This window comes from Marinobacter persicus (genome assembly GCF_002934325.1).
GTDB lineage: Bacteria > Pseudomonadota > Gammaproteobacteria > Pseudomonadales > Oleiphilaceae > Marinobacter > Marinobacter persicus_A.
In genome coordinates, this window is the sequence record NZ_PTIV01000013.1 from 1 (window position 1) to 82,872 (window position 82,872).

84 protein-coding genes and 2 pseudogenes are annotated in these 82,872 nt (G+C 52.8%); 8 read left to right on the forward strand and 78 right to left on the reverse strand.

The window, feature by feature from the left end; genetic code table 11:
• Window positions 1-97: 97 nt before the first annotated feature.
• A pseudogene (locus BY454_RS08480) lies at window positions 98-577 on the forward strand (protein adenylyltransferase SelO family protein); the annotation flags it as partial.
• A 6-nt stretch (window positions 578-583) separates the two neighbouring features.
• On the opposite strand, the gene BY454_RS08485 reads toward BY454_RS08480, so the two are convergent.
• The 11 genes from BY454_RS08485 to BY454_RS08535 all read right to left on the reverse strand — a co-directional run bounded on the left by BY454_RS08485 (window position 584) and on the right by BY454_RS08535 (window position 9,887).
• Window positions 584-907 (reverse strand): HigA family addiction module antitoxin, encoded by a 324-nt coding sequence (locus tag BY454_RS08485; RefSeq protein ID WP_104416185.1) that lies wholly within the window; start codon window positions 905-907, stop codon window positions 584-586.
• Window positions 908-919: 12 nt separating this feature from the next.
• Window positions 920-1,213: a type II toxin-antitoxin system RelE/ParE family toxin gene (locus tag BY454_RS08490; RefSeq protein WP_104416186.1), complete on the reverse strand. Its 294-nt coding sequence runs from the start codon at window positions 1,211-1,213 to the stop codon at window positions 920-922.
• Window positions 1,214-1,331: 118 nt separating this feature from the next.
• Window positions 1,332-2,678, reverse strand: a complete 1,347-nt coding sequence (locus BY454_RS08495; protein WP_445626102.1) for an AmpG family muropeptide MFS transporter — start codon at window positions 2,676-2,678, stop codon at window positions 1,332-1,334.
• 37 nt (window positions 2,679-2,715) lie between these two features.
• A complete protein-coding gene (locus tag BY454_RS08500) occupies window positions 2,716-3,198 on the reverse strand; it encodes a YajQ family cyclic di-GMP-binding protein (RefSeq protein WP_104416187.1) in 483 nt (160 codons plus the stop codon).
• A gap of 40 nt (window positions 3,199-3,238) precedes the next feature.
• Entirely contained in the window at window positions 3,239-3,601 is a 363-nt protein-coding gene (locus tag BY454_RS08505; protein ID WP_104416188.1) for a type II toxin-antitoxin system PemK/MazF family toxin, read from the reverse strand.
• Window positions 3,579-3,779, reverse strand: coding sequence for a DUF2281 domain-containing protein (locus tag BY454_RS08510; RefSeq protein WP_104416189.1), 201 nt, complete (start codon window positions 3,777-3,779; stop codon window positions 3,579-3,581). The genes BY454_RS08505 and BY454_RS08510 overlap by 23 nt, the downstream gene beginning before the upstream one ends.
• A 102-nt stretch (window positions 3,780-3,881) precedes the next feature.
• A complete protein-coding gene (locus BY454_RS08515) occupies window positions 3,882-5,096 on the reverse strand; it encodes an argininosuccinate synthase (RefSeq protein ID WP_104416190.1) in 1,215 nt (404 codons plus the stop codon).
• A gap of 166 nt (window positions 5,097-5,262) precedes the next feature.
• Window positions 5,263-5,670, reverse strand: coding sequence for a flagellar export chaperone FliS (gene fliS / locus BY454_RS08520; protein WP_104416191.1), 408 nt, complete (start codon window positions 5,668-5,670; stop codon window positions 5,263-5,265).
• 64 nt (window positions 5,671-5,734) lie between these two features.
• Window positions 5,735-7,717 carry a flagellar filament capping protein FliD gene (gene fliD / locus BY454_RS08525; RefSeq protein WP_104416192.1) on the reverse strand — a complete coding sequence of 661 codons (1,983 nt, stop codon included), beginning with the start codon at window positions 7,715-7,717 and terminating at the stop codon, window positions 5,735-5,737.
• Window positions 7,718-7,897: 180 nt separating this feature from the next.
• On the reverse strand, window positions 7,898-8,335 hold the full coding sequence (locus tag BY454_RS08530; RefSeq protein ID WP_104416193.1) for a flagellar protein FlaG: 438 nt from the start codon (window positions 8,333-8,335) through the stop codon (window positions 7,898-7,900).
• 70 nt (window positions 8,336-8,405) lie between these two features.
• On the reverse strand, window positions 8,406-9,887 hold the full coding sequence (locus BY454_RS08535; protein ID WP_104416194.1) for a flagellin: 1,482 nt from the start codon (window positions 9,885-9,887) through the stop codon (window positions 8,406-8,408).
• Window positions 9,888-10,263: 376 nt separating this feature from the next.
• Between BY454_RS08535 and BY454_RS17135 the strand changes: the two genes are divergently transcribed.
• Both BY454_RS17135 and BY454_RS08545 read left to right on the forward strand, forming a co-directional pair.
• Complete coding sequence (locus BY454_RS17135) at window positions 10,264-11,784, forward strand: flagellin N-terminal helical domain-containing protein (protein WP_104416195.1); 1,521 nt, start codon at window positions 10,264-10,266, stop codon at window positions 11,782-11,784.
• A gap of 103 nt (window positions 11,785-11,887) precedes the next feature.
• Window positions 11,888-13,978, forward strand: a complete 2,091-nt coding sequence (locus BY454_RS08545; protein ID WP_181049668.1) for a motility associated factor glycosyltransferase family protein — start codon at window positions 11,888-11,890, stop codon at window positions 13,976-13,978.
• Between the two features lie 185 nt (window positions 13,979-14,163).
• Here BY454_RS08545 and pseI read toward each other — a convergent pair whose 3' ends face one another.
• Genes pseI through pseB form a run of 8 tightly spaced genes read right to left on the reverse strand, consistent with a single transcriptional unit; the run spans window position 14,164 to window position 22,427 of the window.
• A complete protein-coding gene (gene pseI, locus BY454_RS08550) occupies window positions 14,164-15,216 on the reverse strand; it encodes a pseudaminic acid synthase (protein ID WP_104416197.1) in 1,053 nt (350 codons plus the stop codon).
• A complete protein-coding gene (pseH, locus tag BY454_RS08555) occupies window positions 15,216-15,728 on the reverse strand; it encodes a UDP-4-amino-4,6-dideoxy-N-acetyl-beta-L-altrosamine N-acetyltransferase (RefSeq protein WP_258075601.1) in 513 nt (170 codons plus the stop codon). The genes pseI and pseH overlap by 1 nt, the downstream gene beginning before the upstream one ends.
• On the reverse strand, window positions 15,721-16,842 hold the full coding sequence (gene pseG / locus BY454_RS08560; protein ID WP_258075602.1) for a UDP-2,4-diacetamido-2,4,6-trideoxy-beta-L-altropyranose hydrolase: 1,122 nt from the start codon (window positions 16,840-16,842) through the stop codon (window positions 15,721-15,723). The genes pseH and pseG overlap by 8 nt, the downstream gene beginning before the upstream one ends.
• Window positions 16,842-18,869, reverse strand: coding sequence for an aminotransferase class III-fold pyridoxal phosphate-dependent enzyme (locus BY454_RS08565; RefSeq protein ID WP_104416199.1), 2,028 nt, complete (start codon window positions 18,867-18,869; stop codon window positions 16,842-16,844). The genes pseG and BY454_RS08565 overlap by 1 nt, the downstream gene beginning before the upstream one ends.
• Window positions 18,866-19,753, reverse strand: a complete 888-nt coding sequence (locus BY454_RS08570) for an aldo/keto reductase (RefSeq protein WP_104416200.1) — start codon at window positions 19,751-19,753, stop codon at window positions 18,866-18,868. Before BY454_RS08570 ends, BY454_RS08565 begins: the two co-directional genes overlap by 4 nt.
• Window positions 19,737-20,273, reverse strand: coding sequence for a GNAT family N-acetyltransferase (locus BY454_RS08575; protein ID WP_104416201.1), 537 nt, complete (start codon window positions 20,271-20,273; stop codon window positions 19,737-19,739). Before BY454_RS08575 ends, BY454_RS08570 begins: the two co-directional genes overlap by 17 nt.
• Complete coding sequence (gene pseC, locus BY454_RS08580) at window positions 20,260-21,426, reverse strand: UDP-4-amino-4,6-dideoxy-N-acetyl-beta-L-altrosamine transaminase (protein WP_104416202.1); 1,167 nt, start codon at window positions 21,424-21,426, stop codon at window positions 20,260-20,262. The genes BY454_RS08575 and pseC overlap by 14 nt, the downstream gene beginning before the upstream one ends.
• Window positions 21,427-21,428: 2 nt before the next feature.
• The gene (gene pseB, locus BY454_RS08585; protein WP_104416203.1) at window positions 21,429-22,427 is read right to left on the reverse strand and encodes a UDP-N-acetylglucosamine 4,6-dehydratase (inverting); all 999 of its coding nucleotides are present in this window, start codon (window positions 22,425-22,427) and stop codon (window positions 21,429-21,431) included.
• Window positions 22,428-22,638: 211 nt separating this feature from the next.
• Between pseB and BY454_RS08590 the strand changes: the two genes are divergently transcribed.
• From BY454_RS08590 to BY454_RS08600, 3 genes are all read left to right on the forward strand, one after another.
• A complete protein-coding gene (locus BY454_RS08590; protein WP_104416204.1) occupies window positions 22,639-22,878 on the forward strand; it encodes a type II toxin-antitoxin system Phd/YefM family antitoxin in 240 nt (79 codons plus the stop codon).
• 1 nt (window position 22,879) lies between these two features.
• The gene (locus BY454_RS08595; protein WP_104416205.1) at window positions 22,880-23,266 is read left to right on the forward strand and encodes a type II toxin-antitoxin system VapC family toxin; all 387 of its coding nucleotides are present in this window, start codon (window positions 22,880-22,882) and stop codon (window positions 23,264-23,266) included.
• 157 nt (window positions 23,267-23,423) lie between these two features.
• Window positions 23,424-25,427 carry a hypothetical protein gene (locus tag BY454_RS08600; RefSeq protein ID WP_104416206.1) on the forward strand — a complete coding sequence of 668 codons (2,004 nt, stop codon included), beginning with the start codon at window positions 23,424-23,426 and terminating at the stop codon, window positions 25,425-25,427.
• A gap of 64 nt (window positions 25,428-25,491) precedes the next feature.
• Here BY454_RS08600 and BY454_RS08605 read toward each other — a convergent pair whose 3' ends face one another.
• The 3 genes from BY454_RS08605 to sbcB all read right to left on the reverse strand — a co-directional run bounded on the left by BY454_RS08605 (window position 25,492) and on the right by sbcB (window position 27,695).
• Window positions 25,492-25,833 (reverse strand): HepT-like ribonuclease domain-containing protein, encoded by a 342-nt coding sequence (locus BY454_RS08605; RefSeq protein WP_104416207.1) that lies wholly within the window; start codon window positions 25,831-25,833, stop codon window positions 25,492-25,494.
• Window positions 25,823-26,146: a nucleotidyltransferase family protein gene (locus tag BY454_RS08610; protein ID WP_104416208.1), complete on the reverse strand. Its 324-nt coding sequence runs from the start codon at window positions 26,144-26,146 to the stop codon at window positions 25,823-25,825. Before BY454_RS08610 ends, BY454_RS08605 begins: the two co-directional genes overlap by 11 nt.
• A gap of 94 nt (window positions 26,147-26,240) precedes the next feature.
• Window positions 26,241-27,695, reverse strand: a complete 1,455-nt coding sequence (sbcB, locus tag BY454_RS08615) for an exodeoxyribonuclease I (RefSeq protein WP_104416209.1) — start codon at window positions 27,693-27,695, stop codon at window positions 26,241-26,243.
• Window positions 27,696-27,832: 137 nt separating this feature from the next.
• On the opposite strand from sbcB, the gene BY454_RS08620 reads away from it, so the two are divergent.
• Window positions 27,833-28,864, forward strand: a complete 1,032-nt coding sequence (locus BY454_RS08620; RefSeq protein ID WP_104416210.1) for a response regulator — start codon at window positions 27,833-27,835, stop codon at window positions 28,862-28,864.
• A gap of 2 nt (window positions 28,865-28,866) precedes the next feature.
• Window positions 28,867-29,835, forward strand: a complete 969-nt coding sequence (locus BY454_RS08625; RefSeq protein ID WP_104416211.1) for a GGDEF domain-containing protein — start codon at window positions 28,867-28,869, stop codon at window positions 29,833-29,835.
• Between the two features lie 41 nt (window positions 29,836-29,876).
• On the opposite strand, the gene BY454_RS08630 is transcribed toward BY454_RS08625, so the two are convergent.
• The 56 genes and pseudogenes from BY454_RS08630 to BY454_RS08925 all read right to left on the reverse strand — a co-directional run.
• A complete protein-coding gene (locus tag BY454_RS08630; protein WP_104416212.1) occupies window positions 29,877-30,242 on the reverse strand; it encodes a histone-like nucleoid-structuring protein, MvaT/MvaU family in 366 nt (121 codons plus the stop codon).
• Between the two features lie 131 nt (window positions 30,243-30,373).
• Window positions 30,374-32,305: a nucleoside-diphosphate sugar epimerase/dehydratase gene (locus BY454_RS08635; RefSeq protein ID WP_104416213.1), complete on the reverse strand. Its 1,932-nt coding sequence runs from the start codon at window positions 32,303-32,305 to the stop codon at window positions 30,374-30,376.
• Between the two features lie 32 nt (window positions 32,306-32,337).
• Entirely contained in the window at window positions 32,338-33,087 is a 750-nt protein-coding gene (locus BY454_RS08640) for a YdcF family protein (RefSeq protein WP_258075603.1), read from the reverse strand.
• A gap of 130 nt (window positions 33,088-33,217) precedes the next feature.
• On the reverse strand, window positions 33,218-34,789 hold the full coding sequence (gene pgm / locus BY454_RS08645) for a phosphoglucomutase (alpha-D-glucose-1,6-bisphosphate-dependent) (protein WP_104416214.1): 1,572 nt from the start codon (window positions 34,787-34,789) through the stop codon (window positions 33,218-33,220).
• A 145-nt stretch (window positions 34,790-34,934) separates the two neighbouring features.
• Window positions 34,935-36,101, reverse strand: coding sequence for a nucleotide sugar dehydrogenase (locus tag BY454_RS08650; protein WP_104416215.1), 1,167 nt, complete (start codon window positions 36,099-36,101; stop codon window positions 34,935-34,937).
• 111 nt (window positions 36,102-36,212) lie between these two features.
• Window positions 36,213-36,560, reverse strand: a complete 348-nt coding sequence (locus tag BY454_RS08655) for a type II toxin-antitoxin system PemK/MazF family toxin (RefSeq protein WP_104416216.1) — start codon at window positions 36,558-36,560, stop codon at window positions 36,213-36,215.
• Entirely contained in the window at window positions 36,551-36,811 is a 261-nt protein-coding gene (locus BY454_RS08660; protein WP_258075604.1) for a hypothetical protein, read from the reverse strand. Before BY454_RS08660 ends, BY454_RS08655 begins: the two co-directional genes overlap by 10 nt.
• Window positions 36,808-37,173, reverse strand: coding sequence for a GxxExxY protein (locus BY454_RS08665; RefSeq protein WP_104416217.1), 366 nt, complete (start codon window positions 37,171-37,173; stop codon window positions 36,808-36,810). The genes BY454_RS08660 and BY454_RS08665 overlap by 4 nt, the downstream gene beginning before the upstream one ends.
• 117 nt (window positions 37,174-37,290) lie before the next feature.
• Window positions 37,291-38,238, reverse strand: coding sequence for a DUF2235 domain-containing protein (locus BY454_RS08670; protein WP_258075605.1), 948 nt, complete (start codon window positions 38,236-38,238; stop codon window positions 37,291-37,293).
• Window positions 38,239-38,247: 9 nt separating this feature from the next.
• Complete coding sequence (locus BY454_RS08675; RefSeq protein WP_104416219.1) at window positions 38,248-39,663, reverse strand: ImmA/IrrE family metallo-endopeptidase; 1,416 nt, start codon at window positions 39,661-39,663, stop codon at window positions 38,248-38,250.
• Between the two features lie 691 nt (window positions 39,664-40,354).
• Window positions 40,355-40,606 (reverse strand): DUF2442 domain-containing protein, encoded by a 252-nt coding sequence (locus tag BY454_RS08685; RefSeq protein WP_104416221.1) that lies wholly within the window; start codon window positions 40,604-40,606, stop codon window positions 40,355-40,357.
• 15 nt (window positions 40,607-40,621) lie between these two features.
• The gene (locus BY454_RS08690; RefSeq protein WP_104416222.1) at window positions 40,622-40,924 is read right to left on the reverse strand and encodes an XRE family transcriptional regulator; all 303 of its coding nucleotides are present in this window, start codon (window positions 40,922-40,924) and stop codon (window positions 40,622-40,624) included.
• A gap of 64 nt (window positions 40,925-40,988) precedes the next feature.
• Complete coding sequence (locus tag BY454_RS08695; RefSeq protein WP_104416223.1) at window positions 40,989-41,354, reverse strand: GxxExxY protein; 366 nt, start codon at window positions 41,352-41,354, stop codon at window positions 40,989-40,991.
• A gap of 176 nt (window positions 41,355-41,530) precedes the next feature.
• Entirely contained in the window at window positions 41,531-42,406 is an 876-nt protein-coding gene (locus BY454_RS08700) for a DUF2235 domain-containing protein (protein ID WP_258075608.1), read from the reverse strand.
• A 105-nt stretch (window positions 42,407-42,511) separates the two neighbouring features.
• The gene (locus tag BY454_RS08705) at window positions 42,512-43,009 is read right to left on the reverse strand and encodes a hypothetical protein (protein WP_104416225.1); all 498 of its coding nucleotides are present in this window, start codon (window positions 43,007-43,009) and stop codon (window positions 42,512-42,514) included.
• Window positions 43,009-44,115 (reverse strand): AAA family ATPase, encoded by a 1,107-nt coding sequence (locus tag BY454_RS08710; RefSeq protein WP_146082693.1) that lies wholly within the window; start codon window positions 44,113-44,115, stop codon window positions 43,009-43,011. The genes BY454_RS08705 and BY454_RS08710 overlap by 1 nt, the downstream gene beginning before the upstream one ends.
• 96 nt (window positions 44,116-44,211) lie before the next feature.
• Window positions 44,212-45,228, reverse strand: coding sequence for a DUF2235 domain-containing protein (locus BY454_RS08715; RefSeq protein ID WP_181049669.1), 1,017 nt, complete (start codon window positions 45,226-45,228; stop codon window positions 44,212-44,214).
• 106 nt (window positions 45,229-45,334) lie between these two features.
• Window positions 45,335-45,766, reverse strand: coding sequence for a type II toxin-antitoxin system MqsA family antitoxin (locus BY454_RS08720; RefSeq protein ID WP_104416227.1), 432 nt, complete (start codon window positions 45,764-45,766; stop codon window positions 45,335-45,337).
• A 10-nt stretch (window positions 45,767-45,776) separates the two neighbouring features.
• The gene (locus BY454_RS08725) at window positions 45,777-46,094 is read right to left on the reverse strand and encodes a type II toxin-antitoxin system MqsR family toxin (RefSeq protein ID WP_181049670.1); all 318 of its coding nucleotides are present in this window, start codon (window positions 46,092-46,094) and stop codon (window positions 45,777-45,779) included.
• Window positions 46,095-46,443: 349 nt separating this feature from the next.
• Window positions 46,444-47,001, reverse strand: a complete 558-nt coding sequence (locus BY454_RS08730; protein ID WP_104416229.1) for a sugar transferase — start codon at window positions 46,999-47,001, stop codon at window positions 46,444-46,446.
• 9 nt (window positions 47,002-47,010) lie between these two features.
• On the reverse strand, window positions 47,011-47,961 hold the full coding sequence (locus tag BY454_RS08735) for a UDP-glucose 4-epimerase family protein (RefSeq protein WP_104416230.1): 951 nt from the start codon (window positions 47,959-47,961) through the stop codon (window positions 47,011-47,013).
• Window positions 47,958-49,091: a glycosyltransferase family 4 protein gene (locus BY454_RS08740; RefSeq protein WP_258075609.1), complete on the reverse strand. Its 1,134-nt coding sequence runs from the start codon at window positions 49,089-49,091 to the stop codon at window positions 47,958-47,960. The genes BY454_RS08735 and BY454_RS08740 overlap by 4 nt, the downstream gene beginning before the upstream one ends.
• A gap of 5 nt (window positions 49,092-49,096) precedes the next feature.
• On the reverse strand, window positions 49,097-50,359 hold the full coding sequence (tviB, locus tag BY454_RS08745; protein ID WP_104416231.1) for a Vi polysaccharide biosynthesis UDP-N-acetylglucosamine C-6 dehydrogenase TviB: 1,263 nt from the start codon (window positions 50,357-50,359) through the stop codon (window positions 49,097-49,099).
• Window positions 50,360-50,616: 257 nt separating this feature from the next.
• Window positions 50,617-52,578, reverse strand: a complete 1,962-nt coding sequence (gene asnB, locus BY454_RS08755; RefSeq protein ID WP_104416232.1) for an asparagine synthase (glutamine-hydrolyzing) — start codon at window positions 52,576-52,578, stop codon at window positions 50,617-50,619.
• A 19-nt stretch (window positions 52,579-52,597) separates the two neighbouring features.
• The gene (locus tag BY454_RS08760; RefSeq protein ID WP_181049671.1) at window positions 52,598-53,491 is read right to left on the reverse strand and encodes a glycosyltransferase family 2 protein; all 894 of its coding nucleotides are present in this window, start codon (window positions 53,489-53,491) and stop codon (window positions 52,598-52,600) included.
• The gene (locus BY454_RS08765) at window positions 53,457-54,689 is read right to left on the reverse strand and encodes a hypothetical protein (protein WP_146082694.1); all 1,233 of its coding nucleotides are present in this window, start codon (window positions 54,687-54,689) and stop codon (window positions 53,457-53,459) included. The genes BY454_RS08760 and BY454_RS08765 overlap by 35 nt, the downstream gene beginning before the upstream one ends.
• 290 nt (window positions 54,690-54,979) lie before the next feature.
• A complete protein-coding gene (locus BY454_RS08770; protein ID WP_104416235.1) occupies window positions 54,980-55,918 on the reverse strand; it encodes a glycosyltransferase family 2 protein in 939 nt (312 codons plus the stop codon).
• Between the two features lie 94 nt (window positions 55,919-56,012).
• Window positions 56,013-57,461 carry an MOP flippase family protein gene (locus BY454_RS08775; protein ID WP_181049672.1) on the reverse strand — a complete coding sequence of 483 codons (1,449 nt, stop codon included), beginning with the start codon at window positions 57,459-57,461 and terminating at the stop codon, window positions 56,013-56,015.
• Window positions 57,458-58,150, reverse strand: coding sequence for a methyltransferase domain-containing protein (locus BY454_RS08780; protein ID WP_104416237.1), 693 nt, complete (start codon window positions 58,148-58,150; stop codon window positions 57,458-57,460). The genes BY454_RS08775 and BY454_RS08780 overlap by 4 nt, the downstream gene beginning before the upstream one ends.
• A complete protein-coding gene (rffA, locus tag BY454_RS08785) occupies window positions 58,147-59,277 on the reverse strand; it encodes a dTDP-4-amino-4,6-dideoxygalactose transaminase (RefSeq protein ID WP_104416238.1) in 1,131 nt (376 codons plus the stop codon). Before rffA ends, BY454_RS08780 begins: the two co-directional genes overlap by 4 nt.
• Complete coding sequence (locus BY454_RS08790; protein WP_104416239.1) at window positions 59,277-59,837, reverse strand: acyltransferase; 561 nt, start codon at window positions 59,835-59,837, stop codon at window positions 59,277-59,279. Before BY454_RS08790 ends, rffA begins: the two co-directional genes overlap by 1 nt.
• Window positions 59,782-60,891 (reverse strand): TDP-N-acetylfucosamine:lipid II N-acetylfucosaminyltransferase, encoded by a 1,110-nt coding sequence (locus BY454_RS08795; RefSeq protein ID WP_181049673.1) that lies wholly within the window; start codon window positions 60,889-60,891, stop codon window positions 59,782-59,784. The genes BY454_RS08790 and BY454_RS08795 overlap by 56 nt, the downstream gene beginning before the upstream one ends.
• A 121-nt stretch (window positions 60,892-61,012) precedes the next feature.
• Window positions 61,013-61,561 (reverse strand): dTDP-4-dehydrorhamnose 3,5-epimerase, encoded by a 549-nt coding sequence (rfbC, locus tag BY454_RS08800; RefSeq protein WP_104416241.1) that lies wholly within the window; start codon window positions 61,559-61,561, stop codon window positions 61,013-61,015.
• Between the two features lie 9 nt (window positions 61,562-61,570).
• Window positions 61,571-62,440 (reverse strand): glucose-1-phosphate thymidylyltransferase RfbA, encoded by an 870-nt coding sequence (gene rfbA / locus BY454_RS08805; RefSeq protein ID WP_104416242.1) that lies wholly within the window; start codon window positions 62,438-62,440, stop codon window positions 61,571-61,573.
• The gene (gene rfbD / locus BY454_RS08810; RefSeq protein ID WP_104416243.1) at window positions 62,441-63,313 is read right to left on the reverse strand and encodes a dTDP-4-dehydrorhamnose reductase; all 873 of its coding nucleotides are present in this window, start codon (window positions 63,311-63,313) and stop codon (window positions 62,441-62,443) included.
• Complete coding sequence (gene rfbB / locus BY454_RS08815) at window positions 63,310-64,383, reverse strand: dTDP-glucose 4,6-dehydratase (RefSeq protein ID WP_104416244.1); 1,074 nt, start codon at window positions 64,381-64,383, stop codon at window positions 63,310-63,312. Before rfbB ends, rfbD begins: the two co-directional genes overlap by 4 nt.
• Window positions 64,384-64,529: 146 nt before the next feature.
• The gene (locus tag BY454_RS16760) at window positions 64,530-65,678 is read right to left on the reverse strand and encodes a hypothetical protein (RefSeq protein WP_146082695.1); all 1,149 of its coding nucleotides are present in this window, start codon (window positions 65,676-65,678) and stop codon (window positions 64,530-64,532) included.
• 2 nt (window positions 65,679-65,680) lie between these two features.
• Window positions 65,681-65,830, reverse strand: a complete 150-nt coding sequence (locus BY454_RS16930) for a hypothetical protein (RefSeq protein WP_181049674.1) — start codon at window positions 65,828-65,830, stop codon at window positions 65,681-65,683.
• Between the two features lie 383 nt (window positions 65,831-66,213).
• Complete coding sequence (locus tag BY454_RS08825; RefSeq protein WP_104416246.1) at window positions 66,214-66,549, reverse strand: MarR family EPS-associated transcriptional regulator; 336 nt, start codon at window positions 66,547-66,549, stop codon at window positions 66,214-66,216.
• Window positions 66,550-67,132: 583 nt separating this feature from the next.
• Entirely contained in the window at window positions 67,133-67,813 is a 681-nt protein-coding gene (locus BY454_RS08835) for an FRG domain-containing protein (protein WP_104416248.1), read from the reverse strand.
• A gap of 14 nt (window positions 67,814-67,827) precedes the next feature.
• A complete protein-coding gene (locus BY454_RS08840) occupies window positions 67,828-68,700 on the reverse strand; it encodes a hypothetical protein (RefSeq protein WP_104416249.1) in 873 nt (290 codons plus the stop codon).
• The gene (locus BY454_RS08845) at window positions 68,700-69,341 is read right to left on the reverse strand and encodes a helix-turn-helix domain-containing protein (RefSeq protein ID WP_104416250.1); all 642 of its coding nucleotides are present in this window, start codon (window positions 69,339-69,341) and stop codon (window positions 68,700-68,702) included. The genes BY454_RS08840 and BY454_RS08845 overlap by 1 nt, the downstream gene beginning before the upstream one ends.
• A 12-nt stretch (window positions 69,342-69,353) precedes the next feature.
• Entirely contained in the window at window positions 69,354-70,226 is an 873-nt protein-coding gene (locus tag BY454_RS08850; protein ID WP_104416251.1) for a TIGR04255 family protein, read from the reverse strand.
• Window positions 70,227-70,536: 310 nt separating this feature from the next.
• Window positions 70,537-71,469, reverse strand: coding sequence for a hypothetical protein (locus BY454_RS08855; protein ID WP_104416252.1), 933 nt, complete (start codon window positions 71,467-71,469; stop codon window positions 70,537-70,539).
• 18 nt (window positions 71,470-71,487) lie between these two features.
• Window positions 71,488-71,862, reverse strand: coding sequence for a type II toxin-antitoxin system VapC family toxin (locus tag BY454_RS08860; RefSeq protein ID WP_104416253.1), 375 nt, complete (start codon window positions 71,860-71,862; stop codon window positions 71,488-71,490).
• A complete protein-coding gene (locus BY454_RS08865; RefSeq protein WP_104416254.1) occupies window positions 71,852-72,076 on the reverse strand; it encodes a hypothetical protein in 225 nt (74 codons plus the stop codon). Before BY454_RS08865 ends, BY454_RS08860 begins: the two co-directional genes overlap by 11 nt.
• 499 nt (window positions 72,077-72,575) lie before the next feature.
• Complete coding sequence (locus tag BY454_RS08875; protein ID WP_104416256.1) at window positions 72,576-72,842, reverse strand: hypothetical protein; 267 nt, start codon at window positions 72,840-72,842, stop codon at window positions 72,576-72,578.
• Window positions 72,843-72,888: 46 nt separating this feature from the next.
• Window positions 72,889-74,205, reverse strand: a complete 1,317-nt coding sequence (locus tag BY454_RS08880; protein WP_104416257.1) for an MBL fold metallo-hydrolase RNA specificity domain-containing protein — start codon at window positions 74,203-74,205, stop codon at window positions 72,889-72,891.
• 19 nt (window positions 74,206-74,224) lie between these two features.
• On the reverse strand, window positions 74,225-75,187 hold the full coding sequence (locus BY454_RS08885; protein WP_104416258.1) for a Wzz/FepE/Etk N-terminal domain-containing protein: 963 nt from the start codon (window positions 75,185-75,187) through the stop codon (window positions 74,225-74,227).
• Entirely contained in the window at window positions 75,187-77,754 is a 2,568-nt protein-coding gene (locus BY454_RS08890; protein WP_104416259.1) for an SLBB domain-containing protein, read from the reverse strand. Before BY454_RS08890 ends, BY454_RS08885 begins: the two co-directional genes overlap by 1 nt.
• Window positions 77,755-77,778: 24 nt before the next feature.
• On the reverse strand, window positions 77,779-79,029 hold the full coding sequence (locus BY454_RS08895; RefSeq protein ID WP_258075606.1) for a capsule assembly Wzi family protein: 1,251 nt from the start codon (window positions 79,027-79,029) through the stop codon (window positions 77,779-77,781).
• Between the two features lie 548 nt (window positions 79,030-79,577).
• Complete coding sequence (rfaH, locus tag BY454_RS08900; RefSeq protein WP_104416261.1) at window positions 79,578-80,057, reverse strand: transcription/translation regulatory transformer protein RfaH; 480 nt, start codon at window positions 80,055-80,057, stop codon at window positions 79,578-79,580.
• A 3-nt stretch (window positions 80,058-80,060) separates the two neighbouring features.
• Complete coding sequence (gene cysQ / locus BY454_RS08905) at window positions 80,061-80,828, reverse strand: 3'(2'),5'-bisphosphate nucleotidase CysQ (protein ID WP_104416271.1); 768 nt, start codon at window positions 80,826-80,828, stop codon at window positions 80,061-80,063.
• A 23-nt stretch (window positions 80,829-80,851) separates the two neighbouring features.
• Complete coding sequence (locus BY454_RS08910; RefSeq protein WP_104416262.1) at window positions 80,852-81,043, reverse strand: DUF2283 domain-containing protein; 192 nt, start codon at window positions 81,041-81,043, stop codon at window positions 80,852-80,854.
• A gap of 215 nt (window positions 81,044-81,258) precedes the next feature.
• A pseudogene (locus tag BY454_RS17175) lies at window positions 81,259-81,612 on the reverse strand (IS30 family transposase); the annotation flags it as partial.
• A 170-nt stretch (window positions 81,613-81,782) separates the two neighbouring features.
• Window positions 81,783-82,872: IS1380 family transposase (locus BY454_RS08925; protein ID WP_104416264.1), on the reverse strand; the 1,090-nt coding region annotated here is incomplete at its 5' end.

The following is an 82,872-nucleotide window of genomic DNA, read 5'->3' on the forward strand; positions in this document are numbered from 1 at the left end:
GAGGATGGCACCAAACAATATAAGGTCTCGCCCGGGTTGCTCAGGCCGCTACGCGATGTGAAATAAGTCCACTACGTCGTGGAATGAACGCTTACCTTACAACGAACGCTTCCTGCAGAACATGCGGGACAAACTGGGGCTGGTTGAAACCGAGGCACAGGACAAGGACCTGATCATGGAAACCCTGACCCTGCTGCACGAACAGGGCGTGGATTACACCCTGTTCTTCCGGGCCCTTTCCAACCTGCACCGCCACGGCCAGGCGCCCGTTCGGGACCTTTTCGTGGATCGCAGCGCGGCGGACCAGTGGCTGGAACGTTATGAGTTGAGGCTACAGAAAGAGTCCCGGGCCCATGACGAGCGGGAACATGCCATGCGGCAAGTGAACCCCAAATACATCCTGCGTAATTACCTGGCGCAACAGGTGATCCTGGAAGCACAGAACGGGGATTATGCGCCCATGAAGGAGTTGTTAGCGGTGCTCGCCAAACCGTTTGATGAGCAGCCCGAGTACGAGCAGTACGCCGCCCCGCCACCGGACTGGGGCAAGCACCTGAATATCAGTTGCTCGTCTTAAAGCTGCTCACGCCTGCTTCAGTGGAAGTGGGTGGGGTTTTACGCGTTGCACGCTTTTGGCTGCCTGTTCATAGGCGCGATGGCGCACGTCCCACAATTCAACAGCATGTTGAATGTTCAACCAGAACTCTGGAGTGTTTCCCAGAGCGGCGGCCAACTTAATCGCCATAGGGGCCGTCAGGGTGCCTTTGTCATGAACAAGCCGGCCAAGGGTGTTTCTATGTACGCCCATCGCCTCAGCTAGCTCACTAATTTCAATATTCATCGGCTCCAAGAACTCAGTTAGCAGCATCTGGCCAACGGTCACGGGGCGACGCTTGGTACTTTTCATAAAATAACTCCTCTAGCCCTTGTACGTATGGGGGTCTAGATATGTATCTTGGGCGGTGCCTTCCTCCCAGCGGAAAACCAATCGATACTGCTTATTCACCCGAATCGAGCACCAACCAGAGAGACTGGCCGCGAGGTGCTCGAAACGATTACCAGGCGGAATCCTCAAATCCGATTCCTTTGTTGCCGCATCCAGAATCTGAAGTTTTCTAAAGAGAGCACTTTCTATCGTGTTGGGGATTTTCTTATGGCTTTGGTCCTCCGTATAGAAGGTCTCCAACCATTCGTCCTTGAATTCAACGGCCATAGTTCCTTGTTCGCTTTTTAATCATATTATGCACAATGGCATTGTGCGTCAAACCTGCGAGCCATGGAGCGGGCGGTTACAGAATCAGACCTTGTACCCGCTCCCCCTTCGCCCCCAATTATTCGGATTTTGGTGGCGCCAGAGCATCCAAGCGAGCGCCCCGGGTCATCAGAAACAACACCAGCAGAATTGCAGGAATGCCCATGACAGCAGACAGGGTAAAAAATTCCGCATAGCCAAAATCCGCCACCACAATGCCGGAGAAGCCACCCAGGAATTTCCCCGGCAACGTCATGAGCGAGCTGAACAGCGCGTACTGGGTGGCAGTGAACGAAGCGCTGGTCATGCTTGAGAGCCAGGCAATCAGCGCCACATTGGCGATACCGCCCGCTAGGTTATCGGCACTGACCACCACCGCGAGCGTGGCCACATTGGGCGGAAGTTGCGCCAGCCAGACGAATAAAAGATTGGTCGCCGCCGTCATGATCGCCCCGGCTAGCAAGATCTTGCGCACGCCGTACCGGACCACCAGGACACCGCCAGCCAGCGAGCCGACGATGGTCATGAAGAAGCCGAAGATTTTCGTAACATCCGCCACCTGGGTTTTCGAAAAGCCCATGAAATCCAGATAGAAGGGGTTCGCCATCACACCCATGGCGATGTCGGAAATACGGTAGACCGCCACCAGCACCAGAATGGCGATGGCCAACTCCCGATAGCGCTGGAAGAAATCCAGGAAAGGGCCGGCAATGGCCGCATAGAACCAGCCGGCAAACTTGGCGAGCGCGGGCGGCAGGTGCGTGCGTTTACTCGCCTCTTCCCTCACCTTTTGTGCAATATCACTGGCGGCGGCGAAGTGATTCACCGCTGGCTCCCGGGCCACCAGTACTGTCAGGGCACCCACGCCTACCAGGGCCGCCATCACCTGGTACGAGACTGTCCAGGAGTAGTATTCGGCGATGTAGAGCGCCCCGGCGCCGGCCACCAGCAACGCCAGCCGGTAACCGAAGATGTAGGTGGCTGCCAGCGCCGCCTGCAGTCGCTCTTCGGCAATTTCAATCCGGTAAGCATCAATGGCGACATCCTGAGTGGCGGAAGAAAACGCCACCAGCAGCCCACACAAAGCCAGAGTCTGGGTGGCAGAAACCGCATCCACCGTGGCCATCAGATACAGCCCGGTGGCAATACCCGCCTGGGCCAGAAGAATCCAGCTACGCCGCTTGCCAAACAACTGATCCAGTATTGGCAATTTCAGGCGATCAACAATCGGCGCCCAGAAAACCTTGATGGAATAGGTAATACCCAGCCAACTAAAAAAACCAATGGTGGCCGTCTCCACCCCCACATCCGCAAGTCGCGCGTTCAGAGTGGAAAAAACCAACAGAAACGGCAACCCCGCTGAGAACCCCAGGAACAGCAGGGCAATCACCTGCCAGCGGGTGTAAACGTAGAAAGTTTCTTTCAACAGGGCCAGGCGGTCACGGGAGAAAATAGCGGGCCTCTCAATCCCTGAAGTTATTGAACTGCAGCGGAATATCCAGCTCGGCTTCCTTCAGCATGGCAATGGCCTGCTGCAGGTCGTCGCGTTTCTTGCCGGTTACCCGCACCTTGTCGCCCTGGATGCTGGCCTGAACCTTCATCTTCTGGTCCTTGATCATCTTCACGATCTTCTTGGCCATGTCGGTTTCAATGCCCTGCTTGAGGGTATAGTGCTGCTTGATCAGCTTACCGGCCTTGCTGTCACCTTCCTCGGCCAGCGCACGCGGGTCAATCTGGCGCTTGGCAAAGGCCATACGCAGCATTTCTTTCAGTTGCTCGAGCTGGAATTCCTGCTCCGCGCTGACGGTGATGGTCTTGTCACTCAGCTCAAAGTCGGCTTCCACGTTCTTGAAGTCCCAACGGTTGCCCAGATCGCGCTTGGCCTGATCCACGGCGTTGGTGACTTCGTGCATGTCGGTTTCGGAAACGATGTCGAAGGAAGGCATTTGTGTGTTACTCCTGACACACCAATAGGTGTCGATAAGTTCAAGTTGTCGTATTCAGATCCAGTAACGCCGGCAACAGAGATTTGAGCTGCAACCTATCGCGCTCAGACAGTGATCCCATTTTCTTGAGAACAATACTCTGTTCAACCGTGGCGATGAGAGGCTTCATGACAGATGGTTTTAGCAATCCAGCCACTTGCCAATCATTAACCATGGCTTCGCCAAAGCTCAATGGATCCCGAATCTGGCTGGTAATTGCCATCAGAACAACGTCCGGGCGATAAGACTGATAATCCGCGCAGCTAATAACCACCGCTGGCCGCTTCTTCGTAGTTTTCAAATTGGTGAATGGGAAACCCACCAAAATCACATCACCGAACTCAAAGCGTGTCGTAGTCTGCATCTTCTTCGTTATCCCATACCTTGTGGAAAGAAGCCTCTGCTCCTCGCGCAAAATCCTTGCGCATTTGATGCTCACGATCTTTTTGGCTAAGGAAGTCGATGAAGTCTTCCACTTCCGTGATTTTTTCTGGCGGCAAGTGTTCTAGCTTGTGCAGTAGCTGCTGAAACCGGTTGTCCATTTTGCGCTCCTGAAGCTCAGGTTGTGGCGGTTAGTATCGCATGGTTCAAACAAAAACGCCCAGCGGATGCCGGGCGTTTCAGAATTACGAAAGAGCCAGAAATCAGAGCTTACGGCCCTTGCTCGCCGCAATCCGCAACCGCAGCGCGTTCAGCTTGATGAAGCCTTCCGCGTCTTTCTGATCATACGCGCCTTCATCTTCCTCAAAGGTGGCGATCTTCTCGTCGAACAGGGAGTCGTCGGACTTACGACCAACCACGTCGACGTTGCCCTTGTACAGCTTCAGGCGAACCGTACCGTTCACGTATTCCTGGGTGGTGTCGATCAGTGCCTGCAGCGCTTCGCGCTCCGGCGACCACCAGTAGCCGTTGTAGATCACTTCGGCGTAACGCGGCATGATGCTGTCTTTCAGGTGCGCCACTTCGCGGTCCAGGGTAATGGACTCGATCGCGCGGTGAGCACGCAGCATGATGGTACCGCCCGGGGTTTCGTAACAGCCACGGGACTTCATGCCCACGTAGCGGTTCTCGACGATGTCGATGCGACCAATACCATTGGCGCCGGCGACCTTGTTCAGGTGCTCCAGCACTTCGTGTGGCTTCATGTCCTGGCCGTCGACGGCCACGATGTCGCCCTGCTTGTAGGTCAGCTCGATGTAAGTCGGCTCATCCGGCGCCTGCTCCGGAGACACGCTCCAGCGCCACATGTCTTCCTCGGCTTCCGCCCAGGGGTCTTCCAGGTTGATGCCTTCGTAAGAGATGTGCAGCAGGTTGGCATCCATGGAGTACGGGCTCTTGCCCTTCTTGCTGGTCTCCACCGGAATGTTGCGCTCTTCGCAGTAGGCCATCAGCTTTTCGCGGGAGTTCAAATCCCACTCTCGCCACGGCGCAATCACCTTTACGCCCGGCTTCAGCGCGTAGGCGCCCAGCTCGAAACGCACCTGGTCGTTGCCCTTGCCGGTTGCACCGTGGGAGATGGCATCGGCGCCGGTCTCGTTGGCGATCTCGATCAAACGACGGGAAATCAGCGGGCGGGCAATGGACGTACCCAGCAGGTACTCACCCTCGTAGATGGTGTTGGCGCGGAACATCGGGAACACATAATCGCGCACGTACTCTTCGCGCAGATCCTCGATGTAGATTTCCTTGACGCCCAGCGCCTCGGCTTTCGCGCGCGCCGGCTCCACTTCCTCGCCCTGACCGATGTCGGCGGTGAAGGTCACCACCTCGCAATCATAGGTATCCTGCAACCACCGTACGATCACGGAAGTATCCAGGCCACCGGAATAGGCCAGAACCACCTTTTTAATATCAGACATGCCCTTGCTCCAGACTGAATAGAATGGATGTGTTGAATAGAAGGGCAATATTGTACGGGAGTGCGGGGGGAATGGCTATTGGGGAGGTATTTTCTCGCCTTAACTCAGCCCCTCATAGAAGAGGGGCCGGGGCGCTCCAAATTGTCGGAAAGAGAGAAAAAGAAACTTAAACAGCCGCCTGTTGGGCCTGGCCGCCAATAGCTTCCTGGCGGATGCCATCCCAGCCATCTTTGACGGTACGCAGAAGACCAAGCACTTCGTCCAATTTAGCAGGATCATTCTTCGCGCTGCCTTCAAGGAGGGTGCGCTCCATATAGTCATAAAGCGCTTCCAACTGGGCCGATAGCTCGCCACCCTTTTCGAAGTCCAGGAACGAGCGCAGACCGCCAATGATTTCAATGGCTTTGTTGAGCAACTGGCCCTTCCCTGCATAGTCTTTCGCCTGCATGCGAGCCTTGGCCATGTTAATGCGCTCGATCGCGCCGTTGTAGAGAAGCTGGATCAGCTTATGGGGATCGGCATCGGTGATGCTGGTCTGGGTATTAACGCGCTGATATGCCTGCAAACCGTTCATAATTTACCTCATTACGCCATGTTCTTGACCTTTTATCGGCCCAGAGTGGTCGAACTTTAGTGCTTTAACCACCGCTCTTATTGGCTTGTGGAGCCAGAGCAGCGAGTTGCTGACTTACATAATCCCGAGTGCTATTGAGCTGGGAAATTAGAGAATCGGCGGCTGTGAACTGGCTAACCAACCTCTCACGATACGATGCAATTCGCTCTTCCAGTCGCGCCTGACTTTGTGCAATCTGATCAAGCTCACGGTTCAAGCTATCCCTACGAGACTCAATCGCACCCTCGGCGCCAACCATCCTGGTTACCAGATCTACCGTCCGCTCACCAACACCTTCCACATAGGTAATGGAACCGCGATCACCAGTCTGATCACCCAGAATTCTCACCTGAAGACCGGAAGCATCCCCGTTCCCGGCGCCCAAAAAGAGAACCTGACCATCGCCCTCGGCCCTGCGGCCATCAATGGTGCCCGCGATATCCAACCCATCAGTACTGGTGTTGGTGCCAAGGCCAAAAGTAGCGGCACTCTCTGCAGAAGCCAGTGAAACTCTGGATTCGCTCCCATATTTGGAAGAGGTGAACGTTAAGTTCCCGCTTCCATCTAGACCCGCTTGTACCGAAACGCCTGCGGCATTAAGGGCATTATCACCATCCAACTGTGCCTGAATATCGTCCAGCAAAGCTTGCTGAGAAATATCCGCGCCTTGGGTCAGTTGCAAATTGACCGAGATATCGCCATTAACCGTCAAGGACAATTCGTCGTTGCTGGCATCGATCTGGAACGGCCCAGCACCCAACGCAGATCCTGCAACCAACTCACCCTGAGTAGCTACTTGGGTCACATTGATATCATAAGAGCCAGGCACCGTATCCATGCCGCTGCGCACAAACTCCACTTGGCTATCACTCGCGCGTCCCTGCTCAGCAAATAGCGCAGTCACCTCATCAGGGTTAGCCTTAAGTTTTTCCTCAAACTTGGCTCGATCAAACTCCAGGCCACCCGTCTCCCAGTCGGTTGTAATTCCGACATCAGCCAGGCTGCGAACACTCTGATTTTCCATACCCGGTACGACCCGGGTCAGAATCCCCCTGAGCTGACTCTCAATGTTTCGAACAGTAGAATCACCCGTCAGGAGGCTGCCTTGCCCCGACTCAGCGTTAAAGCCAGCCAAGCTATCAATAGTGGACTGGAGAGCATTAAACTTGTCGACAAATCCTTGTACTCGGTCCGAGACTGCCCCAAAGTCCTGATTAACGCTAACTGTAGAGGTGCCCTCCGCCTTTACATCAAACGTCAGGCCATCAATAACATTCTCGAAGGTATTGTTAGAGCGAGTAACTTCAATACCGTTGATCTTCATTACCGCATCATTGGCGGCAATGGTTTCTTTCATATCAGGGTTCGCGGTTGGATCTGCTGGATCAAATGCAAAGCTTGCCAACCCTGGCGCAACAGCGTCCTCAGTAACTGTGATGCTGGCAGCGTTAGCGGTGCCCGTTTCATCAGCGGACATCACCAACTGGTAGCCATTACCGGTGTCAATCACGCCAGCAGACACACCCGCATCGGCTTCATTGATAGCATTCGCCAAGCCTTGCAAGGTGTCGTTACTGGAATCAACGGTTATGTTGGTAATCTTGTCGCCTACAGAAAGCTTCAGCGTCCCCTGGCCTACGCTGGTGGAGTCTTTATCGGCAAAAACGGACTGCGAGGCCAGCGCCTGAGCAGACGCGAGACTGGTTACTTCAACGTTGTAGGTGCCCCGGCTAGCCTTCGTACTATCGACCGACACACCAATGTCTTCATTAGAGGAAGAGGCGGAAAAAGCTTTCAGGTTATCGGGTGAGCTCAGCTGACGCATGGGCAACCGCAGCTCGGTCACAGCACTGCGCAGTTTGCCATACGCAGAAAGCAGAGTTTTTGCCTGCTGCGTCTCCTGGGTCAATCGGTTTTCGGTTGGCTTACGCTCGGCTGCGACGAGTTGGTCGACCAAATCCGAGTTAAGAACGCCAGAACCAATCCCTAACGATGAAATACCAGCCATAATCGAGCCTCCTCAAGGGGGCAATCTCTTCACTATTACTGTTAGCGGCAAAGGGCGGCAAAACTTTACCGCTTTATACCAAAATATAGTTTACCCATAACCAGAAACACCGCCGGCTCCCCAGGGAGGCGGCGGTGCTGAAATTCCGTGGTCAACGTTAACCGCGAAAGCGGCAAGCTCTTACACTTTAACGTTGAACAACGTCAGCGGTTCATCCTGCTGCAATTTTTCTGCCAACCTCAAAGCCACTTCATCCGGGATCTGGCGAATCACTTCCTGGGTTTTCTGGTCCACCACTTTTACAATGGTTTGCCCCAGCTCGTTATCCACCTCAAACTGAAGATCCCGCTGCACATTCTGAACAAAATCATTCAGTTGGCTCACCGCCTGCCCCAAATCCTCCCTCTGGGATTCATTCCGCTCTTTCAACTTTTCAGCTTTGGAAACTTCCGTTGTTGAACGCGGACTTTGAGCCTGACGGTTTTCTGACGATGAAGAAGCCAGGTCAGGGGCTTTTACCACGCCCTCGGCCTGAGATGACGACAGTGCCTTTGCCGGAACTGAAGGCTCAGAGCGCACCAGCTTTAAATCCGGACTGTTCAGGTTAACGTCATTCATAGCTTTACCTCGCTATCCTTGTAACGGCGGAAGCCGGAACCCGAAGGTTCCGGCCGTTACCGCTCTACCCTTACTGCAGGAGGGAGAGAACCTGCTGCGGCCGGGCGTTGGCCTGGGCCAGTACAGAGATACCAGCTTGCTGCAGTACCTGAGACTTGGAGAGCTTCGCAGTTTCTGCGGCGAAGTCTGCATCCAGAATCCGGCTGTTAGCAGCACTCAGGTTTTCTGAGGTGGTGCCCAAGTTCGCGATGGTGGAATCAAAGCGGTTTTGGACCGCACCCAGCTCGCTTCGAACACCGTTCACCGCTTGAAGCGCTGCGTCGATTCGCTTGATCGCTTCATTTGCATTATCTACGTCTTTTACGTCAAGTTTATCAAGATTACCGGATACCGCCTGAGTTTGGTCGGCATCGAAGCCAGCATAGCCTTCCTGAGCACCGCTAACAGTAATGGTATCCATTGCTTCAATTGTGATCTGCCCCCGCAGCACACTCGCAGTAGTACCACCGTCCAGAGTGTCATCAAGGCCGCCAGTAAGGTCGGAAGCCGTACCTGAACCCACCGCAGTTTGCTCTGAGTGGATGGTAATGTTTTTGCCGTCGTCGTTGGTAAACACTAAGCCGCTGCTATTGGTGCTAGCATTCAGGCCTTCAATACCCGCATCGTTAATCGCGGCTGCAAGCTCCGTTTTATCGAGCGACCCAGCTGTTCCGCCGGTGGTGGCACCAGAGATGGTCTGACTAACAGTCACAGCCGCACCAGTACCAACACTAACTTTTAAGGTATAAGTCGTATCTTCAGCTACAGTTCCAGTCGCACCAGCCACGCTGGAGAAATCAAGCTCTTGGACGTTAGTCGCTGAAACGGACGTCAGCCCCTCGACATTTGCGTCCCTTATCGCTTGCGCCTTATCTTCAGCCGAGTCGGAGTCAGAAGCACCCACACTGACAACTTCTCCATCACCAACCTGAATTTTCAGATCTCCCGCAGAAAGCTTGTCGGCAGTAACATCATTCGGACCTGTCATAGAGGCATATGCACCGATTTGCTCCAGACGGGTGCCCTGAGACAAATCCACACCAATCACTTCACCAGCGTTGGCGCCAACCTGGAAGTCCTGCTCACCAAAGGTGCCATCCAGAACCTTCAGACCGTTGAAGGAAGTCTGAGTAGAGATACGCTCAATTTCAGCCAGACGCTGCTGAACTTCTTGATCCAAGGCTGCACGATCAGAAGCACTGTTGGTTGCGTTTGCAGACTGGACGGACAGGTCACGAATCCGCTGCAGGTTGTTGGTGATCTCGTCCAAGGCGCCTTCGGCTGTCTGCGCCAGAGAGATACCGTCGTTAGCATTCCGGGTTGCCACATCCAAGCCACGAATCTGTGACTGGAATCGGGTGGAAATTGCCAAACCAGCCGCATCATCTTTAGCTGAGTTGATGCGCAGACCGGAAGACAAACGCTCCAGAGCCTGGCTATTCATATCTTGAGATTTCTGCAACTGGTTCTGAGCAGACAGTGACGCAACGTTAGTATTGATACCGAGAGCCATGATGCTTCTCCTTCGACCGATGTCGTTGTTTCATGAAAGAGGCCTAACGCTCTTTCTAAAGTTTGGGAGCGCCGCCCTGTTATCCCACTTAACGACTGCACCAAAGCTACCTTTAGGTTTTTTCAAAAAAACTGTGTAACAAAGCGTAACCAAGCGGCAAGATCATTCCTCCTTCCCAGTCAAAATATCGACTACCTCTAAAGCCCCGCAACTCAGGCCCCACCAAAAAACCTTACAAATAAATTACTTGCCGCTGTTGGCACAAGTATCGCTTAGAAGACAGCAAACGGCAGTTCCACGAATACCTGCCGGCAACTGGCAACTTAACACTGAAAAAATCGTCGCTAGTTCCGGCTCTCTGGCAAGGAGATCAGCTATGCCTCAGGTCATAAATACTAATATTGCTTCGTTGAATGCTCAGCGAAACCTGAACGAATCACAACGAGATGCCAACGTTGCCTTTGAGCGCCTGTCATCGGGTCTACGCATTAACTCAGCGAAGGACGATGCGGCTGGTCTCGCTATCTCTACTCGTTTTCAATCGCAAATATCGGGCCTCAACGTAGCACAGCGAAATGCTAGCGACGGCATTTCCCTGGCCCAGACAACTGAAGGTGCACTGTCTGAAGTCATCAATAACCTTCAGCGAATTCGAGACCTGGCCGTGCAGTCTGCAAACGCCACCAACAGTGCATCTGACAGACTTGCCCTGGACCAGGAAGTGCAGCAGCGGATTGGAGAGATTGCCCGAATTGCAGATCAGACCACCTTTAATGGTCTGAAAGTTTTGGATGGCTCTTTTGGAGAAAAGACCTTTCAAGTTGGCGCCAACTCTGGAGATACAATTGGCGTAGACCTTTCGAAAGGCTCCCGCGCAGACCAAATCGGCTCTTTGGCCACATCAGGTTCACGACAGGTATCCAACCAACCCTTAGCCGATGGAGATCTGACAATATCTGTTGGCGACAGCGACACCTTTGAAATCCCCGGAACAGGCACCGACAGCTCAGCAAAAGCCAAAGCTGAAGCTATTGAGCAAGCCAATATACCAGGCCTACCGACGGTAACCGCAACCAATGTTCAAGACCTGGCGTTTTCCGCAGTTGATGGCGCAACGGGCTCTACAGCGGGTACCGGCACTTACACCATTGAACTGGCCATCGGCACCACAACAGAAACCATCACAGCTAACCTGGATGCCCCAACAGGCTCAACAGGTGCAACGGCAGACACTCTAACCAGCTCAGAACTCGCTACCGCGATTAATGATGCTGGCATCGAAGGGCTTTCAGCTGCCGGTTCAAGTACAGGTGTTGAGCTGACCGACTCGATGGGCCGAAACATTACTATTACCAGCGAGTCAAAGACAGTTATCACGAACACCACTACCGACCCCGCGACAGCCGCAACCTCCGACCTGGCAGGCGGATCCGCCGGTTTTCTGGCGGGGGATGTAGGTGCGGTCGGCACCGCTACAAAATATGGACAAATCAGTCTCGAAGCCCTGGATACCATCTCCATCGGCGGCAATAATCCAGGCAAAGTTGGGTTCGTAGCTGACGAGACAATCGCGGTATCCGGCAACCTGGAAAGCGTCAACATCAAAACCGTTGACGGTGCTAATGACGCAATCAAGCGGGTCGACTCCGCTCTGGATACCATCAATGGCATTCGAAGCGAGCTAGGCGCTATCCAGAACCGCTTTGAGTCAACCATTGCAAACCTGAGCACGACCTCAGAGAATTTGAGCGCTGCGAACAGTCGAATCCGGGATGCTGACTTTGCTGCAGAAACCGCAGAATTGGCCCGCACCCAGGTATTACAGCAAGCAGGCCTTTCAGTTTTATCCCAGGCCAATGGTCGGCCCCAGCAGGTGCTTCAGCTGCTGCAGGGCTAAATAAAGCGAATCAAGGAGCCCCTGGACGGCATTTGACCGTTACCAGCAAAAGATAAGTTTTACATGTTAAAGTCGACGCCTAAACCGTTTTATGGAGTGGCCCGTGGTTCAGAATAAAGCATTACAACTTCTCCAACGTCGGGAAGACAATCTGCGCTTTTTCCAAAAGCACTACCCTGACATCTATCACCATTTTGCAAAATTGCAGTTAACGCGGGCAGAAGTCGTTATAAGCAATAACGAAGACGAAGTCGATCTGAACTTTGACGGGCAGTCTCTGTATAAGGGACAAGGCAAAGCTAGAGCTCACTACGGAGTAGAGCTCTTCAGAAGAACTTTTGCAAAGGACAAAATACTCCCCTCCCTGTCGCCACCTTGGCCTGGAGTTTATCAGCATCCCCGCTACGCACATAGCGCCGTTGACAGAATTGCGAGGCTTTCCCCCTTAGGTAAAAGCGAGTTTCGGGGCTATCCCGTCCCCAATTTCTACCCGTTAGTAGTTTTCCAGGGCGTGGGCCTCGGCTATCAAATTGAAGAACTGGTAACTACAAGCGATGTTGAAAATGCGCTTATTGTCGAGCCCGAAGAAGAAGTGTTCGGCGCCAGTCTTTTAACGGTTGACTGGGAACGTGTATGCACCCGATTCCAGAAAACAGGACGCTCGTTACGCTTTTTAATTGGACTAGAGAATACCGAAGAAGGCCTATGGCCTTCTCTAATACATAACCTGATGCACTTCACTCCCATATTTCCGCTAACGAACTTATTCATTAATGAACGCGGGGATCCGACCATGGATGCCGTTGCCAAGCGCCTTAATCGCGAAGGCCTCGCTTCGTTAAGCGTGTGGGGCCACTACGATGATGAAGTCCGACAATTAAACAATGCCTTGCATGCCTTTCACATGGGCATCAGAACAATCCCCCCAAAACAATCGATTCAATCAGATATTCCTGTACTGATTGTCGGCAGCGGCCCTTCATTAGATGAGAGACTGGAAGATATCAAAGCCGTTCGAGACGAGGTCGTTATCGTCAGTGCCGGCTCAGGCATTAGAGTGCTCATCGAAAACGACATTTATCCGGACTTCCATATCGAGTTAGAGTCAGATTATTATACTCACCGAGTGATCAGTTCTTACGATAGAGAAAAACTCAAATCGACACGCCTCATTGCAGCCTCACAAATTTGCCCGCTCACATGGGAGCTTTTTGGTGAGCAGCGTTTATATTTTAAATCAGAGAGCCCCATTGGACACCTATTTGGTAGCCCAGAAACTCTCATTGTCGGTGGCGCCCCCACCTGCACCAATGCAGCCATTGCTCTCTGCTCGCAGATGGGCCTGAGCAACCTCTTTCTTTTCGGTACAGACTATGGATTCAAGGATCACCAACATCACCACTCTAAATCTTCAGTCTACGTAGAGAGTGAAAATAAAACGCTAGGTGACGAGCTCAAAAAGGGCGCCCAAAAAACTTTTAGTAAAAGTCAAACCTTTCAAATTCCTGGCGTAAATGACTCCACTGTTCATACAACTCAAACCTATTTCACATCTAAACGAGCTACAGAAAACCTAATAAAGCTTTCTGCCCGGAACCAGTCGAACACTAATTTTCACAACTGCGCTGACGGTGCTGAAATAGAGGGCGCGACCTGGATGACCCGAGAGGACTTCCTTATTAGCGCACATTCAAAAGCAGATAAGAATGAAAGACTTAGGGTTGTCGCTGAGTTTTTTAACAGAGATGCCCAAACGGTTTCCCTAACAACGATGACACAGTCATTGGATCACACAAGACAAAAATTAGCAAAACTGGCAAAAAAAATTGAAACATTTCTGACAACCCTACGATTACGAGGAAAAAAAGACATTACACGTCTATCCTCAGAAGTAAGCCGTTATATGGAAGGGACAGTCAAAAAAGAAGACATCGGGTTTTATTATATGATTCGAGGCACAGTACGTCACTTCCTTTACGTTGCGTACTCACATGCTATGGCGATGAGTGATGATAAAGCAATCGCACTCTTTTTGAATCAGTGGAGAGACGAATTCATGGTCTGCATGAACGGACTACCAAACCACTTTGATTCAGTAACGCGCAAAAAGTACGTGCTGGAAGAAGACCCGTGGGTTACCCAGTCAATTAATGACCCGGAAAATACTTTGCTTGATTCAGGGGATCAATTCTAACGTTCAGGCCGGGCTAATGGCCCGGTCGTTTTCGGAACTCAGGCAGTGACTCGCTAATAAGAATCGGCATTTCCCAGGGCAATAGATTATGGTATTTGACTACTTCCTAGCTTCCAAAGCTGGCCCGTGGAACCGACTCTATTTTTACATGATGCTGAACGCTTATGCCCGAAAGAGCGCGCCTGTCAAGCGAAACTATCCTTGGTAACCGGAGTATTAGCATCCACTGGCTTACAAACCATCTTCCCAATCACCCAATCAAACACCTTCGGTGGCAGCCCAAATCCAGGCCGCACACTTCGCACACAGTTCTCAGTGATGACATCACCGGCCTTCATGTCTTTCACAAAATACAGCGATCTCCGGAACTGAACATTGCCCTGCTCGCTGGACTTTCGGCCGTAGTTGACCTCACCGAGGGCTTTCCAAGCCATTTTGCTGTCCCTACAGAGCGCAGTCAGGTCGACAGGCTCCAGTGAGAAGCTATCATCCGGGCCACCACCGTTGCGGTCCAGTGTGAAGTGCTTTTCAATCACAGCCGCGCCCATCACAACGCTGGCAATAGCGGTGGTGTTATCCAGAGTATGATCTGATAGACCTGTGACTAGCCCGAACCGTTCGATCATGTCTTGAATCGTTCTCAGGTTGTAGTCTTCTGCCGGGGCGGGATAACCGCTGACACAGTGCAGAATGGCCAGTTCCTTGCAGCCACCTTCTCTTGCAGCCGTGACGGCTTCCTCAATTTCCTCAGCATTGGCCATGCCCGTGGATATAATCGTGGGCTTGCCGGTGGCGGCCACATAGCGAATAAGGGGCAAGTCCACGGCTTCGAAGGAAGCAATTTTATAGGCCGGTGCATTCAGGTCTTCCAACAGATCCACAGCAGTGGTATCGAAGGGGGAGCTGAAAATTGGAATGCCAAGTTTTTGGGCATGCTCAAACAACGGCTTGTGCCACTCCCAGGGCATATGGGCTTCTTCATAGAGCTCGTACAGGGTGCGCCCATCCCACAACCCGCCTTTGATCTTGAACTCTTCGGAATCCGAGTTAAGGGTTATCGTGTCCGGGCGGTAGGTCTGGAGTTTGACGGCATCCGCACCGGCTTTAGCTGCCTCTTCAATAATCCGAAGGGCCGTTTCCAACTTACCGTTATGATTTGCCGATAACTCCGCAATGATATAGGGAGGGTGATTTCGGGAGATTTCTCGCCCGGCAATTGTGATTTTTGGTTCACTCATCATTTTACCTCCTGCGGTTGCCACTCACTCGCCAACAAACCAAAGCAGACAACATCGTGATAGTTTTTGCCATCGAAGTGCTGTTCTCTAAGGCGACCTTCTTCGATAAAGCCAAGGCGCTTGTGGAAGGCAATGGAGCGTTCATTAAAGCCCAGCGCCTGACCACAAAGTTTGTGCAGCTTCAATTCATTAAAGGAGAAATTCAGCGCTTCACTGCCCAAGGAGCCACCAATACCTTTCGGAGCAGCCGGGGAAACATAAAATCCCCAGTCAGCAATTTCAGGACTTCGTGTCCTACTGACATTCACAAAACCAACGGCCTCACTATCTTTTTCATAAATCCGCAAATGCGTATTCGGGTCACGATTAGTTCGCTCAAACCAATAACGATGCTCATCCAGGCTGATCTCGTGCGTGGTGTACATGAAACGGCGCACTTCCGGATGATTTCTCCATGCCAGCACCTGCTCCAGGTCTTCCGAGGTCATCGGGCGAAGTCCTGTTTTACTCATGGCTGCTGTATTCCGAACGTTGAAGTGTATGACAGATCTTTGCAGCTCCGAGACCGTCGCTCAGTTGAGCCGCAGCTTGGGCCATTTTCGCCAAAATTTCAGAGTTACTATTGAGCAATTCAAGGATCGAAAAAAGGGCTGAGGACGTGAGGGTCCTTTCCCCGGGAGTCATTACGGCGCCTGCACGGACAAGCGCATCTGTACCTGAAATCTGGTTATCAGCAAGAATAAGCAAGACAGACGGTAACCCAAGGCAACAGCGTTCCCAAGCAGTCCCACCAGCAGCCCCGATTGCCAAATCAGCACGACGCATCCGCTCAGCCATATCACTAACGTTAACACTCACCGTTGCCTGAAAAGGAAGCTCAGAAGCCTGCCTTTTTACAGCTTCAAGATGAGGAGCAGATCCACCCATCACAATGTCAATTTCAGTCTCCGGAGAAAGAGTGGTATTTGAGAGTGCTTCAAGTACTTGACCAGTGACATTCGTGCGGTCAACGCCGCCCAGGGAGATCAGGATACGTTTGAGCTGCGGTGAGCACCTGCGTTCAAGGCTGACTGCCCTCAGCTCTGCGAATTCGGGACGAAGCAACCCATACGTTGGACCGATCAGTTTTGTACAGCTCGGAGGAACTAGTTCATCGTAATCTTCGGGTTGGCGGCCCAGGTTTTGATCCAGCAACACCGCACACTCATGCTCCCGGTCTGCCAAGTCATCGATCACCATAATCTGGCCAACGGCTTCGGCCAAGGAGCGTTCCCATTGCGCGTGGAGTGCGTAGTGGTCGACGATCAGCCAATCAATGTTGTCGCGGGTGAGCACTTCAAGCGTTTGCGCTGCATCGGTTTGCCATGGAACGCCCAACCAATGGGCATGAGCAAGCGCTGGCTCTTGTGTTCCAAGCATCCCTGACGTCTCTGCCGACCGAAGCAGGTGAAGCTCAAACCCCCTTTGAGCAATCAAGTCCGCCAGGTTCCCGCCATGGTTTCTGCAAATAAACAGGCACTGGTGGCCCTGTCGACGCAGTTCTTCACCCAGGGTCAGGCAGCGCATGACATGACCAGTGCCGATCTGGATAGAGGCATCGGCACGGAAAGCAATTTTCATAGCCATCAGTTAAGTCGTTTGAAACCGCTATGACAGACAGGACCTATAAGCAATTCATCTATAGAGCGGCCTTCCTCACATTCCTTGATCATCGCAAAAACCGGATCAAGCTGTTCAAAATATTCGGCCACAACCGACTCAGAATGCTCGGTGCAAACGTACACGGAATTTCCTGCCAAGTAACCTTTCTCCAGCATTTCCTGAGTAATCAAAGTCTTGTACTTAAGTGTACTTTCGCTATTAAAACTGAAAGCTGTAAGTGCAGGCAGTCCCATGTGAGTTATTTCAAGTTCATATTTATCGGCAAGTTTTTGCCAGCCGGCTCGAATATTAAGACCTGTCTGTGTAATGCTCTCCCATGATCGCTCACGTTCCATGACTTCAAGTGTTTTCAGTGCAGCGACAGAACCGATTCGCTCTGTCCAAAATGTGCTGCTGATAAAGCTGGTCTGTGCTGCTTCCATCACTTCACGCCTACCAATGGTAGCCGTCACTGCGTAGCCGTTGCCTAAAGCTTTACCAAACATGGCCATATCGGGCTCTACGCCATATTTTTTATGTAAACCACCAAAGGTTTCACGGAAGCCCGAGGTACACTCATCAAAGATAAGTACGATGCCTTTTCTGGTAGCCAGCTCACGCACTTTATGCAGAAAGTCGTCTTTAGGCCCCATATTCCTGACTACTTCCATTTTGATGACACCAATATCATTCTTGTTGATTAGTGCCTCAAGACCAGCAAAATCATTGTAGTTAAAGGGGTAAACCGTATCTTTCAGATTGCCGGGTACACCGTTAGGCTCAAGACCGGGTAGAATATGGCCGGCAAGATTTTGATCATCACCGAGGTTGGCTGAGAGATACCAATCATGCCAACCGTGATAACCACAAATAGCCACTTTGTCTTTACCACTCGCTGCACGAGCGATGCGGATCGCAATCGCATTGGCTTCACCTCCTGAACGGGCAAAACGTGCCATATCAGCCCAGGGATGCAATTCAATCAGCTTCTCTGCGAGATACACCTCTTCTGGCGCGTTCAGTGTAGACATATTACCGTCTTGCACTGTTTTGAGTACCGCAGCGTCTACCTCCGGGTGACCATAGCCAAGCGTGTTAGTACCGATACCCATGATGCTCATATCGGTATAGGTACGCCCGTCAAGATCCCACACAGTACAACCTTGGGATTTGCTGAAGTACGAGGGCCACTGCTCGGGCAGGAACATCTCCGGGCGCTTTGAAAGCAACATATTCCCGCCGGGGATGATATTCTTGGCACGCTTCCAGAGCTTCTGACCTTTACCCATCATCGCTCCTTGGTTACGTTTCAGCGCTTGGTTAGCTGAAAAAATATGAGGATGTATCCGTTGCAGTTCCGCAACTTCTTGCCATGTGAAATTCAGGTTGGGTGCAAAGTGCGAGAAAACTTTTCTGATAACTTCAAGATCTGCCAACTCATCTACCGTCCAGCGCCAGCCTGATAGGTCTTCGTTATTTGTGAGCGATCCCGTTTTGAACGCACCAGATTCACGCAAATATCGTGTCACATGCTCGCGATCCTGAGTCTCTTGCGTCATTCTGGCTGATCGCTCCAAGGCTGTCCGTGTGAACACCTCTATATCCAAACCGTCAGGAAACATGGGAGGATTGCAGTTGGCAAAGTAATCAACCTTCTCTTTCCTGAAACCGCCGATAACCTTGTCAACCAAAGCGGGATCAGCTAGAGGACAATCGCCAGTGATTCTGACGATCACATCAGCATTGCAATAATTAGCAGCTAAAAGATAGCGACCCAAAACATCATTCTCATCACCTTGTATACATTGGTAGCCAAGACTTTCTACATGAGCTACCAATATATTATTATCAGGCTCTACTGATGTTGCGACCACGATTTGGTCAATAGACTTTGAGCGCGCAAGACGCTCTATAAGCACCTCAATCATCGGTCTCCCAAGCACCGACTTCATTACCTTACCAGGTAATCGGCTAGAACCCATTCGGGCCTGCACTATGGCAACAGTCTTCATAGGTTTTTCCAGAAATAAGGATTCAAAAGTTGGTTATCGCGCGTCTGCAATTCATGAGGTGGGGCAAAATAAGTTCCATTTGCCGCCTGTATGATTTGCTGCAACTGTGAATAAGAGTCCACACCAACCACAATTTTTTCAATTTCCGGTATAGATAAAGCGTGTCGCAAACAGGCTTCCAATGGAGTCTGGCCGATTTCGTTCAACCAGTCACTCCATTGGCTCCATAAAGCATTCCAGCGATAAAACTTCTCGGGACGTTCCTTTTTCGACATCAACAGCAAACCTTGCATAAAAACTGACCGCACATGTAGGCCTGTTCCTCGCTTCTGTAATTCTTCGAGCCACCCTGACTCCTTGAGCCGGCGGTCCAGGATATTGAATGGCGTCTGGACCAAATCAAAGTTATAGCTGCGACACAACGTATCCAACTGTTCAGACCCATAAACCGATATCCCAATGCGTTTTACCACACCCTGTTTTTTTAACGCCTCCATTGCTTGATAAAGCGCCTCGCCCTCACGATTCAAAAGCTGATCTGGCTTGTGTAAAAGCACCCCGTCCAGCCTGGAAACATTAAGACGAGCAAGCGAGCCTTCAAGCTGGGCGTTAACCCACTCTGCCACATTCTGACAAGCTTCCGGCACTTCAGGCAGTTTGGTGATAACTGAGAACTCATCCAAACAATGCCGCCCCAGTACTCCTTCACTCTCACCATAGGCTATGGCCGTATCAAGCGTACTGATCCCGTTTTCTCTTGCCAAACCCAGAATTCTTGCCACTTCGCTTGGCAGCACTTGACCAGTTTGGTTAGCAATACCATAAGGCATTCCGAACTGGACCGTGCCCAAAGCCAGCTTTCCAGTTTCAGTTTGAAAACTCATGGCTCAATATCCCAAGCCAAAAACAGCCTAGACGACGCCCTCCGAGCGTCACCTGATGACGCAAGAATCCCTCAATGGTATAGCCATTCTTCAGAAAGACTCGAAGAGAGGCCAAGTTATCTTCATAGCATCCAGCCTCTAGTCGATGGAGGCCGAGCTCATTAAATCCATAATGAGTTAACGCATTAACTACTTCGCTCGATAAACCCTGGCCCCAATAACTCTTCTCCCCGATTAAAATACTTACTTGCCCTCGTTGGTAATGGGGGTTAATGAACCCAATTTTTGCATTTCCAATATGAGCATTATCCTCTTTATAAAAAATCCCAAACAGCTTAGTGGACGGAGAAAAATTACAATCATCAATGAAACTCAAGCAACTTTCTAGCGTCTGCACTTCATGCCTGGTTTCCAGGTATTGATTGACTTCTGGATCATTCAGCCAACCCACATATCTATTAGTTACATCTTTATCCGTAAGACTGCGCAAATATAATCTTTTTGTTTCAATTTCCATCATGAAGGACCTCTCTGAGCTTCGCGACAACAATATCCTGTTCGCCATAACCCAGTGCTTGATAAAGCGGCAAGCTAACCGCCTCAGTGTAATACCGCATGGCTTCCGGAAATTCTTCTTGCCTAAAGCCCATGCGTTGATAATAAGGCTGAGTGTGGACGGGAATATAATGTACGTTTACCGCGATGCCCTGCTCTCGCAAAGACTCGAACACCTGGCGATGTGTCTTGGTGATTACATCCAGCTGCAAACGAATCACATACAGATGAAAGCCAGAGTAACTATCCGGATGCTGCCAGGGCGTAGTAATCGGAAGGCCGGCAAGGAGTTCATCGTACCGCCGAGCCAGTTCATGGCGACGGGCAACAAAAGTATCCAGTCTGTCCATTTGGCTGATACCGAGTGCAGCTTGCAGCTCGGTCATCCGGTAATTAAAGCCCAACTCCACCTGCTGGTAATACCAAGGTCCGTCCGGCTCATGGGTCATCAGGTTTTGATCACGAGTCACGCCGTGACTACGCAACAAATCCATACGGCTGGCAAGTTCGTCGTCATTGGTCAGCGCCATACCGCCTTCGGCAGTGGTTACGATTTTCACCGGGTGGAAACTGAAAACGGTAATATCGCTGTAACGGCCGTTACCAATGAATTCTCCCTGGTACTTGCCACCGATGGCGTGAGAAGCATCTTCAATAATGCGGAAGCCGTATTGCTGGCTTAGTCTATGAATCGCTTCCATGTCACAGGGCTGGCCGCAGAGGTGCACGGCAACCAACACTTTGGGTAGACGGTTTTCCAGCCTGGCTTTTTTGAGTTTGGATTCCAGGGCTTTCGGGCTCAAGTTATAGGTGTGCGGATCTATATCAACAAAATCAACTTGCGCGCCGCAATACAACCCACAGTTAGCGGATGCAACAAAGGTAATCGGTGTTGTCCACAACCAGTCACCTTTACCTAATCCAAGAGCTTTACAGGCGATGTGAAGGGCGGAGGTGGCGCTGTTTACGGCAACCCCATGCTTTGCGCCCACGTGCTGTGCTACCTTCCGCTCAAACTCCGGCACCTTGGGGCCTTGGGTCAGAAAATCTGACCTTAAAACCTCAACCACTGCGTCGATGTCAGCCTGGCTGACATCCTGCTTACCGTAAGGAATCACCGCTAAATCTTACCAATTTCGTTGTAGTGACGGTCGATCCAACCTTGTACCTGTTCATTTGTCATCCAATCCGTGTTGTTATCACTGGAGTAAACAAAACCCTCCGGCACCTTTTTGCCGTCCTTTATGCGGTTTTTGCAGCTCCCCCAGCTGTTGATATTAGGCAAAATCTTAAAATGCTCCGGGTATTCATAGGTGAAGTGTGAATCCTCCGCGCCTATCATTTGCTCATGCAACTTCTCACCCGGGCGAATACCGACAATTTCCTGTTCGGCTTCCGGGGCCACTGCCCGGGCCAAATCGGTTATTTTAATGGAGGGAATTTTCTTGACGTAAATTTCGCCACCGACCATGTCCTCGAAAGCATGCCAAACGAGCTCAACCCCCTGCTCCAGGCTGATCATAAAACGAGTCATTCGCGGGTCAGTGATAGGTAAAACGCCTTTGTCCCTGATCGACATAAAGAACGGCAGAATCGAACCCCGAGAGCCCATCACGTTTCCGTACCGTACAACCGAGAAGTGTGTTTTATTCCAGGCAGAATAAGAGTTGCCAGCCACAAAAAGCTTGTCTGAGGCCAGCTTTGTGGCGCCATACAGGTTGATGGGGCTGCTTGCCTTGTCCGTGGAGAGAGCGACAACCTTCTTGACGCCCTTGTCGATGGCTGCATCAATCAAATTCATGGCGCCATTGATGTTTGTCTTTACCGCTTCGAACGGGTTGTATTCGGCGGTAGGAACAATTTTCGTGGCCGCTGCATGAACCACGTAATCAACGCCATCTAACGCCCTATACAAACGTTCGCGATCTCTGACATCACCAATGAAAAACCTCATGCGGACGTCGTTTTGGTATTGCTGGGCCATCTCCCACTGCTTCATCTCATCCCGCGACAAGACAATCAGCTTTTTAGGGTTGTATTTAGCCAATGTCATCGGCACGAACTTCTGGCCGAAGGAGCCGGTGCCTCCGGTGATCAGAATAGTGGAATTCTGCAGCATGGACTTGTTCCTTGGTTTTCCGCCTTATTGGCTGAGCATATCACCGGCTGCAACCCTTGGCCAACGCCCGGACGCAGCGGGTATTGCTGTTGCTGCTGAGCTAACGGCAGGGAGTGCTTTGGTCAGATCCGCACTCGCCTCCAGCTTTACACATCCAAACGAAAGGACTATAAACTAACCCGATTAAACTAATAGATTCAGAGGTGAGGCCATGGAATCCATCAACATGCACGAAGCCAAAACCCGGCTCTCACAGTTGGTTGCCCGAGCATCAAAGGGAGAGGCGTTCATCATCGCCAAAGCAGGCAAGCCCGTTGCCCGGGTAACGGCAATCGACAGCCCGGAAGAGAGCCAACAAAAGCGCATCGGCTTCATGGCTGGTCAGTTCACGGTTCCTGACGATTTTGATCGCATGGGAGAGGACGAGATCACCGAGATGTTCGGGAGCTAACATGAATTTGCTTCTGGATACCCACATTCTGCTCTGGGCTGCCGCAGAGCCGCAAAAGCTTCCCGGGCAAGCTATAGAGTTATTGGAAAATCCAGTGAACCCACTGTACTTCAGCGCAGCAAGTATCTGGGAAGTGGTTATCAAAAATGGTCTGGGCCGCGCGGATTTTCACGTTGACCCACACCTACTACGACGCGGTCTGTTGGATAACGGGTATCTGGAGCTCCCAATATCATCTCAACACACTCTGGCCGTGAGCCATTTGCCTGACATTCACAAGGATCCATTTGACCGAATCCTGGTCGCCCAAGCTGAATCAGAGGGCTTCTTACTTCTCACCGCCGATGACATAGTCGCGAAGTATCCTGGCCCAATCAAAAAACTCTAGGCTCTTTACCGGCCGGTAAAGAGCCAAACCTGCCCCTCACATATTCCCACGCCAAAACCTGGCACACCTTTCGCAACCACTCTCCCAAACCCCGGCAAAACGTCAAAAAACTGCAGACCTTTGCCGCATTCGATTTTGGCTGGTAACGAGGTGTTCCATGCAAGCACAACATCAGGAAGTTCAACTCCCACGCTCCGTACAGGCGCAGGTCGCACGTCTGGTACTGCAGGCCAACCTGGCCTACAGCGAATCCAACAGCCCGCAGCTGCCCTTTGCCCAACGCCTGCAGGCCCGTCAGGAGTGCCGCGAATACCTGGCCAACGCTCTGGAGCTGGAAGCGGAAAATGCTGCTGCCCTGGGCATGCTCGGTCGCGTGGAGATGGACGACGGCCAGTTGGAAAAGGCCCACACCCTCTTTAACGCCAGCCTGAACAGCCAGCCCGGCCAGGTGCAGCAGTACTGCAACCTGGGCTACTGGGCGCTGAAGAGCGAACGCCCGGCCCTGGCGGAAGAGTATTTCCTTGCCGCCCTGGAATGCGACCGGCAATCCGCCGCCGCCTTCTGCGGCATCGCCCACGCCCGTCGGGTACAGGGCCAGTTCGATGTGGCTTACCTGCACTATCGCAAGCTGCTGCAAACCGGCTCCGAATGGGACTCCATCTATTCCGGCATGCTCACCTGCGCCCAACACCTGCAGGTGCACAAGGCCGACAAGGAACTGGCGCAGGACGCCATCGCACTGCTGAAGAAAGATGGCCTGCCACATCAGGAAATCGGTCGGTTTGTTGGCGCCATCATTGAGCAGGAATACGACCTGGCCAACCCGAACGCCGAAATCTTCCTGGATGCCGCCGCCGAAGACGAACTGCTGATCCTGGCGCTGCAGAAAACCCTGATGCCCAACGCCGGCGTGGAACAGCTGGTCGCCCTGCTGCGCCGCGCCATCATGGCCGAAGTCGCCGAAACTGCCAGCCTGCGCGACGAACTGCAGACCCTGTGCCTGGCCATTGGCGAGTACGCCGAGCGCACCGGTTACGCCCTGACCGCTGAAAAAGACGAAGAACAACTCGCCAACACCATCAACGAAAGCATCATGGCCCAGTTCGCCATCGGCGAGCCCCAGGAAGCCCTGGTGGGTTCACTGATGATCAGCGCCATGTACGGCGCCCTGTTCCACCAGGACTTTGCCATTCAGCTCGGCCAGTGGAACCTAGTGGACTGGCCGCTGGGCATGCAGCCGATGATGGCCGCCAGCTATTACAACCGCGCTGAAGAAGAAGCCATCAAACAGAACTTCGAGGAAAAAGCCGAAGAACTGTGCTTGGCGAAAACTGACGTACCCCAGGCCTGGCCGGCCTGGAGCCAGTTGGCTTACCGCACCGAAACCAGCCTGAAAACCGTCATGAAGCAGGAGCTTGGCCTGAGCGCCGACAACCTGCCAGATACCCTGCGCCTGATGGTGTGTGGCGCCCAATCCGGCCAGCGCGCCATGGAACTGGCGCAATACCTGGACGACGTGGAAATCATCGCCGTGGACGAATCCCTGGCCAACGTCGCCAAGGGCACCCGCATGGCCCAGCAACTGAACATGGACAACATCGTGTTCTGGCCCTGGTCCATCGCCCAGCGCTTCGTGCTGGACGGCCATCGCGTGCACTGGATCGAGGTCGGCCGCCTGCCCTCACAGGCCATGACCGACCTGTCCCTGGCCAACCTGGTGGAAAGCGCCTCCGCTTCCGGTGCAGTGGTACACATGCATACCGGCATGGCAGAACAAACCGCCGGTGACAAACAGGTACGCCAGTTGATCAAGGACCACAACCTTCGCCCCACCCGCTCCAGTCTGCGACAGCTGCGCCGGATGGTACTGGCAGAGCAACAGGATAGCGTCTGGGCTGAACTGCTCCAGGAAGACGACTTCTACAGCCTTGGCGGCTGCCGCGACCGCTGGTTCCGCCCGCAGGATGGCGACCAGCTTCAGAACCTTCTGGCGATGGTGAGCAACGAAGTGGACTGGAAGCTGGTCAAAGCCCGGGATGAGGATGGCCACAGCCTGGCCACCATGCCGGTACAGCGGCAGATTCAGGCCGAGGCGCTGGGTAGTGAGGTGCAGAGTTTGATGGGGCAGAATCTGAGCGTGTATTTCCAGCGCCGGAGATAACAAATAGATTATGGAATCCATGCCCCGGACATCTTCCGGGGCATTTTTTTGCGGAGATTGGGCCTTAATCCACCTTCAAGCCTGTCCGGGCTTGATCCACTACATCGCTCAGGTTGCTTTCCACCACGCCCCAAACAATCACTGGATCAATAGTCGCATAGCCATGGATAAGCACATTACGAAAAGCAATCATCTTTTTGTAATCAGCAAAGCTTTCCGCCACTTCCGGAGCAATCTTGTGTAGCTTGCCCATCGCCTCTCCAATAATTTCGAACTGGCGCTCGACAGCTGACTGTAGCAACTCATCAGTCAAATAATCGTCTTCGCTTTTGCCCGCAACAAAACGCTGAACTTTCTCAGCTGCTGCAAGAATATCGTAAACGTACTTCAGAGCCTCACGCTGCATACAACGGCTGCCGTTCTTCTAGTACAGAGTCTCTGAAATAGGGGTTGGTCAGGGAAGCTACGGTGACGAGATCCACTGGGCGTGAAAACATTAATTCCAGGTCTTCTTTTAACCCAAAAAACGCTCCAGCTTTCTCGGTGGCCGTTAGTGCTGGATCAAAATCCACCAGAAAATCCAGATCACTGGATTCATTGAAGCGCCCTGTCGCAGCAGAGCCAAAAACACCAAGCGACAAAACACGGTGCTTTTCACAAAGCAGGCGAATGTCACCCTGCTTCTCTTGCAGCATTTTCAGTGCATCTAACGTAGCCATACTGTACCCAGTTGCTTACAGGGATATGCTTGGAGTTTAAGCCTTGCCCCCAAAACAATAAAGAAAGCGGCGGCCGGAACGGCCAACATCCCTATCAAAAATAAGGAATCAGCGACTCCCCATACAAATGCAGCTCCTCCAGAACCTGCATATGCGCCGGCGTCAGTGACGGATCGGCGGCAAGGCGCTGCAACTCATGACCGTAGGCTTCCAGCGATCGCCAGCCTTTCTTCGGCTGCATCAGCCGCTGGCTGCGGAACTGCTCCCAGCGTTCCCGCTCCTCGCTGGTGAGGGTGTGCGGATAATTCCGGGCGCGGTAGCGGAAGATCATTTCCGGCAGGCGTTCATCCTCGAAACGCACCGTTTCCACGTCCTCGCCCAGTTCTTCCACCGGCTTGCTCAGCAGCCAATCCAGCTTTTCCCGGTCACCCCGGCTGATGAAGCCGCCAGCGTAAAGTTGTTCGTCCGGATCGGTCAGGTCTGTGCCGTCGAAGCCTTGCTCAAACGCTTCGGCAATACGGGCAGACAGCCCCTCGGCAGCGCGCAGTTTGGCCAGGTTGGCGCGCAGCACTTCACCGTCCAGCTCCAGTTCCGCCAGCTTCTCCTTGGAGAGAGTGGAGAGCATGTTGGCCGGAGCCAGCACCGGACACTTATTGACCTGGATGCCCTTTAGCGGAAAACGTGACACGCCCTCCCCGAGCTCCGCCTGCGAAGTAAACACCCGCTCACGTATCTGCTCAGGTGTGGCGGCGATCAGCTCTTCAGGGTCTTCGCGCAAGTCGTACACCAGCACCTCGTTCTTGTTGGTGGGGTGTTCCGCCACTGGGGCGACCAGTGCGCAGCTGCCACGGCGGGCCGGGTATTTGCCGGAGATGTGGAAGACCGGCTTCATCGCGGCCACATCCAGCATCTGCCGGGCCGAGTGCTTGTCCTTGTTGTTCAGCACAAAGTCATACAGTTTTGGCTGCTTTTCCTTGATCATTTTCGCCACGGCAATGGTTGCCAGCACATCCGACATGGCATCGTGGGCCGCCTCGTGGGCGATGCCGTTGGCCACCGTCAGTTCCTCCAGCCTGAAACTGGGGCTGCCATCCTCCTTGCGCGGCCAGTTGATGCCTTCCGGGCGCAGGGCATAGGTCAGGCGTACCATGTCGATGATGTCCCAGCGGGAATTACCGTTCTGCCATTCCCGGGCGTAGGGGTCACGCAGGTTGCGGTAAAGCGTGTGGCGGGTGACCTCGTCGTCAAAACGCAGGCTGTTGTAGCCCACGGCGCAGGTGCCAGGTTGGCTGAAGGCTTCGTTGATCTGGGCGATGAACTCCGCCTCGGGAAAGCCCTCCTCCAGCGCCTTTTGCGGGGTAATGCCAGTAATCAGGCAGGCCTGGGGCGCGGGCAGGTAATCGTCCGCCGGCTTGCAATAAATCACCAGAGGGTCTTCGATCACGTTCAGATCCGCATCGGTGCGCACGCCTGCGAACTGCGAAGGCCGGTCGTGTAACGGGTCCACACCAAAGGTTTCGTAATCGTGCCAATAAAATGTGCGGATCAAGGGAAGACTCCTCAGCCAAACGTTTTTCGGAATTCTGGGGTGGTCGGTAAAACTTTGCAAATCATTGATGTCGCTACTACCGACATATCTTTAGGCTGCTATACTCCCAAACTTTACCAATTAACAACTCCGGCGCAATGACAACAAACATACTGATCTGCGACGACTCTTCCTTAGCCAGAAAACAGATGGCCCGTGCGCTGCCCCCGGGACTGGCCGACGACATCCTTTTCGCCCCTACCGGCGAGGACGCACTGAAGATGGTTCGGCAGGGCGGCGTGGACCTCCTGTTCCTGGACCTAAACATGCCGGGCCTCGACGGCTACCAGGTGCTGCAGACGATCCAGCAGGAAGACCTACCCGTACTCACCATCGTGGTCTCAGGTGACATCCAGCCGGAAGCACGCGAGCGCGTGCGCAAACTGGGGGCCATTGATTTCATCAAGAAACCCACCGACACCGCCCATGTTGCCGAGCTGCTTGAGGAATACGGCTTTTACCGCCCCGGAGAGCTGGAGCAGAGCGCCCAGAAAGACGTCTGGCTGGATAGCGGCAACACGACCCGCAAACCGGAAATCTCCGTCAGCCTGAACGACTACCTGCAGGAAATCTCCAACGTCGCCATGGGCCGCTCCTCGGACCTGCTGGCCCGCCTGCTCAAAGTATTCGTCAAACAACCCATCCCCAACGTGGCTTTTATTGCGACCTCTGAATTGAGCATGGCCATCTCCGCCGCCGAGCGTGAGCAGGAATATTCAGCCGTCTGCCAGGGCTTCACCGGCTCCGGGCTGGCCGGTGAAGCGCTGTTGCTGTTCGAAGACGCCAGTTTCCGCGAAATGGCAGAACTGCTCCACTACGACGTGCTCGAAGGTGAGTCAGTCAATGTGGAAGTGCTGATGGACATGTCCAGCATTCTGTTCGGCGCCTTTTTGAACGGCATCAGCGACCAGTTGAACATCAAGCTTGGCCTGGGGCACCCCACGGTACTTGGGCAACATCGCCCCATTGGCGAGCTACTGGAACACCATCGCAAGCGCGAAGAGCAGCTGCTGGCGATCGAGATCAGCTACGCCATTGAAAACCGGGATATCCACTGCGACATGCTGATTCTGTTCACCGAAGAATCGATCCCGTTCCTGCAAAAACAGCTCAAATACCTGGTGGATTAACCATGACGTTGACAACCCCGGACACAGACGCCTTCCACTGGCTGGTGGACATGCTCGAATCCGTTGAGGTCGGCCTGGTGGTGCTGGACCTTGATTTCCGCGTGCAGGCCTGGAACGGTTTCATGGAAAACCACAGCGGCATCACCGCCAGCCAGATCCGCGAAAAGGTCTTGTTTGATGCCTTCCCTGACATCCCAGAAGCCTGGCTGAAGCGCAAAGTGGATTCCGTGGTGATGCTGAACACCCGGGCCTTCACCTCCTGGGAACAGCGCCGGTACCTGTTCAAGTTCCGCAACACCCGTCCGATCACCGGCACCGAAGAGTACATGTTCCAGAACCTGACCATCAGCCCGTTGACCAATACCAACGGCCAAGTGGATAAGGTGTGCCTGCTTGTGTATGACGTCACCGAATTCGCCAGTAGCAAACGTGCCCTGGAGCGGGCCAACGAACAGCTGGCGAAACTCAGCAAGACTGATCGCCTCACCGGCCTGCTCAACCGCGGCACCTGGGAAAACCTGGTGGATGTGGAATTCGGCCGATACCGGCGCTATGGCAACCCCACCAGCCTGGTGATGTTCGACATCGATCACTTCAAGAAAGTGAACGACACCCACGGCCACCTGGCCGGCGACGAGGTCATCCGTCACGCCGCCCAAACCACCCAGGACGCCATTCGTCATACCGACAGCGCCGGCCGCTATGGGGGTGAGGAGTTTGGTCTCATCCTGCCCGAAACCGATGGAGATGGGGCTGCCATCATTTGCGACCGCATACGCATGGCCATTGAAAACAGCGTGGTAAAAACCACCGTCGCGGATATCCAGTACACCATCAGTGTGGGCATTGCGGAACTGGATTCGCAGCCGGAAAACTACATGCAGTGGCTGCAGAGAGCCGATGAGGCGTTATACGAGGCGAAGGAAGGTGGGCGTAATCGGGTGGTGGTTTATCATGGGTGGGGAGTCTAATTTCCCCTCTCCCATGATGAGAGAGGGGAATGGCGTAGGCTTTATTCAGCCCAGCTCTGTACAGCTTCCTTACCCCACTTCTCACGCCACTCGTTCAGAGTCTTGTGATTGCCGCCCCGGGTTTTAACCACTTCGCCGGTGTGCGGGTTCTTGTAGGTTTTCATTGGGCGCTTGGCACGGGTGCCAGTTGATGCATCGGCTTTAGCGCCTGCAACGGATGGATCAATCGCTGCCAGAATCTGCAAAACATCTTTCGGGGATTTGTCGTATTTCTTCATCAAATCCCGAACTTCATTTTCAAAATCCAGATCCGCTTTCAGGGTCTGGTCCTGCTCCAGCTTTTGCAGTTCTTCCGCCAGTTGTTCCATCAACTGTTTTTTCTGGTAGTAATCGTTGATCTTGGCCATGTAAATTAAACCTCTGTTCCGAATTGATAACAAATAATCAGTGCTTCCTGCGTCCAACAATCATAATAAACAATTTGAAAACAAGCAAAGTTATTTATTTACTTATTTGAAATGAGGATCACACTTCTGATTTATGAATTCAGGTGAACCACTTTCGAAGAATCCGAAACATCGATATCAGCGCCATGGCACCAAACCAGATCCGCCATATCACTGCTGGGCGTATAAGCTGTTTTGGCCTTTTTCAGAAGTGTAACAACCGCATCGCAGTCAAAGTTATGACTCGCCTGGGTGAACTCAGCCAAAAAGGCTTCCAGTTCACGCCAGGGCAGAGACACCTCACGTGCCATCATAATACGGGGATGCGCCGTGCCTTGCGGGTCATCACCAATCAATAACTCTTCATACAGTTTTTCACCCGGGCGCAAACCGGAAAAGACAATCTCAATGTCGCCATCCGGGTTATTTTCATCTTTTTCATCCAGACCCATCAAATGAATCATTTTACGGGCCAGATCAACAATCTTCACCGGCTCACCCATATCCAGCACAAATACTTCACCGCCCTGCCCCATACTGCCGGCCTGCAATACCAACTGGCTGGCTTCTGGGATGGTCATGAAATAACGGATAATATCCGGGTGAGTCACGGTTACCGGGCCACCGTCGCGAATCTGGTCACGGAACAGGGGCACCACAGACCCGGATGAGCCCAGCACATTGCCAAAACGCACCATGGAAAACACCGTGTCTGATTGCCGCTGGGCCAGCCCCTGCAGCACCAGTTCCGCCATGCGCTTACTGGCGCCCATGACGTTGGTGGGGCGGACGGCCTTGTCGGTTGAGATCAACACAAAGCGTTCCACCCCGCAGGCGATGGCCGCCTCTGCCGCATGCCACGTACCAAACACGTTATTCTGAACGCCTTCAATCACGTTGTGCTCTACCAGCGGTACGTGCTTGTAGGCAGCAGCGTGATAGACCGTGTTCACCTCAAACGCCTTCATCACCGCCTCACAGCGGCGACGGTGAGCCACGTTGCCCAGCAGGGCATGGATTTTCACATCCAGGCACTCAATCTCGTTAATCGCCTGCAACTCACGCTCAATGTTATACAGCGAAAATTCGCATTGCTCGAACAGAACCAACACTCGTGGGCGATGCTGAAGAATCTGCCGGCATAGCTCAGACCCAATAGAACCACCCGCGCCGGTAACCAACACCGACTTACCATAAAGGCTTTCCGCCACCTGGGCGTTGTCCGGCCGCACCGGGTCACGCCCCAGAAGGTCTTCAATTTCCAGATCCCGGATGTCGTTAATGCGCTTCTGGCCCGCCACCAATTCCGACATGCTGGGTACGGTTTGCACTGGCACCGAGAGAGGTTCCAGTTGCCTGAGCAAGCGCCGGCGATCCACCCCGGAGTCGGCATCCAGCGCCAACAGCAAACGCTCGGCCCGGCGCAGCTCCACCGCCGTTTCGATGTAGTCAATGTCATACACCGGCAAGTCATTGATCAGGGCCTTGTGGTTGCCGGAGTTGAAACTGATGAAAGCCACGGGATGAAATTCCGTGCCCTGCTGCAACGCCTGGCACAGCTGCAGACCGGTTTCACCGGCACCAACGATAATCACACGTTCCTTGTTGTGACGACGCGGGCGCGAAACAATCATGCGAATACTCATGCGGCTGCCGGCCACAAAAATGAACGCCAGCGCCGCATAGATAACCGGCACGGAGCGAGGCACCGCCACCTCAAACCAGAACCCAAGAAAGATCAGCGCAAGGGCCGAACACGCCACACCCAGGACCACCGTTCCGAAGGCCTTGTCGCTCAGGTAACGCACCACCGCCCGGTACAGCCCAAGGCGAACAAACAAGGCCACCGTGAAGACGACCGTCAGGCCACAGACCAGCAATGTGTCCAGGTTCGGCACCCAGGGCCACTGATCCAGACGCAACGCAAACGACGCCCACAGCGCAAACGACAGGGCGATCACGTCTGCCATAACGGATATCAGGCGCTTATGCAGACGCGGCAGATTCAGGAACTTCTGGAACATGCTAATCAGTCCTTTAAAGACAACTGCATTTTTTACCGCCCCACGAGCTTGCCGACTATCTCTTTGATCGCCCGGCTACTGCCGTCCAGTGCATCGGTATGAGGCAGCCACAAGCGCCAGGAGGGAGCACCACGCACTTCATGATCTGTGGCGGCGGGTATAACCTCCAGCCCTTGCGCTTCAAACAAAGCCACAGAGCGCGGCATATGCAGGGCTGAAGTAACCAGCAATATCCGGTTGATACCCCACTCTGCCAGAATCTCAGCCGTAAACTTCGCATTCTGGGTGGTATTACGGCTCTCTTCTTCAAGCACCATGGCCGAATCCGGCACACCCAGGTCCGACATAAACCGGCGCATACTCTCGGCCGACGAATTGGCACTGAAGCGAGGATCATGCCCCCCTGTCAAAATCAGCAATGGCGCCTTGCCGGCCTCGTAAAGGCGGGCGCCGTGCCATTCCCGATCAGAAGCTGCGCCCAGGTTTGGGTAGGCCTGGCCATACTGCATGGGCCAGGTTCCCCCTCCCAGCACCACAATGGCTTCCGCCTCCGGGGTGGCCTCCACGCTCATGGGCGGGTTCTGGTTTTCCAGATAACCGCGCACTGCATAGCTGGTAACGGGCAAAGACCACACCCACAACCAGGCCAAAGACAAAACGCCAAACACCATCGCAAGGCGACGAAGGCCGAGAAAGCCCGCGATGAGTGCCAGCAGGCCTCCCAGGAGCGCGGAGCCCAAGGGCGAAATAACGGCAATGGCCAGTTTAGAAATCATGAACATCTAAAGACTCTTTTTTGCCACGGAATCCACGGAAGAACACGGAAGGAACCACCAAAAGAAAAGATACAAAGAGTGTTTTGTCTTTTGATTTTTCCGTGTTCTTCCGTGGATTCCGTGGCTAATAAATCTCTTAAAGCAGCCCTTCAGCCTGCCCGAAAATCCGCTCCAGGTGCTCCGGCCCCACAAAGCTCTCCGCGTATATCTTGCAAAGATCCTCTGTACCACTGGGCCGTGCGGCGAACCAGCCATTTTTGGTCGTCACTTTCAGGCCGCCGATGGCTGCCCCATTGCCCGGCGCTTCGGTGAACACACCCAACACCGGGTCCCCAGCCAACTCACTGAACGGCACATCGTCGGGCTTAAGAGCTTTCAGGCGCTGCTTTTGCTCGGCGGTCGCGGGAAAGTCCTTGCGCTGATAGTGGGGCGCACCGTGCTGCTCGGTGAGCTCACGGTAATAATCACTTGGCAACTTACCGGTTTTCGCGGTGATCTCCGCCGCCAGCAGGCAAAGGATGATGCCGTCCTTGTCCGTGCTCCAGGGTTTGCCGTCAAAGGTCAGGAAGCTGGCACCAGCGCTTTCTTCGCCGCCAAAAGCCAACCGGCCCTGGTGCAGCCCTTCAACAAACCACTTGAAACCCACCGGCACTTCGTACAAGTCCCGGCCGTTGGCCGCCACCACCCGGTCAATCATCGAAGACGACACCAGGGTTTTGCCAATGGCCAAACTCGCGGGCCACTGTTCACGGTGTTTGAGCAGATAATCCACGCACACGGCCAGGTAATGATTCGGGTTCATCAGCCCCGCCGCATCCACAATACCATGGCGATCGGCGTCCGGATCATTACCAAAAGCCAGGTCAAACCGGTCGCGGATTTTCAGCAGATTGGCCATGGCCGCCGTGCTGGAGCAATCCATACGGATCTTGCCATCGTGGTCTGGCGGCATGAACGCAAAGGCCGGGTCCAGGGTGCGGTTTACCACCTCAAGCTGAAGGCCGTAATACTCAGCCAGCGCTTCCCATACCGCCAGCGCGGAGCCGCCCATGGGGTCCACGCCAATCTTCAGGCCTGAGGCGGCAATAGCGGGCATGTCCACTACCTCACCCAGCGCCTGCACGTATTCGCCCACATAATCGAAGCGTTCCGCTTCCACCACGGCGATACGACGTGGCGATGTACGAACACCCGCCAGGCCAGTCGCCAGGAATTCATTGGCACGGGCTTCTATCCAGCCAGTCGCGTCGGTGCCTGCCGGCCCTCCATCCGGGCCGTTGTACTTGATACCACCGTCTTCCGGCGGATTGTGGGAAGGCGTAATAATCAGCCCGTCCGCCAGCTCACCAGAACCGGCCCCGTTGTGGCGCAAAATCGCGTGGGATACCAGCGGCGTCGGTGTATAACCACCGGCAGAGTCCACCCGCATCCGCACATCATTGCCTGAAAGCACCTCCAGCACCGAATCCATCGCCGGGCCAGACAGCGCGTGGGTATCTTTCCCAACGTAAAGCGGTCCGGTGATCCCCTGCTCCCGGCGCCAGTCCACCACCGCCTGGGTAATGGCCAGGATGTGGTATCGGTTAAAACTGCCCTTAAGCGAACAGCCCCGGTGGCCGGAGGTGCCAAAAGTCACCTTCTCTGAAGGCTCATCCGGATTCGGTGTACGCTCGGCGTAGGCGGCGAGGATCTTGTTAATTTCTGGCATGATATTCCTTATATTCAGCCACGGAATCCACGGAAGAACACGGAAGGAAAAGAATTAATGATTGTTTAGCCACTAAATTGTCTTTATCTTTTGCTTTTTCCGTGTTCTTCCGTGGATTCCGTGGCAACAATTTCTTTATCTTTCTTCAGTCACTGCCAAACAGGTCACGGGTATAAACTTTCTCTTCCACGTCCGCCAGATTCTCACTCCGGCGGTTGGCCACAATCACATCCGCTTCTTTCTTGAAGGCATCGAGGTCACGAACCACCCGGGAGTTGAAGAAATCGTCTTCCTTCAGCTCAGGCTCGTAAACGATTACTTCAATGCCCTTGGCCTTGATCCGTTTCATAATGCCCTGAATGGCGGATGCCCGGAAGTTGTCAGAGCCAGATTTCATCACCAGACGATACACGCCCACCACCTGCGGCTTGCGGGCCAGGATGTCATCGGCGATGAAGTCCTTGCGGGTGCGGTTTGCATCCACAATAGCCTTGATCAGGTTGTTGGGCACTTCTTCGTAGTTGGCCAGCAACTGCTTGGTGTCTTTCGGCAGGCAGTAGCCGCCGTAGCCAAACGACGGGTTGTTGTAGTGGTCACCAATGCGCGGGTCCAGGCCAACACCGTCGATGATCTGCTGCGTATTCAGCCCATGCCGCATGGCGTATGTATCTAATTCATTAAAGTAGGCAACACGCATAGCCAAGTAGGTATTGGAGAACAGCTTAATCGCTTCAGCTTCAGTACTATCAGTAAACAAAACTGGCGCATCTTTTTTGATCGCACCTTGCGTCAACAGGTCAGCAAACACCTCCGCGCGCTTAGATCGCTCACCTACGATTATTCGAGACGGGTATAAGTTGTCACGCAAGGCACTGCCTTCACGCAAAAACTCAGGTGAGAATAGAACGTTGTTAGTCTCAAACCGCTCACAAACCTCGCGGGTATACCCCACCGGCACCGTGGACTTAATCACCATCACCGCACCGGGATTGATCGCCATTACATCCTGGATGACAGATTCCACCGTTTTGGTGTTGAAGTAGTTGGTCTGCGGGTCGTAGTCGGTGGGCGTGGCAATCACCACGTAATCCGCACCTTTATACGCCTGCTCCTTGTCCAGAGTGGCGGCGAAGTTCAGGTCTTTATTGGCCAGAAAATCGGAGATTTCGGCATCAATAATCGGACTCTTGCGATTATTCAGCAGCTCGACTTTCTCCGGATCAATATCCAGCGCAACCACTTCGTTGTGCTGGGCCAACAGCATGGCGTTAGACAGACCCACATAGCCGGTGCCAGCAATGGCGATTTTCATGGTGTTACCTCAATTCATGATCTTTTTTTAGCCACAATATTCATCAACAAACTCAATGGCGAACATCACGACCACAGCGAATATTCACAAACTCTTTTGGAAGGATACGTGTCAGGAGCTGGAACAGCAGTCGAAGTACTTACAGAAATCAGAGTGTAGCTTCTGGAAGCGACCCAAGGTTAGCTTTCCGTACTTCTTGGTGATTACAGCCTTCGAAATGACCAGCGTTTTTCTAACCATCACTTTGGAACGCTTGGGCAATGCTCCTTCAGACATGTCTTCTGGCTCAAGCAGAAACTCATCTTTGTGCAGGGTGCTGGTTTTGCTGCTTACAGGAATACCAACAAAATCATCAAAGGGAAGATTGTCGCGGAAAACGATCACGGGTCTTCGTTTACTTGCACCAAGATCAGAAAAATGAAATTCGCATAACACGAGCTCTCCTTGCTCTACGTCCATACCTCGTCCTCTTCTGGATCCTTCCATTCATCAATGTTACCTGCCGCATGGTTAGACAATGCCCTTAGCTCTGAGTCCGGGTTCTCCGTCTCCAGCAGAACCACAATTCGCGCATGGGCATTTTTCAACTGGGCGTACTGCTCAGGAATTTTAACCAAACCGTCACGAATATCAGCTTCAAATTCGACTGCGTACATACGTTCCTCCACCGGGAAGATTTTATCAGCATCATAACAGGCAAATTCGGTCAACGTACCACCCGCTTCACCACAGCCTTCGGAAACGAAAAATTCACCAACAACCCGAGCTCCTTGCCGGTAGCCTTCAAGTAGTTGATCAACTGAGCCTCCGCCGCCAATGGCATCTTTCGCTGGGCTTTGAGTTCGATGATAACGGAGTCCTCCACCAGCACGTCCAGTCGGTGCTCTGCAATGGACTCGCCTTTGTAGTGAATAACCACAGGCACCTCACACTGCACCGCCACCCCCGCAAGCTCCAGCTCCCGAACCAGCGCCTTCTGGTAAACCGACTCCAAAAACCCAGCACCCAGATGCCGATATACCTCGTACACACAACCGGTGATGCGATAGCAAAGCTCTTTCTCCTTGAGCATCGTGCCTCCCTGCTTTAAAGATATTTTTTGCCACGAAATCCACGAAAGAACACTAAAGTAAAAAAACAAAGCTTTTTAGAGCGAAGCTCTTTTCGTGTTCTTTAGTGGGTTTCGTGGCTAAAAAATCACTTCTATTTTGCCCCAGTCCCCACCGACAGTCGCCAACAAATGCCGCAACGCCGGGCTAGTGTATTTAACTCCGTCATCCTCCCACCGCCGGCGAACACTCACATGCACCACCGGTTCAACATCTCTCACTACCCGCCGGCGCATGGCGCGGTAGAAGCCTTTGTATTCATTGTGCAGTTTGCCGGCATAATCAGGTGCCAGCCTATCATCCAAATAGGGTTTAAATGCCAGGCCGCAGGCTTCGGCCTCACGCATCAGCCACTGGCCTGCGTGATCGCCAAGCGTACGATCTTCATAACCGCCACCAATGTCTGTGTGAACGCCGGCAAACCAGACCTGCTTTAAATCCAGTCCCGGGCGGGGAGACCACAAACTGGGCTCAAAATCCTGTCGGTTCTCATCAATGGAAACCGCATGGCGGGCGTGGTTAATGATGGCGCTGGGTTGGGTGTCGTGGAAGAGGTAGCGATCTGACCCCAAAGTGCCCAGGAACGGCGCAAGAATGCCTAAGGCCCCGACGGTGTCGAACACGCCCACAAAGTGAATACGGCTGACATCCGCCACCGCGAACTGGCGCCTGAATTCCGCTGCCTTGCCACTGCCCGGCTTCGAGCTTCTGCCCCGCTGCCGGTACAGCCGGTAAGCCTGATCGATCCGTTTGGCATGTTCGCTTCGCACGATCCCGCAGTTACGAACCAGCCCCGCCAAGGAACGAACCGTATACGCCCCACGGCTGAAACCGAAGAAATACAGGGCATCACCGTCTTCGTAGTTGTGAACCAGAAAGCGATAGCAATCGAGGATGTTCTTATCCAGGCCCTCGCCGGTAATGCCACCAGTAAATGCGTGGCCATCTGAGCAGATGATGATGCTTTTCATTGCGACTCCTATTCCCTGGAGTTGAACAAAATCCGTTTTGAAGCTGAATCGCCGCAAGGCTCCTCTTCAGACCTTGCGCCCAACCTGTCTTTGCAGCCAGCTCTGCTCACTCTCCGCCAGAGTGATATAAATTTCTGAATTAATAATCTGCCAGCAGATTAGCTCATTACTGACTGCATACGTCTCTAGTAAATCAGCGACAGCTTCTTTGAGCGTCCCAGCGTGCCGCACAGCGTCCGAAGCCACATATCTGGGCAACAAAAGTTCCGCAGCAAATGCTCGCGCTCGTTTTTCCAGGCGCTCCGGAGTATTACCGTTCAGGACTTCAGCAACAGGCAATGCGCCCTTCCGATCCAAAAGCAAATGGCAGATTTCATGGGCAAGCGTTGAGTTTTCACCATGAACATGAGCCGGTGTGCTCTCAGCGGATTTATTCACCAAAATTGCCGGGCCGTGGAGCCTCCCCCAACAGGCAAGAGCATCCAACTTGCTCTCGGGCATTTCAAAGCTCTGAATTTGCACGCCCCAGGATTTCAGCAATTCAGCCGGTTGAACAACATCACTTTTACCTAGACCAAGCTTACGGCGAAGCCAGGCTGCTGCCCAATAGCCTTGATCATAGGGTTTACCAATTTCCCGGAAATCCTTAGCCAAAGTATCAGCCAATGAGTCCAGTTCATCCGTGGAGGACTTACTCAGACCACGAATCAAGCCAAAAATCTGAGTTTGCTCTTCTGGAAGAAGCACTCCAACCGTCATCCGGGCCGCTGCAACTAACTCGCTGTCTGCAAAAGGCCTATCGGACTCTTGCTCCCAGAACTGGGCATCATTTGCAGGATTAAGGCATTCCAGAGTTTCAGAAGAAAGCCCTGTTAGCAGAGGCAAGGCTTTACGTTCCAGCTGTTGCTCGCGAGCCATCCACTGTTGCGCTGCCAATAGGCCACGGCCTTGATCCACTTCGTTTGCAAGCTCCGCCAGGTGATTGCCGATTGCTTCGAGATCTGCAACAGCCTGTTCAAGAGGCAAGCGGATGGTTTCCCCCTGCTCAGTGCTCGAAACTTCAAATAATTCGCCTTGGCGAATAACAAACACCGCAGGAAAATAAAGCCCCTTAAATGCACTGGCCAAATCATGACGATTCAGAAAGCGAAATGCCTCTTCCTCTTCATCTTCAACACGCTCTTCGGGCATGTTCTCCCAGCGCTTTTCCAGGTCTCGCGCCAATGTTGAAATATCAGTGGCCTTTACCTGAAACGGAAAGCTCTGCTCGCACAGAAGGTAAGACCAGTTTTTGGCCAGCCACTCAAGAAGATCGACCCAAGTCCATTCAACAGAACCATCCTGACCGGCCAGAACACTTGTGCCATTAACGCAAAGCTCACCCTTTCCCCAGACCAAACCGAGGCCTTCGGTACGCCTTTCATCCAACTGTAATTCCAGCAAAAAACCGCTGCAGGAACCTATGTGTAGTTTTTCAGCCATTGCTCAAACTCTTTACTGTAGCCAGCGCATTCTGCCTGCCTTCTGAGCTTTCGTATAATCTTGCCCGGCAAAGGCCTGCGACCTTTCAAATCGCCCCGCCAAGGGTAGCCATGCCACGAAATGCCAGGCGTGGTTGGTGCTGCTTCGTAAATCACTCCGTTGTACACGGCATAAATCTTTGCAGGTATAGGGTCATCGGGCTCATCATAGTATGGCACACCCTGATTCAGGATTTCAGTGGCCAGCTCCGGGGTTATGCTCTTCGGGCATTTCCCGATTGGGCCTTTGTCTCCTGGCTCGAAGCCCGCGTAGTCGTTTTTCCACCGGTGTTTATGCCGACCCTCGCCACGCTCGTATCTCCAGGGTGTTTTGATTTGAGAGTCTGTCATCAAGATTGAGCTCTGAAATCCTGCCGATTCTCGTCAAGGGAAAAGCCATGAAGGGCGTGGTTGATGGCGATGTTTCTCATCGGGGACTCCTAACTCCTATCTCCTAAAGCCAACCGCCGCCGGCCTGCAAAACCCAGAATAAGCGCCAGCAGGCCGCCGAACAGCGCGGAGCCCAGGGGATAGTAAATGGATTCAAAATCTTCATCGGCACGTTCCCTGAGCCCGTAACCTGCCACCCTTAATGAGCCTCAATGGTCTTTTGATAAGAGGCGGAGGCGCGTTTCTTTACTCCGCCTTAGCTTTCACGCTGCATGATCTTGTTTGGGGTGGGTTTGGTCTCCCTGACCCGCCAACAACCCCTGCACACTGATATCTTCATCAAGGTCATCCCAGTGAACACCGTGCACGCTCAATTCAAAACAATCGCGGGCAGTTTTATCAGCATGCAATAGCCGAGGAAACCAGGCCAAAGGCGCGCCAATAGTCCGACCATCAGACAAAATAGCCCAAAGGCTATCTTCGTCAAACCAAACTTTTTCAGGCGATGTGGTCATAAACCAGTTTAAACCTCACAGCGTAAACCCATGATGCTGACCGTCTGGCAGCTCAATATCTACACGAACTTTACCGCCGGCAGCCTCTACATACCGCTTCAGGCTGGAAAGCTTCAGATCTCTGCCCGGCCGTTCCATTCTGGCAACAGTAGGCTGTTTGATGCCTAATGCACCTGCCATATCGGCTTGCGTTTTTTCCATCAGAGCCCGAATCTCACCAAGATGGATGTTCAGCAGCATGGCCTCTGCCTTAGCCGTTGCCGCAGAAACAACTGCAGGCTTCTCATTTTCAAGAATCTGTTCCAGCGTTCTTGCCATCTCAGTCACCCCAACCCTATCTCCCAGTGCATGCCAACAGGTATAGCTTAAAAGCTATAACCCATCAAATCACCACTCGTTTCACCACCGCCTTCGGAAACGAGAAATTCACTAACAACCCAAGCTCTTTCCCGGTAGCCTTCAGGTAGTTGATCAACTGGGCTTCAGCTGCCAGAGGCAACTTCTGTTGCGCCTTGAGCTCGATGATAACGGAATTCTCCACCAGCAAGTCCAGTCGGTACTCGGCAATCGGCTCACCTTTGTAATGAACAACAACCGGCACCTCACATTCCGAAGCCAACCCGGCAAGCTTCAACTCCCGAACCAAAGCCTTCTGATAAACCGCCTCCAGAAAACCCGCGCCCAGGTGCCGATAAACCTCGAATACGCAGCCTCGAATTTTGTAGGTGAGCTCCTCGTCCTTGAGCATAGGCCATTCCCTTTTTAAAGATTATTTTTTGCCACGGAACCCACGGAATAACACGGAAGGAAAACAAAAAGCTTTCCGTCAAAAAGTCTTTTCTTCGTCTTTATTTTTCCGTGTTCTTCCGTGGATTCCGTGGCCAATCAAGTCTTTATCTTTTCTTTTCCCGAGTCCTTCCGTGGCTAAAAAATCACTTGTATTTTGCCCCAGTCCCCACCGACATTCTCCAGCAATCCCCGCAAAGCCGGGCTCCGGTACCTCACCCCATCATCCTCCCACCGCTTCCGAACACTCACATGCACCACCGGCTCTACCTCCCGCGCCATGCGCCGGCGCATGGCGCGGTAGAAGCCTTTGTATTCATTGTGCTGCGGGCCGGTGTGGTCCGGGGTGAGGTTATCCAGGAAGTGGGGTTCGAAAGCCAGGCCGCAGGCTTCTGCCTCGCGGGCCAGCCACTGGCCGGCGTGGTCGCCCAGGGCGCGATTGGGGTAGCCGCCGCCGATGTCGGTGTGTACGCCGGCGAACCACACCTGCTTCAGGTCCACCCCGGCTTTTGGGGTCCACAGCGTGGGTTCGAAATCCTGGCGGTTTTCATCAATGGAAACGGCATGGCGGGCGTGGTTGATAATGTCGCCGGGCTCTGTGTCATGGAACAGATAATGAGACGTGCCCAAAGTTCCCAGAAACGGCGCAGGTATGCCCAGTGCGCCAACGGTGTCGAACACGCCCACAAAATGAACCCGGCCGCCACCGGCCACCGCGTAATCCCGACGAAAGGCGGCGGCCTTGCTGCTACCCGGTGCCGAAGCCCGGCTGCGCCGGCGGTACAGTGAATAAGCCTTCGCGGCTTTACCCGCGTGTTCCCGGCGCAGAATACCGCAATTGCCAATCAACCCCGCCAACGACCGAACCGTGTAGGCACCCCGGCTGAAACCAAACAGGTACACCGCATCGCCGTCATCGTAGTTGTGCACCAGAAAGCGGTAGCAATCCAGAATATTCTTGTCGATGCCCTTGCCCGTGGCCCCACCGGTCAGCGGATTGCCGTCAGAACCCACACCCAATCGTAAAACACCACCTGCTTGTTGTCGGCGGCATCTTCCGGGGCAATGCCACGGGCGATACGTAAGATGTGGGTGGCCGTGTCAGATTCGGGGGTCAGCTCAAACGAACAGCCACGTAAACACTCCGGCGGTCCTCATTCGAGCAATCTCGTGTTCATTACACCTCAGGTGCGTGTTTTGCCAATCAACGGATGTTTCATCCGGGCAGTGCTGCAGGAGGCGTTTGCCTACCGCCTCATTGTTGCTTTGTTGGAGCGTTGCCTTGAGGTCCTCGCTTTCCTTCTCGTCGATACCCAAAAGAAAAACTCGCTCCTTGCAGGACTGGCCGTTCAGTATTTCATCAAAATTCTGCTTTCTTGATTCAAAATCGTTGTCGAAGTCCATCAACAACAGGGCGTGCATACCGGGCCGGTCATTCAGCAGCTTCAAGTTATCTTCGAGTTCAGCGAACACTTTTGGCCAGCCGCCACTGGGTGGCTTGGCATCAATGACATAATCATTCACTGAAGGCATGGTTTTCACACCATTCACAATACCCCGGTATGGCTTGTCTTCAAGATAAATAACCAAATGGTTCCTGTATCGATTCACTGCCATTAATCGAGCTCTCCATTCTCATAGGCATCAACAAAGGTTGCGCTCAGGTATTCTTTATCTGCCGCACGCTCCAACCGGGACGGGTGCAAGTGCGATTGCCGGGTTACCAGGAAAGTGTTGTGTTCCGAATATTCGTTAATCGTTCTTGGGTTGTGGCTAGACATAACCAGCTGCGATTCAACGGCGCTGTTCTCGAACGCTTTCCTGCAGGCCGTTATAAAGTGGCTCAGCTCAGGAAGATAGATATAGTTGTCAGGCTCATCCCATAGGCACAGAATCGATTCTTCATTGGTAATAGCGGCCAGCACTGTCGCGGTAAGGAAGTATATTTTTTCACCATCCGATAACTGACAAAAATTCAGCTCCAGACTTTTGGAACCTTCGCCACTGAATTTGAAAACCAACTCCTTTTCATCTTTGCCGGTGCTTTCAAATTTGAAGTTGGCAAAGTCGGGCATCCGCAGCTTCATGAATTCTTCGATTTTTGTATACAGTGCGGGATAAACAGCCAGTTGGTGGCGAACCCAATCCAGCGTATTGCTTGCTTCGCGTGCCAGGTAAGGCGTTTCTTGTTTGCTGGCTCGCCTGAAATTGCCGGGCACCGGAGCTAACACGATAATTCGCGCCAACCACTCGCGAAAACGCGCAATAGGTGCATCGTCATTTCGCGTAGAGATCAGAGGCAAACCCACGTGGTGCCAATCCAGGGTGAACTCTGCACTTTTTCCCAGCTGTATTTTGCCTTCTTCACGGAAAAAATGAGTTTTGCCATTTACTTTAAGTGATTCCCGACGGATGCGGGGCTGGGTGAAATTCTCCGGCAGCTCTACTTCCAGGACATATTCGTAGACTTGCTTGCCAAGTGTCGCGGCACATTCCAGGTGAATGGGTTTATGGGTCTCGCCGAAGGCGAAGTCGCTTTCGCTGACCAATTCTTTCAACTGCGTTACGCCCCGCCCGATTTGCTGCAATACCTCCACCGCATCAAAAAAACTGGATTTACCCGCGCCGTTTCTGCCTAGCACCAGAGCGGAATGTTCGTCTTTAAGAGTTACTTCAAAATTCTGAAGGCAGCGGTATTGGTGAAAATAAAGTTTGTTCAGCATCGGTATTTTGCCCTTCTCGGCCACGAACTTCAGGAGAACTTTAACACGTGTATTTAATCCTGGCTTGCCATGCTGCCAGGTCTATAAGCAGCCTATTCAATGAACCACTTGTATCTTGCCCCAGTCCCCACCGACATTCTCCAACAACCCCCGCAAAGCCGGACTACGATACGAAACCCCATCATCCTCCCACCGCCGCCGAACACTCACATGCACCACCGGCTCAACATCCCGCACGACGTGCCGGCGCATGGCGCGGTAGAAGCCTTTGTATTCATTGTGCTGAGGGCCAGTGTGGTCCGGGGTGAGGTTATCCAGGAAGTGGGGCTCGAAAGCCAAGCCGCAGGTTTCTGCTTCGCGGGCCAGCCACTGGCCGGCGTGGTCGCCCAGGGCACGGTTGGGGTAGCCGCCGCCTATGTCGGTGTGTACGCCGGCGAACCACACCTGTTTCAGGTCTACCCCGGCTTTCGGGGTCCACAGCGTTGGCTCGAAATCCTGGCGGTTTTCATCAATGGAAACGGCATGCCGGGCGTGGTTGATAATGTCGCCGGGCTCGGTGTCGTGGAACAGATAACGAGACGTGCCCAGGGTCCCCAGAAACGGAGCAGGTATGCCCAGTGCACCAACGGTATCGAACACGCCCACAAAGTGAACCCGGCCACCACCGGGCACGGCATAGTCCCGACGAAACGCGGCGGCTTTGCTGCTACCTGGTGCCGAGGCCCGGCTGCGTCGACGGTACAGCGAATAAGCCTGCGCCGCCCTGCCCGCATGCTCCCGGCGCAGAATACCGCAATTGCCAATCAACCCCGCCAACGACCGAACCGTATACGCACCCCGGCTGAAGCCAAACAGGTACACCGCATCACCGTCATCGTAGTTATGCACCAGAAAGCGATAGCAATCCAGGATGTTCTTATCGATGCCCTTGCCCGTAGCCCCGCCGGTCAGCGGGTTGCCATCCGAGCCCACGCCCCAGTCGTAGAACACCACCTGCTTGTTGCCGGCGGCGTCTTCCGGGGCAATGCCACGGGCAATACGCAGAATGTGGGTGGCAGTGTCAGATTCGGGGGATTGCCAGGTACCATCTGAGCAGATGATGATGTTTTTCATAAGCGCTCCTGTTCCTTGGAGTTGATACACAATCCGTTTTGAATCCAGAATCGCCGCCCAGGCCCCTCTTCAGGCCCTGCGGCCGGCCAGGGGGAAAAGAGTTTGTTTAGCGAGCATTAATCATTCGCCTCTCCGTGCCCGCAAAACCATACAACTCATCGAGTAAATCAGGATGAGCGCGGCAAAGCCGAATTAGGCGATCCATTGCCACACTCTGCGCCACTTCGCCGCGCTCATATTTCGAGAAGGCATTCCTGCCCCCGCCAAACAATAACGCGGCCTTCTCCTGATTCAGGCAAAGTGCCTGACGCGCAGACTTCACCTCTTCCGGTGAAAGCAAACCCTCCGCCTTCCGCTTGGCGGCCACCACCGCACGGTCATTACCACGGATCTGATCCGTGGTAAGAAACTCATCGCCACAAGCATCACACACAGAGAAAGCAACGGATACATCTATGTCCTGCCCCTTGTACCGAAGACGTTCCATGGCAGAGCATTCTTGAACACTCGTGGAGCCACACGCTTTACAATTGTTCATACCCTATCCTCTAAAACCGACTAAGGTGGAACGACCCGAGGCTGATCATCAGAAAATCATCGACCAACGAAAACTTCACATACAACTCATCCAGTGCACCGTCGCCGTCCGGTCTTGGATGTCTGGTGACGTAGGCATCGTCGATGGACCCATCCTCACGGAAATGGGTTTTCTGGAACTCCTCAAGAGTTAACCCACAAAGACAGGAGATAACATCCGCCAACTGGTAACCCAGGTTGGCTGCATCCAAAAAGACTCTTCGGCCTCTGTAGCGAATCCTTTCAGCCTTTGCGGCGCTTCGCACTTCATCCAGATTGTAGTACGGCATCAAAATAACCATTATGGTTAGAAGAAGTATAGCTCAATGCTGTTTCGCGAGAAAGGTCTCTTACTCAGCTTTCTTTCCGAGTAAGAAAAGGCCGGATTTAGCGACGGCCAGGTGCCATCTGAGCAGATAATGATATTTTTCATTGCGGCTCCTTTTCCTTGGAGTTGATAAAAATTCCATTTTTTGCCACGGAATCCACGGAAGAACACGGAAGGAAAACAAACAATTTCCTACTAACGGTCTTCGCTTTTATCTTTTTTCCGTGTTCTTCCGTGGATTCCGTGGCCAATCAAGTCTTTATCTTTGTCTTTTTCCGTGTTCTTTGGTGGTTTTCGTGGCAAAAAAGCCTTTAGTCTTTACCGGGCACCCGATCCCCAGCGCCCTTACCCGCCACAGTCATAAAGATATACTTGAAGTAAGCGCCCACTGTCAGGTTCTCCAGCATCTTCTGATCTGTCTCCGCCAACAACTTCGGGGTAGACATATCAATATCATTCACCTGCGCCAACCCGGTAATCCCCGGCCGGGCATTCAATACGCCACGGCCTTCACGCTCGTTAATCAACTCTTCCTGGTTAAACAAACAAGGCCGCGGCCCCACCAGGCTCATTTCGCCCTTCAGCACATTCCACAGCTGCGGAAGCTCATCCAGCTTGGTGCGGCGCAGAAAGTGACCGAAGGGGGTAATGGCACTGGCACTGGCCAGGTGGCTGGCGACGGAGGCGGTGTCTTTCTTCATGGTGCGAAACTTCACCAGAGTGAACGGCTTCCGGTTACGCCCTACCCGCTGCTGGCGAAAAATGGGCGAGCCAGTGTCAAACAGACCAATCACCACCAGCACCAGCAACACCGGCAAACCAAACACCAGCCCCAACAGGGCAAAGAAAAAATCGAACAAACGAATCACAAAAATTCCTTATTGATCGGGAAAGCAGCGTTTCAGCCCTTCATCCACACTCAGCGGCGGTTGCCAGCCAAGCAGGTTGCGGGCTTTGGAAATATCCACCTGCAAGGAACCCAGCAGGCGTTGGGCCATGCCCTTTTTGCCCAGTACTGTGGCACCGAACATCAACAGCCCGGCGGGCACCGGCACCAACCGAGAAGGTTTACCCATGGCTTTGGCCACGCCCTGTAACAGCTCAGTGGTGGAAAGGTCTTCACCATCGCCGGCCAGGAACACCTGGTTGGCCGCGGCGGGGTGATCTATGCAGGTGATGATCAGGTCTACCAGGTTATCCAATGCGACCAGGGAGCGTTTGTTGTGGATGGCGCCCAAGGGAAGTGGAAGGCCTTTTTCAACCAGCCTGATCATACTGGCGAAGTTACCCTTCACCCCCGGCCCATAAACCAGCGGCGGGCGAATGATGACCACCTCCATGCCGGTTTCGGCCGCCAATGCTTGCAAGCCCTGCTCGGCTTCCCTCTTGGAAATACCGTAGGCGTCTTCCGGCGAGGGCGTATCTTCTGCGGTGAAAGGCTGGTTCAGCGGCGTTTGCTCACCGTTTACCTTGATGGAACTGATAAAAACAAACCGGCGAACGCCGGCTTCAGCCGCCTGCCTGGCCAGGTTGAGTGTGCCGTCAACGTTTACCTTGCGGTATTCCGCGAGGGGGTGTGGCACTTCGTCTTTCATGATGTGGGCGCGGGCGGCGGTGTGGACAACAACATCCACCTTTTCCAGAGCCTGCTCCCAACGAGCAGAACCGTCCAGGTCGCCAACCACTATATACCCGGGCAGCTCAGCTTGGCGAGTCGACCGCACGGCACCCACTGCTGAAAAGTGGCCATACTCAGCTAGTCGTCTTTTCAAGGAGTTCCCTACAAAACCACTGGCACCGGTCACAAGCAGCTTTCGTTGTTGGGTCATTTAGCTAACAAATCTCTATAAATCTGCATGTGTTGATCCACTATTTTTTCGATAGCGAACTCTTTCTCTGCCAGCTCCCGTCCTGATCGCCCCATTTGCATACGTAGACCTGAATCTTCGAGCAAGGACTGAATAGCATCTGCCAAGGCTACCGGATCTTTTACTGGCACCAATACGCCAGACTCACCCGGCTTGATTGCATCCCGACAGCCAGGATGATCCGTGGTGACGACAGCCCGGCCACAGGCCGCTGCTTCCACCAAACTCTTCGGCAACCCCTCGCCATAATAAGAGGGCAGGCAGACGATATTGGCAGCGCCATATTGGTCTGCGATATCTGAGCGATAACCCAGCAGCGTAACATCGTTGCCCTGCTTCCAGTTGACCAGATCTTCTTCAGTAGCACTGGTTGGGTTACCGGGATCAGGCGAGCCAATCAAACGAAAATCAACATCAACACCCCGTTCGTTTTTGAGAATCTCCGCAGCACGGACAAACTCAAATACCCCTTTGTCTCTGAGTAACCGAGCGGCCATGACCACAACGGGTCTTCCTTCCGGTTCCGGAACGACAGGGTATTCCTCAAGATCTACCCCTGAGCCTGTGATCATTCTTGCTTCGTCTATTTTTAGGGCTTGAGCACGGAGCAACGCGTCTCGATCACTAGGGTTTTGAAATATCACCCTGAGCTGAGATTGTTTAAATGCTGCACGGTACATTTTCTTAACCAGCTCTAGCCGAAAACCACCCCTTTCAGTTGAAGAATGGAAAACAGTACCCAGACCGGAAATAGCAGCCACCACAGACCTGACTGCAGCTAACCTGGCAGCTATCCCGCCGTAAAGTACTGGCTTGATGGTAATTAAATGGACTAGGTCTGGCCGCATGCAGCGAAATAAGCGGACAATACACAGCAAAGTCCAAAGTTCGGTAAATGGATTTTGGCCACTGCGGGCAATTGGCACTTCGTAATGGGTAAAGCCCAGTTCTTTGATTTTTCCTATGGCCAAACCAGAGCCTGAGGCGATCGTTACCTCCCAGCCTTTGCTCTTTGCCGCTAAAGCAAGTGGCAACCTATGAGATAGAAAAAATTCTGGCGTATTCACCACAAAAAGAATTTTTTTTGCCACTGCAATCAAACCCGCAAATCCGCATCACCCAACGGCAGCACACCTTTCAAATCATAAAGTACGCCACCTTCATTCAAATACCCTCGCAAATCCCCGGCACCCATCGCTGCATACTCTTTATGAGGAACGGCCAGAATAACGGCATCATACTCCCCGGCAGAAGGCTCATTCACGAGACTGATACCATATTCCTCTTCCGCCTCAGCGTTATCGGCCCAGCAGTCGGTAATGTCTACGTTGCAGCCGAACTCTTGTAGTTCTTTCACCACATCAATAACGCGAGTGTTGCGCAGGTCCGGGCAGTTTTCTTTGAATGTAAAGCCCATTACAAGTACTCGGGCATTGGCAACGGTGTGGCCGACTTTAATCATGGCCTTTACCAGTTCAGAGGCCACATAAGACCCCATCCCATCATTCACACGACGGCCGGCGAGGATGATTTCCGGGTGGTAGCCAATGGCCTGGGCCTTGTGGGTTAGGTAATACGGATCTACCCCAATACAGTGGCCACCCACCAGGCCGGGTTTGAACGGCAGAAAGTTCCACTTGGTGCCGGCGGCGGCCAATACTTCATGGGTATCAATGCCCAGGCGGGAGAAAATCATCGCCAGCTCGTTTATCAACGCAATGTTGAGGTCACGCTGGGTATTTTCGATAACCTTCGCCGCCTCAGCGACTTTAATCGAACTGGCTTTGTGAGTGCCGGCAGTGATGACATCCGCATAAAGTGCATCTACCTCTTCGGCAATCGCCGGCGTAGAGCCGGAGGTGACTTTTTTAATGGTGGTTACCCGATGCTCCTTGTCGCCCGGATTAATACGCTCCGGGCTGTAACCGGCGTAGAAGTCCTGGTTAAACGTAAGGCCAGATACTTTCTCCAGCACTGGCACACAAACTTCTTCCGTTGCACCCGGGTAAACGGTGGATTCGTACACAACAATGTCGCCGGCCTTCAGCACCTTGCCCACGCTTTCACTGGCTTTCACGAGCGGAGTCAGATCCGGCGTTTTAAATTCGTCAATCGGGGTGGGGACAGTCACAATGTAAACGGAACTATCAGCCAGATCGTCCAGATAATCTGTAAACGATAGTTTGGTGGCGGCAACCAGCTCAGCAGAAGACACTTCCTTAGTGAAGTCGACGCCCTGTTTAAGTCCCGCAATGCGTTTGGCGTTGATGTCAAAGCCCACAACTTCCCTTTTTTCGCCAAAAGCAACAGCTAAAGGTAGCCCGACGTACCCCAGACCAATTACTGCAATCTTTTTCATAAAAAATCGTCCAATGACTAGCGTTCAATAAGTTTAAAAACCGCGCCCATTGCTCTGGGGTGACCAGAAACTGCACTTCATCCAAGTTACGTTGAAGGCCGGTTGCGAATTCGTCCAGGCCTACTGCTTGCCGGTTTAGTTTTTAGAAGGTGTTTCAGGAGACTGGAGCCCATGAAGCCTGCCATGCCAGTGACTAGTCAGGCTTTGGGCTGCTCGGGAGGGTTCCAAGTAGTTGCGAATAGGTATTCATCGTCTTTTCATCCATCCTGCGCCTCCAGCCACGCCTGAAACATCAAGACACTCCAAAGATGATACTGCCAGTTCTTTTTGCCACTCAGATGCTCAGCCCACATGGTGCGAATCGGCGCGGGGTGGAAATACCCTTCGCTGCGCAAACGGCTTTCATCCAGCAATGCTTCAGCCCATTCCCGAAGCGGCCCGCGCAGCCAGGTGTCCAGCGGAATACCAAAGCCCATTTTAGGGCGCTCAATCAATTCTCTGGGAACGTGCTTGTAAAGCACCTGGCGCAACAACCATTTGCCCTGCCCCTCGCGGATTTTCAGATTCAGGGGCATGCGCCAGGCAAGTTCAACCACACGGTGGTCCAGCATCGGCACACGGGTTTCCAGGCTATTGGCCATGGCAGCTCGGTCGACCTTGGTGAGAATGTCATCCGCCATATAGGTTTGCGCATCCATCGCCATCATGGCGTGTTCCAAGCAGTCGGTATCCGGCCACGCTGTCGGGCTGGTAATCAGCGTTTGCGGCTCTGTCGCGCCAATCACCAGGCTGGCGGGATCTGTCCAATGGCTGGTGAGTTGTCGGTAAAACGCATGGCCGTCGGAGAGCGCCAGCACATCCGCCAGCTTGCGTGCCTTTTCACCGGGAATGGATAGGCGCAGCCTCTGGGGTAACACCGGCCTGGCCCAGTCGAACAGCCTATCCCAGGTGGCTGGGGATAAACTGCGCAACAAACGGGCACCGGCAAGCCGGGTGAATCGGGGCAAACGCTGCACCGGCCCCCAGACCTTGCCAGCCGCCATGTATCGGTTATAGCCGCCAAAGAGCTCATCACCACCATCGCCACTCAGCGCCACGGCCACCTGTTGCCGGGCCATCTGGCTAACCAGAAATGTCGGGATCTGGGAGCTGTCACTGAAAGGCTCGCAGTAGATATTCGGCAACTTAGGAATCACCGCTTGGGCCTCATGTGGACGCACATAGAGTTCCGTGTGTTCCGTGCCTAGATGCCCAGCAACTGCTTTCGCGTGAGTGGCCTCATTATAACCGACTTGATCAAAACCAATGGTAAAGGTACGAACCGGGCGCGCTGACTGCGCCTGCATTAACGCCACAATCGAACTGCTGTCGATACCGCCGCTGAGAAAAGCACCCAGCGGAACATCCGCCAACATCTGTTCGGAAATGCTGGCTGAAAGCTGGTGTTCCAACGCATTAATAGCGTCTTCAGGCGTGCCGTTGAAAGGGCCTGCCAGGCCTTGCTCGACAATGTCATTCACCCGCCAGAAGGCTATTGGCTCAGCTGCTTCAACATTTCGGGCGCCATTACCGAGTGCAATCTGGACATAATGCCCGGGCATCAGCTTCTGAATGCCCTTGTAAATACTATACGGAGCCGGAATGTAGCAATGGCGCAACAACAAAGTCAGCGCATCGCGATCCACTTCTGCCTCAAATGCCGGGTGGGCCTTGAGCGCCTTCAATTCGGAGCCAAACATCAGAACGTCGTTACTCCACCCCCAGTACAGAGGCTTTTCACCCATCCGGTCACGCGCAAGTGTCAGAACCTGCTCTTGCTTATCCCATAAAGCAATGGCGAACATACCCACCGAGGCCTTCAGAGTTGCCTCTACACCCCAAGCTGAAAAGCAGGCCAACAGCGTCTCGGTATCCGAATGGCCTCGCCAGGAAGGCACTTTTTGCTCGGCCTTTAACCGGGACCGCAATGTTAAATGATTGTAGATTTCACCATTGAAGGCGACAACGTACCGCTCACAGCGGGATACCATCGGCTGGTCGCCGGCGGGGGAGAGATCGAGGATAGAGAGCCGACGATGGCCCAAAGCTACAGGCTCCGATTCATCCCACCAAATGCCTTCATTGTCGGGGCCCCGGTGGGTGATGGCGGCACTCATCGCCTTGGCTGTTTGTATCCCATCCAGGGAAGATTGAAGCGTAAAACCTATCAGCCCACACATATTGCTTAGCCCACCCGATCTATCGATACCCGAGAACAAGAAGAATTCGAAATAGTAGATCATCGAACCGGGACTGCCGATAAAGAGGAGAAATCAGGGCATACCGCATCCGTTTAAAAAAATTATGACCAGCCCCAATATCTATAAATTTGCGACACATATCAACCTGCTCAACTGGTATCTCCCTACTGTAATTTTCCAAAAACTCTTGAAGCTGTATGGTTATTTCCGCTCTTTCCCTCTTGAAAATGCGTTTGAAGCGACTTAGCCAAAACTGAAGCCCGTTACTTCCGCCAATTACATTGGAATCGTGTTGCCGGTAATCAATATATGGTTCATTATCAAAAATAACCTCGCCCAATCCGGAGATCACCAAATAGACCCACCAATCGTGCATCTTTATATTTCTTATATTCGGTCTTTTAGCTTTTAATATATCAACAGCCTCTCGATTCAAGACGATTGTACAGCCAGTGGCGATATTTTGGATAACCGCATTTTCTAGCGCAACAGGCCTGGAGATTCCTCTACCCAAAGAAATGAACCTCAGGTTTTCATCCACCAACCTAGTCCTACTACAATACATCGCTGGTTTACCGGCCTCCACTCTCGAGAGCTTATCTAATGCGGCTTCCAGCTTACGCTGATGCCAAAAGTCGTCTTGATCAGAAAACGCCACAAACTGAGAGGAATCATCTACCTTATAAATTAATTCAAAAAAACTACCAACAACACCAACATTTTTTTCTTCATAGATCTCTATATCCTTCACCGAAGAATATCTATTAAGTAAACTAACAGTACCGTCGGTAGATCCATCATCTCTTACAGTTATTTTTACATTATCTAGGCTTTGGTCAAGAATACTTTCTATTTGCTTATCTAGGTATCGACATCCATTGAACGTCGACATCAGAACCTCTACTCTTGGCTCTCTCATAATTCTTCGCCTCTATCAACTCTAAACAATAAACCCGCCCCAGCATAAGAGGGACGAAAAATATCGGAGAAAGTAGTAGTGGATTTGTACCGGCCACTATAAACATTACCGTTAAGCCCACCGCCCATGCATACCCCTGCTGACCTAAACGCAAGAGACCGGCAATTACGTAAAAAAAATAAAAAAAGTAAAGAGCAAACCCAAACACTCCAAACTGTCTCAAGAGGTTGAAATGGCTAACCTCGACATCATTTACTAAAGAGCCAGCACCAGTACTATAAAACGAACTTCCGGGACCCTGGCCATAAATCAAGTAGCTAGGCTCATTAGCTAGTAGACTCAATATACTTTCAATATGCCCCATCTTGATACTAGACGATGAGGAGCTTTCTGAAAACTTTGAAAGAACCTCTGCGGACATATTTGGAAATAAGTAAATAGCCAGTAAAGATCCCAAGAAAATCAGCACGGGTATAGAAAAAATTCGGAGCACCTTGACATACTTTGAGCCACCACCAATAACTGCATACGCTAATATGATAAGAACAGCCCCACCAATTACTGCTATTGATAGCGTCATCACAGCCGCAGCAAAGATAACCATGCTTAAGGAATATTTTTTTGAAAATAGCGAGAGGGAAAACCCTAGGAGCAACCAAATAGACCACCGGAAATATACATTTGGAACCCCACCACCTATAGCTTTTACTCCGATATAACCCAGACGATTTTCAGCTGAAAACGAAGTAGCAGCAACCCCAACCTCTGGAAAAATAAATATGACGGAGAACGTTGTAATAACTATAATCGCTGCGAAAAGTGAAACCCTCAAAAAGTTGCTTTCCAGGAAATCCGCCCCCACTCTATTACCCACAACCAAGAGCGATACAAAAGCCACAAAACTCACCTCGGAAAACGCCGAACTAATATCATTCCCTCGCATTACAGACAACAGCGCAGCCGCTGAAAAAAATACGCAAACAGAAGCCTCAAAAAAATGTGATCTATTAAATCTTTCTTCAATAAGTTTTACTATCGCGAAAAACAGAAAAATAGAAAGAACCAGATACTTTAACCCGAACCCTCCACCAATATCTACCACCAAACTAAAAAGCAGCAACCAGACCAGAAACCTGGACAATCTTGCAGTAGATACGCCATAGCTATGCATTAGCACCACTTAAAAGAAATCGGCAGCTATTGCGACCGTATTGAATTAACCTTAACCCAGAGATTTTTATGGCTTTTATAAACCTTATAGTTATAAACCGAGAGCTCAAGACAACTTTCGTTATAGCAACCGACACTAAATTAAACAGTCGGCCACATAGACCTATGACCACTTTCACTTTAATAAACTTAAGATCAAAAATTTAGTCAGACTAAATCAAGCCCAGAAAAAAGAATTACTGGATGCAGCTTGACCTATTAGACTAGTCCGATTTTGACTTATAGTGCCCGTCAACCCCCCGCCCCAAAAAATCTCTTAGAACGATTATAAAGCCGCGAACTACCAGGGATAGAAAAAATAAACTTCAAAAAATATCGAACATTAAAAGGATCACACCTGAACGCCTCAAAAAGCATCCCCCGCCCGTTTTTAATACCTTGACAGATTTTCGCATCCCCCAAACGATGCAGCCAAGCCGCTCTTAACTCTTTGTCAGCATTTATGGCCTTGGCATGTTGATGATAAAGTAGCTCAAGAGCAAAAAGATGCGCTTTATTATTCTGGGTGATACTGCCCTCTGTAACATACGAGAGCAACGTAGGTTCTTTTAAATATGTCAACTTCGTGATTTTTGCAAGCTTAAGCGCAAGATCCCAGTCTTGATAGCGGGGCATTTCTGGGGTAAAACCACCAACTATTTCCAAGCACCTTTTCTTTACTACTAGCGTTGGTGTACCCACATGATTTTGCCAGAGTAGCGATGTGTAAATATCTTTCTCGTTGAGGGTATAAAGGCCAACCGGCATCAAACGGCAGCCACCGGGCCAGATCTGAATGAAGTTACTGAATACCGCGCCAATCTCTACATCCGCCTCAAATACTTTAAGGTAGTCTTCGAGTTTTGAGCACGTCCACTCATCATCACTATCCTGAAATGCAACAATCTTACCTCTAGCCAGCCGTATACCAATATTTCTAGCTTCAGCACCACCAACGTTGGATGTTAACTTTTCGTATCGGATACGGCTGTCGACGAACCCTGAAATAACCTCGTCCGTGTTGTCCTTTGACGCGTCGTCTACGATGATCAACTCAAAATCAGAAAAACTCTGCGAAAGAACCGAGCGGATGCTTCTGGAAATTTCCCTAGCTCTGTTATAGGTAGGCATTACCACACTGACTTTTGGCTGCCTTTCAGGTTCTGGGACATCATTAATTTTTACTATCATATATTCCGGTTCTCAGAAACTGCTTTTTCGCGGTCTTTTTTATACCGCCACTTGATCTGCTCGCCAACAGAAACCGAAGTTAAAGCTCCGGGCGCTAATCCTTACGCCCCCCAAGTGATGTCAGCTCACGTATAGCGTCCCACCATTCGCGATTCAGCAGAATGCTAATGCCGAAGTACAACGGTCCCGAAATTAGCACTGCCACCACCAAATGAAGATAGGGGTTAGTAAACGGGAGAGTGAGGCCGTACGCCGTACCTATGGCAATTGTGGCTATCAGTGCCGGTCGTATAGTGGCAATGGAATAGCTGAGCAGCCCTGCATGGCACAAAGGCCTTACAAGGAAAAACCACCCCGGTATAAACATGACCAGCGCAAAACCGAGCAATGACCAGGCTAAACCTTCGGTACCAAACTGAGCACCAAACCAGAGGATTGGCGGCACCAGGCATAAACTGACCAGATTCCATTTTAGCGCAAGATCGGCCCGCCCCATGCCTAAAAGCAGGCTTCCCACCGGGTTTCCGGTTGACCGGAAAAAACCCCAGATAGCGAGGAGACGCAACAGATCGGTTGCGGCCAACCACTTATCACCCAGCATAATCGTTATGACCTGGGGTGCGAAAAACGCGATACCCACGTATAAGGGTGCGTTGGTGGCGGCAGTCATGTTCAGAGTCTTTAGATAGATAGACCGAACCTTGTGTGTATCCGCTTGCACTTGAGCGATCAGCGGAAAGCCTACCCTTGTGATGATGGGGTTAACCATACCCTGAATTTGAAAAACAAGTTGTCTTGGTAGACTGTACAGGCCTAATGCGCTTGCGGCCAACATCCGCCCTCCGAGTAATAGGTCAACACCGCGGTTCACTTCATTCACAAGATTGTTGGCAGCCAGAGCACCACCAAACCCGAGAAACGAGCGTACATCGGCGTATCGGAAGCGCCACAACGGCCGCCAACCTCTGGCTAGAATCAACCAGGCCAGCAAAGTGACTGTGGTCGCGTTAACAACAGCACCAATAACTAGGGCGTATACACCCTTTCCGGAATAGGCCGCGATCACCGCCGCCACAAACCCTGACAGAGCGGCCACAACCTCAATAGATGCAACTGGGCGAAAATCCAGCGCTTTTTCCGCCGTCATCTTTAGCTGCTGACCCAGAGCGGTAATGCCGAAGACTGTGGAGGAGAGCATTAGCAACGGCGTCAGACGTTTTTCACCAAAGAATCCGGCGATCATCGGGCTGAGCGCAAGTACCGTCAACGTTAACCCCACTCCGAAAAAGAGGTTCAACCAGAACAGGCTTGACCGTTGGGCCTGCGTTACATCAGAACGCTGCACATAGGCACTGTTCACGCCCATATCGGTGAACACAGTGCCAAACCCGAGCACGACAGCCACCATTGCCATTAACCCAAAATCTTCCGGTGTTAATAACCGTGCAAGTACTGCAACTTGGCCGAGCTGCAGCAACACCCTTGCAACAGCGACCCCGGTAGTCCAGCGTACAGCTGAGAAGGTTCGGTGCTTCAGGGTCACGGCTTTTTCGCTGTCACATAATATCCAGATGTCTCCAGCGCCCAGTTTTTATCGAGCTTATCCAACAGAGGCGCCAGTTTCTGCCCGAGGTACCAGAAAGGTAACAATGCAGCTTTGACCAAAGCCCGGAGCGGCCGGGGCCCGCGAATAAAGCGTTGGCTAAAATAATTCCCTTTCAGAATCCACATGGTAAAAAAGCCAGATTGCGGCTCTACCGTCACGTCCACAAATCCCGCCTTCTCAAACAGGTATTTGAGGCCATAAGGTGTGTAACGGAAGAAATCAAAAGGGGCCTCGTGTATCCACCATTGCCAAGGCACCTGTAGCACCATCCCACCGCCCGGCTTGAGGATTCGAAAAGCTTCGTTAAGCATGGTTTGCGGCTCACAGAGATGTTCCAGCACCGAAAGCGACACAACGGTATCGGCGACCTCCGAGTCTATGGGCAGCGGCTTATTCAGATCCGCCGCAATATCGGCTTTGGTGTCGTGGAAACTACCCGCCCAGTCGACTGCGATGTATTGGTCTGCGTGCTGAAGGAAAAAGTCTTTATAGGGGGATTCGCCGGCGCCCAGATCGTAGAGGGTCCCTTTGTAATTCGGGGAATACTTGGCAAGAAAGTGATCGCCGATGTCGTAAACCAGCCAGTTGTGCCACTGGCGGTTTGAATGGTTCTGGCTCATGGTCATGAAAAGAATCTTTTTACGCTGTTAACAATGTAATTCACCGTCTCTTTCTCCATACCAAACCACATCGGCAAGCGGATCAGACGTTCACTTTCTCTGGTAGTGTACTCATCATCGCCGTGGAAACGTGAGAAACGCAAGCCTGCAGGCGAAGTGTGCAGCGGTATGTAATGAAATACGGCATAGATACCATCTGCCTTCAGGTGCTCGAGTAACGCTGTGCGCTCCGCTATATCTTTGACTTTGATATAAAACATATGGCCGTTATGCTGGCACTCTGCTGGGATTGTCGGTACTTCAATTCGTTCGCGTTGCGCCAAACCGTTTAAGGCAGAGTAGTAGCTCTCCCAAATTGACAATCGGTTTTGGGTGATTGTGTCCGCCCACTCCAACTGCCCCCAAAGGTAAGCCGCCTGAAGTTCACTGGGCAGGTAACTGCTGCCCATATCCACCCAGGAATATTTATCCACCATGCCACGGAAGAACTGGCTACGGTTGGTGCCCTTCTCTCGGATGATCTCTGCTCGTTGTACATATTGCTCATCATTGATGATAAGAAGACCACCTTCGCCACCGCTGGTGAAGTTTTTCGTTTCATGGAAGCTGTACGCTGAAATCTGCCCAAACGTCCCTAGCGCCCCACCTTTGTACGTAGCCATCATGCCCTGAGCCGCATCTTCAATGACGCAGAGGTTGTGGCGCTCTGCAATCGCCATAATCGTGTCCATCTCACAGGCAACGCCAGCATAATGAACCGGTACGATGGCCCGCGTTCGCGGGGTGACAGCTGCTTCGATTAGCTTTTCGTCGATATTCATGGTGTCCGGACGGATATCCACGAACACTATCCTGGCACCACGGAGTACGAATGCGTTTGCCGTACTTACGAAAGTGTAGCTCGGCATGATCACCTCATCGCCGGGCTGTACGTCGATCAGAACAGCCGCCAGTTCAAGAGCGGCGGTACAGGAAGGGGTGAGCAGCGTTTTTTTGGACGGCAGATTCGTTTCGAACCACTCCTGGCACTTTTTCCCGAAGGGGCCGTCTCCAGACAATTTATTATTTTTCAGCGCCTGTTTTATGTACTGCTCTTCATCTCCAGTACAAGGTGGCCGGTTAAACGGGATCATTATCGCTGCCCTTTGAGAAATTGCGATTCCAGTTTGAGTAAATCCTGTTTTCGATCTTTAATTCTTCGAGCCGGGTTGCCTGCATAGATACCCCAGGGTTGTGTGCTTTTATTCACCAATGTCATGGCACCAATAGAGCAACCTTCCCGGATTATCACCCCCGGAAAAATGATTGATCCTGCACCAATAATCACCTGCTTTTCCAATTGTACTTCTGCGAGATATTCGTTTTTAAACCGCGTTGGCACTAAGGAGTTCACCATTGTGCTGCCGCTATAATCATCCGACTGCGCAAAAATCTTGACACCGTAGGCTAAAGTACAGAAATCCGAGAGTGTGATTCCGGGGGAGCCACCAGCAACCAAGCACATTGGAGTTATGTGGCAATATTTGCCAATTGACACCTTCCCAGAGACAACGCAGAAGTCATCAATGCGCGAATTATCCCCAAGCTCAATAGTTTCGGGGTTGTAGATGCTCGCTTTATCACTAACCTTCACATTCCTACCGACTGCCTTGAATCCCGTGGTCAGTAGTGCTTCTCTTGTCAGATAAGCCATCATTTCCCTCAAAAATATCTGAAAGCTGCTTGATCAGCGTCGCTTTCGAAAAATACGAATGAACAATGCGAGCGTTTTTTTGCGCTTCGTCTCTTTCTAATGGTTCGAGCATCAAATCTTGCACATCATTCAGCTTAATTCCAAGACCACTCAAAAATCGCCACTGGCTCACGTCGCTCTGCATGAAAACTGTTTTACCCATTCCCAGCAGTGTGATGGTGTTGCCCATCGCCTGCTGTCGCCGGTGGTTAAAAATGGCGATGTCGAGGCTTTTCAAGAATTCCAGATAACTCTCGAGCGGCATGAAATCCGTCATGGCCATGAATTTTTCTCCAAACCACTCCTTGCCTTGGGCAATTAGATTCTGGGCGTGATTCTGGTCTCCATAGGACAGCGGCACGTAAATTTTGATGTCCTTATCTTTATACGGGAGCAGGCGCTCGAGTGCTTCAATGTGGTTGTTACTTGGGTCTGCGGAGTTGCCAAGAAGGATATTCAACCCGGCTTTTTCGGGGGACGGGTTCGTCTCGACCATTATACTTGGGTTGACCAGGTTGCTCTGGTACATAATGCATTCGTGGTAGATACCCTTCGCGCCATACCATTGCCGGGCCCGCTCTACATCGCCTTCTATGTAAGTAATCAAATGGCCCATACGCTTGATGACGATGCTCCGGAAAATTTCATTTTTTTTCCAGCGCCAATCCCTTACCTCGGCGTTGTGAATATAAAGATCACCACCCCAGATGGCCCAATAACATTTTTTCAACAGCCAAGGCTGTAAGGCCAAGAGATAAAAGAGATGACTACTAAAAAGGCCATGAAGGATAATCTTTTCAGCATTGTTCATAGCCATTGTTATGCCGATAAAATTTTTTAGAATACTGGGCATAACTCTGGTATCTGGAGACGCAGGCACATCCTTCTCTGTCACGTCACCGTAAATTATGAACCGATGCTTACCATCGTCGAAGTGTTGGTGGATGAAATCTCTGAACGGCAGGACAAACTTCTTGTCCCAACCGAACAAGTGCAATATTACTCCCTGGTTCATAACAATCCGTGCAGTTGGCGTACGATACGTTCGGCAGCATGGCCATCCCAAAGTGCCGGACACTGGCCGGAGTTTCCCCTGCCCTCGGGAATATTTAAGGCTTTCCGTAAGGTCATACCGGTCAAAGTCGCTGCTCCTTTTTAAAAGACTTTGCTGCTTTATCTTTATCTGACAGCAGAGGGCCATCAGGTAAGGCATGAACAGGCCACTCGATGTTTAAATCCGGATCATCCCAGCGAATCGACCGCTCATACTCCGGCGCGTAGAAATCCGTACATTTATACTGAAAATCTGCGGTATCACTGGTTACCAGAAAGCCATGGGCAAACCCCGGCGGCACCCACAACATGCGGTTGTTCTCTTCTGAGAGGTATTCCCCTACCCACTGCCCAAAGGTCGGTGAGTTCTTGCGCAGATCCACTGCCACATCAAATACTTCACCTCGGGTCACCCGCACCAGTTTGCCCTGCGGTTGTTTGACCTGGTAGTGCAGACCCCGCAGAGTATTTTTTACCGAGCGGCTGTGGTTGTCCTGCACGAAGGTGGCATCTATGCCTGCTTCACGGAAGGCTTTTTCGTTCCAGGTTTCCATAAAGAAGCCGCGTTCATCGCCGAATACTTTCGGTTCGATGAGTTTTACGGCGGGAATCTCGGTTTCGGTGATTTTCATGGTATTCGCTTATCGGTTTTTGATCAGTTTTTTCAGGTAGGCGCCATAGCTGTTCTTTTTCAGGTTTTCCGCTTCCGCCAACAGTTGTTCCTCGCCAATGAAACCCATGCGGTAGGCCACTTCTTCCAGGCACGCAATCTTCAGGCCCTGGCGCTTTTCCAGGGTTTCAATAAAACCGCTGGCTTCATGTAGTGAGTCGAAGGTTCCGGTGTCCAGCCAGGCGAAGCCCCGGCCCAGCAATTCGACGTTCAAGTCGCCCCGTTGCAGGTAGGCCTGGTTGACGCTGGTGATTTCCAGTTCGCCACGGTGGCTGGGTTTTACCTGTTTGGCGATTTCCACCACATCGTTATCGTAGAAGTACAGGCCGGTGACGGCGTAATCGGACTTTGGGTTGGCCGGCTTTTCTTCGATAGAAATGGCGCGTTGATTGCCGTCAAACTCAACTACGCCAAAGCGTTCCGGGTCGGTGACCTGGTAGCCGAATACGGTGGCGCCCCTCTCCCGCTTAGCAGCGGCTTGCAGCATATTGCTAAGGCCCTGGCCGTAGTAGATGTTGTCGCCCAGCACGAGGCACACGCTGTCCTGGCCGATGAAGTCTTCACCGATGATGAAGGCCTGGGCAAGGCCGTCCGGGCTCCGCTGCACTGCGTAGCTCAGGTTAATGCCCCACTGGCTACCGTCGTTTAGAAGGCGCTTGAAGCTTTCCTGGTCTTCCGGCGTAGTGATGACCAGGATATCCCGGATACCAGCCAACATCAGGACCGATAGCGGATAGTAGATCATTGGCTTGTCGTACACCGGGAGGAGCTGCTTGGAAATGCCTCGGGTAATCGGATAAAGGCGGGTACCGGAGCCACCGGCAAGGATGATCCCTTTCATTTACTTCTCCAGGTATTCGTTCAAGGTGAGCGTCAGCTGGCTTTGCCAGTCCGGCAACCGGATGTTCAAGGTGTTTTCCAGTTTGCTCAGGGCCATCCGCGAGTTCAATGGCCGTTTCGCCGGCGTTGGATAGTCGCTTGTCGGGATAGCCCGGGCATTGTCGGGGCCCAAGGATAGAGTCTCACCGGCCTGCTGTGCTTGCCGGAAAATTTCCTGGGCAAAGCCATGCCAGCTGGTGCCTCCTCTGGGAGCCAAATGGTAAAGGCCTGTTTTTAACTGGCCGTGAATCGCCAGGGCGGTTACCTGTGCGATCAACCGTGCCGGTGTCGGAGCGCCCACCTGATCCGCGACGATGCTGAGTTCTTCTTTGCTTTGGGCCAACCGCAACATGGTTTTCATGAAATTGTTGCCGCGGGCGCTGTAGACCCAACTGGTACGAAGGATGAGGTAATCTGCACCGCTGTTCTGGATGGCTTTGTCGCCTTCCAGTTTGGTTCGGCCGTATACGCTTAGCGGGCCTGTGGGGCTGATTTCTTGCCAGGGCTCGGTACCATTTCCGGGGTAAACATAATCGCTACTGTAATGGACAAGGCGGGCGCTGTTGGCTTTTGCGTATTCTGCCAATTGGCTGGGCAAGTCAGCATTCAGGCGCTTGGCTGCTTGTTGGTGTTCTTCCGCAGCGTCTACAGCTGTGTAGGCAGCAGCGTTTACGATTAACTCTGGCTTAACTTTTTCAAGGCAATCGGCTACGGCTTGTTGATCGCTTAGATCCAGCTCTTCTCTGTCCGGGCCTGTTATGGGACCGAGAGGGGAGAGGGTTCGGTGGAGTTCAAAGCCAACTTGGCCGTTTTTCCCCAGGAGCAGGATTTTCATACACCTTCCCCCAATCGCTCTCTTTGGTAACTGCCGTCTTGTACTCGTTGACACCAGTCCAGGTTGTCGAGGTACCACTGTACGGTCTTGCGGATGCCGGTTTCGAAGGTTTCTTTGGGTACCCAGCCGAGTTCTTTTTGGATTTTGCTAGCGTCTATGGCGTAGCGCCTGTCGTGGCCGGGGCGGTCTTTTACTGTGGTGATTAAATCCCGATAGCTGGCTTCCTGTGGGCGCAACTCCTGGAGGATATCGCACAGGGTGAGCACCACATCGATGTTCTGTTTTTCGTTATGGCCGCCGATGTTGTAAGTTTCACCCGGCTGGCCCTCGGTGACCACTTTATACAATGCCCGGGCATGGTCTTCGACGTAGAGCCAATCGCGAATCTGATCGCCTTTACCATAGACTGGCAAAGGCTTTCCTTCCAACGCGTTGAGGATCATCAACGGGATGAGCTTCTCCGGGAAATGGTAGGGGCCGTAGTTGTTGCTGCAGTTGGTTACCAGCGTTGGCAGGCCGTAAGTGCGTTGCCACGCCCGCACGAGGTGGTCTGAGCTGGCTTTGCTGGCGCTGTAGGGGCTACTGGGCGCGTATGCCGTATGCTCAGTGAATAAATGCTCTTTGGCGGCATCCGTTTGATCAGGATGCGGGAGGTCCCCGTACACCTCGTCTGTGCTGATGTGGTGAAATCGGAAGTTGGCCTTCTGGTCGCCTTCCAGTGCCTGCCAGTACTGGCGACAGGCCTCAAGCAGCGTGTAAGTACCAACAATGTTGGTCTCTATAAATGCCACAGGGCCATCAATGGAGCGATCAACGTGGCTTTCGGCGGCCAGGTGCATAATGGCATTCGGCTGGTGTTGGGACAGTACACGGTCCAGTTCCGCACGGTTACAGATGTCGACCTGCTCAAAGGCGTAGCGCTCACTGTCACTTACTTCCGCCAGGCTTTCGAGGTTACCGGCGTAGGTAAGCTTGTCGACGTTGACCACTTCGTCCTGGGTGTTTTGGATGATGTGGCGAATTACGGCGGAGCCTATGAAGCCGGCTCCGCCGGTTATGAGTAGTTTCATTTTGGTGCTTTGCCCGAGTTTGGAGATCGTCGCTGGCTTTGGGTGGGGTCTGACTTAGTACGGTCAGTCCCCTTTGTAGATTGCTGATCGTATGGGAGGGGGCTGGTTTTCGTCGTTTTCGTGTGAAAACCGTATTCAGCCCAGATTCACAGCTGAGCGGAATCGTCGCCTACTTCGTTGAAGATTGAGACGTCGATGTTGCCGTTTTTCAGAGTCTCTCGCCCGCTGATGGCCACTCGGCTTTCATTAACAAACGCCGCCATCACTTCATCAAAGATCTCTGCCGAAAACGAACATACGTGATCTTTGTGATCGGAGGTCTGGCGAAGAGTGAACGTGAAGTTGTCGCGGTCCATTTCTGATACCAGGCCTTCCAGGGTGGTGATTTTTTCTTCTTTTGTTCTCACGGCCTGAAGCACTCTTTTTACGCGCTTGGATGTTTCCCGGCCAAGCCGATAGGTTTCATCACCTTTCCCTAGAATGGTTCCGCCCACCTCAAACTCTGTAACAATGCCTGACAATGGCGGCACCAGTTTTTCCAGCGCTTCCAAAAGCTCAATTTCGAGTGTTTCGAGCTCGGAATCGGTGTTGTCGGTGCCTTCTGAACGACGAATTGCATGCGCCAGGGCACTTCCGATTTGTTGCATTTCCGCATCTTCGTCGTCCTTCAGCAGGCACTCTTGCGATTCTTCAGGAAGACTGAACGCCACTTCGAAGCTGTTGTAGGCAAAATGCTGTACAGGCAGATCGTACAAGCGCTTCCTGGAATTACTGGCACGACCTTGTTTGGCTGGCTCTTTGTACACGTGAGCGGCAGCTTTTCTTAATGCGGTACTGGCCCCTTCGACCACTTGCCTGATCACACTGGCTGGCACTGTACCAGCTGATAGCCCCTCGCCAATGGCGCGCAAACGAAATGCGGGTTGTAGGTGGGGCCAAAGCATTCGCCCTTTCTCTGGCAATACGGATTCAGGTAAGCCGCTCAAGGTTGTTCGCCAGGCCCTTTGGGGCTCAAGCGCATGATTAGCCTCCAACATCCAGACTACGGGTTGGTCTACCGCTTTGCGGACGCTGACTGTGCCCTTCTGAAGCTGGCTTACAATTTCATCGTTAGTAGGCGCAACCAAATAGCGGGCATGCTGGTCATTTTCGTCTACCAGCATAACCAAAGCTGTACACAATCCGGTTTCAGCGGTGAACAGCCGTGGGCCGTCAACGTCTATCAGAACGTCGAGTATTTCAATGTCTTGAAAATTATTGGAGTCACAAGTAAGACCTTTAATTTGCCAGTCCATTGTTACCCCTCGCTGCTGACGGTGAAGGCGGAGGCGCGTTCAATTTCTTCAAAAGGCCACCAAGTCACATGCGATGGCCTTGTCTTCGCCGGTGTCGGTTTGATCTTACCGTGTTCTGGCGCCAACTCACCACGAAAAATCAGCTTGCCCAACTTTGGGAAGAGCTCCGTTACATGTCGAGCGTCTGAAATGTCTCGAAACACCGACAAACCGTGCCGCATGCATGGATCACCCTTTGACGACTTACCGAGTTCGGCATGGGACCGAAAGTCCGCCAGGGCTGGCGGATTCTCTCGGCAAATTCTGTACACAACACCTTCGGCTGGCTGTGCATCATCAGGCGGACAACACTCGGGCCAATGTTTTGGAAAGCCTGCCATGGCCGTTATTCTCCTTCAGTAGTAGCTTTGTTTAACAAAATGATGGTGGCGTGAGGCCGTGCCGTCAATAATTGTGCGGATGGTCGCCGCTGGCTTTGAGTGGTGTTTGACCACGTAGGGCCAGGTAGTGAGTTTGTCGAGGTTGACCGTTCGCTTTAACTGAGATCATGCTCTGTGGCGACGACTTCTTCCTTCAACTGCTCTATCTCCACCCGAAGCCGCTCGTATTCGGCCATTTTGGCCTGCAGGTAGGTGGCGGTAAGCCGGGCTTTGTTCTCGATGCCACTGGGCGTCAGCAGGTAGGCGTATTGCAGCTTGCTGTCATTGTTCTTGAAGTTACGCGCTTTCACCCACCCTTTTTCCAGCAGCGCTCGCAAGCAGTAGTTGGCTTTGCCCAGGCTCACGCCCAGCTCTCTGGCCATTTCCCGCTGGGAGATGCCGGGGTTTTGTTCAACAAGTCTGAGTACCCGGAGGTGGGTGTCGTTATTCATGGGGCATGATCTGGAGTTTAGGCACGCTACCGCCCTACCCTGTTGCAGGCATCGTGGGCGATGAAGCTATGGTGTTTTGTTGTGTTCAATGTTTGAACGCGGGGATGTTAGTGGCTTGGGGTTTGGGTTGCAACTGAAAACCGGAAGAGCAGAGGCCACAAAAGTGACCGCCATGACAGCCGAGGGATTAAAGAGTCTCGCTCTGGTCCGGTACTGTTTACTGGGCATAACATGCCCAGCGAGATCGCACCCGACCCAGCATCCGTTGTATCTCGGCATCGAAGGCCTGTTGGCTGAAATTCCAGCGGTAGGCTTCAGAATCACCCGGATATTCCAACGTAATACCAGCTCTGGCCATCAGGCTTTGGCGCTTATTTGCTGTGTCCTGTGGCTTCCTACGCTTCTCGTAAAGCCTCAAAGCTTCGTCAAGGGTATGCTGGGGAAAGTTGGTTTTGCTCTGCACGCTTTCAGCAAAGTCAGCCAGGTCATCTGCTGGTAACAGCTTCTCTCCGCCCTCAAATTCCTCGTAGATTCGTTTGGACTGATTGCTGCTATGGTTGAAGTAATGACTTGCTACAGGCAGTTATTCAACAAAGTCCTCGCCTGCTGGCAGGCGGATTGCGTTGGCTCGTTGCTGCTCAGGTCTTGGGAAAGGTTGCCAGCCAATAGGCGTATACGGGATGCCGTTATCACTATCCTGAGCTATAAGAAAAGCCGGTTGGAGCTGATAAATAACACCCGGCTTTGGAGTCATCCGCATGGGTTCGAATTTTTTAGCTTTATTGTCCCAACGCTGGGTGGCGAAAAAGCTGGCTACTGAGAAGTTACTGGTGATATCCAGGTATTGGGTCGGGAGCCCGTAATGCTGCGCAATGCCATCCAGATCAACACAAATTGGTAAAGATTCACCATTTTCACCCAGATTAAGCCCCTTACTTCTTATCTGGGTTATGACCGGGTGGGCTTCCAATGCCTGCTTAAAGTAGGTTGAACTACACAAGGCTGCAAAGAGTTCATGGTCGTGCTGAATACTATCCAGAGTAGACAGGCAGGATTCATACTCCTGAGTCTGGCCACGGTACTCTGTGAAGGCAAACTCAACACCGCTCACGAGGTTAACGCAATCGCCGTTTATACTCGTCCTGGCGTGCAGGGCTTCGACATCATCGAACACAATCCCGCGGAAGTTAAATTGCTGGCCTGTGTTAATGGGCTTGATGCCGAGATGCTCTTTGAGCTTTGTCAGGCTCTCAAAAAAGGGCATTAATGCTCCAAAGGTTACCCAACATCCGGCCCCAAATCCTCATCCCCTTCTCGTAGAGACAGGTAATCCAGGTTGATTTTCATATACTGAGTCAGCTGCGCGACAGTGACGGCACTTTCTCTTTCGGCGTTGCCAGGCAGGTTTGGGTGCTCTGCCAACGTAAAGCCTTCGTTCTCTTCCATCTCCTGAATCAGGTCTTCTACCTGTTCTTCGATGGCGAGCCTCTGTGGGTCTGGTGTATCGTGTTTCAGCAACGCAAGCAGTGCAAATTCGTAGTTGGCTGCGCCTTCCTCAAACGTATCCAGGTGCAGGTACAAGCCTCTTACGCAGCTGTTACCGCTTTCTGTGGAATGAGCACCCAACTCATCGGCGTATTTTTCAAACAGAGGGATGAAAGCCTGGTTAAAACGGTCTGGTAGCGCGGCGCGTTGGTAACGGTTTGCCTTCCATGCGGTCAAAATGCGCAGGTTTTCAGAGGTTAGCTGCGCAATATTGGCGGTTTCCGTATTCGCCTCTAACCATTCCAGTAGTTCCTGCTTTGGCACAGTGACCGTAGCTCGCACCTTACCCTCATAGTTCTGGCCATCAATGTTTATTTGTAGCGTGCGAGAGCTTTTGGCGTACTGGTTACCCGGGAAGAGTTTTTTTGGTTTGATGGGCGCCAGAGGGAGCAATTCTATTTCTGGCTCCAGCTCCTCTTTCGCTGCGATGTCGCAGTCCTGGCTTTGCACCAGTAGCACGTAATCTTTTTTAAAGCTTTTATCTCGCATTTCGGGGCTGGGGCGAAACTGACACCAGCCTTGCGGATATTCCGGGGCTGCAATGTAACTTCCCTGACGAACGCCCCACTTAACGAGCAACTGCTTCCCTGTTGAATCCGTAGTCATCAGCAGTGCCGTGTCAGTTCATCCAAAGTGCTTTGATGGCGCTTTGCTGGTGTGGTGCTGTTCATTTGGTCAGCCAGCTGGTGAGCTAATGCTTTGAGTTGCTCAAGGTTTGGCTTTTTCTGTTGCAACAACAACAGCAATGTGTCGCCTTGTTCGTTCGCAACACGCTTTGCCAAAGCACCAGGACTGGCCGGGAAAATAGGCTTCAGCTCGCCAATAGCTTTATCAACTCGCTGCAGGCGTTGCCAATTTGCATCGCTCGGTTGGTCTTTCTGTTTCTTGTAGTTGTAGAGCGTTTGACGGGAAACACCATACACAGCTGCCAGATCTTTCAGGCTGAGGCCAGTCACGGTTTGTGCACTGGCAATCATACTAGCGGCGGTGATGCTCGCACTGCCGTTCTGCGTTTCTGCGGCAACCGGTCGCTGGGTAAACACATGCACAGTGGAAACGGCATTATTGGCGGCGTCAGACACCACCCGCACACTCTGCCAGTCTGTTCCTGGGCGCTCCGACTCTGGCCAGTTGGGCTGGTCGGTGGCCAAGGTACTGAGTGGAGGCGCTCCGGCAACTACTTGCTGAGCCGGAAAATGGTACGTACTCAACAACATTGCTTGTGCAGGCATGTCAGCGGCAAGCATGGGTGGCTCCTTTTAGGCCCAACTGGCTATGGCAGCTTCAGTGGTAACTTCGCGGAATACGCTGCTGCAGGTTGCCTGAAGCGCCCGAAATTTATCGAGAATATCAAACTCTTTCAGCTGCGGGCTTTGCTGCAGCTGGCACATGTGCTGAGTATCGAGAATGCCGTAGGTTTCAGTGGATATGTTCCACCAATGCTCTTTTGCTTGAATGCTCAACCCACAGCGCTTGTCGTGCTCGGCCAGGTGGTCTGGCAGTACCTTTGTCAGACCTCGGTTATTAACCGGAACTTCCTCAAACGCCACCCGTAATCTTTGGTCAGGTGCGGTTTCCACCAAACGGAAGCTGCTACCAAACAAAAATTTCTGGTCTTGCACGGCGGCTAATTGCGGCGGACATATTTCCCGGGTGACTAGCTGGCCCATAGTTTGACCACCCGCTGGGACGATCAGGTCCACGTAATTGAGGGCAAGGCCTTTCAGGGCCGTTTTACCGAGTTGAGGCAGGCAATTTTTGAAAATGCCCAGTAATTGCTCCAACAGAGCGAAAAATTCTTCTTTACCCTGGTAGTCCGTGACTTTAAGAATCAAGCGGCCGGTGCCTTCCACTGAGTTCTGAGTAAACTCCACCAACCTGGTTTTACCCGCGTTGCGAAACACCAGCCTTTTTATTTGGGTGACTTTTTGCTCCGTTTGCTGCTCAGACTCGGGAGTAGAAACCACTACCTCTACAGCTTGACGAATGGCGTCAATCCGTTCCGGGAACCCGGCATCGAGCAGCTCGGAGTGCAGGCGCTCAACCACATCTGCGGCTGGTTCAGGCAGGCGCGTAAAGCTTATGTCGGCGACTACGTGCACCAGGGGGGCATTTTTCATCACAGGTGTCATAACAGGCTATCTTTGGTTGCGGTAAGCACAACTTTACACGTTTTTTGACAGTTTAGCACTTGATGGCGCTTATAGCCGGACGGGCGCTGCATGATTACCTGCTTGAATCAGCTTTTTCGTCAAATTCATGTCGCAACCGCTCATCTTCCTGAGCCATTGTGGACTACTCCCACTGGTCATCATCGCTCTTCCAGATAACCATGCGGGTTAGTCAAGTAAAAAGCTTTTCGGTTGCGGGTACTTTCAGCAAACATTATGGCACGAGCTTCCTGTCTGCCTCGTGAAACTGCCCCATGGGAGAATAGAGGATTTATAATGCCCCAATTCTTCCAGCCTCATGATCCATATAAACCGGGTCAGACACGGACTTCCAGCCGTTTATGCCCTCCACCACGTCGTATACCAGGTCACTCAGGGCTGCGTAGCAATCCGGATTCACCACGTAAGCATTCAGTGGCTCTGCGCTTGGCTGCATTTCCCCGGCTGGTTTGATGTCTAACGTTACCGATTCATCCGTACCCGGGTTGTCGAAAATCAACGCGCTTAGACCTTGCTGAATGATTTCGGTTCGAAACCCGTGGAGTTTCACGCTGGATTTGAGGAACACATCATGATGAAGGGCCAGGAAAGCTTCGAGCATTTTGACCACTTCAATAAGATAGATAATGGCTCGAACCTGGCTGTCACTCAGCCGTTCCATGATGAAGGCGTTGGAGAGCAAACCTTCAAGCCGGTGCAGTTCTTCACCCAGCGACAGATCGGTTAACTGAAATGCCAGATAACGGCCATCGACCAAGGCTTCATATATACTTTCCCGCTCAAAGTCCAGCAGATTGTCGTTGTCAGGCGCTACGTTTTCGCTTTCATCTTCCTGAACGTAGATTTTGAGGTTCTCAATGTCTTCATCGTCAACCAGGAACCTGCCACTCTCGAAGTATGCGAATGCTCCGGCGACTAACAGCTCAAGCTTTGATTTGACGGCTCTGATGCTTACTTGCATCTGGTTTTCCGCAAACTCGTAAACGCTGTTGTTGAGCTTGCGGTGGGATTTCTCTTGCCAGATTTCGTAGAAAATGAACGCCAGCGGAATAGAGACCAGGCCGCCACCGATTCCGATTACCAGGCTTTTAAAGTCGCCTTGGAGCCAGGTTACGGCCAATCCGTAAAGGCCAAAACCGGCGACAATGACGAGCAGCTTTGGCCAGAGGTTGTGGATCGTGGTTTTTAGTTTGGATTGGGGCATTGGGTGTGCAGCCATTTTTTAATGGCCAGTCCCCATCAACCCGTCTAGTTTTATCGCCTCACCAACATGGCGATTTCTCAGCTTTACGTCGTCTGTAACCAGAACATAGCCGCCATCTAACGCCGTTGCCGATATGATGCTGTCTGGCAGTTTCAGCGACGTTGCCCTTCGAATCTTTATGGTTCTTTCCTGGATGCTTGAACTCAACTGTAAAACGGCCGTGCCCGACAAAGCCGCTCTGAGTTGTTGCTCATCTTCCTGAGATAATTGCGGCCAGGAAAGCAGCTCCATTTTGGTAATTACTGAAACTGCGTAGTCCGCTTTCGGCAATTTAAGTTTTCGGTTGATGGCATAGATGAGAGCGTTGGTGTCCAGAAGATACTTACCATTCATCTCTCATGGTCCTTTGAATATCCAGCGCATCTCTTCCTGAGAACGCTTTGATGTCTGTGTTGGTAAAATCCAGCTCAGTTTCGCGCTGAGCCTGGAAGCTCTCATCATTCACCATCAGGACAATTTTGGCGTGTGCGTTATCCAGCTGGCGATACATTTCGGGAATTTTCACCGTGCCGTTCTGGATGTCGGCTTCAAACTCTATTGCGTACATAGTGCTGCCTCTGCGTGCTGTTCACTTTATAAGCATACCATGTGGCTGTTTTTTTGGCTTAGAGGGCGAGGGCTTCCAGCTCTTCTTTCAGGGCCTGTTTTCGTTCTTTTCGTCGTGTACCAGACGAATGTGCTCGGCCCGCGACTAAAGGCTAGCAATCCGCACCTTTTCTCTCGGCCATTTCTTTAACAAATGCTCAACAAACCAAGTTGGCTCTACCTGATTAAACTGCTTTTCGAAAATGTCGAGATAGCCATCTGGAGTGATTTCGGAGAAATGCAGGTGCCGCTGGCTGGAGTTGTCAAAGAAGTACACCCTTCTGCATTTGCGGGCCATTTCACACAACAAGCTCAGGCTGCGATGGTATCGACCGAGAATTTTGTCTTCAGGTACTGGGTGCCCGCCAGATTCCACACGCTGGGCCACCCTTGCTTTATTGATATCCGGGTCCGTGGTGCAGATGTAGTACAGATAAGGCTCAAATCCCGATTCGATTGCCTTATCCGTGGCACAGGTACTCCCTCAGGTCGAACTTTTCCTTGTTCTGCAGTTTTTTAACCACGGTTACTTCGTGATCCGGGTCTTCGCGAACGAGCTGCCCGTCTTTCATGTATACAACGGAGATACCGGCTTCAAACGACTCACCTATCGCGTTACGTGACGCCAGTTGGGCATAACGCAGTAATTTCCGGTTGTCGTCAAAGGCGTTGATTCGGTTGTGTTTGCGTATTTTGGTCACGGCTTGTTTTTCCTTGCAGGTACTCATTTGAACACCCCCAGTCACATCAATTATCAAGAGCATACGCCTTTGGCTATTTGTTCGCCAGCTTTGCTCGCAGGGCCTGTTTGGCATGTTCTTCACCATGCACCAGCCGTATATCTTTCGGCTTTTCCTTCATCCCCGCCACAAACTCCACCAACCCTTGTTGGTCTGCGTGGGCGGAATAGCCGCCAATGGTTTCTACCTTCGCGCGGATGGTGTGCTTTTCGCCATCCAGCCATACGTAGCCGTTGTTGGGGCCGTAGCGCTGTATGTCGCGGCCGGGGGTGCCTTGGGCCTGGTAGCCGACGAAGAGTACATCGTGCCTTTCATCGCCCAGCATGGCTTTGAGGTAGTTGACGATGCGCCCGGCGTTGCACATTCCGCTGCCAGCGATAACGATGGCCGGGCGGGCGCTGCGGGCCAGGTGGTGGACCATTTTCAGGTGTTCGTGGTGGCCTTCCACGGTTAGCAGGTTGTCGAAGGCCAGTGGTTTGCGGCCCTGTTGCAGCCGGGCGTGGGCTTCTTCGTCCCAGTAGGGTTGCAGTTCGCGGTAGGCGGCGGTGAATTTGGTCGCCAGGGGCGAATCGAGTATGACCGGCAGTTCGTCGCTGATGACATCTTCGAGTTCGTACAGCAGTTCCTGTGTTCTGCCGATGCTGAAGGCCGGGATGAGTACAGTGCCCTGATTTTTCAGGGCGCGGTCTATCGCGGCTTTCAGGCGGTGTTTTCGGTCTTCCCGGCTTTCGTGGTTGCGGTCGCCGTAGGTGCTTTCTAGTACCAGTATGTCGGCTTTTCCCGGTGATTCTGGCGCTGGCAGCAGTGGTGTATGGCTGGCGCCCAGGTCGCCGCTGAAGACGATGCGGGTGCCGTTGTGGTCAACCTCTACGTAAGCGGAGCCGAGTATGTGGCCGGCCCGTTGCAGGCGTATGCCTACCCGGTGTTCCGGGGTGTCTATTACCCTGTGCCATTGGTTGTAGGGTAATGGCAGCAGGCGTTGTTCAATGGTGGCCAGGTATTGTTCCACCAGTTGCCTGTCGCGGCTGATGCCGAGCTTGAAGGCGTCTTCCAGTACCAGGGGCAGCAGTTTGGCCGAGGGCCGGGAGCAGATGATGGGCCCGCTGTAGCCGGCGGCCAGTAGCCAGGGTATGCGGCCCACATGGTCTATGTGTACGTGGGTGGCGATGAGTGCCTGGATGCCGCTGGTGTTGAAGTCGATTTCCTGGGTGTTGCGCGTGTTGCCGGCTTCCTGGCCCTGGAACAGGCCGCAATCTATTAACAGGCTGTTTTCAGGGTCTATGTGCAACTGGTGACAGGAGCCGGTTACGCCAGTTTTGGCGCCGTGATGTTCAATGTTGACGGTTGGCATTCCTTTGCCCTCTATGTGTTTAAGCTTTTGCCTCGTTTCGTTCTTTTCCTGAGCGAATGAAGGCAATGACAAATACGGTAAACACGCCGAGCATGCCGCCTAGCATGGTGGCTACGATGGCGATGAGGGCGCGTTTGGGTTCGCTTTTTTCTTGCGGTACCACGGCCGGGTCGACGGTTTTGAAGATGTATTCGTTCTGGGCGTTGGCCAGCATCACAGTGCGGGTTTCGCTTTCGATCAGCTGGTAGAACACTTGTTGCATGCCGGCGATGTTGGTTTCGCTGAGTTTTTCTTCCAGGTAGGCGATGCGGGCTTCGGCTTCGTTTACGTCTTGCTCGCGCATGTGTTCGTTGATGTCGTGTACGAGTTTTTCAGCCCAGTCCGCAGCCACTGGGGGCGCCTGGCTTTTGATGCTGAGGGTGATCATGCCCGTTTCATCGTTACTGGAGATGCTCAGGTGCTCTTTGAAAGCCTTTACCAGGTCCCAGTCGGTGGGCTTGAGGCTTTCGCCCTCTTCATCGGTGAGCCATTCCTGTGTTTCCGGGTTATAGACTTCTTCGTTAATCACCCACGCTTCCCGCTCCATGTTCCAGCCTTCAGTGGCCATGAGCGGCACGGTGAGGTTGTGGCGATGGATGAAGTCCGTCAGAAAGGCGCGGGATTGCAGCACTTCTTTGGCCATGGTGGTTTTGCCTGAGCCACCGCCGCCGAGGTTGACCCCGGCCAGGCTGGCCAGGCCACCGAGTTGGCCGCTGATGCTCGGGCCACTGCCTTCGCTCTGGGCCGGAGCCAGCAGCACGCTGGCCTGGTAGATGTTGGGCTTACTCAGGGCGTAGAACACGCCGGCAGCGGCAAACACGATGGTGAACAGGATGATAATCCACTTGCCCCGCCACAGAGTGGCGAAGAGTTCGCGGAGGTCGATTTCATCATCCGGGTAGTATTGCTGCTGCGGTGCCTGGCTGATTACTGGTTGATTCATTACAGGTTACCCACTGCTGCGGCGCCAAGGGCCATCTGGTAAACGATCTGGCTGACGTTGGTCCAGAGCTCCAGCTGGTTCAGGCGATCTACGTCGATTGGCATAATGATGGTATCGCCCGGTTCCAGTCGGCTGCCACCGCCACCAAACCAGTTGCTTCGCTGGGGCAGCATGACTGAGCCGTCAGCTTTGACCACGTACACACGGTCTTCGTCGGCCTGTGGTGTGGGGCCGCCGGAGCGTTCAAGGTAATCCTCCACGCTCAGACCTTCGGTGTGCAGATGGCTGGTCGGGTATTGAACCTCGCCGAGTACGGTAACCGCCTGCGGGATCATTGGGACGGTCAGTTTGTCGCCATCTTGCAGGCGAATGGCTTGGTATTGCTCGTTTTCCAATACTGCGGGAAGGTCAATTACCATACGACCGACAGGCCGGCTATCCTGAACATCTTCCAGCAACCCCTGCACTTGCTGAACCCGTTGAGCGTTATCTCCACCGAAGCTATCACCTTCCAGTTGAATGCCCAACAAATTGCCTTTTAAACGCTGTTCTGCTTCGCGCAACCGCTGTGCTTCGAGCTGGCGTAATTTTTCACGGGTAAAGATGGCCCCGCGAGGGAAGGCATTAGCGGTCAAACCACCGGCACGCTGAAGTACTTCAGCCAGGGTTTCTCCGTCGCGGAAGGTGTATTCGCCCGGGTAACGGACTTCGCCTTCAAGCGTGACAGTGCGGGTTTTGCTGAATTCCGGGATGGCTTTAACAAGAATGCGATCGCGGCTTTTGAGCGTAATACTGGTTTCACCAGCCATGGCCTTGGCCAGATTCACGTCCAGGATGGTGGTCTGGCCAATACCGTCTTCGTCCGTGGTATAGCGGGCCACTTCGGCTTGCAGCAGCGAGGCCGAATCTTTCAGCCCACCGGCCACGAATACTGCGTCTGCCAGGCTACGGCTCGCCGGCAAAGGGTACTGGCCAGGATACCTAACGGGGCCGGAGATATTGATGACCTGCTGGGGGGATGCCGGCGTGGCTTGGGTTTTCAAGCGCTCGATGACCGGGGCAAACAGTTTACGGCGGGTGTAGGCCTCTGGGTCGTTTTCTGTCTCTTTGGTCTTTTCAGTTCTGGTTTGAGCCTTGCTTTCCTCACCTTTCTCCGCTTCCTTCTCTTCGATGTCTACCTTGCCAACATCAGAGAAAAACAACAGCCGGTCTTTTTCGTGAAGCACCAGATCATACTGGCTACCGGGGTTACGGACAGCTTCACGAAGGCGCAGGTTCAGAACAGAGATCTGATCGGTTCTCGGGTTGGTGCGAACAATGGCTGCGTAGTCTTTGTCGGCAATGGGCAACAGATCTGCGTCCAGGTTATCCACAACCGAGCTCACACGCATTCCCGGCATCCAGGCAAACTTTCCCGGGCGAGTGGCGGCGCCCTGAATTTCGACGTACTGGCCAGTGATGTCCGAGATGGAGGCGATGCTAACCAGATCCCCAGGCAGGACGCGGGCATTCTTGCCTTTGGCTTCGGTGTAGTCGGCCTCGGCAATGATGCGCAGGAAATCGTCGTTGGTGCGTTCGATCGTCACTCGTTGTGGATAGGCCTGTGGCGTGAGGCCACCAGCCATGCGGATGAGTTCAGCCAAGGTGTTCTCGCCGTCCAGTTCGTACAGGGCCGGGCGGTAGATTTCGCCTTCAATGCCCACTCGCTGCCCGACTGGCGGAATGAAAATGACGTCGCCGGCTTGCAGGCGGTCGTCGTTGGAGCTGTCACCTTTGAGTAGCAAGTTGTACAAGTCCAGCTCGTTGATGACTTTGCCGTCACGCTTGAGCTGCACATTGCGCAGCGAACCGGTTTGTTTGATACCACCGGATACGTACAGGGCATTGGTAATGGTGGACAGGGAACTAACGCTATAGGAGCCGGGATTACGGGCTTCGCCGAGCACAAACACACGCATGCTCCGCAGCGCACCGAGAGAAACACTGGCCTGCACGCCAATGTATTGCTCCTGCACTCGAGTACGGATTTGTTCGCGTGCTTCTTCAAAACTGAGGCCTGCGACGCTAAGCGGGCCTGAATCCGGGAAATTGATCGTGCCGTCTCTGCCCACCGGCAGTTCCAGGTTGCGGTTTTCTTTGCCCCACAGTTGCACCTGCAGGGTATCGCCGGGGCCGAGGGTGTAGTTTTGCGGCACGGGAATTTCGGTGACTGGTGCGAAGGTGGTGGGCTCTCCGCTGAACAGGTCGTAACCGTAGGGTTTCAGGCCTTTGTTTTTCTCAGCTTGCTTTTGTTCTGCCTCTTTTTCCTGCAGATCTTTTTCTAGCTGCTCGCTGCTGGTTTCGCCATCGCCCTGGCTTTTGACCACCTCTACTTGCTGCGGGCGCTGGCTGGATTGGCCGCTGCCGGTGATGTCGCTCAGGTTGATACCATATTGTCGGGCAAGCGCTTGTTGCTGAGCCTTGGGGAGGCTTTTGAAGCGCTCAATTTGCTCGGGACTGATGGACTGGGCGTGGGCTGCTAGGGGCAGCAGCAGGGCTAACGGTAGCAGGAGTTTTTTCAGATTCACGGTGTTGGAGTCCGGTTTGTAACGTTAGAAACGGTAGGTCCAGCTGGCGCTGGCTGAGAGCTGGTCTTTTTCGCCGCTGATGTATTCGATGGCTTTGTCGCTGGCTTGAAGGCTGATGTCTAACCAGCCATTAAGCACTTCAGTGCCGTAACCAAGGTTGGCGATGGCCACTTTTTGGCCTTTGATTGGCACGTTGTAGAATACGTCCGGGTCTGTGCCCTGTGGCATGGCCTGGCCAGCTTTGTTCAACTCTGCATAGGTCACTCTTGCACTTAGATTACTGCCAGTGGTCATGAAGTGGTACGCGCCCAAGGTGATGGCTTCAGCATCGCCTTCCAGACTGGTGGCCTGATTGCGGCCATAATAGCGATAACCGGTTTGATAGCGGCTATGGTCATAGGTGATGCCCGGCCTGGCTTCGCCCAGAAAATCGTCGGCTGTGGTGTTGGCGTATTCCAGAAACCATTGCTGGTCGGCTTCGAACCACTGTGTGGTCCAGTCAGCGCCTAATAGCCAGGACTTACGCGAGGGGAAGGCGCCAGCTTCGTCTTCACCCATTATCTGAGCGTACAGGCCAATGGTTTGGTCGCCGATGGTGAAACCGTAACGGGCATCAATGCTGCCAAGCTGGTTACCGGGGTCGTTCGCGCCATTTTGGCCGTTATCTTTGCCGGTAAACGCATCCCAGAGTGTGGAAAAGCCTTCTGGACGGCCTTCGCCGCCATACATGATGGCGCGAGAGAAGCCGATATCCAGGTTATCGATAGGCTGAAACGCCAAGCGCACGCCCATAAGCTTGGCGTCTGGGACTTGGCGGCTGCTTTCATACTGGCCAAGGAAGGCGGTGAACTGCCATGGCCCAATCCAGTTCAGCCATTCGGTCTCTGGTGCTTCGGTACGGTTGCGGCTGAGCCACACTGTCGGCATGGGGCGGGCGTTGTTCGAGAGAATCAGGCTGGACTGCCAACCCGGCCCCCACCAGCGGTCAATGGCGCCGGCGCCAAGCACCCAGTTGCAGGGGTTAACGGCGAGATAGGAACCGTCCAGGCGCAGCTCTTTATCGTCATCTGGCTCATGGGTGTAGGTGGGGTTCAAGCCCAGCCCCCAAAAGCTGCCTTGCCATTGCAGGTTAACGCTGGTTTCGGCTTTGCCGGTGCCGGTTTGTTCAAAACCGGTGATGCCGAGCACTTCGTTTTGGGCGCGCACGTTGAACTCGCCGCGAAAACCTTCAGTGGCTTGCTGCTCTTTTTCAAAACTCAGGTAGGCGGAAGCCATACCCACCGCTTGCTGATCTTGCGCGGCGCTTTGTTTTCCAGCGGTCGCGTCGACCCAACTGATCGGCCAAGTGGTTATTGAGGCTTCGATATGGCCTCGGTCGGCAAGCTTCTGGATAGCAAATCTCGCCCTGGCATCACCGGGCTTTACCCATGGGGCTGCTACTGCTGAATATGCGTTCAGACACGCTACCGCCCCACCGACCAGGGCCCAGTGCTTTAAGGACATGAAAATTGACTTTTTCGATGCAACTTAAGACAGGGCCTTTAAAAGCAGGGGCATATTTCCCCCAACGAATCCCTGTCGGTTAATAGAGCTGATACTGATATTGAAAAACCGTCGCAATTGTACGTATCCCGGCGCGACAAGCAAGTGACAATTTTTCCTTGCGCACCAAAATCAGGCACTTACATGCGTAACAAATTGTTAACATGTAGCATAAACACACACTTTGATCGATTTTTGAACGATTGAAAGGAAGCAGAGAGCCTGGGTGCAATGAAATACAAGCAGCAAGGAGCCCCTTACTGAACCAGCAGCAGGGAAACTTATGGTTTCAAGGCAGAGACAGGCACACTTACGGTTTGCTGTTTTTGCATGAAGGTAATCAATACAATCGCACGTTCTTCGCCGTCGTAGGCCTGGAAAATGGCATTTATGCCTTTGAACGGGCCTTCTTCAAGCCCAACTTTCTGGCCTTTTTTGATACCACCCTGCTCAGCCACTTTAGCCATGCTCGCTTTTATTTGATCGATGACAGCATCGTCTACGGGCATCGGTTTGCCCGCGAAACTGACAACACGCAGAACACCCAAGGTCGAGCGTAACTTTGACCACACAGGATCAGTTTGCTCAAGGTTAATAAAAATGTAGCCAGGAAAGAGCGGCTCCAGGCGTTTTTGACGCTTACCCGAGCGAATTTTCTCTACCTCTATCTTCGGGTAAAAACACGAAACTTCTTGGTTTTGGAGATTATGAAAAGCGCGGTCGCCCTGTGCGGGCTTGTGTTGAAGCACGTACCAAGTCATAGCTCAAAGATACCAACTTCCGGCGGCAATGAACCAGGGATTCAACACGTTCTCTTTGCCATATTTCAACGGTTCACCCTCTAACGTTTGCACCTTCCCTCCAGCCGCTGCAAGCACGGCATGCGCGGCGGCGGTGTCCCATTCGCAAGTAGGGCCCATGCGTGGGTAGATATCCGCATGGCCTTCGGCAATGCGGCAGAATTTCAGGGAGCTGCCCGCCTGCACGGTTTCATGAGACCCAAGCTTGGCGATGAAGGCGCGGGTGTCTTCGTTCAGGTGGTTCTTGCTGGCTACCACTCGCAAGCTGTCTCGCAGCTCCGCTACGCGGATGTGGCGGGCTTTTCCGGTGCGATCTCGCTTGTAGGCACCCTCGCCTTTTACGCCCCAGTAGGCTTCTTTCAGCGCAGGCGCGATCACCACCCCCATCACCGGCTCGCCGTCTTCAATCATGGCAATATTTATGGTGAACTCACCGGTGCGCTGGGTGAAGTCCTTGGTGCCGTCGATGGGGTCCACCAGCCAGAAACGGCGCCAGTGTTTGCGTTCTTCCCAGGGCGCTTCGGCACTTTCCTCTGAAACGATGGGAATATCCCGGGCAACACGGCGCAGGCCTTGAACAATAATATCGTTTGCGGCGAGGTCTGCTGCGGTAATGGGGCTGTTATCTTCCTTGAAATGCACTTTGAATTCGGACTGGTAAATATGAAGCACTTTTTCGCTGGCTTCGTCGGCAATCCTGATCACATCCGGGAGGAGGGAGCTGTAGCGCATGGTGGCGTCCTGCATGGATAAATTTATGCTGCATGACTGCGCAGAAGCGGCCAGGCACCCTGCTTTGATGCTTCCAGGATGACGATTTCCACGATGGTGCCGTCGTCGGCATAACTGATGTGGGTGTTCCAATCCTGGGACGCTTCTTTGGCAATAGGTTTCTCCGAAAGATGAAGCACTAAGATGTCATCGTCTTCGTGGTATGTCGTTCTCATTGCTCTCCCTCCCATGAAAAATGGTGCATGGCGGTTTTCACTACCAGCCGGTCTTCCAAGACTACGCCAAGCATAGCAAGTTATCGGTTCGCCCCGAAAAATATTTTGCAATCCAAAGCATTATGTCGTCCTTATATCCCGCTTCAAGTAATGCAGACAACTCTGTTTCCGTTATATTCCTCGTGGATTCAACCAATAACCGCAGCACCGCTCATTCATAGTGCTCCGGAATATTCACCCCAGAACACCTCCGCCGGTGTCCGGTAACCCAGTCGTTTCCTGGGCCGGTTATTCAACTGTTCAACCACTCGGTTAATGTGTGTCTGAGACAGCTTCGCGAAGTTCGTTCCTTTCGGGTAGTACTGGCGCAGCAAGCCGTTCGTATTTTCATTCGTGCCCCGCTGGCCCGAGCAGTATGGGTCACAAAAATAGGCAGCCAAGTCCAACTCTTTAGCCACCCGTTCGTGTTCCGCAAACTCGCTGCCGTTGTCCAGTGTCAGTGTTTTCGCAGCACCTCGGATTGGGCTCAAAAGCCTGATCACAGTGCGCGTTGTCTGGTTGGCCGTAAATCGCTTTACCCCGGATTTCTCACAGCCACCCTGCAAGTCTCGCAGACTAAGCGGGTGACCGCCATGACCGCTCAGATGTGGGCACGATTGATTAATAATTAATCATTTTTTGTCGTTTGGATACACTGCCCCCTTTCCCCCATTGCGTCGGGCCGGGGGAGCCCGGGCATCTACCCTGGAACCAAGCGGCGTACCAGATCCGTGAGTTCGTCTTTGTAGGGATAGCTGTCACTCATCAGCACCCGGATTCTGCGGGTATTGCGGATGATGACCGCGCCAACCTTGATCAGCTTCAGCCGCAGGTTGCTGGCGCTCATCCGTTCGAAGGGCGTCTTTTTCAAGTGCGCTCGTAATCGCTCGAACAGGGTGTAAGCGAAGCCGGACAAGATCAGCCGCCATTGATTGGTCCACCACTGAACGCTCGACGTTCGATCCGCGAACAGATACAGCTGCTGGTCCTTGATCCGGTTTTCCATGTCGCCTCGGGCGCAGTACTGTTCGTAATAGAGCTTAAAACCGTCGTCATAGCGGGAGCTGATCACGAAGCGAGGGTTGGAGCCCAGCTCGCCTTCTTCCAGACGGGCTACCACCCAGCGAGAGAATTTCCAGGAATGCGCCTGATACCGGAACCGATAAGTGGCGGAGACTTTTTCACCGACTTTCTGGTGCGTGTCCCGGACCAATTGTGACGGCGCTTCCACGTCCTTGAGCAACCGGCTGTTTTTGCTGATGCCGACCAGGTAATCCACATTATTCTGGTCGCACCAGCTCAATAGGCGAGGCCGATAAAATCCACTGTCACCCCGGAATACCATGCGGGTGTTGGGCCAGTACTGCCAGATGAACTTTACCAGCAGAGCCAGAATGGCCCAGCTGTGGCGGCTGTCACTTCGGTTGCTGGTGCGCAGGTAACTCACCAGCAGGTGGCGGCTGCAGAATACGTACAGCGGAAAGTAACAATGGTGATCGTAATAGGCGTTAAAGAACTTGCCGGGTTGGTCGCCATGAACCGGGATATCGGTGCCATCAAAATCCAGCACGATTTCCTTCGATGGTGCCTCGTGCTGTTCGATAAAGTGATGCCAAAGCAGTTCGTGGGCCTTGACCACCGATTGCCGGTCCACTTGCTGTTCCATTCGGCACAGCGTGGACTTGCTGGCTAAACCGCTTTCTTTGCCAACCGCTGTTTGCAGCGCCTGGTCAAAACGCAGTGCCTCGTGATCGTTCAGGTCTTCGTATCCAGCAGCTACGCCGAAGACC

Coding starts and splice junctions, on each gene's coding strand:
- BY454_RS08895 (WP_258075606.1), bottom strand. CDS start 79,029: ATGGCTTCCGCCTACCTGAGTTTTGAAAAAGAGCAGCAAGCCACTGAA.
- BY454_RS08600 (WP_104416206.1), top strand. CDS start 23,424: ATGCAAGCACAACATCAGGAAGTTCAACTCCCACGCTCCGTACAGGCG.
- pseB (WP_104416203.1), bottom strand. CDS start 22,427: ATGCTGCAGAATTCCACTATTCTGATCACCGGAGGCACCGGCTCCTTC.
- BY454_RS08725 (WP_181049670.1), bottom strand. CDS start 46,094: ATGCCGTACTACAATCTGGATGAAGTGCGAAGCGCCGCAAAGGCTGAA.
- pseG (WP_258075602.1), bottom strand. CDS start 16,842: ATGGCTATGAAAATTGCTTTCCGTGCCGATGCCTCTATCCAGATCGGC.
- fliD (WP_104416192.1), bottom strand. CDS start 7,717: ATGGCTGGTATTTCATCGTTAGGGATTGGTTCTGGCGTTCTTAACTCG.
- BY454_RS08850 (WP_104416251.1), bottom strand. CDS start 70,226: ATGACACCTGTGATGAAAAATGCCCCCCTGGTGCACGTAGTCGCCGAC.
- BY454_RS08875 (WP_104416256.1), bottom strand. CDS start 72,842: ATGAGTACCTGCAAGGAAAAACAAGCCGTGACCAAAATACGCAAACAC.
- BY454_RS08650 (WP_104416215.1), bottom strand. CDS start 36,101: ATGAAAATCGCCATTGCTGGCACCGGCTATGTGGGTCTGTCTAACGCC.
- fliS (WP_104416191.1), bottom strand. CDS start 5,670: ATGAACGGTTTGCAGGCATATCAGCGCGTTAATACCCAGACCAGCATC.
- pseI (WP_104416197.1), bottom strand. CDS start 15,216: ATGAGTGAACCAAAAATCACAATTGCCGGGCGAGAAATCTCCCGAAAT.
- BY454_RS08790 (WP_104416239.1), bottom strand. CDS start 59,837: ATGGCTTATCTGACAAGAGAAGCACTACTGACCACGGGATTCAAGGCA.
- BY454_RS08880 (WP_104416257.1), bottom strand. CDS start 74,205: ATGCCAACCGTCAACATTGAACATCACGGCGCCAAAACTGGCGTAACC.
- pgm (WP_104416214.1), bottom strand. CDS start 34,789: ATGCCAGAAATTAACAAGATCCTCGCCGCCTACGCCGAGCGTACACCG.
- BY454_RS08655 (WP_104416216.1), bottom strand. CDS start 36,560: ATGGACGTAGAGCAAGGAGAGCTCGTGTTATGCGAATTTCATTTTTCT.
- BY454_RS08665 (WP_104416217.1), bottom strand. CDS start 37,173: ATGCTCAAGGAGAAAGAGCTTTGCTATCGCATCACCGGTTGTGTGTAC.
- BY454_RS08685 (WP_104416221.1), bottom strand. CDS start 40,606: ATGACCACATCGCCTGAAAAAGTTTGGTTTGACGAAGATAGCCTTTGG.
- rffA (WP_104416238.1), bottom strand. CDS start 59,277: ATGATCCCGTTTAACCGGCCACCTTGTACTGGAGATGAAGAGCAGTAC.
- BY454_RS08535 (WP_104416194.1), bottom strand. CDS start 9,887: ATGGCTCTCGGTATCAATACTAACGTTGCGTCACTGTCTGCTCAGAAC.
- BY454_RS08565 (WP_104416199.1), bottom strand. CDS start 18,869: ATGAAGACTGTTGCCATAGTGCAGGCCCGAATGGGTTCTAGCCGATTA.
- BY454_RS08840 (WP_104416249.1), bottom strand. CDS start 68,700: ATGACTACGGATTCAACAGGGAAGCAGTTGCTCGTTAAGTGGGGCGTT.
- BY454_RS08845 (WP_104416250.1), bottom strand. CDS start 69,341: ATGCTTGCCGCTGACATGCCTGCACAAGCAATGTTGTTGAGTACGTAC.
- BY454_RS08735 (WP_104416230.1), bottom strand. CDS start 47,961: ATGACCCAACAACGAAAGCTGCTTGTGACCGGTGCCAGTGGTTTTGTA.
- BY454_RS08575 (WP_104416201.1), bottom strand. CDS start 20,273: ATGATGGAAATTGAAACAAAAAGATTATATTTGCGCAGTCTTACGGAT.
- BY454_RS08630 (WP_104416212.1), bottom strand. CDS start 30,242: ATGGCCAAGATCAACGATTACTACCAGAAAAAACAGTTGATGGAACAA.
- BY454_RS08530 (WP_104416193.1), bottom strand. CDS start 8,335: ATGAATGACGTTAACCTGAACAGTCCGGATTTAAAGCTGGTGCGCTCT.
- BY454_RS08855 (WP_104416252.1), bottom strand. CDS start 71,469: ATGCCCCAATCCAAACTAAAAACCACGATCCACAACCTCTGGCCAAAG.
- BY454_RS08620 (WP_104416210.1), top strand. CDS start 27,833: ATGACAACAAACATACTGATCTGCGACGACTCTTCCTTAGCCAGAAAA.
- BY454_RS08590 (WP_104416204.1), top strand. CDS start 22,639: ATGGAATCCATCAACATGCACGAAGCCAAAACCCGGCTCTCACAGTTG.
- BY454_RS08720 (WP_104416227.1), bottom strand. CDS start 45,766: ATGAACAATTGTAAAGCGTGTGGCTCCACGAGTGTTCAAGAATGCTCT.
- BY454_RS08595 (WP_104416205.1), top strand. CDS start 22,880: ATGAATTTGCTTCTGGATACCCACATTCTGCTCTGGGCTGCCGCAGAG.
- rfbC (WP_104416241.1), bottom strand. CDS start 61,561: ATGAAAATCACCGAAACCGAGATTCCCGCCGTAAAACTCATCGAACCG.
- rfaH (WP_104416261.1), bottom strand. CDS start 80,057: ATGACTTGGTACGTGCTTCAACACAAGCCCGCACAGGGCGACCGCGCT.
- BY454_RS08760 (WP_181049671.1), bottom strand. CDS start 53,491: ATGTCGACGTTCAATGGATGTCGATACCTAGATAAGCAAATAGAAAGT.
- BY454_RS17135 (WP_104416195.1), top strand. CDS start 10,264: ATGCCTCAGGTCATAAATACTAATATTGCTTCGTTGAATGCTCAGCGA.
- asnB (WP_104416232.1), bottom strand. CDS start 52,578: ATGTGTGGGCTGATAGGTTTTACGCTTCAATCTTCCCTGGATGGGATA.
- BY454_RS08500 (WP_104416187.1), bottom strand. CDS start 3,198: ATGCCTTCCTTCGACATCGTTTCCGAAACCGACATGCACGAAGTCACC.
- BY454_RS08610 (WP_104416208.1), bottom strand. CDS start 26,146: ATGGCTACGTTAGATGCACTGAAAATGCTGCAAGAGAAGCAGGGTGAC.
- BY454_RS08825 (WP_104416246.1), bottom strand. CDS start 66,549: ATGAATAACGACACCCACCTCCGGGTACTCAGACTTGTTGAACAAAAC.
- BY454_RS08710 (WP_146082693.1), bottom strand. CDS start 44,115: ATGCTGAACAAACTTTATTTTCACCAATACCGCTGCCTTCAGAATTTT.
- BY454_RS08675 (WP_104416219.1), bottom strand. CDS start 39,663: ATGGCTGAAAAACTACACATAGGTTCCTGCAGCGGTTTTTTGCTGGAA.
- BY454_RS08770 (WP_104416235.1), bottom strand. CDS start 55,918: ATGATAGTAAAAATTAATGATGTCCCAGAACCTGAAAGGCAGCCAAAA.
- rfbD (WP_104416243.1), bottom strand. CDS start 63,313: ATGAAAATCCTGCTCCTGGGGAAAAACGGCCAAGTTGGCTTTGAACTC.
- BY454_RS08640 (WP_258075603.1), bottom strand. CDS start 33,087: ATGTTCATGATTTCTAAACTGGCCATTGCCGTTATTTCGCCCTTGGGC.
- BY454_RS08780 (WP_104416237.1), bottom strand. CDS start 58,150: ATGACCATGAGCCAGAACCATTCAAACCGCCAGTGGCACAACTGGCTG.
- BY454_RS08835 (WP_104416248.1), bottom strand. CDS start 67,813: ATGCCCTTTTTTGAGAGCCTGACAAAGCTCAAAGAGCATCTCGGCATC.
- BY454_RS08605 (WP_104416207.1), bottom strand. CDS start 25,833: ATGCAGCGTGAGGCTCTGAAGTACGTTTACGATATTCTTGCAGCAGCT.
- BY454_RS08515 (WP_104416190.1), bottom strand. CDS start 5,096: ATGTCTGATATTAAAAAGGTGGTTCTGGCCTATTCCGGTGGCCTGGAT.
- BY454_RS08505 (WP_104416188.1), bottom strand. CDS start 3,601: ATGCAGACTACGACACGCTTTGAGTTCGGTGATGTGATTTTGGTGGGT.
- BY454_RS08795 (WP_181049673.1), bottom strand. CDS start 60,891: ATGAACCAGGGAGTAATATTGCACTTGTTCGGTTGGGACAAGAAGTTT.
- BY454_RS08715 (WP_181049669.1), bottom strand. CDS start 45,228: ATGAAAAACATCATCATCTGCTCAGATGGTACCTGGCAATCCCCCGAA.
- tviB (WP_104416231.1), bottom strand. CDS start 50,359: ATGAAAAAGATTGCAGTAATTGGTCTGGGGTACGTCGGGCTACCTTTA.
- BY454_RS08570 (WP_104416200.1), bottom strand. CDS start 19,753: ATGAGTTTTCAAACTGAAACTGGAAAGCTGGCTTTGGGCACGGTCCAG.
- rfbB (WP_104416244.1), bottom strand. CDS start 64,383: ATGAAACTACTCATAACCGGCGGAGCCGGCTTCATAGGCTCCGCCGTA.
- BY454_RS16760 (WP_146082695.1), bottom strand. CDS start 65,678: ATGGACTGGCAAATTAAAGGTCTTACTTGTGACTCCAATAATTTTCAA.
- BY454_RS08510 (WP_104416189.1), bottom strand. CDS start 3,779: ATGGACAACCGGTTTCAGCAGCTACTGCACAAGCTAGAACACTTGCCG.
- BY454_RS08765 (WP_146082694.1), bottom strand. CDS start 54,689: ATGCATAGCTATGGCGTATCTACTGCAAGATTGTCCAGGTTTCTGGTC.
- rfbA (WP_104416242.1), bottom strand. CDS start 62,440: ATGAAAGGGATCATCCTTGCCGGTGGCTCCGGTACCCGCCTTTATCCG.
- BY454_RS08490 (WP_104416186.1), bottom strand. CDS start 1,213: ATGGCCGTTGAATTCAAGGACGAATGGTTGGAGACCTTCTATACGGAG.
- BY454_RS08910 (WP_104416262.1), bottom strand. CDS start 81,043: ATGAGAACGACATACCACGAAGACGATGACATCTTAGTGCTTCATCTT.
- BY454_RS08885 (WP_104416258.1), bottom strand. CDS start 75,187: ATGAATCAACCAGTAATCAGCCAGGCACCGCAGCAGCAATACTACCCG.
- BY454_RS08865 (WP_104416254.1), bottom strand. CDS start 72,076: ATGTACGCAATAGAGTTTGAAGCCGACATCCAGAACGGCACGGTGAAA.
- BY454_RS08695 (WP_104416223.1), bottom strand. CDS start 41,354: ATGCTCAAGGACGAGGAGCTCACCTACAAAATTCGAGGCTGCGTATTC.
- BY454_RS08860 (WP_104416253.1), bottom strand. CDS start 71,862: ATGAATGGTAAGTATCTTCTGGACACCAACGCTCTCATCTATGCCATC.
- BY454_RS08625 (WP_104416211.1), top strand. CDS start 28,867: ATGACGTTGACAACCCCGGACACAGACGCCTTCCACTGGCTGGTGGAC.
- BY454_RS08690 (WP_104416222.1), bottom strand. CDS start 40,924: ATGGCAAGAACGCTGGAACAGATTCTTGAAAATGAGAAGCCTGCAGTT.
- pseH (WP_258075601.1), bottom strand. CDS start 15,728: ATGAGTAAAACAGGACTTCGCCCGATGACCTCGGAAGACCTGGAGCAG.
- BY454_RS08635 (WP_104416213.1), bottom strand. CDS start 32,305: ATGTTCCAGAAGTTCCTGAATCTGCCGCGTCTGCATAAGCGCCTGATA.
- BY454_RS08485 (WP_104416185.1), bottom strand. CDS start 907: ATGAAAAGTACCAAGCGTCGCCCCGTGACCGTTGGCCAGATGCTGCTA.
- BY454_RS08705 (WP_104416225.1), bottom strand. CDS start 43,009: ATGGCAGTGAATCGATACAGGAACCATTTGGTTATTTATCTTGAAGAC.
- cysQ (WP_104416271.1), bottom strand. CDS start 80,828: ATGCGCTACAGCTCCCTCCTCCCGGATGTGATCAGGATTGCCGACGAA.